Here is a 115,343-nt window from a genome sequence, read left to right as displayed (position 1 = left end):
GGATTGTCTTTGAGATAGGCTGTTGATTTGTAAAATGACTTGGCCAAAGACTGCATAGAATTTCCAAGCAATGACCTGAAAAACAGGGAATCATTATACAACTGCTGCGCTTCAGGAAATTTACCAGCTTTCTTCAAGGCCTCCAAAGAAGCACCTACACCAAAGAATCCTGGGATATTTTGCTTCATCTGTGCCCATGAACCTACAAATGGAATGGCACGCAAATCTTCAAATTTAAGTCCTGTATCTTTCCCTCTTTTTAAAGGACGGGAACCAATATTGACCTGTCCGAAATATTTCAAGGGAGTGACGTGTTCTAGGTAGGGCAGAAACTGTGGATGGTTTTTGAAATCTCTATAAAACCCGTAAGAGAAATCAGCCATCTGATCAATCAGAGCACGTTGACCCGCATTCAGCGTTTTTTCTGAGGAAGGATACAATTCATTTTCTATCCCTGCGCAAAGCAGTTGCTCCAAGTTGTAGGTACAAGAAACAGGCTTACCATAATTGGCAGAAATGGTCTGTCCCTGGATAGTCACCTGAATCTCTTCATTTTCTACCTGTTGCCCAAGAGAAGCGTAGAAGTTATGCATGTTTCCTCCACCCCTTGCAGGAGGTCCTCCCCTTCCGTCGAAGAAAACAACACTGACATCATTGAGTCTTGAAACTTTTGTCAGCTCTTCTTTTGCAAGGAGAATGGACCAATTGGCGCGGATATAGCCACCGTCTTTGGTACCGTCAGAAAATCCCAACATAATGGTTTGCTTTGATTTTCTGCTTTCCAAATGTTTGCGGTAAGCTTCATTCTGATAAAGCTGCTCCATGATATTGGGCGCCTTAGCAAGATCATCAATGGTCTCAAAAAGCGGAACAATATCCAAAGGCAGTTTCTCAACATCTTTTCCTAATGTCAATTGTGCCAATCTAAAAACCTCCAAAACATGAAGGGCGGACTGGCAATTTGAAATGATATATCTGTGTAATCCGTCCTCTCCGTTGTTTTTTTGGACAATCTTGATCGCATCAAAACTCCTCAACATGTCATGGTGAAATTCGTCCTTGAGAGAAGTGATTTCAGGAAGTGAATCTATCCCTTGGATAAAAGTGATTTTTTCTTCTTCGCCAAGCTTATGATAAGCTTGGAGCGCTTCTTTTCCGAATTGATTCTCGATGATTTCATCCCAAAGTCCATCATGCTTACGGCTGTCCTGACGCACGTCCATATTTGCAAAATGAAAACCGAATATTTTTACTTTCAGAATGAACTCGTCCAATTGCTCAAGGAATAAGCCGTCATGTAATTCAATAAGGGCTTTTCTTGCTTCCATCAAATCACTAATCAATGCCTCTTTGGATAAATAAAAGTTTTGGTTGTCAAAAAGAGAATCAAACAGACCATTCTCAATTTTCAACATAATCGGTTCGACATTTTTGAAAGTCAACCTTCTTTTAAGTTTTCTGACATCACGGTAATAGCACCTTACTATCCATTTTTGGAGTTTTTCAGCGACCTTCACTGTGGTATCATGGGTGACAAATGGATTGCCATCCCTATCTCCTCCCGGCCAAAAACCAACTTTCAACAATCCGGGGTTGTCCCACTCGTCTATAGGAATATCAAGGCTATTCAATAACCTGGTAATGATATCGGGCATGCTTTGGTAGAACACATTAACCAGAAACCATATCAAACTTACAGCCTCATCCAGCGGCGTAGGTTTGTCTTTGTTGATAAAACCGGTTTTGCCCAATTGCTGCAGGAGCAGGTTGATATTACCTAGGTCATTGTCTCTGATGGCGGTTTCAAGATCGGTGATGATCCCAAGGACATTGCCCGGATAAAACTGAGTCGGGTGGGCAGTCAACGTTAACCTGACCGAGAAGTTCTTCAGTTTTTCAATCAAAGCCTCCCGCTTTCGATCATTGTCGACCCTGGTGATTAAGGCCTTTACACTCCCTTTTCCTTTGATATCATGTATTCTTTCAAAAGCTGCATCTTCTATGGAATCAAACAAAACTACCTGCCTCTCTACATATTGTACCATTTTAAAAAGCAAATCATGGCGCTCTTCCTCTGAATTGTTGGCCATCATTTCATTAAAAAATCCCCTGATGATTTCTTTTGGGGTTTTGTCTTTTTCGAATCCTTCCTGACATTTACTGGACAAAATCGGCAGTAGAGTCCCGGTTCGATGGATATCACTGAAGGGCAAATCCAAAAAAAGACTGTTGTAAATCGTAAATCTTTTGGAAACTTCGGTTTGATAATTGTTTTTGGACATAATCGGATCAATAGGTTTATTGATCGTGAATTTAGCAAAAAATAATAAATCAGGCTAGTTTTTGGTTTATTCGATAATGAAAAGCTATTTTTTTACCTATTTTTCAAAATATATTGACTTTTTTTTCAAATAATTCTAAAAAATCAAATATCTCCTTCAAACAGCAACCCAACAACGAAGATTCTATCTAAGAAATAATTCGTATTTTGGGACGAAAAATTTTAAAAATCAGATAATCTGAAAAATATGCTTGTAGCAGTAGTTTTGGGGTTTATTTTCGCCTTACTTGTTCCTTTTTTCAGCAGGTTTACAAAAAAAGCTATTTCACTTGTATATCCGCTTATTCCTTTATTTTTATTCCTTTATTTTTTAGGATTTCTGGAAAAAATCAAATCAGAAGGTCAGATTCTCTTTCATTACAATTGGGTCCCAAGTTTAGGAATAGACCTTTCATTCAGGCTTGACGGTTTATCACTGCTCTTTGCTTTGATGATTACCGGAATCGGCACCTTGGTCTTTGCCTACACGGCAAATTACCTGAAAGGCCACCAATATTTAGATAGGTTTTATGGCTACCTGTCGATGTTTATGGCTTCCATGCTCGGAGTGGTTCTTTCTGATAATTTGATGAGCATGTTTATTTTTTGGGAATTGACGAGTATCAGCTCCTATTTCCTGATCGGATTCAACAATGACGACCCGGCTTCCAGAAAGTCGGCTTTGACAGCGCTTAGCATTACAGGTTTTGGTGGTTTGGTGATGCTTTCGGGTATTATCCTGCTACAAGTTGTAGGCGGAAGTTACTCTTTTACAGAATTGCTCAATTCCTCTGAAATAATAAAAAACAGCAATTCCTATGGTTGGATTATCGCTTTGATGTTTGTGGGTGCATTTACCAAATCAGCCCAGTTTCCTTTTCATTTTTGGCTTCCCGGGGCAATGAAAGCCCCGACTCCTGTAAGTACTTACCTCCACTCTGCGACGATGGTAAAAGCCGGTATTTATCTTTTGGCTAGGTTTACCCCTCTTTTGGGAGACACCATTTGGTGGAACAGCACCTTGGTGACTGTAGGTGCCATTACTATGGTATATGCCGCAATCCATTCAGTTTTCAGGGTGGATTTGAAAGGTATTCTAGCTTATTCCACCATTTCCGCTTTGGGGATTTTGGTCTTCTTGATAGGAATAGGGACCGAAAAATCGCTTTTGGCCGCAGGGATTTTTATCCTTGCCCATGCATTGTATAAAGCGGCACTTTTCCTTATCACCGGAATCATCGACCATGAAACAGGATCAAGGGATGTCAGTAAACTCGCGGGTTTACAAAAGGTGATGATGCCTGTGGCAATAGCCGGTTTTCTTGCAGCACTTTCAAGTGCCGGGCTTCCATTTTTACTCGGATTTATCAGCAAGGAAGTTATGTACGAGGCGACTTTGCAGTTAGGTAATTGGGCTTTGATCTTGACAGCATTGGCCGTATTAACCAAAATACTTCTCTTGGTCGCAGGATTTTGGGCGGGAATCAAGCCTTTTACAGGAAACCTTCCTTCTGAATTCAATAAAGCCCATATGCCTTCACCTTTACTTTGGGTACCTCCACTCCTATTGGGATTTTTGAGTTTGGGATTTGGGATGTTTCCTTTTTTGGTACAGGAATCTTTGATTCAACCGGTTTTCAGAAGCATATCCAGGTCAGAGACGATCATAGAACTTAAGCTTTGGCACGGATTCAATCTAGTCTTATTATTAAGTGTTTTTACTTTAGTTTCAGGCGGGCTTCTTTATTTCTTTTTAAAACCTACCAAAGCACTATTCGAAAAAACGTTCAGGTTTGAAGTCATTTCTCCCCAGAATATTATTGAAAACGGAAGTAATCTATTTGGATCCTTTGCCCGATTCTGGACGAAGTTTTTCCAAAATGGATATTTGAGAAATTATGTAATTACCATTCTGGCGTTTTTGACTTTGTTGATGGCTTACCGCTTATTTGGGGAGGTCAATATTTACATTGATTGGGATCAAATATCCACAGTATCCTATTATGAAGCCATTGTAGTTGTGTTGATGATAATTTCCATCATTTTTGCCATTTCCACAAATTCAAGGACCACAGCAATTGTCGCTCTTGGTGTGGTGGGTTTTGCAAACTGTCTGTTTTTTATTTTTTACTCAGCTCCGGATTTGGCCATGACGCAGTTTTCAATAGATACCTTGACAGTTTTGTTGTTTATGCTTGTACTTGTCAAACTTCCCAAAAACAAATCCTTTTCATCCAAAGGAATGAAATTTAGGGACGCATTCCTTTCTCTTACATTTGGGGTTTTGATAGCCATTTTGACATTGGAGGTATTTGAAGAACCTTCCTCTTCAGAAGTTTCCAAATACTTTGCTGACAATGCTTACCTACTTGCCAAAGGCAGAAATGTCGTCAATGTGATATTGGTCGATTACCGGGGTTTTGATACCATGATAGAGACTGTGGTTTTGGTGATTGCCGCAGCAGGTGTCTTTAGCTTAATGAAACTAGACCTTAATCCCTCTAAAAAAGACTTATGAAATCTTTAATATTCAAAACCGCCTCATCATATTTATTACCCCTTCTTCTTTTGTTTTCTATTTTCATTTTGTTGCGGGGTCATTATCTGCCGGGCGGGGGCTTTGTAGGTGGGTTGATGGCATCCATTGCATTTTTGATCCATTCATTTGCTTTTGGTCTCAAGGAAACACAAAGTATCATCAAGATCAATCCAGGATACCTAATGCCAATCGGTCTTGCATTTGCAGTTGGGGCAGCTATTGCTCCGTTTTTTGTTGATGCACCCTTACTCAAAGGTTTATGGTTTGAAGAACCTTTTAGGTTTATCGGTATGGTTGGATCAGCCTTGATTTTTGATATTGGGGTTTATTTAGTAGTGATCGGAGCCACTCTCACTATCATATTTTCAATCACTGACACTGTTTGATATGGAAATACTTCTCGTTGTTATTATCGGTTTTCTTCATGCGGGCGGTCTCTACATGTTGCTGCGAAGAAGCATGTTCAAAATGATCATAGGATTGATATTATTGGGAAACGGGGCCAATCTTTTGATTTTCCTGTTGGGTAGGCTTGTCAAAGGTAATCCCCCAGTAATTGAAGATGGCTTAAAAGTATTTACAGATATCTATGCGGACCCGGTTCCCCAAGCATTGGTTTTGACAGCGATAGTGATAGGATTCGGCCTTCAATCATTTGCGATTATTTTGATAAAAAGGGTGTACAATGTGCTCAATACAGACGATCTGGACGAGCTTAACTCTACGGATGAGGAGATATGAGTAATTCCATGATAGTATTGCCCATTATTTTCCAGTTTATAGCTGGGACGATTTTGTTGTTTTTCTGGAGAAAAATCAATTTACAGAAAGTTTTAAGCATTCTGTTTTCGGTTATTGGGCTGGGAATCAGCATTTGGCTTTTCCTCCAGGTCTGGGAAAAGGGTATCATGGTCACCCAATCTGGAGATTGGAAAGCGCCATTTGGAATCAGCATTGTCGCAGATACTTTTGGCGTGACCATGGTTTTGTTGTCCTCCATTTCGGGATTGGCTGTTTCCATTTTTTCCACAGGAAGTATGAGAAAAGAAAGGCTTGCTTTCGGTTTTTTCCCTATTTTCCACTTTTTGATTATGGGCCTTCAAGGGGCATTCTTAACAGGAGACATTTTTAATCTTTATGTTTGGTTTGAGGTTGTCATCATTTCTTCTTTCGTCCTGTTGACTCTTGGAGGAAAAAAACAGCAACTGGAAGGAGCTCTCAAATACGTTTCGCTTAATCTTTTAGCATCTTCTCTGTTTTTGATCGGAATTGGTTTTATATACGGCCTTACCGGCTCACTCAATATGGCCGATGTCGCAATCAAGCTTGATGGTCTTCAAAACCGTGGATTGGTAAGTGTGACTTCCGGTATTTTTCTGGTGGCTTTCGGAATCAAATCAGCCATCTTTCCGATGTATTTTTGGTTACCTGCATCCTATCATACTCCTCCACCTGCTGTTTCTGCGATTTTTGCAGGACTGCTGACCAAGTTGGGGATTTATGCCATGTTAAGGACATTTACATTGATGTTTGGCGGTGATGAATTTATGGGGGATATCATGGTCGTCTTGGCAGCACTTACCATCCTTTCGGGAGGATTGGGAGCTATTCTCCAACAAAATATGGGAAAGGTCTTTGGATACCTCATCATATGCCATATAGGTTTCCTTATCGCGGGATTGGGGATTTACACCGAATTGGCCATCATGGGTACCATTTTTTATCTCATTCATGATATCATAGTAAAGACCAATCTTTTTATGGTTTCAGGATTGATCTTAAAAATCAACGGTACCCAAGATATCAAAGAACTAGGCGGAATGTATAAAAACTTCCCCTTGTTGTCTTTGCTAATGGCAATCCCTTTGTTTTCCCTGGTTGGAATTCCTCCACTTTCCGGATTTTGGGCCAAAATATTTCTGATCCAGGCAGGATTGGAGACTAAAGACTTTTTCTTGATCGGGTTTATCGTCTTGGGAAGTTTTCTTACCTTATGGGTGATCGCGAGGTTGTGGGGAGAGGTTTTTTGGAAAAATAGTGTAGGGTTACCAAAAAAAGCAAATGGGCTTTATTTTGGTCAAATGCCTCTAATTGATCAATGGCTGATGGTATTTCCGATTTTCCTTTTGGCTGCAATTTCACTTTACATTGGATTTAGTGCTGAGAATATTATTTTACTTTCCCAAAAAATATCTTCCGAATTGATGGATCCGACAGGGTACATTGAGGCAGTATTGGGACTAAAAACGACAACCCCATGACAAAATCACTGTTTTTGAGTAATTTGATTTTAGCCATCATTTGGGTAATGGCAACGGGGACCCTCACGGAGGAAAACTTTCTTTTTGGCTTTTTTATCAGCTTTACGATTTTGTGGGTAATCACTTTCAAAAAAGAGGAAAGAAAGTATTTTACTGTCATTCCAAAACTGCTAGCTTACATAGCGTTTATTTTTTGGGAAATAATCAAAGCCAATTTTCAGTCATTGAAGGAATCATTTTATCCCAAATCAAAACTTGAACCGGCTATTGTCAAAGTTCCCCTTGATGCAAAAACAGATGTTGAAATAAGTATCCTATCAAATATTATTTCTCTTACTCCGGGCACTTTAATCATGGATGTTTCGGATGATAAAAAGGTGGTTTACGTGCATGTGATGCATCTTTTGGACAAAGAAAATTTCATAAAAGAAATCAAGCTGAAGTTTGAAAAACCCTTATTGGAACTTATGCGATGAGCTTATACGACTACTTTAATTGGATCATTATACCAATATTGGGACTATCCGTAATTTTGGTTTTCATCAGGTTTTTGAAAGGTCCAAGCCTTCCTGACCGGGTGATCGCTTTGGACATGCTGATTTTGATTTCAGTGTGTATCATCGCTATTTACAGTATCCAAACCAACCAAAGTACATTTTTGGATGTGGCAATGCTTTTCGCCCTGATTGCATTTCTAAGTACTTCGGCTTATGCATTTTACCTTGAACAAAGACAAAGAAAATGAAAGATATCCTCATCATGATTTTGGCTTCATTTGGAGCGATATTTATACTTTCTTCATCCATTGGCTTGCTTAGAAAGCCCGATGTCTATTTGAGAATATCAGTTACAGCCAAAGCTTCTACTTTGGGCATAGGGTTGATGCTGACTTCAGCTGCACTTTATTTCAATGATTATTCGGTGACAACCCGGATAGTTGCCATTATTTTATTCGTATTTCTAACTATATCGATTGGTGGGCATTTACTTGCAAGGGCGGCTTATTTCACCAAAACTCCAATATGGAAAGGGACCAAAGTGGATGACCTAGCAGGACAATATGATGAAGTAACCCATGAATTGTACAGTGAAAAACACAATTCTTCCATCAAACCAGAAAAAGACACCTCAATATGAAAAAAATAGCCTATTCAATTTTGCTCTTTACTATCATAATCATGACCTACTCTTGCGATGAATCTCCTCAAGAAGAAAAAGTGGAACCTGTTTATTCTTTCCTTTTGGGAGCTTACACAGATTCTGAGGAACAGGGAATTGGGCTTCTCACTTTCAATCCTGATAAAAATATCCTACAAACCCAAATTCTGACTAAAGGTGTTTCCAATCCTTCATTTGTCATCAGCAACAGGGCCCAGACCATGGTATATGCTGTAGAAGAAACGTCAGGTGAAAACGGAGGAAAAGTGAAATCGTTTAAATTTGACAGACAAAACAATACACTTGAATTATTGGACACAAAGGATACCTATGGTGACCATCCCTGTTACTTAAGTTTGGATCCCAAGGAGGAGTTTTTGGTAGTAGGCAATTATTCGGGGGGTAATTTTTCTGCTTACAAAATTCAGGATGGAATTTTGAACCATGTCCAAACATACCAACACGAAGGACAAAGCATTAATCCTGCAAGACAGGAAAAAGCCCATGTACACAGTACCGTCTTTCATCCCAATGGCAAACAATTATTGGTGGGAGATTTAGGAACAGATAAAATTCACCTTTATGATTTCAATCCGACATATGCTGTACCATTCAATAATTCGGATCCCGGATCCGTCGAAGTAGCAGCAGGTGCAGGTCCGAGGCATTTGGCAATACACCCTAACGGCAGTACTGTCTACCTTATCCACGAAATGACAGCGGAACTTGGTGTTTATAATTATGAGGCCGGAAAAATGTCTAAAATACAGGCATTGCCTTTGACAGGAGAAGATTTTAAAGGTAATGTCGGTGCAGCAGAGGTCCGCATATCTCCGGATGCGAAGTTTGTATATGCTTCGAATAGAGGTGATGCCAATGAAATTACAGTATTTGAAATAGGAAAAAGCGGCACTTTGACTTTTGTAGAAAGGGTTAAAACAGGAGGCGAAAATCCCAGAAATTTTGTAATTACTAGTGACGGTAAATTTCTTATAGTAGGCAATCAAGGTTCAGGTACAATCGTTGCATTTGAAAGAAACCTAAAAACAGGAAAGCTGTCCAAGACCGGCGCAGAAACCAAATTCAATAAGCCTGTCTATTTTTTTAGATTGGATTAAAATCTGACAATTTGAAAGATTTCAAAATAATATTCACTAATTTTTTAAATGTAATTGCAATTATTTTAAAAAAACTTTTAAAATAATTTAACTCATTCGTTTTATATGTTAAAAGTATCCTTAAATTTGACGAAATATTAATTCAATACAATTTATCATGAACACAGGAAAAGTTAAGTTTTTTAATGAGTCCAAAGGATTCGGTTTTATCGTTGACAATGAGTCTTCTAAAGAGTATTTCGTTCACATCACTGGTTTGATCGACGAAATCAGAGAAGATGACGAAGTTACTTTCGACCTTAAAGAAGGTAGAAAAGGCCTAAATGCAGTGAATGTAAAGGTAGTTTAATCTATATACAACCCATTGACATCTAGTGAAATTAACCCCGAGCAATCGGGGTTTTTTTTATGCCAATTTTTTCTCAAGTCCCCATTTGCCAATGCCATACTTAATTTTCCCCTTCTCAATCCTCAAAGGAGAATCAATATTGTTGTGATAAAGTTGGCCTGTTCCCAACCCCTGAGGCAAAATAATGTCATAAGTAGATGTAAACTGAGCGATCGCATTCAATCCTATATTACTTTCCAAAGCAGAGGTCATCCACCAACCTATATCCATAGATTCTGCCAATCCAATCCATTCTCTACTAGATCCAATTCCCCCTAACAATGTTGGCTTGAGAATAATATATTGAGGCCTGATGGTTTCCAAAAGTCTTCGTTTCTCTTCAAAATTATGAATACCAATCAATTCCTCATCCAAAGCAATTGGCAAGGGAGAAAGCCGGCAAAGACTTTCCATCTCAGGAAGTTGACCCTGTTTGATCGGCTGCTCAATACTATGCAAATCAAATTCATGAAGGGTTTTTAATTTCTCCAGAGCTTCCTTTGTAGAGAATGCACCATTTGCATCTACCCTCAATGTTACTTTTTCAGCCCCAAACCGCTTTCTGATATATCCCAACAAATCACACTCCTGATCAAAATCGATCGCTCCAATTTTCATTTTGATGCAGGAATATCCCTCGGCTAGCTTTTTGTCTATTTGATCTAGCATGAATTCACGATCTCCCATCCAAATCAAGCCATTGATCGGCATGGCTTTTTCTGAATGGAAAAAAGGAGTATCGAAGATCATTTTCTTGCCACCATGCAATAGGTCAAGGAGAGCCGTTTCAAATGCAAAATGAATACTTGGAAAATTTTCGGAAATATTGGTTTTCACCCATTCCAATACTTCTGATTCACTATCCATGACAGACATTCCTGACAGTTTTTTGACTGTACCTTCCAACACCTCCTCAAAATTATGCACATCATCAATACTTAGTTTTGACAATGGTGCTGCCTCACCCCATCCAATTACTTCCGGATTATGTTTTGAAACAGCTTTGAGTATATAGCTCACTTTCTCTTTCAAAACACCACGGGAAGTGCCTGCGTCAAACTTAAATTTCAATAAATAGGGCTGATATGAAAATTGAATATCCTTTAAAACTCCTTCCATTAGGTATATATTTGCGCTCTATTACTTAAAACACCCCAATGACAAAGATTAAAGAAATTGAGGATATTAAATTATCTGATTACGAATATACCCTTCCCGAGGAAAAAATAGCAAAATTCCCACTTGAAAACCGTTCTGATTCGAAGCTGATACAATACTGTTCTCAGGCGATTTCCCACCACCGATTTTTTGAAATTCCCAATTTCATTCCTGCCGGGAGCATGATGGTATTCAATAATACAAAAGTCATCCCTGCCAGACTTATCTTTCAAAGAGAGTCAGGTGCAAAAATCGAGATTTTTCTATTAAAACCTTTGTATCCAAGCACAATCATCAGTGAGATCATGACCAATACCTCTTCCGTTATTTGGGAAACCTTTATTGGCAACCTCAAAAAATGGAGAGAAAATGAAATATTGCAAGGGCAGATCATTATTCATGGGAAAACAGAAATTATCAATGCAAGAATTGTTGACAGGTCAGAAAAACTTGTGGAGTTTACCTGGTCTGGAAACAAAGTCCCCTTCGTAACAATTGTCGAAGCTGCCGGAGAAGTTCCCATCCCACCCTATCTTAACAGAAAGGCTACCATAAAAGACAAAACCCGATATCAGACTGTTTATTCTAAAAAAGAAGGCGCAGTAGCTGCACCGACAGCGGGACTTCATTTTACCGAGGAAGTCTTGCAAGCCTTGGAAGAAAAAGGGGTAAAAAAAGAATTCTTAACCCTTCATGTCAGTGCAGGAACTTTTCAGCCAATTAAGGAAGAAAACGTAGCCTTTCATCCCATGCACAGCGAACAGATGGTTTTTACATTAGAAACCATAATTAACCTTGCCAGCCAAAAAGATAAAATCATTGCTGTAGGAACTACATCCATGAGATCTTTGGAAAGCTTATATTGGTTTGGTGTACGGTTGGGGCTCGAAAAAAGCAACTTGTTTGAAATACCAAAACTTTACCCCTATTCAGATTTTGAAAGTTTACCTGATAGAACCTCAAGTTTTGAAGCCATTTTAAACTATATGAAGCAAAATAACCTGAATGAAATCACCGGATCTACTGAAATAATGATCATACCGGGTTATGATTTCAAAGTCTGCGACGCGCTTGTGACAAACTTTCACCAGCCCTCCTCCACTTTAATTCTTTTGGTTGCTGCCTTTACAAAAAGTAATTGGCGAAAAATCTACAATGAAGCTTTAGATAAAGATTACAGGTTTTTAAGCTATGGGGACAGCAGTCTTTTGTGGGGAAACTGAGAGGAGATACGGGATCAATCTCCTCCAGCAGAGCCCAATTTTTTGATTCCATTGATCAGGTCCTGGAAGTATGTCCTACCGACAGGGACAGAGTCATTGCCTATCATCACCTCCCGGGGATTGATGCTTTTGATTTCATCTAATCGGACGATGTAGCTTTTATGGATTCGGAAAAACTCTTGGATCGGAAGTACTGATTCAAATTCCTTAAGGATATTTCTTAGAGAAAAAACTTGCGTTCTCGTAACTAAAGTAGTGTAATTACCATCTCCTTTTAGCCACAGAATATCGGTCCATTTAACCTTTACTAAATTTCCCTTATTTCTAATGAAGATGCCGTCTTTTATTAAGAAGCCATCAACTTTTTCATTGGAATTGACATCTTCCACATTCCAATCCTTTTCAATTTTGATTTCTTTGAGTACTTCCTTCATTACCTAAGTCATTTGATCACCTTAGTCAAATAACATCTTGTTTATGGAATTGTTTTGAAGGAAAGCCAAATCAAAATGGATCGGATTCGTTGATCGTTTTCGTGTTTTTTCGGATAATCTGATCGAGCTCTTCTGCCAAAACTTTGAGATAGGAAAGGTATTTTTGATTTTCCTTGTCAAGTTGCTTTTTATCCAATAATTCCAGCAATCCCAAAATGGAGGATAAAGGAGACCTCAAAACCGTCGATTGGGTGAATAAAATTTCCTTAAGGACATTATTCTGATCAAGAAGTTTGGCAAAAACAGCTTCGTCATCATGGATATCCTTATTGCAATAAACAAAACCAATCACTTTTTTATGCATGTTTGTGACCGGAAAAAACTCATGCTGAAACAATCTTTCTTCATTATTGGCAATGCTGAACAAGGATTGTTTAAAGCTCAGATGGTTCCCTCCTATGATTGCTTCAAGATTTGTCAAAACTTTTTCTTCCATACCGGGAAGTAAAAAATGCAAGAATTTCTGTCCAATATCAAGGCTTTTACCTAAATAAGCGTTCACTTGATTTGAAGCCTTTACATTAAATTTTAAAATCCTTAAATCTTGGCTCATCAAAATATAAGCCTGCTCAGAATTATTGAGAATTGCTTCTAAAGTTGAGTCAAGCCGACCCACCTCATTGCCCAATAACTGCACATCAGAAACATCTTTGAAATAAATGTCCATCCAAGCCATTCTGGGATGGATTACTATTTGATACCACCTGCCATTTTCAGAAATAAAATTGTCAATAACAGTGATTGAATCTGATTCTTTTGCTTTTTTGAACTTCAATGCGTATTCATAAATCTTTGGATCTGGAAAAACCTGCCAAATTTTCCTTCCAATCAGCCGGTTGCTTGGGCTTCCAAAAAAGACATCCGCAAGAGAATTTGAAAACTGAATTTCCCAATCTGAGTTCAATTGAATATAAATGTCAGACTCTACATTGACATTAAAACCGATTTGCTTGGATAAATACTCAGATTCATTTTTGACTGTACCTACTCCAAGAATTCCCAAAAAATCCCCTTCAATATTTTTTAAAAAAGAAAACTCCCACGAAACCAAGCTGTTGAAACAAACTTGGGAGTAATGGATAATATTGTTGGGCCTACCAATCAGTTCAGAAATGAGTGGCTCAATCTCTACTTTTTGATTATCATTGAAAAATTCAAAAAAACAGGTTTTTTCGTCTGATGACAACTTGAAAAACGTATTAAAGGTGGAATTGGATTGGGCTACTTCCCCTTCAAGGTCCAAAACACAAACCAAGAGTTTGCTCTCCCGAAGGGAAAAAGGCAACAAATCTTTGATTTCTTTAGAATGTATCATCTTGATAATTAACCGGGGGGTGAGACCGTTTTCACTTGCGAGTGACTATTTTGCGAATTGGAGGCTGCAATATAATAAATTGTCCAAAGACAATTTCATGGAGATCTATAAAATTGAATACCAATACGTTAGCAAAGAATATTAAAAAGTGATAAAATCTCAATAAACACCGTTTTAATATATTGAAACCACAAAAATGCTGTGAGAAATTTTTTGAAAAAAATTCAAATTAAAATTTAAACCTAATAACACTTAAGTTTTTTAAACCTATAATTTTATATTTTTCTATGGGGTCTTCTCCACCAGAGATTTAAAATTTACCTCGTAAATCCCTTGCTTCCATAGTTCATTTCTTATTCTTTTTGAATTAACCTCCTATTCTTAAAAAATTTTGAAGTGAAAAGCACATCACAACTATTTTTTTTCTGATTGAATGTCAGAGTCTTATTTCTTCAGTCCCTGATTGAGGAAGGCTGTCGGATATATAATGACAATCCAGTTTTGTATATCTGATGAATATTCATTTATATTTGCATCTCTTAAATCAAAAAATAAAGCCTAGGTTTAAGAATAAGCAAATATAAAGTTTGGTAGGTAGTTTTTCCTGATATCCAAATGGTAATTGGGAAGTTAGCAGTTTACCGAAATTATACTGTAACAAACAGAGAGTTGGGTGAGTGGCTTAAACCAGCAGTTTGCTAAACTGTCGTACGGGTAATTCCGTACCGGGGGTTCGAATCCCCCACTCTCTGCAAGGAATCGAAGGATTCTTTAATTCGGGGTGTAGCGTAGCCCGGTATCGCGCCACATTTGGGATGTGGAGGTCGTAGGTTCGAATCCTGCCACCCCGACTTATTATTGATGCGCACGTGGCGAAATTGGTAGACGCACTGTCTTCAGGTGGCAGCGCCATTAGGTGTGGAAGTTCGAGTCTTCTCGTGCGCACAAAAACAAAAAAGAGGCTCTTAAGCCTCTTTTTTGTTTTTAACTTTTTTCAAAAACAGCTTCCAAAAATTTTCATTTTTTTCATTTATCGGAAATTTATCCCCAAGTAAGTAGCCATATGGCTCCAATGAAGGAATCCTATCAAAAGTTATTTTCAGAACACCCATCAATGGAATAAACAAAATCATTCCTGAAACGCCCCACAAACTCCCCCCGATAAGGATAGCCAATATCACCACCATCGTGTTGACCTTGACCTTGGAACCCACAATAACCGGAGTGATTAAATTGTTTTCAGTGAGTTGAATAATCCAAAGCATAAATAAGGTAATAAATGGGTAAAACAGGTTATCTGTAGTCAACAAAACATAAAAAACAACCAAGAAAGAACTGAGTATCACCCCAACATAAGGGATTAGATTCATGACTGCGATGAAAACTGCAAATAGCAGGTAGTATTTGATCCCAAGGAAATAAAAAACCACGCCTGACATTACCGATACAATTCCCGTCACGATGACCATGCCCACAAGATATGATTGAATGACCTTTCCTGAATCCTCTATCCAATTCAAAATCGAATTATTATCATTTCCTGAGACTTTCTTTAAAAACTCCATAAAGAAATCAGTATAATAAAGCATCAAAAAAATAAATAATGGTATGATGCCCGCCAATGTCAGAGATTTAACTGTTTCCCTCAAAGTTGTATTTAGGCTTTCCGGGGTAAAAATGTCGCTTATCTCAGGCATGGACATCCCTTCAAAACCGATCTTTCCGCCAAGGTCTGCGAAATACAATGAAATTTTTTTGTTGAACGAGTCACTTATCTCAGGAATGTCCAAAATCAAATTTACAACTTGGTTGATCAAAGTATAAAAAACTAATAAGGCAACAGCGGAAATCAAAACAATTGTCAAGGTGATGGCTAATCCCCGTGGAATCCTTTTTTCCTCAAACCAATTAGAAATAGGAAACAGAGAAAATGCGAAAAAAACTCCCCATACTAAAGGTATGATGATGAAAGAACCAACTTTTAAAATCCAAAAAACGACAACGATAATAAACAGCAAATATGCTGTTTTTTGGATCTGATGTGTTGAAGATGCCATTTGAGGTGATTTTTAATCAATTTAAAGATTTTATTATCCAATTCCATACATACCATTAGATAATAAACAAACCCCCACCTTCCAATATTTGCTGGTACTTCACCTTGTCAAACATGTACAAATTGGGGGATTTGTGGGCCAATCCTTTCTTTACTTCATTAAGCTTGATCACAATTCCTGAATTAAGAATTTTCTTTTGAAAATTACGGGGATCAATTTTACTTCCCAAAATGGCCTCATACATCCTCATCATTTCCGGCATAGTAAATTTTTCGGAAAGTAGGTTGTACCCTACGGGCTGGTAATTTAATTCCAACCTTAAAGAATGCAAGGCTTTTTTTAAAATCTCATTGTGGTCAAACAACAATTCCGGAACTTCCTCCAAAATCCACCATTGGCACTCGTCTGTAAACTGATCGGGATTGGGAAAAACCTCAGCGTAATCTACCAAAGCATAATAGCCTATAGAAATAGCTCTGTCATACCATGATTCAGGATCGATAACATGGGAAAGTTTAGAGATAATCTTTTGATTATCATACCTTTCAATTTTTCCAAAAGTATGAAATTGCCTCAAAAATATTTGGCCTAAACCAGTCCTTTCCTGCAAAATCCGGATTGCTGCATTGTCAATATCTTCACTTTGCCTGATTAATCCACCCGGCAAACTCCAATATTCAGTCCCTTTCCATTTTAACAAAAGCACTTTTAATGTTCCGTCATTGAATCCGAAAATGACGCAATCCAATGAAAGTTGCGGAAATACCTCCTCATTGTCAAAGTCTTTATTGCTTGGTCTCTTTTTTGGCATATCGTTAATTTAAAGTCATCATGTACAATTTACACAATGATTTCAATTAATTTTTTATATTTGGAACTCAATTTATTACATGTCATCTGATTGAATCATACGGAACAATCCTTTGATTCAAATTCAAATAAATAACCCAATTGCTACAGATACAAGGTTGCTTAAAAAATCAATCAGTTCTATGAATTTTAAATTTATTAAGCCAAATTGAACTTAAACTATGCAAAAACCCCCTGATGTTTCGTTAGGGGGTTTTTTATTTATATCCAAAATCAATAAAAGCAAATATCAACCTTTCAACATTTATAAGCCTTTTCATTTTAAGGTTTGGATATATTTGTAAACAGGTGAATTCCAAAAAACATATTCTATGAAGAAACATTACTTACTGACATTTATTTTGGTCGGTTTGTTAGCCATTCAGCTACATTCCCAAACATTAGATGGTTATTCCAAAAATTCCGTAACAAAACAATTGGATTTTGAAAAGCAGTTCAAACAAACTGTTGACTTTAGCAGGTTCAGGATCCACTTGGAAGCCATCACTTCCGAACCTCATGTCGCAGGCACAGCCGCCAATGAAAAAGTGAAAGACTATATGGTCGAATCAATGAAAAAATCAGGATGGGATGTCAATGTTTACCCATATGACTTGTATTTGTCCAAAGGACCGGGAGAATCACTCGTGGAACTTGTAACACCCTTCAGACAGCCCTTAAATCAACAGGAAAATATCCTTTCGGAGGATCCCTATTCTTCCAATCCAAATCTCTGGAAAGGATGGAATGCATTTTCTGGAAGCGGAGATGTGACTGCTGAGGTCGTATATGCAAACTATGGCACCAAAGCTGACTTTGAAAAATTAAAGGATTTGGGCATTGATATCACAGGCAAAATTGTCCTTGCCAGATATGGTGGAAACTTCAGAGGGTACAAGGCCAAATTCGCAGAGCAATATGGAGCGGCAGGATTGATCATCTTTACTGATCCCGCGGATGCAGGATACATGAGAGGCCCGGTATATCCTGAGGGTACTTTTTATGACGAAAGCTCCATCCAAAGAGGCTCTTTATTGACAGTAGATTGGACAGGAGATGCGCTGACACCATTTGAACCTGCACTTCCCCTCGATGGAAAAACCAAAATCAAAAGGTTGGATCCTTCCGAAGTTAAAGGATTACATACCATTCCTGTCACTCCCATTTCTTATGGCTCAGCCAAAGAAATCATAGGTAAAATGAAAGGAAAAGCTGTTCCTGCCGGTTGGCAAGGAGGCTTACCTTTTACATACAGATTAGAGGGCGGCAAAGAGCTTACAGTAAGATTGAAAGTCCAGCAGGAAAAAGGCATGACAAGGACCAACAATGTTGTCGGAACTTTGAAAGGCGAATTATATCCTGACGAATGGATTATCCTAGGCTGCCATTATGATGCTTGGGGTTTTGGTTCAACTGATCCCAACTCTGGAACGGCTATGCTTTTGAGTATGGCCGAAACCTTAGGGAAAATGGCCAAAGAGGGCAAAAGACCGGCTAGATCTATACTGATCGCTCATTGGGATGCCGAAGAACATGGCGTAATCGGCTCTACAGAATGGGTGGAGCAATTCCGTGATGAATTGGGAGCAAAAGCTGTCGCCTACATCAATCTGGATGCAGCTGTTTCTGGTAAGTATTTTGGAACTGCTGCTTCCCCTACTTTGAAAAAAGTAATCATGGAATCAGCAAAACAGGTTGCCTATCCTGATTCAGCCAAGACAGTTTATGAAGTTTGGGCAGCAGGCAAGCCAGAACCGAGTATAGGAAATTTAGGCGGGGGCTCTGACCATATCGCATTTTATATGCATGTCGGAGTTCCTTCGATCAGCGGGGGTTCAAGTGGACCCTCTTTATACCACACCAATTATGATGACCTTCATTTCTACAAAAAATTTGCTGATCCAACCTTCAAAATGGGAGGCACGGTGGAGCAAGTGATCGGAATCATGGCCCTCAGATTGGCCAATGCGGAGATCATTCCTTATGAGGCATCGAGGTATTCCAAAGACTTGGCTACCCATTTTGAGAATGCAGAGAAAAACGTGAAAGCCTACAATAAAGATTTCAAAGGTTTTGAAAAATCAAAAGCAGCTGTTGAAGCTTTAAAAACAAGTGCGGAAGCTTTGGACAGCAAAATCGCCTCCGTTTTGGCAGGCAGTCAATTGGATTCAAAAAAGACCAAAGCCATCAACAAAGATTTGATTGCTTTGGAAAAAAGCTTCATAGATCCAAAAGGAATGTATTATGGAAACTGGTACAGGTCATTATATGCATCCACAGATCCATTTAGCGGGTATGCATCATGGATGCTTCCGGGTATACAATATGAAACTGAAATGAAATCTTCAGAAAGGCTGTCGGAATGGGATGACCGCTACAGCAAAGCCATCCTCGACCTCAAGTCCAAAATGGATACGCTTCTTAAAAATCTTTAATTCCAAAAAACAAAAAAACCGGCATTGGCCGGTTTTTTTGTTTTTATACATTTTTGCTCCTCACCTAACATATCTATTTAAAATATTGCTTGATGCCGGGAATCACCCATTGTGGACCTTGGTCTGTGGACAAAAAACTAATCAACTTTCTCCCTCGTCCCTCTATACAATTCAAATTTTAATAGTCTGCAATCTATCGTCCCATTATAGAATTCAATTCTTCTGGCAGCCCGAAGGCCAACTTTTTTGCCAAGTGCCACATTACCTGTAAAAATAAATCCTGTATAGCCCGGGCATCTTTGCTTCATAAAATCCCCCATTCTTTTATAAGTTAATCCAAGGTCTTCTTCCTCTCCCAGTCTTTCGCCATATTCAGGGTTAAAAAACACAACTCCGGAATCAGACTCAGGAACTGTCGTTTCCTCAAAATCTCCTACCTCAAATTCAATCAAATCCTCCACTCCTGCCGTACTTGCATTTTCCCTGCTGAAAAGGATCGCTTGCTCGCTGATATCACTTGCAATGATCTTCAGACCGGGAACTTCAATGATTTCTGCCTTGAGTTTTTCTTTTTCTGACTGATAAAAATCCTCATCATAACCTTTGATATGCATAAAAGCATAATGGTCTCTCAACAAACCAGGAAACCTATTTGTAGCCATCATCGCTGCTTCTATTGCCAAAGTTCCCGATCCACACATCGGGTTGACAAAGGGACTATTTTTGTCCCAATCCGTAGCAAGGATAGTAGCTGAAGCCAAAGCTTCCAACATGGGTGCTTTTCCGGGAATTTTCCTGTATCCATGTTTTGCCAAAGTTTCCCCTGAGGTATTGATATAAAGATTGGCTTGGGTTTCTTTCCAAAAAAGCTGAAAAACAGCACCTTCCAATGCCGAACCAGAATCGGGTCTGATTCCTGTTTTTTCTCTGAAGCGGTCTACTATGGCATCTTTGATCCTTACATTGACAAAAAGCGGATTATCCACACTACCGTTATCTACATGCGAAATGACAGAAAAATAAGAGGATTCGGATATATAATCTTCCCAAGGCAAAGCCTTGATCCTTCTGTAAATATCGTCTGCATCATGAAGGTAAAAGGACCTGATTTCATACAAAACATGACTTGCAGTCCGCAAATGGAGGTTCAAAAAAATACAGTCCGACAGAGAGGCCTCCAATTCAATAGCTGTTCTTTCGGTTTTTATCGGCTTAAAGCCCAAATCCATCAATTCTTTTTCAAGATAAGATGAAAACCTATCCTTACAGGTGACTACCACTTTTCCTTTCAATCCAAAATCTATCATAGCCACAAAGGTAAAAATATTCTCCTAACTGAATCTAAAAGCTAAAAATCAAGGCTGATCATCAGGAATCAATACAGTTTCAATAAGTACAGGACTTGTCATAAAATAGCCCAGCACTGGTCCATCCCCATTTTCCTGTCTGATGTTGGATTGGGGATTTTGTGGAGGAGGAGAAAAAAGTCCGCCATCATTAAATAAAAGGCTCACAAATTGGTTTAGATAATCAAAAGCACTTTGGTTTAGACGGAAAAGCTCAAGACGTATCTTATCATTTGCCTTGAATGGAAATCCTGAAAGTTCAAAACCATCATCCAATATGGCCGTTCCAAAAGAATCATCAAACAATAAATAGTCAAACCTGCTGTTTTTCAAAGTGTCATTTTCTACAATCCTGATTCTGTAATTATTGTTTTCGGTAAATGGAATTTTACCATAGACTGTCAGGTAGTATCCCTCGTCCCTAAAAAGTCTTTCATCTTTGAATTCAACCACGACACTGTCCAAAACAGGAGGAGGAAGAATAGTCCCATTGGAAAGATATACTTTGTCATCAATCCTTACACTCAATTCATACCGCTGTCCAACTATTCCCCTCAAACCATTCTGTGCGAGGTATTTTTTATTTGCCGGAGAATAAAAGAAAATCACTACCCCACCGGAATCTATGTTGCGGATACTCACATCTGCATTTTCGACGACCTCATTATCCCCTTCCTGATAGTAATCCTTAGAAAGGGTGATCTTCACTTGGTTGATAGCACTGTTGTCTGTCCAGATTGCCTCTATGACCGGGATCGGCTCAAGGGTATCCAAATCCAAAACGACTTCCTCCTGACAGGAAGAAAACAGAATCAAGGCAAAAATTACGATTAGGTATTTCATCAGAATTTGAAATTATAAGTCAATGCAGGCAAAAACGTAAAAAGATAAGTCATCACCACACCCGGTCTTTGGGAAACAATCTCCCCTCCATCCTCCGGATCGAAATTGATATCATCATTATAAATATCCGTAAACTGGAATGTAAATGGGTTTTTTCTTCCGTATAGATTGTATACACTGAAATTCCAACTTCCTCTCCATTTTCTGCCCTTATCCTGATTTCTCCAAGTGATGGATGCATCTACTCGATGATAATCCGGAAACCTGTCCGCATTTCTTTGATCTCCATATACAGGAACCCTTTGCGCATCTACCACATAGGTGCCAACAGGGAAAGTAACAGCCTGACCCGAGGTATAAACAAAAGTCAACCCGGCACTCCATCTATCCGAAAACTCGTGGTTCAAAACCAAATTTACATCATGCGGTCTGTCAAACCGGGGATTGTACCAATTGTCACTGCTGATGCCCTCGATTTTTCTCCAGGTCCTAGAGTAAGTGTAGCCAAGCCAACCGGTTGTCTTACCCACATTTTTTCGGATCAAAAACTCCGCACCATAGGCATATCCCACTCCAGAAAGCAATTCGGTTTCGACATTATCGGTAAACAACACACTCGCTCCTTGCCTCAAGTCGATGACATTTCTAAAGTCCTTGTAATAGGTTTCTACCGATACTTCCCAAGTTCCATTAGCTAGGTTTTTAAACAATCCCACCGAAACCTGATCTCCTCTCAAGGGTTCAATATAGGTTCCAGAAGGAACCCATCGGTCTATTGGCAAACCAGCAGAACTGTTTGAGGCTACTTGGACATACTGATGGCTTCTGTTAAATGCTCCTTTCAAAGAAAGATCTTCTGCAAGGAGGTACCTGAAAGAAATCCTTGGTTCCAGTCTTTGAAAAACCTTCATCCTTTCCAACCTTCCAAAAGTCAAGGTATCTGTCACCTCTGCTTCGGGGCTGGGGATTCCATCCGCATATTGATATAGCACTCCCTTGCCAACTTCCTGATAATGGCTTAACCGGATTCCTGCCTCCACGAGTAACTTATTTCCAAATTCGGTGGTACCCGAAACATAAAGATTGTTAAGTAAACCGTTTTTTTGGTTGGTATTGATATCGGTCAGGTTAGATTCAGGGGCGAGTTCCAAATTGATAGGTGAAAAATGATAAAATTGCCCATGGTACCCGGCTTTAATCACTGAGTTATCCCCCAACAACCATGTCCAACCTAGATTTACCCCGCTTTCAGAAAGTGAATTGGTCCAGTTAAATCCATCCTGTGGATCGTCAAAAAGCACCTGATATTGGTACCTGCTGTGGTAGGCGCTTAAGTCAAAGAATTTGGTAGCACTGATATTTCTATTCCAATTGAAAGAAGAAATAAAATTATTCCATCCCAGCCCAAATTGCCCCGAAAGGCCCAAAAAGTCCGAACCATAGTAAGTGGAAAATGAGATTTTATCTTTTTCACCAAGTTTGAAAGTAAACTTTCCGCTGAGGTCATAAAAATACAGCTGGTTATTTCGGATATTTTCATTGTTGGAAAGCCTCAAAAACAAGTCCGCATAAGTTCTCCTTCCAGAAACAATAAAGGAAGATTGATCAGAAAAAAGCGGTCCGTCCATGGTCAGTCTCGAACTGATGGTTCCTATACCACCCTCACCCCGGATTTTTTGAAAATTCCCTTCCCGCATCGAAACATCAATCACTGAAGATACACGTCCTCCCAATTCTGCAGGAATATTTCCTTTGTAAAATTCAATATCCGACAAAGCGTCGGGATTGAATACAGAGAAAAAACCAAAAAAGTGAGACGGATTATAAACAGGGGCCCCATCCAGATTGATAAGGTTTTGATCAGCAGACCCTCCACGCACAAAGAGCCCTGTCGTCCCTTCTCCCGCAGTCTGCACCCCTGGCAGAAGTTGTAAACTTCTCAATATATCCACTTCACCAAATAAGGCCGGAATGTTTTTGATCGTCTCAATTGGTACTACCGATTTCCCCATTTCTATTCCTTTGACGTTTTGCTCAGGATTGACGTCTCGGATAATGATCTCTTCAAGAGATAGCTCCTCAGGTTTGAGGTAAAACTTTACGGGTTTTTCCAAATCTTTGGCAGTCAGTATCCTGACAGATTGAGAATATCCGATAAAAGAAATGACAATTTTTGCAGGTAGAGCGATGATTGGCAAGGTAAAATTGCCATTGATATCAGAAACGACACCTTTCTGCGGTTCGGATTCCCAATAAATATTTGCACCCGGCAAGGGTGCATTTTCCTCAACTTCATAAACAGTACCTGAGATAAACGACTGTTCTTGGGAATAAAGTAACGGGTTACCCAAAAATAAAAAAACAATAAAGGTAAGTGTCAAAAACTTCATGCAGAAAATTTGGTTTTCAAGGATAACGGATTTTGGCCTTTAGGTGTTGAAATTTATGTCATTAATTTCTTTTCCTTTTCTTTTCATCAATATTTTATAATTTCAGGGCATGATTTGGGCATACCCTGACACGAGATTGATTTATATATTGGCCGCAGTTTTTGGCTTATTGTATTTGGTATACTTGTACCGTTTTTATTTGATCAACAAAAAACTTGTTGTCCAAAAACACAGGCTTTTTCTTAAACTTCTGCTTAGGCTTTCTTATTTCATTTTGTTTTTGATCGCCTTGGCAGGGCCATCCATAGGCACTTCCATGAAAGAAATCAAAGAGGAAGGAAAAGACATCTTCATAGCGATAGATCTTTCCCAATCCATGAATGCCACCGATATAGGCCCAAGCAGAATCCAAAGGATAAAATTTGAATTGAAAAACCTGGTCAAGAATTTTTCCGGTGACAGGATCGGATTGATCATCTTCAGTTCGGAAGCATTTATCCAATGTCCACTGACCTTCGACCAAAACGTCCTTCAACTCCATCTCGACGGATTGAATACAGGATTGGTCCCAAACCAAGGTACAGACATCTCTGCTCCTTTGAATATGGCATTGAATAAATTTGACTTGGAAGAATCTGCCGAAGCCAATTCAAAATCAATCATCCTGATCTCGGACGGGGAAGATTTCGGGGAAGATTTTCAGGACATCACCTCACAATTGAGTGATAAAGGAATCAAAGTATTTTCATTAGGAGTCGGAACAAGTCAAGGAAGCAATATTCCCAAAGGAAGTGGAAAAATCATAGATCCCAATACCAACCTACCGGCCATCAGCCGATTGGAATCCGACAACCTCAAATTGATCGCTTCACAAACAAATGGCTCCTATTTTGAACTCAGTGATGATGTACAAGAAATACCAAACCTAATCTCTGCTTTGGAAAGACAGGAAGCTACTGTAACCGGGTCCAGGATGGTAGAAGCTTCCGCCAATAAGTATTTTTATTTTCTGTTAATTGCATTGGGCTTAGGGCTTCTTGACCTGATGTTGCCATTTAAAACCATCAAATTGTAAAAACGTGTAACAAACATGATGACTTCAATACGTGTTTTCTTTTTATCGATTCTGATGATCACTTCTAATTGGAATGAAGTGGGAAAGAGAAATGCTGCCATCAAAGCTGCGACAAAAAGCTATGAAGAAACAGACTATGAAGCCTCCATCACCAATCACCTCAGACTTGTCAGTGAATATAACCTGACAACACCCAATGTCACCTATAATCTTGCGCTGAGTCAACATTACGGCGGACAATTGGAACAGGCGGGGCTCACGTATCAAAGCCTTTACCAATCCCCCGATAAAAACATCGCTTCATTTGCTTACAACCAAAACGGAGTCATACTAGGTGGGGAAAAGAAATATGATGAGGCCCTCGAAGCATTCAAAATGTCTCTGATCAATAACCCAACCAATGAATCCGCGAGGTACAATTATGAATTGCTAAGCAGGTGGTTAGAAAAAAATCCTGAGCAACAAGAACAGCAGCAGCAGGACCAACAGGATAAAGAAGATCAGGAAAAACAAGAGGAACAGGATAAGCAGGATCAGAAATCAGAAGAAAAGAAAGACGGTGAAGGGGAAGAAGAAACTAAAGAGGATGAAGCATCCGAATCCCAGAAAAAAGAAGATAAAGAAGGAGAAAAATCTCAGGAAGAAAAGGATTCTGAAGAAGCAAGTGACATAGAAAGCGACCTTAGCGACAGAGAAAAAGCTTTGGAAAAGGTCAAAGAAAAACTTCAGGAAATGAATCTTTCTCCGGAACAAGCTGCTCAAATCCTTGAAGCAATGAATGCAGCTGAACTCCGATATATCCAACAGAATAAGAAAAAACCTACCAAAAAACCACAAAGAGGACTGCCGGAATGGTAGTTGGAGGTTTGGAAGTTGGAAGGTTGGAAGTATATGGTGGAAAGTTTTGGAAAAGTTGTAAGTGGTGAAAGGTGAGTGGTCGATCTCATATCCAATTCTTGGTTCCCTGTTCTTGACACTGGACCCTGAGCGAAGTCGAAGGGCTCAGCTCTCTGTTCTCGGATCTGAGCTTTCTTATCTCTGTCCTCGAATCTGGGCTCTCTTGTCTCGGTTCTCGCTTCTCGGTTCTCTCTTCTCAGGTCTCATATCTCACATCTTAAAATATAAACCCAAATGAAAGAAGTCTATATAGTATCCGCCGTAAGAACTCCGCTTGGAAGTTTTGGCGGAAAGCTGTCCGGGTTGACTGCCGTAGAACTCGGAAGTATCGCCATCAAAGGTGCTTTGCAAAAAGCAGGAGTAGATCCAAGCGAAGTACAGGAAGTCATGATGGGGAATGTGATTTCTGCCAATCTCGGACAAGCACCTGCACGTCAGGCCGCTATCGGAGCAGGACTTGGTTACAATGTTCCTTGTACGACAGTAAATAAGGTCTGCGCTTCAGGAATGAAAGCAGTGATGTTTGCAGCACAATCTATCATGACAGGTCAAAACGACCTTGTGGTAGCAGGTGGCATGGAAAGCATGTCCAATGTCCCATACTATATTCCAAAAGGAAGATTCGGTTACAAATACGGCAATGCCGAACTGGTAGACGGATTGGTCAAAGACGGTTTGTTTGAAGCTTATTATAAATTCCCGATGGGTAACTGTGCAGATAATACCGCCAAGGAAATGAATATCAGCAGGGAAGAACAAGATACTTATGCCATCCAATCATACACACGCTCGGCTGAAGCATGGAAATCAGGGGCATTCAAAGACGAGGTCATTCCTGTAGAAATCGCAGGAAGAAAAGGAGAAACAATCCTCATAGAGGAAGATGAGGAATTCAAAAATGTCATGTTTGACAAAATTCCCACGCTGAGACCTGTATTTGAAAAAGACGGTACAGTGACCGCTGCCAATGCCTCCACCATGAATGACGGTGCTTCGGCATTGGTTTTGGCTAGCAAAGAAAAAGTCGAGGAACTTGGACTCACACCCATCGCCAAAATAAGAGGCTTTGCAGATGCTGCACAAGATCCGCTTTGGTTTACCACCGCACCGGCTTTGGCTATCCCAAAAGCTATCAAAAATGCAGGGTTGTCTGCAGAGGAAATTGATTATTATGAAATCAACGAGGCATTTGCCGCTGTGGCTATCGCAAACCAGCGTGAGCTTAACCTCAAAAATGACAAGCTGAACGTATTTGGCGGAGCTGTTTCTTTGGGACATCCGCTTGGCGCTTCGGGTGCAAGGATCATTACGACACTTTGTTCCGTGTTGGATCAAAAGAAAGGCAAAATAGGCGTCGCAGGTATCTGCAACGGCGGAGGCGGCGCTTCGGCCATCGTCATCGAAAAACTCTGATTGAATTGGGGATAAAGGAAATCTATCTTTATCCCCGTATTTTTTTACCTAATTAACCCCAAAAATTCCTGATGAAATCACCCACTCATTCAATGTATTCTAATCAAAATCAAGGGGCTTGGAAAAAAACCGCCCTGACCTTACTATTTGGAATTGGGATTTTAGCACCGTTATTTTCTCAGGAGTTGGTGAAAGTATACTACGATGAAGATAAAAAATTACTGAAGGAAGAATATTTCACCGTTGGTGGTGTACCACAGGGAGAATTCAAACTCTACCTTGCCACAGGGGAATTGGCGCAGACCGGCTATCTTAAAGATGGAAAGAAAGAAGGTTTGTTCATTGATTGGTATCCCGAGACTGGAGACACGCTCCGAAAAGTCAATTATGTCAATGACAAAAAGCAGGGTAAATCGATCAATTACTTTCCTTCCGGTAAGGTGTCTCAGGAATTAACTTATGTGGACAATAAAATAGAGGGGGAAATCACCTCTTACTTTGAAGAAGGAACAGTCAAACAGAAATCGTACTTTAAAAATGACAAGCCAAATGGTTGGACTTTGGTATACAGCGAGGAATTGCCCGGAGCAATTTCTGAAAAAATATTATTCAACGAAGGTGTCATTGAAATCAGGGAGAATTATTTTGAGGAACAGCTTACAAATAGGTCTACTTATAAAGACGGAAAGCTGAATGGCCCTCAATTCACTTATTATCCAGAGGAAAAAATTTCCTCGCAAATCAATTACAAAAACGGTATACAGGATGGTGAAGCTATTTTTTATTTTGAAAACGGCCAAATAGCCAAAAAAGGAAGCTACAAAAAAGGTGTCCCGACAGGTAAATTTGAAAGTTTTTACGAAAGCGGAAAAATCGAAAAAATGGTCAGCTACAAAAATGGAAACATCACAGGAAAAGCCATCAGCTACTTTGAAAATGGAAAAACTTCAGAGGTTTCCAATTTCAATTCTTATGGTGAGATTGTACAGATCCTTGGCTACCATGAAAACGGCCAAAAGGAAAGGATCATTAACTTCAGAAATGGACTGGAGGAAGGGGAAGTGCTGATTTACCATCCCAATGGAAATCTGAAAGAATCTATTTTTTACAGGTTGGGAAAGCCACACGGCATCCAAAAAATATATGATGAAAGTGGCAACCTGATTTCTGAAAGGTTATTCAAAGAAGGAAAGCCTGTCGACCCGCCGACAAAATAAAAATTGGAAAAAAACCGATAATTAATCAGGCGCAAACCGCCAATAAACCCATCTTTTTCTAATTTTGCCAAATAGACAATAAAAATGGAAAAAGGCATAAAAGAAACACATTTCAATTTCCCCAATCAGAAGGGATTTTACAAGGGGAAAGTGAGAGACGTTTATATTTTTGAGGACAAGTTGGCTGTAGTGGCCACAGACCGTATATCCGCTTTCGATGTGGTTTTGCCAAAACCGATTCCATATAAAGGACAGGTTTTGAATCAGATAGCAGCCCGATTCCTCAAAGCCACCGCTGATTTAGTCCCAAATTGGGTCACCGCCACTCCCCATCCTTATGTAACGATAGGCAAAAAATGTGAACCCTTCAAAGTCGAAATGGTCATCAGAGGATACCTTGCCGGCCATGCTGCAAGAGAGTACAAAGCCGGAAAAAGAAGCATCTGCGGCGTTTCCCTTCCGGAAGGATTGGCCGAAAACGACAAACTTCCCCATCCGATTATCACGCCCACCACTAAAGCATCCGAAGGTCACGACGAGGATATTTCAAAAGAAGCTATCCTTGCACAAGGAATTGTAAGCCAAGAGGATTATGAAGTTTTGGAAAAATACACCCATGCCCTATTTGCAAAAGGAAGTGAAATGGCTAAAGAAATGGGTCTGATTCTGGTAGATACTAAATATGAATTTGGGAAATATGGAGACCAAATCCTCTTGATTGATGAGATCCATACCCCTGATTCTTCACGGTACTTTTATGCAGACAAGTATGATGAATACCAAAAAGCCGGATTAGCCCAAAAGCAATTGTCTAAGGAATTTGTAAGACAGTGGCTGATAATAAATGGTTTTCAAGGAAAAGAAGGTCAATCTGTTCCGGAAATGAAGGATGAATTCATTGAAGAAATCTCCAACAGGTACATCGAACTCTATGAAAATATTATTGGTGAACCATTTGTTAAATCTGCTTATACAGATTTGGAAGGAAGTATAGAAAAAGCCATATTGGAAAATATTTAATTCACAAAACCGTCCTGTTTTGAGGGACAACATTCAAAAACGATTGCTATGAAGTATTCAGTTGATAAAAAAGAACAATACGTAATTTTTACCCCAATGGAAGAAAAGCTGGACTCAGCACTTTCTCCAAAACTCAAGTCTGAACTTTTGACAGTTCAGGCTGAAGGTTATAACAACTTGGTCATTGATATGAGTAATGTGAAATACGCTGATTCAAGCGGATTGAGTGCTCTTTTGGTAGGCAACAGGGAATTTGGCCGCAATGGTGGAATTTTCATCATTGCTTCTCCCCAAGACCATGTCATGAAATTAATTAAACTTTCCATGCTCGATAAGGTTTTTATCATTGTGGACACCATTGAAGAAGCTGCCGAAGCTATCTTTATCCATGAAATTGAAGGTAAAGAACAAGAAGAAGAGGAAGATTAATTTTGGAATTTGAAGTCACCATCCTCGGATCCAATTCCGCCATTCCTGCCCACGGAAGAAACCAGACATCTCAACTGGTATCCGTGGGCAATTCTTTTTTATTGATCGACTGTGGTGAAGGAACCCAAATCCAGCTCCGGAAATTCAGGCTCAAATTTGGAAGGATAGACTTCATACTGATTTCCCACCTCCACGGTGATCATTTTTATGGCCTGATGGGACTGATTTCAAGCTTCCATCTAGTGAAAAGGGAAAGACTATTGACCATCTTTGGTCCGAGTGGACTGGATGAGATCATCACCACCCAACTTAAGCATACCAATACCAAATTGAGTTTTCCCCTACGTTTTGTTCCAACTCAGGCTGAAGGAAAAAACTTGATCCTGGAAGAACCCATGTTCAGGGTTTTCACCTTTCCTTTACAACACAGAATTCCCTGTACCGGATTTTTGATTGAAGAAAAACCCGGACTTCGAAACATGATCAAAGAAAAATTGATAAAAACCAAAATGCCTGTCGAAGCCATTGTCTCATTACGTGAAGGAAATGATGTTTTAGACTCCGACGGCAAAGTCAAATACAGTGTAGAGGAATATACTTATCCTCCAAAACAATCTAAAAAATATGGCTATTGTTCTGATACCATCTTTGATCTGAGTTTGGTAGGGTATATCAAAGGTGTCGATTTATTGTACCACGAAGCTACCTTCGGTGATGATGAGAAAGAAAGGGCAGGCACAACATTTCATAGTACATCAAGGCAAGCAGCCAACATTGCAAAGGAAGCAGAGGTTGATAAATTGCTTCTGGGACATTACTCCTCGAGGTACAAGGACCTCATCCCAATCCTGAATCAGGCCAAAGAAGTTTTTGAAAATAGTTTTCTTAGTGAAGAAGGAATAACTTATTCAATCTGACCCTAATCCCAACTGAAAAATCACCACAACTTTATGGGAAGTATAACCGAACAAAAGTCTTTTCAATCCAAGAAAACAAACTTATTCATCATCCTTAGCGGTCTTTTCCTCACCAATGCAATTTTAGCAGAAATAATCGGTGTCAAAATATTCTCAGGAGAGCAGACATTGGGAATTGAGCCTGTAGGTTGGAAAATCTTTGGGGATTATATCCTTGACTTCAACCTGACTGCGGGAGCGGTGATATGGCCGGTCGTATTTATCACTTCCGACATTATCAATGAATATTTTGGAAAGAAAGGGGTCAGAAAAATCAGCTTTATCACTGCATTTTTCATTGCTTACATTTTCTTGGTCATTTCAGTAGTAACCGTTCTCCCTCCTGCAGCCTTTTGGCTTGAGGTAAACACCCCGGATGCAGATGGCAATGCTTTCAACATCAACAATGCATTCAACATGATTTTCAGACAAGGCTTGGGAATTATTTTGGGCTCACTGACTGCATTTTTGTTGGGGCAGTTGATTGATGTGTATGTTTTCCAGAAACTGAGAAAAATCACCGGTTCAAAAATGATTTGGCTCAGGGCCACCGGATCTACGCTAGTGTCTCAGCTGATCGACTCTTTTGTCGTCTTGGGAATTGCTTTTTATGTTTTTGGAAACTGGAGTTGGGCACAAGTGGCCTCAGTCGCCATCATCAATTATGTCTATAAATTCAGTGTAGCCATCCTGCTTACTCCCCTACTCTATTTGGGACATTATTTGATTGATCGGTATTTGGGGAAAGAAGTTGCTGAAGTCATGACCAAAGAAGCCTCCAATGACACTTCGTTTTTATAGCCTTGGTTAAAAATTTAGCCATAGGAATTCCATAAGGGTCATTTGTTAAAAATCAATTCAACTGATTTTGGGTTGATTTTAAATTTTTGGATATATTTTTTAAGATAGTTTGATTATATTCGGCAATAGTTTGTATACGTATTACATTTTTATTTATTGCTAGATAAATGAATCCTATTAGAAAGCTCCTCGCAACATTTTATCTAGCCTTGTTTTTTTTGGTAGGTGGAGTAAGTGCCATGTTTGTACTTTCGGGCAGATTAGATTTTATATATCCAAAAACCTCCACAAGCAACAGCATACTTGAAGCGCCTGTGGCTGATTTTTCTTTTGTCCAAAACGATCTTTGCGGTTCCTCGCCTGTGGTTTTCACCAACCTCTCTACAGGTTCCCAATTAACCTACCTTTGGGAATTTGGGGATGGACAAAGTTCTACCCTTGAATCTCCTGAATATATTTTTGATAATGCCATTGGGAATGGCACGCAATCTTACGTAGTCGAATTGACCGTAACGGATTCATTGGGGGTCACAAATACCAAAACTGAAACCATCACAGTTAATCAGATTCCTTCAACGACTGTAATCAGTGACCGTTTTGATTCTGATTTTGACAACCTTCCGTTTTTTATCGTCTGTGACAATGAACAGTCGGCCTTCACTTTTTTTAATAACTCCTCCACCAAAGAAACCAATGTTTCCTACACCATAGAATGGGGGGACGGAACCGAACCTTTTGTCGCAGAAAATTGGGAAGAGGTATCACATGCTTATCCCATAGGGGTATTTTACCTTGACTATACTGTAGTTGGCGGGAATGGCTGCTCCATCACAAAAAGAATCGGTGTTTTCATAGGATCTAATCCTGCTGTTGGATTTGGTAATCCCGGCAATACAAATATATGTTCAGGAGAAGCACTGACATTCCCGATTACAGGCACAGAAAATAATCCTTCCGGAACGGTTTATACTGTCACTTTCTCCGACGGATCAGAACCACAGGTTTTCAACCACCCTCCCCCTCCTTCTGTAAGTCATATTTTTACAGAAACTTCCTGCGGAAAATCTGGTGGGCAAGGATTCCCAAATTCATTTTCAGCCACCATTTTGGCAGAAAATCCCTGTTCAAAATCTTCTGCCCAAGTCGTACCCATTTATGTCACCGAAAAACCTGAACCCATCATTGGAATTGAAGAGGATGTTTATTGTGTAAATACTTTTTTTGAAATTGAAAACCAGACTCTTTATGGAAATGAAGCAAACAACAGTGGCCAATGTACCAACATTGGTAAGTTTGTCTGGGAAATAAGCCCCACCACAGGTTGGGAATTGAGTCCGGGAAATACCTTGGGAACCCTTACAAATCCAAATATCCCTAATTCCTGGATTAATGGATCAATGGTCTTGACTCCAAGATTTACCGAACCGGGAGTCTACACAATCAAACTTATTTCAGGCAACAGGTGTGGCATAGAGGAAATCACCGAAACAGTATGTATCATCCCCGAACCTATCCCTGCATTTGAAGTGGATATACTTGAAGGTTGTGGACCAGTCGTGGTGAGGACTACCAATAACTCAAATATCCTCGAGACCTGTGCGGCACCTGAGAATTTCTTGACTTGGTCCGTTTCCATCCAAGGAAATGAATGCAGTACTTCTGACACATGGTCATTTTTAGAAGGAACCGGTCCCAACTCCATCAACCCTGTATTTGAATTTACAAGTCCAGGAAATTACCTGATCACACAAACTCTAAATACTCCTTGTGGTGTTTTTTCCGATTTGAAAACAGTAACTGTTTTTGCTCCACCATTGGTTGCAATTGAAAATATCCCTGATGCCTGTGGGGAACTAGTTCTCAACCCCCTAGCAAATGTCAGCTCTTGCGGTTCAGAATCGACAGTTTATAAATGGACATTTGAGGGAGGAACACCGGCAACTGCAAATACCCTTGATCCAGGATCAATTACATTTAGCACTCCCGGCATAAAAAATATCACCTTGGAAGTTACCAATTCCTGCGGAACAGTTCAGGAATCCATTCAGTTTGAGCTCAATCCGCTACCTGTTGTAGATGCAGGGGAAGATAAAAGTATCTGCAAAGGGGAAATCCTGACATTGGATGCCATTGCCTCTCCTGAAGGGAATTATACTTATTCCTGGAGTTCAGATCCTGTAAGCCCTATCGAAAATGCCAACACAAAAAGCCCAACAATCCAACCTGATCAAACCACAAAGTATATCGTCCAAATCAGAAACACAGACACGGGCTGTTTGGAGTTTGATGAGGTTTTGGTCGCAGTCATTCCTGCCCCTACAGTAAAATTCTCTATTCCTGACCAAGAAATATGTTCAGGGGAAAGTACCTCAGCGGTCAACCTGATTTCTGACCCTACAGGATATGATATAGAATGGACCGCCCAAAGCAATGGCGTTGGCGGGGTAATAGCAAGCGGGATAAACGTGATTCCTTCCCAACTTTTGACCAATATCACAAACGCCCCTATCGATGTCATTTTTCTTGCCAAAATCGTAGCAGAGGACTTAGGAGCTTGTGAAGAAGTGGTAGGAACCTACAAGATTACTGTCAATCCGGAGCCTGTATACATCGATGATAGCTTGGAAATATGCAGCGGATCCAATTTGGACTTTACTCCAGAAAATTTGATCCCAGGTTCTTTATTCACTTGGACGGTAAACCAAATTCCGGGTGTTTTCGGTGCAGCGCCTTCCACCCAACCTAGTTCCTCTATTCAAAATACCCTTTCCAACAATACCAATGAGGCAAGAAATCTTCTCTATCAAGTCACACCTTTTCTGGGATCTTGTCCGGGAAAACCGTTTTCACTGATTGTTACACTACTTCCTTCTCCGGGTATCAATTTTTCAATTGGTGACCAGGTCCTTTGTACAGGTACCTCAAGTAGCGAAGTTTTGATCTCCAGTCCCGTTCCTTCGGCAACATTCACTTGGACTGCTTCCCCAAATGGTGTTGAAGGTGTAGTCTTGTCCGGCCAAGGAAACACCATTCCAGTCCAAAATCTGATCAACCCAAGTCCTAACCCGCTCACAGTGGAATATCAGGTCAGTGCCTTTACCGGAGTTCAAAATTCCTGCTCCGGAATTCCGCAAATCTATAAAATCACTGTCAATCCATCCATCAGCCTCACAGAGCAAGTTTCAGATTTTTCAGGATTTGAAATCAGCTGCTTTGGAGCGAATGATGGCAGGGTATCAGTCATACCCTCAGGAGGAAACGGGAATTTCATCTTCACTTGGACCGGACCCAATGGCTATACTTCAGGGAACCAGACAATAGAAAATTTAGCCCCCGGCCAATACGAACTATTGATCGAAGATGAATTTGGCTGCAATATCGCCAAGAGTTATACCCTCACGGAACCAGAAGCATTGTTAGCAACTTTTGTTGAGAAAACCGATGTATTCTGTACAGGAGACAATACTGGAAGGATTGAGGTAGCGGTTTCAGGAGGAGTAGAACCTGAAGGATACCAATTCAATTGGACCAAAGACGGTCAGATTTTTGAAGCAGACAGTCCAATTATTGAAAACCTGCAGGCAGGTACGTATGAACTGACTTTGGTCGACAACAACAATTGCAGTGTCTCAACAGGTCCGATTCTCATCGCCGAACCGGAAGTCAAGCTTCAGATTCAGGTAAACAAGGAAGACATCTCTTGCTACGAAGCCAATGATGGCAAAATAGACCTGAACATTATCGGCGGTGTAGCACCCTATCAGATAGATTGGGATTTTGGTTCGAATGCAACTTCCTTCGAAAATGTAGGTCCGGGGACTTACACCGTCACTGTGGAGGATCAAGCAGGTTGTATCGTCTCCGAATCTGTCAATATAGTAGATGCACCCTTATTCAAAGTGAGTTCAGAGGTAACCCAAATCACCTGTTTCGGCGAGCAAAACGGGGCTATTGAATTGAATATCGAAGGCGGTAATGAAGGCGTCAATATAAGATGGGACAACGGACAGGAACTTCCTGGGATTTTCAACTTAGGTCCGGGCAACTACGGGGTGACTGTCACCAAATTCGGTACCTGTCCTGTAAGAAGGGAATTTACGATTATCCAGCCGGATCCATTGGTCCTAGAATCTGTCGTGACTGATGCACTTTCCTGCGACAATCCTCAGAGCGGAAATATTTTGGTCAATGTAGCCGGCGGAACCCCGCCATTCACTTTCAAATGGAGTAACGGAAGTACCCAGCAAAACCTCATCAATCTTTCCTCAGGACCTTATTCTCTTGAGGTAACCGATGCGAATGGATGCATCACCGAAGGTCAGTTCCAGATCAAAAGGCCTGCTCCAATAGAAGTGGTCACTGTCAGAAATACCAAAATAGTCTGTGAACCAAGAGCCATAACAGAAGAATTCAACATCTCAATAACAGGTGGAGTACCTCCTTATTCCATACAATGGTCAAACGGATCAGTAGAGGATGATGGATTGAAAATGTCTACAAGACAACCGGGTCTATACCTGCTTTCCATCACTGACGCGGTAGGATGCTCTTTCAATGAGTCATTTGAAGTGGAAAACACAGACGTAGTCATCGATGCCAGCATCCAATCCACCGGGATTGACCAAAACGGATCATTCCTAGTCGGTATCCCAATCACTTTCCAAAATAAATCTGTAGGAAATATCATCTCCTACTTCTGGGATTTTGGTGACGGAAACAGTAGCTCCGAAATCAGCCCAACACATACATACCAAAAGCCAGGAAAATATACCGTCACCCTCCAAGCTATAGATGAAAACGGGTGTATCCTGGAAGTTAAAAAAGAAATCGAGATAACGGATTTCTTTTTGGTGGTCCCTAATGTATTCTCTCCCAATGCAGATGGGATCAATGACTATTTCTTTCCCAAATTTATCAATATCACCAAAATGGAATTTTGGATCCTGAACAAATGGGGAGAAACCATTTTCTACACCGAGGATATCAATTCACAGGGATGGGATGGGAAAGTCGGTGGAGATTATGCCATGCCGGGAAATTATGTGTACAGGCTCAAATTTGAAACCGTAGATGGACGGGTAGAAACGCAAACGGAGGTCTTCCTCTTACTGAAATGATGGAAAAAAGATTCATTATCGGACTTCTAATGTTCTTTACCTTTCTGCAGGTTTCGGCACAGGATTTTCATTTTTCGCAGTTTTATGCCTCTCCCCTCAACCTCAACCCTGCTCTTACAGGATCTACCGAACTCAGCCGTGTCGGTGTCAATTACCGCAAACAATGGCCTGGCCTGAACTATGATTTCAATGCCTATTCGGCCTATTTTGACCATTACAGCTTTGACCTTAACAGTGGTTTTGGATTTATGGTCAACAGCTTCCAAGAATCAAACATGCAGATCAATACTACAGACGTATCTCTGCTCTATAGTTACAACTTACAGGTAGCAGATACCTGGAACTTCAAATTTGGAGGGCAGGCAGCTTGGGTAAGACGTAGCGCTCAGCTTGACAACCTCGTGTTTGGAGATCAGGTGGACCTTTTCAATCGCACTATAAACCAAACTACTATTGACCAAATCCCTGAATTTGAGCCAAATGGATACCTAGACCTTTCCTTTGGCGCCTTGGTCAACAATGAATATTTTTGGTTGGGAGGATCTGCCCACCATGTCAACAGGCCTAGCCTTAGTTTTTTTCCGGACAATGAAGCTGGCTTCCTGCCAATGAAATGGAGCTTTCACGGTGGAGTCAATTTCCCTTTGGGCTCGAGAAATTATTTTGGGTCAAAGTTTGACAATCAGGTATCCATCCTTGCCAACTACAAAAACCAAAATCCTTTTCAGCAATTGGACCTCAGTGTACAGATGCTCTTTGGCAATGTTATTGGGGGATTGGGATTCAGGGGAATTCCCGGAGTAAGAGACCTTCCCAATCAAGATTCCATCATCTTTCTATTTGGCATCAATCTGTCCAACGGCATGGTGATCGGATATAGCTATGACTTTATGATTTCCAAAATCGGTTTCCAGACCCAAGGCGCCCATGAAGTATCCTTCCGCTATCAGTTCCTGATGGGCGATCCCAAATCCCGAAACCAGCGTAGCCGGGTTTTGAAATGCTTTAATTTTATGATGTGAGAGGATTTAAATCAATCAAGGAAATGAAGTTGTTCTTATCTCTAAAAACAAAAATATTGACATAGGCAGAATTCTTTTTTTTCAAAAACTAAAAACCGATTAGAATTCTGAAATGATTTTTGGATCAAACCTATTTTATTGAGATATTCAGGTTCAATTTTTTAAAAGAAAAATATGAACAGGATTTCAAATTTTCACATCATTTTATTCTTGTTTTTTCACTTCTCGTGCAAAAGTGTAAAGCCTGAAGATCAGTTTGGGATCCAAAATGAAGATTCAACTGAAGTAAGGCCCAATCCTGAAATCCTCCTGATTCTGTTTTATATCAATCAAAAAGATTCTATTTCAATAGATCAGTCCTATATCAATGTGGGGGTTTACAAAGGAAATGAAACAGGCTTGTCTTCATCTTACGATGGAGACCTTAAACTGACATTTATGGATTTGAAGGGGGATAATTGCCAAGAAATGATCGTTGCCAATCCACTTTTAAGGAAAGTTGAATATTCATCAGGTGACAGTACGGGAAAATTGATTGCTGAAGCGGTGGAATTAGAGGAAGCGAAATTTTTTATAAGGCTTCAATGGAAAGATTGTTTTCAGCAAATCAAGGTAGAAAAGCTCGCAGAGGATAAATGGGAATTATTAAAAACCTTCAACTATAATAAACCAAACGTCCGATGAAGAAGGTAGCTATTTTTATCGCCAATTTAATTTCATTGTTCTTCCTTTACCAAAGTTCCTTTGGACAAAACTTTGGGATGGAAATAATCAGATACAACGGTTCACCTGACCAAATGCTCAATTTGGTAATAATGGGCGATGGATATACCTTGAACGAACAGGAAAAATTCATTGAAGATGTCAAAAAAAATATTGACGGCATGCTTATCCAAAGTCCATGGAATGCCTATTCTCAAAAAATCAATGTTTATGCAGTCAAGGTGGTTTCTAATGTTTCAGGAGCGGCAAACCGTCCCGACCAACCTATTGATAATTATTTTGGGAGCTCTTTCAATACTTTAAATATAGAGAGGTTGCTGTATCCAACCCAAATCAACAGGATTTTGGAAGTTCTCAATAACCATACGCCATTTTTTGATATCGGACTCATTATGGTTAACGACCAAAGATACGGAGGAGGTGGAGGCACATTTGCAACTTTTTCGACAAATCCCGAATCTGCAGAGATCATGATTCATGAACTTGGTCATACTTTTTCCAGCTTGGCTGATGAGTATTGGGCAGGAAGCCAATATGCAAGAGAAACTTACAATATGACCAAAACCAGCGATGCAAATGAAATTAGATGGAAAAATTTCCTTAATAAAAACGGAATAGGAATATATGCACATGAAGAATCACCGACATGGTTTAGACCGCATCAAAATTGTAAAATGAGATTCCTTGGAAGGGATTTTTGCTCGGTGTGTACCAATGAACTCAGTAAAAAAATAGAAAGTCTGACGGCTCCCTCAGCTTTGCAATTACCTTTGGCATTTTTTGGGGCAGATAACAGGGAAATATATGAAGGGCAAAAAGTTAATTTTTTTGATTTGAGTAACGAGACTCCTACAGCATGGGAATGGACATTTGAAGGAGGAAATCCCGAAACCAGCAACCTCCAAAACCCAACCGTTACCTATCCAAATGAGGGTGTTTTTCAGGTTTCATTAAGAGCCTCCAATTCTCTGGGAACCTCAACCATCAACAGAACCCAATATATCCATGTAACTAAAGCAGATACCGAACCGCCAGTAATCAGGTTAAAAAATCTTACAGCCAATTTAAATGAAATGGGGCAAGTAAAAATTTCACCTGATGAAATTGACGATGGCACCACAGATAACGCGGGAATCCGTGAGTTGATACTATCTAAAACGGAATTTGACTGTAATGATATTGGAGAAAATGAAATAATCTTCAAAGCGATTGATATCAATGGAAACGAAAATACTCAAAGCGCAATAATCACTGTTGTAGATAAAAATCCACCAACTGTCTTGATCAGAAATTTTACTTTGATGCTTGATGAAGATGGAAATGGGGTGCTTTTGCCGGAAGACATTGACAATGGCTCATTTGACAATTGTGGAATTGAAAGCCGAAGTCTTTCAAAATCAAACTTTACCAAAGAAGACAATGGTGAAAATTTGGTTACACTCACCGTCAGAGATCTTTATGGAAATGAAAGCTCCAAAACTGCCAACGTGCGGGTGGATATGATTTTATCCACACCAGATGAAAATAAAAATGAAATCACCATCTACCCCAATCCAAGCCAAGGGATAATCCATATTGCCTTTCCTAAAATGATTGATCCTGAGCTCAAGTATATAGAGGTTTTGGACTCAAAGGGAACCGTCCTTCAAACTTTGAATGATATTCCTACCAGCGGAAATCTCATCCCAATAGATGTCAATGAGTTTGCCAATGGAATATACCTTGTCAGATTGACTTCTCGCAAAGGAGTTCAAAACCTGAAGTTTATAGTTAAAAAATAATGGGGAGTAATTATTTGTAACCGTAAGGTATAAACGATGAGAATATAGGAATCAGATTTGTTGGATTAATCTCAACAATTACCAAATCCTTCTCCAAAATCAGTAGTGCTTATATGCTTTCTCATGGGATTTTTTCACCTTATCGGCCAAAATCTTTGGCTCGATTACTTTCAGGTATTCTCCGAAAGAAAGTAATTCCATCAAAAAATCATGAGTAAGGCATAACCTGAGTTTGATCCTTATTTCTTCAGAATTGTCTATCAAAATCACCTGAGAGTCATGTAATGGCAATGTTTTGATATACTTTCCCTGAAAAGGGTCAAATGCTAAAATAATATCTTGGGGTGATTCTCCATTTGGACTTATGATTCCAAAACAATAGCGATAATTTTCTTCAACGCTATAATTCTTGGGATAAACAAAAGTATGCTTTGAAATTTCAAGTTGCGTCAAACGGTCCAAAGCAAAACTTTTGATTTCATTGTCTTTGGAGTCTTTAGCAATTATATACCATCGGTTTTTGAATTCCTTCAAAGCATAGGGTTCCACTATTCGTTGGCTCAGTTCATCATCCCAAAACTTCTGATATGTAAATTCGATTTTTAACCTATTCTTGATACTATGAAGAAGTCCGTATAGATTTTCTGTTCCCTGTGGCCTGCGTTTTTCCAAGTGAATAAAAGGAGTTAAATCCTGTGCCAGATTTAAAGAATTAAACATATCGAATGCCTCCATCATTCTTTGGAAATTCATGTTTTCATTCTTGTTTTGACTGATAAAATAGCCCTTGTTGGATTTTGAAAATTCGATGTCAATCCCAAAAACGTTTCTGATTTCCTTGATGTCTCTTTGAAGTGTCCGCTTCGAAAAGCCAATATTCAAAGTATCATCCTGCATCTGCAGGTAATCGAATTGATTTTCTATATAGGCTTGCAATTCCTCATAAGTTGAATAAGGTTTTAATTTCAACTTTTTTAGAATAAGCAAGTAGCGCGATATGTAGCCTCGTTTGGACATCAGTTAGTGAACTCATTTAAATAAAAATCAACAAATAAAACCTCTTAACTCAACTTCCTATTATTGGTTTTGTGAATAAATTTTAAACAATTCCGCACAAGCCATTGCATCACTCAGAGCATCATTGTGGTTTAATTGGATTCCATAGTTCTTGCAAAGGAAAGCCAAGTTAACTCCAAATATGCGGTAGGTACAATGCCCGGTAAATACCGGATTTGAAATACCATAGTACGCCAGTGTCTCCTTTAAGCATTGAAAATCAAATCGGAATCCATTGTGGGCTACTACATTCTGGTTTGTGATAAAAGGCTCAATTTGATCCCAAATTAAATCAAACGTTGGTAATTCCGCAGTTTGTTCGGGAGTAATTCCATGTATGTCAATAAATTTATTCCAATAGTAATTTTTTGGCGGCCGGACGAGAATTGATATTTTCTCTGTAATGATTTGATTCTCCACCCGGACCAATCCGACCTGACAAATACTCCACCGGTATCCCTGCGCTGTTTCAAAATCTATGGCGGTAAATGAATCCATAATCTATAAAGCCGGTGCGTGTTTTCCTTTATTAGAACCGCTTGGATGCCTCATGCATAGATAGCTTGTCAAGGAAGGAAGTGAAGAATATTTGGTAGCGCAATATTTACAAGCATATTGTGATTTTTCGCTTCCTTCATAAAGTTTGTGTTTTCCATTATTTGGTCCATTGGGAAACCTCATACATTGGGCACTCGTCAAACTAGCCACACTTGGATACTTTGACCCACAATATTCACAATAAAAATTTGCCATTTTTTTGAATTCATTTTGATGCCTACTCTATACAGTTTTCGGCTTGCCTGTTTTTGCTTAAAAGTTGAAAACCTACCGGATTACTAATTTTGGCTTGTTGGTAATCTTTTTCTTCTTGGTTATAGACTGAAGTCAATGTCATGGGTTTGTCAAAGGTCGTTTTGAAGCCGAGTTTGTTAGATAGCTGTTGGGCTTTGGCCACTTCTAATTCTTTGAATTCATACTTTGCTATAAGTCTTCCTTTCCGAATCAATGCACTGTCAATCTTTGAAATATCAATGTTGAAAGAACAGATTATTTGAACATTCAGACAGTCAGCAAGCAATCCATCTGAAATATTTAACAATGCCGATACCGGTGAATCTCCATCCCGTTCCCGATCCACTACAATATTTTCGGCATCTTCAATGACAAAGATGGAATTTGGATTTTCGATCAGAATGGAAATAAGGTTTGGGCTTGTAATGGCTCCTGCCATATTTGGCGGAAGAAAAATAATTTTCTTTTTAAGTGATGCGATGAGGTACCGGATGTAAGAAGTTTTTCCTGTTCCAGGTTTGCCATGAAGCAGGACTATACCCTTATCATTTTTCTTGGAAAGTCTTTTTATGATAGTCTGATGAACTTCATAAAAGCCTTCGTTATAATTATCCTGAATATTCAATTTCGGCTTTGTTATTGCCAATGCTTCTGTATAAATCCCTTTCATGCCACCAACAAGCAATAAAATCTTAGGCTTTCGCTTGGTCCTTCCTTTTTTGAATTTTTTAATTCCTTTAATTATTTCCTCAATTTTTGAAGGGTCAGTTTTTCTGAATAAAAATCTAACTATGGAACTGTTGGTGTCAAAATCAACCAATAAATCTTCCTCCAAAAAATAATAGATATCATCAAGTTCTGCCTTAACACTTCCCCCGAAGTACCTTTTGTTGAAATAATGCGCTTTAACTTCTGATCCAAACTTATTGTTAAACCAAAGATTGGCCTTTTTGCAATCAATATCTATCTCTTCAATTAAATTGGGAATACAATTAAAATGGGCTAGAAATAGTGTCAATTCATTAAGATAGGAGATACTTCTCTCTGCAAAAACTTCTGAAAGACTCATATTTGCAGATGTGTTTTGAAGATCAAAAAAATACTTCCCGTTATTAGTTGATATTTGGTTGGATGTTTTCATGTTTCTCTTTATTTCTAATGTCTTTCCAAAAGTAGAAGTATGAAACGCCAAAGTATGTCGCTCAAAAATTAATTACAGGTAAAAAGGTTTTACTGAAATTCTATCTATAATTCTGATAATCAAAATGGATCATTGAACCCAATAGTTAATTTTGGTCAAATTAAATTAATATTAAAAACTCTCCATCTTTTACCACTTTCAAGTAAAAATCTAAAAACTGTGAGATTTAAGTATTTGACAATCTTTATGTTATATATTTCCATTGTCCCATAAAAAAATCTTTTGCAGGATCATTTCATCTTGGTATTGGGAAAAATCACCTTATCCGGATTTTTCTTTAATTCTTCTATAACAACTTCAAAAAGTTCTCTTTTCACACGGCCGGAATTTTTTGGTTCGACCAGGTACCTCACTGTCACCTCTATCCAGGTATTGACATGTGCCTTCAAAATCACCGTCGGGTATTCGTTTACATCTAGTTCATCTACTGGAGTTTCTGATAATATCTTTTTGAATCGCTTCACCCTTCTGACCATTGCTTGACCTATCTTAACTTCAACCACACGCTTAATGGTATCGCTGGTAAATTTAAAATCGCTGTCATATGAAATAAAGAAGCTCATTTCGTTCCAGATAAAAGGAAACAAGGGCCAAGAATAGTTGTATACATATTCACCGAATACCTTGGAATTGGCAAACCTGATAATACGTCCGCTTGGATGATCAGATGACAAATAATCCCCATGAAATTCCCAAAGGGTGGTGTCGAGATAACCCACATTGATAACATCTCCAAAGACATTTCCTATCTTAATTCGGTCACCGACTTCAAACGGTTTTCGGATCAAAATATAAAGCCATCCAAAAAAACTCGTGATCAAATTTTGCAGTGCAAAACCAAGTATCAAGGATATAATTCCAAATGAAACCGCAGCCGCATACCAATTCGCAAAAAGAAGGGAAAGGATAATGACAAGAATGATCAGGGCTGCAAATAAGTCTGCGATCCGGTTGAAATTAAATTCTTTGGTTTTATCTTCAATCTTACTGTTAACGATATTTTTTAAAAGCCTAATCGCAAACAATACCAAAGAAACCAACATTATGGCTAATAAAATTTTTTGGGCAAGTGGAATATAGGTAATCGGAATAGGCAATCTCTTCCAGCCTAAGAGAAAATAAAGAGCTCCACATGACAAAAAAACAATGGCTGTGATGCCTAGAAAGGGCACTTGTTTTTGCACAATTTCAGGGCTTTCTTTTTGTGCAACAAGGGAGGTTTCGCTCAGGGCCCTTTGCACTTTTTCATCTTTTTTGATGGCTTCAATTTCTTTGTCTTCTTTTTGTTCTGTTGTTCCCATGCTTGAAGTTAACTCAAGTCGGCGTAATCTTAACCAACTTTCTGTTTTTACTCAGTTTACTTACTTCCATTAAATTTCTGATAGGACAGTTCTATAGAAAATGTTAAAGATGAATTTGAGTATCCGCATAGTTGCACGTTCCCGACCAATTCCGAAATTTTCTATCTAAATACTGAACTCCGTTTGTTCTAAGTGGGAAGGAAGGATCCCGAAACTTCGGGAGGCCGGCACAGGCCTTGTGCGCGGATAAGGGATTAAAACGGGAGTTTTAATAGCCAGAATGTGCGGCTGCCCATCTTGGCTTTTTTGGCTACTTTTTTTGCTAAGAAAAAAAGTAGCTGTAAAAATGGGCGATGGATTTTTTATGTCCTTTAGAACATCCCTATAGTTAATTTTGGTTTGTTCATTCATCCGGATATACATAAAAATGAATGAACCAATTAAAGCATTCTGCGAATTATGTAAAACACAATTGATATTTTAATGCTCTTTCCTATAAAAAATCCCGACCTTTGTAGCGAATTCTTTTGTTTCAATATGGTTTCTTAAATGATTCCAAGCAAAAACGGCATAAATAATTCTATGCCATTTTTTACGCTAAAGACATGAAATTGAAAAACCTATGAACCTATCCTTCTCCAAATTATTCTTCGTGCTGGCCTTCGTATTTGGTCTTTTTGCCGTGATGGTGATTGCCAAATCTGTCTTGATACCACTTAGCATGGCATTGCTAGTGTCATTTATCTTATTTCCGGTCGTTCAAAAATTAGAGGCATGGGGAGTCAATCGGTTGCTTGCTGCCTTCCTTTCTTTACTGATGATGTTTCTGATTTTAACAGGATTTTTAACTTTATTTTCAACCCAGATTATGAATTTTTCGGATCAGATTGCAGGATTCACTGGAAAAATAATGGACACCCTATCCGAGGTAATTGTCTATATAAATGGAAATATCAATTTTATTGAAGATTTGAATAGGGAAGAATTGATTGAGGAAGGAATAAGTTGGCTTCAGGCATCATCCGGGACATTATTACAAAGTACATTTAGCACTACAGCCACACTATTTACAGGCATATTTACCACCATCATATTTACATTTTTGATTCTGATTTATCGGGATGGTTTGACCAAAGCATTTGTCTCTTTTGGGGAGGTAGAAAATCAGGATAGAATCTTTAGGATGCTCCAAAAAATACAGCGTGTTGGAAAACAATACCTTTCGGGGATGTTTATTTTGATTTTGATTTTGGGTTTTGCCAACAGTATAGGATTGCTTCTCATAGGGATTGACAATCCCTTTCTATTTGGATTTTTAGCAGCACTGTTATCCATAGTACCTTTTGTCGGCACCACCATTGGCGCAGTTATTCCGGTACTTTACGCTTTTATGTCTTCGGACTCTCTATGGGTTCCCGTGGCGGTGGTTATTTGGTTTTGGGCAATCCAGGTAATTGAAAGCAACTTTCTCAATCCAAAGATTGTCGGCAGTAGCCTCAATGTCAATGCCTTGGTCGCCATATTGAGTTTGTTGGTCGGTGCTGCGGTATGGGGAGTGGCAGGCATGATTCTATTTTTGCCATTTGCTTCCATCCTCAAAGTAATCTGCGAAGAGTTTGACCAATTGAAACCCATTGCCATGCTGATCAGCAACGATATTTCCGGGGATGAAAAAAAAGCTGCAAAAAATTCAATGTGGATAGAAAAAGTAAAGGGCTGGTTTAAGTAAATGTGGAATTGGAACTCCTCACCCAACCCGTAAAATCTTATCCATCTTTTTTCCTTTGGCCAACTCATCAACCAACTTGTCCAAATACCTGACCTTTCGGGTGACGGGATTTTCAATTTCTTCAATACGGTAACCACAAATTAATCCCGTGATAAGTCCCGCATTTGGATTTAGGTCGGCCTTATCAAAGAAGATTTCAAAGTTGGCTTTTTCATCAATCAATTCCTGCAATTTCTTTTCATCAAAACCGGTCAGCCAAGTGATGACCTGAAGCAATTCTTCCTTTGTCCTTCCTTTGCTTTCCACCTTGCTGATATAGTGGGGAAACACCGAGGCAAAAGTCATTTTTGCCACACGCTCATTGTGTTCTGGGGTTGTTTTCATGAGATTTAAGTCTTTCTAGAAGTTTTTTCAAGAGAATTCGCTCTAATTATTAGAAAATTACAAAAAATTTTATTGTGTAATTCTCCATTTGAGGAAAACATATATGGCATATCATAATCAGTCACCATAAAATTCTATTTTAAGCAAATAATTAGATGAATATTTTTCACACATTAAGCAGTGTTTAACCCTTTGTTATATATTTCGTTATATTTATTAAGATGTTTAACGAAATAAAACAATTTTAATCATGAAAAATTTAAATTTTAAATATATTTTAACTTCAATTTTATTTATATCATTGGTGTCAACTTTGGCCTTTGGCCAAAAGGCTTTTACAGATAAAAGGGAAAACATAGATTTGAGTGAATATAAAACATATGAATGGATTTTCACAAAAGAGAATATCCCCGAAGACCAGTTAATCTTTGACGGAAGCACCATGTTGATTTACAACAACACAAGCGCCAATAAGAATGTCAAAGACGCCATAGATACACAATTGGCTGCCAAAGGATTTAGCCACGATAAAAGCAGTCCGGATATGTTGGTTAACTTCCATATTCTTGAAAAGCCAACAGAATTAAGGACTTTTACCCTGACAAATGGTCAAAACTATTTGGGGTTTGGTCCAAAAACAACAAACTCAAAAATGGTACCTGTCAAAGCAGGCACAGTTATGGTAAATTTTATAGATGCCAATACAGGGACTCAATTGTGGCAGGGATTTGCTTCCGGCGCATTTGATGCGACAGACATGAAAGATTTCTCAAACTTGGAGGCCAAAGTAATTGCAATTTTCAATGAATGGGATTTTGACCCTTTTGCTGAGTAATCTGACCTTCTATAACCAAAAAGGCGCAAGTGAATATTGCGCCTTTTTTTTTAATTTTTTTTTACTTTAATCGCTTTCATTTCCTTCCAAAAAACAACTGTAACACGGCCGCAAATGACATCACCAAAATGCAGCCAATTGCATTGTACCAAAGAAATCCAATATCAATCTGAACCCCCAAAAGTGTACTGCCATTTTTCCAATGGATCAATAAAATAATCGCTTCAGCGAGAAAAGCCGCAATAAAAACTGCGTGACCTTTGACCCACTTCATATAAAAACCTACGAGGAAAATCCCCAAAATCGTCCCGTAAAAGAGCGAACCAAGCAGGTTGACGGCTTGGATCAGATTTTCAAACAGGGAAGCATAAATCGCAAACAGGATCGCAAAGCCTCCCCAAATCGCCGTAAACCATTTGGAAGAAACCATATAATGGTATTGACTAGCATTCTTGACGATAGAGCGCTTATACATATCGATGGTCGTGGTAGTACCTAAGGAGTTAAACTCAGAAGCAGACGAAGACATCGCCGCACTGAAGATCACCGCAAACAACAACCCTATAATGCCTTTGGGAAGATAATCCATTACAAACCTCATGAAAATATAATCGGTATCCCGGGTAACAGCAGCGGCGTCGTTTCTGACAATCAGGTCTTTTACCTCATTTCGGATGGTTTCCTGGTATTGGCTTTTCTTTTGGATGCCATCCTTCGCCATGGCGATACCGGCTTCGTCCTCCGCATCCACGGCTTTGAGTAAGTCTTGGATGTCCTTGTTTTTCTCCTGAAAAACCTGTGTGAACTCATCCTGCAAAAACCTGTAATCTTCCTTAAGGGCACTGTTTTCCAATTGCTCGGTTTGTTGTTTATTGAAGACAACAGGAGGTTGGAAGAACTGGTAAAACACAAATACCATTACCCCGATAAAGAGGATGATAAACTGCATCGGTACTTTCAGCAGGCCATTCATCATCAGGCCCATCCTGCTTTGAGTCAGCGAACTACCGGAAAGGTAGCGCTGCACCTGAGATTGGTCTGTCCCAAAGTAGGAAAGGAAAAGAAACAGCGCTGCGGTCATCCCCGACCAAAAATTATATCTGTCGGCCCAATTGAACTCAAAATTTACCACATTGAGTTTTTCCATTTTACCCGCGACATGCAGAGCATCAGTAAACTTCACCGGAAGCATATAGATAACTAAGATTCCCGCCAAAAGCATCCCTCCCATCATGACAGCCATTTGTTGCTTTTGGGTAATGGATACGGCCTTGGTCCCACCGGAAACGGTATAAACAATCACCATCATCCCGATAAAGATATTGGTGAACGTGAGGTTCCAATTCAGCAAAGTCGAAAGGATAATTGCAGGTGCATAGATCGTTATCCCTGCCGCAAGACCCCGTTGAACCAAAAAAAGAAAAGCTGCCAAAGTCCTGGTTTTCAAATCAAACCTAGTTTCCAAAAACTCATAGGCCGTATATACTTTTAGTTTGTAATAAATCGGAAGGAATGTGACCGAAAGTATAATCATAGCCAAGGGCAATCCGAAGTAAAACTGGATAAACCGCATCCCGTCCTCATAGGCCTGTCCGGGTGTGCTGAGAAAAGTAATCGCAGACGCCTGTGTCGCCATGATGGAAAGACCGATTGTCCACCAGTTCATGTCACCGCTGCCACGGATATAACCATCCATGTCATTGACCTTGTAGGTTTTGTACACACCATATCCTGCAATGGTAATGAGGGTACCAAAAAGAACAATCCAGTCTAATGCACTCATGCGAAATGATGGGTAAGCCAGTAAAAAAACAATACCAAACCACCCAAGGTCAGCATCAAGCCTAAGTACCAGTTGTTCCAGTTGATTTTATCTTTCATTTCCCCTGCTCAATAAGGTTAACAAATATTTTTACTGCACCAGGCACGCCTGCCGGAAGCTGACGGAACCAGGAAATTCCAGAATAGGTATATGTCCCTTCGCCGTATTTGGTATGGATCAAAGATCCATGGAAGAATTCCTCTCCCGGATCCTGAAAGGCAATCGGTGCACTGTAATTCGGGTCCCAATTGGCGGTGAAGTAGAGCCCTCTTTCCTGAACCCAACCTTCAAAATCCTTAGGGGTGATTTTATTAGGTCCTGCCAAAATTGGATGGGAATAATCCACTTGAATCGGTGAATTTTCCACAGTAACCCTTTCCCTTGATATAGAAAATGGATGCGGTCCAAGGTCTTTGGTCAGCAAAGGAGAACCAGTATTGTATTGCACGATTACATTTCCACCTTCTTTCACATATTCCATCAACTGATCGACATTGGAAGCGAGTGCCTGATTGACATTGAATGCCCTGATCCCAACAATAACCGTGGAAAAGGCTTTTAGCCTGTCTTTCTGAAGATCTGAATCTTCAAGGATGCTCACCTCATAACCGAGGTTTTTAAGGATTTCAGCCACATCATCCCCTGCCCCGTTAATATATCCGATTTTTTGGCCGGAAACTTTGATGTCTGCCTTTACTACACCCAAAGTGGTGCTTGTGAAATAAGTAAGATTAGGGATATGTTTATAGGAAATCCGTTTGGTATCTTGGTTGAATTCCCTGCCATCTTTACTACTGAAGGTAACCATAACTTGCTTTTTCTCTTGGTCAGAATCAAGGATATCAAGTGTATAAAGTATTCTCTTTCTCCTTTCATCCTTTTCGACACTTACTATACGGTATTGGTTTGATGCCAAGCCCTTCAGCATCAGGTCACCATCCAGTATTTTATCCCTAAAACTTACTTCCACATGGAGCTTATGTTCTGCGCCTTCCACCAAAAAGAGATTGGCTTTGTCCAGATGAACATTGACCTCAGGTACCAAGGTGAAAGGCTGCTTAACTTCTCCGTCCACCTGATCATTGTATTTGTATTGGAGAGGGAGCTCCATCTTGATTTTCTGCCCTTTTATTTCTAAGGACACTGACCCGAGGATACTTGGGCTATTGTTGGGTTTTCCGATTTTCTCCGGCTCGGTAATATTAAACAATGAACCGTCCAATGGTTTTTCTAGCCAAAAAGGCTGAGAAACGGGATAGTCCTTGGGTATTTGAATTTCAATCGGAATGGTCAGCGGAATATTGCCATTCAGTTCTTTATCGATTTGGGACTTGAAAAGTGTACCATCAAAGGATTTGACTTTCACGACACTTTGGGATGGGTTATTAAAGACAAATTCAGCATTGATCTTTTCTCCAGGATAGCCGATTTCTTTCCGGATATTAAACTCCGCTTTGATTCCAAGCACCTCCAAGATCAACCCGTCAAGCTGTTGTTTTTTTTCTGTTAGCCAAAGGGCATTTGATTTTTGAATGTCAAGTAATGATTTGATTTTCAACAAGCCTTCCAAGTTATTTTCAGGTTGTATAAAGTCAAAAGAGGAAAGCACGGCTTCAATGGATTTGGTAATTTCACCGCCATTTGGCAGATCATTCCATCGGCTTTCAATTGCTTCAAAAGGATGTGTTTTAAAAGGTTCTCCTTTGATCAATTCAATGAAGTCGTTGCCTTGACCGATCTGTGAAGTCGAGCCAAAGCCTTGCGATTTGTGCATTGTACGGCTGTCTGCGGCAATCTTAGAATAAGTAGTCCCCAATAATGGGTTGTATTCACCTACCAAAAATCTGTGGTAAGTTTTCCCTTCTTCTGGTTCATATTGCCCCCCCCAATTGTAAGCATTCCAAAAGACACTTTTAGCCTGCCACACAGAGACGTATTTGAGTTGCTCGGGAAATGCGTTTTTGTCGGCAGCTAATTCAAATGCCTCCACAGAAAGCATGGCAGAACTTGTATGGTGACCATGAGTAGTTCCTGGAATGGTATTGAACCTATTAAGAATCACATCTGGTTGGTATTTGCGGATTATCCAAACCACGTCGGATAATAGTTTTTTCTTTTCCCAGTTGTTGAAAGTTTCATCAGGATTTTTGCTGAATCCAAAATCCAAAGCTCTGGTAAAAAACTGCCTGCCACCATCTGTTTCTCTTGCCCTCAAAAGTTCCTGTGTCCTTATCAAACCCAATTCTATCCCGAGTTCACTGCCGATGAGGTTTTGTCCCCCATCTCCTCTTGTCAAAGAAAGGTAAGCCACTTCAGCATGTTCAGCATTTGCCAGATAGGCTATCAGTCTCGTATTCTCGTCATCAGGATGCGCTGCGACAAATAATATCCGCTTGGTCTCCTTGAATCTCAAAAGGCTATGGTAAAGTTTAGATGAAGGATTGGATTGTGCAAAAATAGGAAATACGAAAAGGTAACATAAGCAAAATAGCCACCACTTTTGATTCTTCATGTTTTTCAAAATTTGGATAAAATGTACTGCAAGCAATTTTCTAAAAAAACTGTTTTTTATATCAATGGGTTGTACCAATTGTTAAAATACCTAAATCAATACTTGTTTTTATCTTTAAAAATGGAATATCCTACAGTCCATTCAAAGATATCGGCTTTGAAGCCATGGGCTTTTAAAGTAATACCGGTAAACATTTGGTTGGAAAATCTATACCTGATTCCTATCCTTTCATAGTAAAAACTTGGTTCATCATTGAATTCATTCCTATGGATATACACGCCGATGCCCAATGGAATAGAGAAATTTTTTTTCAGTATCCATTCTCCTGAAGCTACTACTGCAAAAGAGGTTTTGTCCATAAATCCGCTTTTCACCCAATCCCCCGCCAAGATCCCGTTATTGGCATAGAACATATCCAAGCCTAAACCATATCTAAGTTTATATCCTGTCTGCCTTAAGTAATTGGCACTGAATCCCCACTTCAAGTAGATGTCACCTCCGATTTCATAGTTTTTGGCTCCAACGGAAGTCCAAAGATTCACATGGTTGTTACTGATATATTGAGGTATATCTGAAAGGTCTGCGTTTTCAAAAGAAGCACGGTTGAGGGTTGATTTCAATCCTATGGAAAACGGAATGAAATTCAATCCTGAATTTGGTTTTTTAATAGAGCCGTTAGAAAAATGCTTCAATCCAAATGCAGCATCAAGGTCCATCCATGGGGTAATGGCATATCGCATAGAGAATCCTACATGGACATATCCATTTCTGTAAGAACCAATGAATAGGTTGATGGGATTAGAATCCGGGTCATAAGGTTTGAAGTTAAATGCCAAACCAAATGCCGCAAAGTAACTGTATCTCAATTTACCATTCAGAAAAGTCTTGGTAAATGGCAAATCTGCGAATGCATAAACTGCATTGGGTTTGCCGATATAATCGTTTTTGAAGGTCGCCGTGTAAAGTCCAAATCCATAAGTGGGGTACCTGTAAATCCTGTTGTAAAGATTGCTTTTTGTATTTCTGAATCCTAGCCTCAAATCCAGCGCCTTATAATTCAACCCGTTGTTGATGAATTCCCCCCAATCTGTATTTTTTGGAATCATAGGACCTGTTTCGAACAAAAGGCTTAAGTGCTTTTGGAATTTTGGATTATGATTGGCAACAGTATCTGACTCATTGGAAGCCTTTGCCAGATCAAAGGAAAAAAATAAAAATAAAACCAAAATCCTGAATCTGATATTTGCCGGCATTTGACAAGGAATTTTTTATATCAATCGGCAAAAATGAAAATTTATTGGCAGTAAACAAAATCAGAAAATGCAACAAAAAAAGGCCGTCAAAATTGACGGCCTTTCAAGTAATTTAAAATGCTTAGAATTATTTTTCCATCCAGTCAGCACCTAATTTTGCAACAAGCATTTTGTTGTATTTCTCAGCTTCTGCAGTGTTTTTCAATCTTGTGTGAACATTGAATAAAATTTCCATGATTTCAACATTTTCAGGCTTTAAAGACAAACCTTTTTCGAAATATGGAACTGCCTCGGCATAAAGACCTTCGGCCTGCTTGGTCATTGTTGGTGCATTTTTTTCCCATTCTTCATCAGATAGGTCATTGATTTTTGCCAAAATCTCCCTTGCCTGATCCAAGAATATTGCTCCAGTATAATAGTTTCCTTCAAAGAAATTCGGATCTGCAACCACAGACTTTTTGTACTCAGCCAAAGCACCTGCCATATCGCCTGATTGCTCCAATAGGTAACCATATCTCAACAGTAAACCTGCATTATTAGGATCTGCAGCCAACGCTTCTTTTACGGAAGCCATTGCCTCATCCATTTTGTTCATCTGAAGCAAAAGTTGAACTTCAAATTCAGACAGCGTTTTATCATCAGGATAATCAGCCCTGGCTCTGGTTACATACTTATATGCTTCTTCCGGATTTTTATCCTCAGCACTCAAGATTTGAATCAAAAGGTAATAAGCACTCAGCTTATTGTAATCTTTGATCTCAATCAGTTTTTTGAATTGCTTCTTGGCATCTTCATATTTACCAAGGTCATTGGCAATATACCCTGCATTGAAGGAAGAGGTTGTGTCAGTAGGATCGATGTCGGACATCAGGTTGAAAAACTCATAGGCCATTTCCATGTCGTCATTTTCATAGGTTTTGATCGCCTTTTCAAATGCGGCATTTTTTAGGGTTCTGATCGAGTATGGCTTGAAGTTTTCAGGAAGATCAGGTATCTCCTCCTTATAAACTTCTTTTCCTATTTTACTCTCTTTATCATTTCCTGACATTTCCATAGCCTTGTTGAATTGATCAAGAGCACTTCTGCCAATCTCTACAGTGGAAGCTACATTGGAAGAATCCTGACCGAATTTTTTTGTCAAAATCCTGGCTTTAAGGAGTGGGGTATTTGGGTCATCCTTGGTTTCAGGGTTTTCAAGAGCTGCATCAATTTCCGAAATTGCAAGTTCAAGATCTCCTTTTTTGAAGTTCTTTTCCGCGGAACTGACGACTTTCTTCTGGGCAAAGGCAACCGTCGCGACTGCAACCATTGCCAATGATAAGATTACCTTTTTCATTTGTTTTCTTTTTTGCTAATTATTTGGTTCTTTATTGATTCTATGATAAGTGTTGGATTATAATTCCGGTGCAGTTTCTACTTCATCCTCTTCTTCCCTAGTGATTTTTTCGACTGACGAAATTTCATCACTTTCGCTTAATTTAATCAACCTGACCCCCTGTGTAGCCCTTCCCATCACTCTCAATTCTGACACCGGAGTTCTGATTGTAATCCCTGACTTATTGATGATCATCAAATCATCACTGTCCACCACTTCTTTGATCGCTACTAAATAACCTGTCTTTTCTGTGATGTTCATGGCTTTCACCCCTTTTCCACCACGGTTGGTTATTCTATATTCCTCGATCAGTGAACGTTTTCCATATCCTTTTTGTGAAACCACAAGAAGTGTTGCATCTTCTCTCGAAGCACATACCATGCCAACCACTTCGTCTTTAACATCACTTAACGTAATTGCCTTCACACCTGTGGCTGTCCTTCCCATTGGTCTTACAGTAGATTCATGGAAATGAACTGCTCTACCGGACTTGGCTGCAATGATGATATGGGAATCTCCATTGGTCATATCCACCCGAAGCAACTGATCGTCCTCCCTGATATTCAAGGCGATAATCCCATTTGTCCTTGGTCTGGAATACTGTTCCAAGTTGGTTTTTTTGATAATCCCCTTCTTGGTCACCATCACTAGGTAATTGTTGGTGATATAATCAATATCATTCAAATCTCCGACCTGTATAATTGACCTGATTTTGTCTTCCGAAGTAATATTGATCAGATTTTGGATTGGTCTTCCTTTGGTTGCTTTTGCGCCTTCAGGTATCGCATAAGTCTTCAGCCAAAATAATTTCCCTAAGTCGGTGAAAATCAATAGGTAATTGTGAGTAGAAGCAGTGAAAAGATATTCGGTCCAGTCATCTTCTTTGGTGATCGCTCCTCTGGACCCAACACCGCCTCTACCTTGAGACCTATATTCAGTCAATGCTGTCCTTTTGATATAACCCTGATGGGAAACAGTAATGATTACCTCCTCATTGGGAATCATGTCTTCATAGCTGAAATCTTCGGCATTGTGCTCGATAGTTGTCCTTCTTGCATCATTGTACCGGTCTTTGATCTCATTGAGTTCGTCCTTGATGATCTGCATCCTACGCTCCTCACTACCCAAAATATCCTTCAGGTCTATAATTAAGGTCATGATCTCATTGTATTCATCCTGAATTTTTTCCCTTTCCATGCCGGTTAGACGCTGCAAACGCATGTCAAGAATGGCACGTGCCTGAATTTCACTCAAGCTGAATCTTTCCATCAAACCATTTCTGGCTGTTTCAGGATCCCTTGAACTCCTGATCAAGGAAATCACCTCATCAAGGTGATCCAATGCAATCAGGTATCCCTCTAAGATATGGGCTCTTTTCTCAGCTTCTCTCAGTTCATATTCTGTCCTCCTGATGACTACCTCATGCCTGTGGTTGACATAATGGAAAATCATGTCCTTCAGGTTCAATGTCTGTGGCCTGCCTTTTACAAGGGCCACGTTATTGACTGAAAAAGAAGTCTGAAGCTGGGTCTGCTTGTATAGGTTGTTGAGTACAACACTTGATATCGCATCTCTTTTTAATTCATAGACAATCCGCATTCCCTGACGGTCAGATTCATCCCTGATCGCAGAAATGCCATCTATTTTCTTTTCATTAATAAGTGCGGCAGTTTTTTCAATCATATTGGCCTTATTGACCAAATATGGGATCTCCGATATGATGATAGATTCTCTGCCATTGTCCCGGGTTTCAATCTCTGCCTTGCCTCTTACGACTACTCTTCCTCTCCCTGTTTCAAAGGCTGCTTTTACACCATTGTACCCGTAAATAATTCCTCCTGTAGGAAAATCAGGAGCAATGATATACTCCATCAATTCAGCTACGGAAATTTCTCTGTTGTCAATAAAGGCGATGATCCCGCTTACTACTTCCCCAAGGTTGTGGGGAGCCATATTAGTGGCCATTCCGACCGCAATTCCTGATGTACCGTTAAGCAACAATGCAGGGATTTTGGCAGGCAAGACCACAGGTTCTTTTAAAGAATCATCAAAATTGAGTTGGAAGTCAACAGTTTCTTTATTGATGTCTATCAGTAACTCCTCTGCAATTCTTTTAAGCCTAGCTTCGGTATAACGCATCGCAGCCGGATTATCTCCATCTACGGAACCGAAGTTTCCCTGTCCATCTACCAATGGATATCTCAAAGACCAAGGCTGGGCCATTCTGACCATGGTCTCATATACAGCAGAGTCACCGTGCGGGTGGTATTTACCCAATACTTCCCCAACTATTCTTGCAGATTTCTTGTAGGGTTTGTTATGCATCACACCCAATTCCTGCATACCAAAAAGTATCCTTCTATGAACCGGTTTGAGTCCGTCTCTAACATCCGGAAGGGCCCTTGAAACTATAACTGACATCGAATAATCGATGTACGCCCCTCTCATTTCATCCTCAATTGTAATAGGGATTATATTCTCGTTTTCTCCTTGCGCCATATTTTAAAAGGTGATCAATAAGCCTGCAAGTTAATAAAAAGAATACGGTTTTAAAAAGGGAAAGCGATCTTGGGGCAGGTTTTGATTTGGCATCAATACCACTGCCCAACCCTTCGGTTTTGTAGTTGAAAAATAGAGCTGCCCCTGTATTCCACTCCGTTGTGCAAGTGCTTCATTACTACCCCACAACCGGGAACTTTACACCTCTTGGTGCTAGGAAGACTGATTGACAATCCTACCTGTGCAAAAAAAAGATTTTGACCAATGGTTTGAAATTCTTCCGGGATTTCTGTCTGGTAATTGTATTTACGGAATTCTGCTCCTGTTTTGACAAAAAACTTGGTGTACTCTGAAAATTCTTTTTCTACCCGCAAAGCCACGTTGAAAAAAGACTGGTTATTGGTATTGACCAAAGCATCAAAATTCTTCCTCATGTAGACATTTCCAAATTCACTTTCAGCCATAAATCTCCAAGGATAGATCTGTCTAATCCTTTGGTTCATTTCGGATTGCATCATGATGTTGTTGGAGTCAAAAGCCTTATACCGCCATCTCAAAAATTTCGCCCGCTTGTTGGCATCATACAGCACCAATCCAATCGAACCAAATGCCCTATCCAAAGTATAGTTGGTCCTGTCAAAACGAAATTCCAAATCACCTGAACGCAGACTTGACATCCCTCCGAATTCCCTTCCATAACCTGCACCAAGAGTCAATGTATTGAAAAGATTGATTTTGACTGCTGCATTGACCGGGATGGCAAAATTATTGCCTGAAAAAGTAAGGGTATCTTCAGCAGTTATTTGCTGGGGGATTTCAATATTTTGGAATTGCTCAATAGGATATAGCGAGGGAGAAAGAGACGTAAACACCATTTTATTGGTATGGAAGGCACCTCCTGTAAAAACCTCAAAACTGAAATTCCCAATCGCATTCCTAAAAACATTCCCAATATTACTCTGGCTTTTCCTAGTTTTGGATTTGGCTTTTGAATCTATCCCGAATATATCTTCATCTTGGGCATTTCCAATTTGAATTCCCAAAGACAAAATCCCAATCAACGCAATTAGTTTTTTCATACAAATAATTAACGAAACCGAAATTAAAAACAATACCTTGACTAAAACAAAAAAGGCTTTCAATTATGAAAGCCTTCCGGGTCTTGTTGCTGATTCGACCATTTAAACGTTTCCCTCACCTTCTTCCCGCTTTTTTCCCAATTCCGAAATCAGGGAATTGATTTTTTCATTCAGGCTGGGATCTGCGGATTTTGCTTTCATGATTTTATTATAGGTTCCTGCTCCTAATTTTTCTGCATCCTTGATGAAATCAATCTTATAATTCTTGACTGATTCACCCAAGGAATCCATAAAATCCTGGATCTTTTGGAAAGCAGCCTTTTCCTCTTCTGTGATATTTATTTCTGCAAGTTTTGTATCATCCCCCCAAGCTCCTTTGATTTCATTATACCTAGCTGCACCGCCTAAAGTGGAATCCCCCTTGATCATCTCCACCAACTCTTCCTGTTTTTCTGCCAAAAAATTCGCAACTGACTCTTCCATCGTCGCAAATTTCAAAATTTCCTCCTCTGTAACTTCCTCTGCTGCCTCTTGTGCCACAGACTTCACACTCATAATTCCCATGAATAGGAAAGCCAATAAAAACACTTTTTTCATGTTGTAAACGGGTTTTGGTAAATAAATTCAAATTGTATCAACTTTCAATAAAGGGCTTAAGCCTGATGAATACAACAAAATCATCAAAAAAAATACCCTAAAAAATGTTAAATGGAATATATTAATTATAAAAGGAAGACGGTTTATGGCCTCATTTAAAGCCCTTTAAGTTCGTGTATGGTCTGGATGGGATCTGCTGCTGAAAAAACAAAATTACCGGCAACCAAAATATCCGCTCCCTCGGCAATAAGCAATGGCGCATTTTTTAGATTCACTCCTCCGTCGATTTCTATCAGAGTAGATGTCCCTCTTTTATAAATTAGAGACTTCAGCTGTGAAACCTTCTCATAAGTATGTTCAATAAATTTTTGGGCGCCAAATCCAGGATTGACGGACATCACACAGACTAGGTCTATATCATGGATGATATCTTCCAAGAGGTGAACAGGTGTATGAGGGTTGATAGCAACTCCAGCTTTACAGCCTAGGCCTTTTATGGCCTGCAAAGTCCTGTGCAAGTGATTACAAGCTTCCAAGTGAACAGAAATGATATGCGCTCCTGCTTTCTGGAAAGCTTCCAAGTACCGGTCTGGGTCCACGATCATCAAATGAACATCCAAAGGTTTTTTTGCATGCCTATGGATTGCTTCAGTGACTGGTATGCCAAATGAAATATTTGGAACAAACACCCCATCCATGATGTCTACATGAATGTAATCTGCCTCTGAGGCATTGAGCATTTCGATTTCTCTTTGGATGTTGGCAAAATCAGATGCTAATACAGAAGGGGCAACTTGAACAGACATGGCAGGAAAGGGTTATAGAATTGCCTGCAAAGGAAATAAAAAAATCTCTTTGACGCTTTACCTTTTTAACAATTTTGTCCTTTTGACCTCTCTGCCTGATTGCATCTGAACCAAAAACATCCCTTTAGGAATATTGGGAAGGCTGATTTCAAAGGGTTGCGATACGGATTCTCTTTGGATATCAATTTTTTGGATTTCCTTCCCATTGACATCATATATTGAAAACTCTCCCATGAGACTTTTTCCGAATTGGACAAAAAGATCACCTCCGTTCAGGGGATTGGGATAAACTTTAAAATCACTTTCTTTTTCCAAAGTCAAAATACTCAAAATCTCTCCATAATAAGCTTTTGAAAAATCCGGAATGCCATATCCCAAGAGGTTATCAGGGTTTTCATATTGACTTGAACTCCTTAGGATATATTCAATCAGTTTATCTTTGGTCCAATCAGGCCGTGCTTCCCATAATCCCGCAGCCAAAGCAGCAACTTGTGGCGCAGAAAAAGAAGTGCCGTTGGATGGTCCTAGAGTTCCATTGGAACGGATTACTTGCGCACTGTTGCCAAAAGCAGAAACTTCGGGCTTAAACCTGCCGTCGGCTGTAGGGCCCTGAGAACTGAACCCGGCTCTGGCAAGGCTAGAATTGACTGCACCTACGGATAAAATTCCCTCTGCATCTGCAGGAGCGATAATAGAGGAAACTCCTCTGGAACCATAATTTCCCGCACTTGTGACGACCAAGATACCTTTTTCTGAAGCCACATCGGCACCTATGGTGATAGTCGCTGTCTTTCCATCCAAGTCCTCTTTGGTGTAATCCATACTAGGATCATCAAAATCCCAATAGCCCAAGGAACTACTGATAATATCTGCTCCAAGGCTGTCGGCCCAAGAGGCTGCCCGTACCCAATTGTATTCCTCAATCCTGTATTCAGTGGGAACATCCTCTGTGATACCTAGTATATATTTGGAATCCGGTGCACCGGAAACAAGCAAGTTTTCTTGATTTGCTGCGATTAGAGAAAGGGCATTTGTACCATGCTGGTTAAAACTGTAGACATTGGCATTTTCTAAATGGACAAAGTCCCTCGTTCCCACGATCTGATTGTTGGTAAACAGATGAGAAAAAGCTGAAATAGTATTAACTCCGGGAAAGCCTGCATCAAAAACAGCGATTGTAATGCCCTTTCCTTTATACCCTTCCCCATGCATGACAGGAATGCCTATCAGCTCATTCTGGAAATCATAGGGTGTTGCAGCGGTTTTCGCGTTTGTATGTATTGATGAATTTGTTCCGACTTTATTGCCAAAACCTATTCCCAATCTACCGTTGGAACTCATGCCCGGTGCTGCCAAAACCACTTTGTCAACAAATGGAAGCGCACTGATAGCAATGATTTGCTCAGGACTTGCTTCCACTAAAGTGGCATTAAGCCATGTGATCTCGTAAAGGACTTTGCCTGATTTAGAAGCTACCTCGGAAACATATTTTGCTGAAAGCGGTAAATCCAAGCTATCAACTGGAATCTGAAACTTTGCTCTTCTTTCTAAAGCCGCAGCTGACAAAAATTCCGCCGGCCTGCTTAAGGAATAGGTATCTTGGGGCTTGAATTTAAAATGTACAGCATATCTGTTTTGGCCGTAAGAAACTGACGCCAGCAAAAAACAAAAAACAGAAAGCAAAAACCTGTTAAAGTTTACCATATCCTATAATTTTCAAATGGGTCCGTCTGCCCGAATCGACTAACATTTGTCCCAGACAATCATTTCTTGAGCAATAAGTCAAGACCTCATAATATTGTTCTACCAATCCTATTCCTTTTGCAAATACTTCGTACCTGTTGTCCCTAAAGGTAATTTCATCATCATCTTCCTCTTGTAGGACCTTCAATGATTTGGAGAATGACTGTTGCCCGACATCGATTTTACCAACAAATGAAATTTCATATTCATCGGGATCTTCGGAATTGAAAACTTGGGCATCCCATGTTTTCTGTAACTTAGGAGGAAAAACCAAATTGACTGTCTTTTTGTTCTCAAAAGTCCTGACCAAGGCAAGATTTCGATAATGCAAAGAGTAGCTTCCAATTACAGACCAGTTGGATCTGTCCAGAGATTTCTCTCTGACAACTACATAAACCAATTCATTTTCCGCATTCAAGAAGCTATAATCAACTTTGTCCCTCAAAAAGTAATCGCTGCTTTCTTCATCATTTTCACCAAAAACTATTGTTTCACTGACTTCATATTCCCAAAAAAGGTCCACTTCCAAAGGTTGATAGTCCAAGCCAAAATCTTCATTTGGCTTCTCAGTATCTGCACAGGAAAATAAAAAAGCAATTAAGCTAAGAAAGTAAAGTGGGTGAATCTTAAGCATAAGCGAGTTCTAGACGTTTACAAAAATACAATTTTAAGATGAAATTTCTACCTTAGCATCCAAAAATCATCAAAACAGCAGTATGGCACTTCATTCGTTTGTTAAAATCAGTGCAGTCACCAACCTCACCGACGCCAGGTATTGCGCCGGAATGTATGTCAACATGATAGGTTTTGACCTGGAAGAAAGCAGCAAAAACTTCACTTCTCCACAGAAATACAATGAAATTACAGGATGGCTTTCTGGAGTGGATTTCGTGGCGGAATTTGAAAGTACCCATCCGGAAAAAATCCTCGGCAACCTCAATGAATATAATGGAATCAACTTTTTAGAAATCACGGAGGAAATATATTTAAGGATGTTGGTCAATTCTTCGTATGGCATAATTTTCAAAAAAGAATTGACTTCAGAGGAAGATTTGGATGAACTGATCGCCAAAGCCAAATTTTTTCAGGATTTTAAAATAATGCTTCACCTCGTTTCAGAAAGCTTGGAAATAAATGGCGGCATCATCCAAAAACTCCACACCTTGGCTTCCACAGTAGAGGTTCTGTTAGGATTTGGAATAGAGCCGGAGACGGTCAGAAACTTGTTGGAGCAGACCGGAGTAAAAGGAATTGCCCTTGAAGGGGGTGACGAAATCAAGCCGGGACTGAAAGATTTTGACCAGTTGGCAGAAATATTGGAAGTATTGGAAATAGAGGATTAATTCAGAATTGGAATAGGAAAATGCTAGAAAAAGAAAAAATCACCAGTGACTTTATGGACATTCAGGACCATATCTGTAAGGAACTGGAATTAGAGGATGGCAAAGGAAAATTCCTAGAAGACAGATGGACGAGGACTGAAGGCGGTGGCGGCCGTACCCGGATCCTTCAAAACGGCAACATCATAACAAAAGGCGGCGTAGCATTTTCAGCAGTGGAAGGGCCCACACCGGAAAAAATCCTCCAGAAACTCAATCTCGAAAAAGCTGATTTTTACGCAACAGGGGTGTCGATAGTCATACATCCTGAAAACCCGATGGTGCCGATCATCCACATGAACATACGGTATTTTGAAATGAGTAATGGCGTCAGGTGGTTTGGCGGTGGGATCGATCTTACTCCTCACTATGTAGATATCTCCGATGCCAAATATTTTCACCAACAAGTGAAAGAAACCTGTGACCTTTCCAATACCGAATATTACCCCAAATTCAAAAAATGGGCTGATGATTATTTTTTCATCAAACACAGAAATGAAACAAGGGGAATTGGAGGGATTTTCTTTGACAGACTTACGGCAAATGATCCTGAAGAAATGGGTTCTATTTTTGACTTTGTCAAATCAATAGGTTACTTATTCCCAAAAGTCTACCGGCACTTCATGGCAAAAAACAAAACTTTGCCCTATGGAGAAAATGAAAAAAAATGGCAGGCCCTCCGCAGGGGAAGGTATGTGGAATTTAACCTTGTTTGGGATTCAGGCACCAAATTCGGCTTGGATACCAACGGCAGAACGGAAAGCATACTGATGAGTATGCCACCTGTAGCCAATTGGGAATACATGAATCAGCCGCAAGCCGGGTCAAAAGAAGCATTCACCCTTGACCACCTCAAAAAAGAAATTGATTGGGTTACTATTTAATTTCCCATAAAAGAATATTTAAGAAATATGCTGGAAAAAATCAGTAAATGGGATGAGGCTCTTTTTTTGTGGTTAAACCAACACCACTCGGATTTTATGGATCCGATCATGTACTACTCTACCCGTACTTTTCCTTGGATTCCACTTTATGTTTTTTTGATTTTTCTGGTCTGGAAAGCCTATGGCAAACAAGGTTGGTGGGTAATCTTAGGAGTTCTGCTTTCCATCTTATTTGCTGACCAAATCACCTCAGGACTGATGAAACCGTTTTTTGAAAGGTTAAGGCCATGTCATGAAGTGCTGTTGAACGGAATGGTGCACAATTACGGCAATTGCGGAGGCAAATACGGTTTTGCTTCCTCCCATGCGGCAAACAGTTTTGCCATTGCGACATCCATGTATCTAGGCCTTTCCTTTAAATATCCGGCAGTGAAATGGCTGTTTCTATGGGCTATATTTTTTTCTTATACCAGAATATACCTTGGGGTACACTATCCCGGAGATATTTTGGTTGGTGCTTTTGTAGGGTTGATCAGCGGATTGGCCGCTTTCCACATATTCCGTTTCATTTACAATCTCATCAGGATGAAAAGTGGAATAAACAAGATCAAAACTGACTAGATTAATCTGTATATCCTCGGATGATTCTTTGGATGTATTTGCCGATAATATCAAATTCCAGGTTTACCTCATCTCCAATCTGTAATACATGGAAATTGGTATGCTCATAGGTGTAAGGAATGATCGCTACAGAAAACCTCCCGTTTTTTGAGTTGAAACAAGTCAGGCTTGTGCCATTTACCGTAATGGAACCCTTTTCAACAGTCACGTTTCCTACGTTTGGGTCATAAGAAAAATCAAAAATCCAAGAACCATCCTGTTCGGAAATCTTCTCAATTTTACCGATTTGATCAACATGTCCCTGTACGATATGTCCGTCAAACCTGCCGTTTGCAGGCATGCAGCGCTCAAGGTTAACTTTTTTGCCGATTGCCCAGGATTTCAGATTGGTTTTTTTCAATGTCTCATCAATGGCTGTTACAGAATAGGTATTTCCTTCAACCGCTACTACTGTAAGACAAACCCCATTATGGGAAACAGATTGGTCAACTTTGAGTTCGGAGGTAATCGGTGAGGATATTTCAAACCTGACATTGGTACCTTCTTTGGTCATGCCGCTGACTGTTCCCAAAGTTTCTATGATTCCTGTAAACATATTTTTAATCTAAAGTTCAATATTTCAGACAATAAGCTTCAAAGCTTAATTTTGGCTTCAAATTAAGCCAATTTATCCCTTAACTTAGCATCGTTTACAAAAGTTTCCCATCACAAAACACCCATGTTGAAATTAGAGGACAGCTACCGCCACAAAGGTCAGCGAAAAGAATTGGTCAAAATCATCCGGCAAAAAGGAATCAAAAATGAAGCGGTATTGAATGCCATCAACACGCTGCCAAGACATTTTTTCTTTGATTCGGCCCTCGACTCCCATGCTTATGAGGACAAAGCCTTCCCAATCGGCGAAGGTCAGACTATTTCCCAACCTTACACAGTTGCCTTTCAGACGGAGTTGTTAAATATAAAACCTGGTGACAAGGTTTTGGAAATCGGGACCGGGTCAGGATATCAGGGCGCCATCTTACATTTGCTAGGAGCTGAGGTATACACCATCGAATACCAAAAAAAGCTCTACGAAAAAACCAAGAAATTCATGTCCAAATTAGGCATTCAGCTTCATTTTTATTTTGGAGACGGATCCAAAGGAATGCCCGAACATGCACCTTTTGACAAAATCCTTGTGACTGCAGGCGCACCTGTAGTACCAAATTCTTTGCTGAAACAATTGAAAGTGGGCGGGATTTTGGTGATTCCGGTTGGAGACCGCAAAACACAAAAAATGATGAAGCTGACCAAAATCACCGAAACTAAAATTGAACAGGAAGAGTTTGATAACTTTGCCTTTGTACCCCTTTTGGGAATGGAAGGATGGAAATAACCAAATTTTATACTGAATTCACCCCTTCAATTTTTCACTGAACGAAAAAGGTTTTGTATTTTTACAAAAAAATTAACTTTTATGCCAAAACAGAAACCCGTAAAGCTGTCAGAAGTAATCATGACAGAAATGGTTTTACCCAACGATACCAATACCTTACATAACCTTATGGGTGGAAAATTGATGCATTGGATGGACATAGTCGCAGCCATAGCAGCACAAAAACACTCCAACCGGATCGTGGTCACGGCCTCTGCTGACAGCATTTCTTTCAAACATCCTATTGCTCTCGGCAATGTAGTTACACTCAAAGCAAAAGTAACCAGGGCATTTAATTCCTCCATCGAAGTTTTTATTGAGGTATGGGCAGAGGATATCCCTGCAAATAAAAAAATCCTTACCCATAGGGCATTTTTTACATTCGTCGCAGTAGACCAAAACGGTAGACCGATTGAAGTACCTGAAGCCATTGCGGAAACTGCCGAAGAAATCGAATTGTATGAAGGTGCACTTAGGAGAAGACAACTCAGGTTGGTCCTAGCAAAAAGAATGGACCCAAAAGATGCAGTGGAATTGAAATCTATCTTTGGATTTGAAGAAAACAAAGCATAAAAAAAAGGGATTTGTTTCATTGAATCTGATTCCCTGATGATAGCTTAGCATAATTTTGGGATGAAATTTTCGGGTAATTCGGACCATTAACCTTCATTTCTGCGCCTGCATCTATCCTCAACGTTCTTATTTCCAGTTTCTCGTTTCTCGCTTCCAAATCCTTGCTTTCAGATAAATTTTTAATCAATTTAGGCACATGGAAAACTTGCGTATCCACGATTTGGGATTGATTTTAGATAATGAAATTTATCTTCTGCCTGAAGAAACCGAACTACTTTTGGCAAAAAGACAAAATGAACTTTTGGAGGAAAATCCAATTGCCCAACAAGAGGAATTTGAAGAAGAGGCTGTGGCTCTGGAATATGAAGGAGGATTCGAAAAAGGCATTTTGGTAATCTATGAGGGAAAGTCTTTGGAAAGCAACCTGTCTGATTATTTGTTCAAGATTTTAGGTGCTGTATCCTGTTCTCCCAAAGACATTGCATTAGCTAGCTCAGAAAAAACAGAAAAAACTAGTATGGCATCCATTTCAGCACTTAATCCCAACAGGATTATCGTGTTTGGCAAAGTAAGGCACGAAATCATGATGTCGGTCAAAAAAACATATGAGGTTCATCAGGAGGATGACATCGAGTACCTTTTTGCAGACGATCTAAAGCAGATTTCTGAAAGCCTAGACCTACGAAAAGCACTTTGGAAAGAACTGCAGGTCTTGTTCAACATAACAAAAAAATAGAAATGAGAACGATAGAAGAAAAAACCAAATGGTTGAAGCGGTTTAGGTTAATCAGCATCTTGGAAGGTTTTTCCTTCTTGATTCTCCTTTTCATTGCCATGCCTTTGAAATACATGATGGACCTTCCCTTGGCCGTCACCTATGTGGGTTGGGCACATGGGCTGCTCTTTATCCTATATATCTATGCTGTATTTCCTACAGCGCACAAAATGGAATGGAAATTCGGAAAAACATTCTTTGCTTTGGCAGTTTCCATACTTCCATTTGGCCCTTTTATTTTTGACAAAAACATGACCAAAGAAGAAAAAGAAATGGTCAAATCTTGACAAACTGCCTTATGGCCTTGATCAGCAAAAAGAAAATCATCTATCCCATAAGCCCAAAATTGAGGGAATTCCTCAACAAATATGGCCGCGAAGTCGATTTTCCCATTCAATACAATGACCTTCTGAGATACAGTACCTCCATCGCACTGTATGACTCCAAAGGAAACGACACCCTTTGGGAGACGGTATTTTTTGCTGAATCAGATAGAGAGGAAATTCATTACAATGTGAAGAAAATCTATTCTCTTCTCAAAGCCCAAGGGGATATGACCGTCATGGAACACCTGTACGTGGACCGGGTGGACCTTTGCGTGTATGGGAACACCAAACCATTTAGAGTCAGGATAGTCAACAGAATCAATGACAACTTCGACTATTTCTACGTAAAGATGGCCGACGCATCAAGGATTTATGGCTTGGAACTTGAACACCTCCTATCCCCCAACCGAATCAATTACCTAGTTCACCAAAACACACTTATTGAAGAACATATCGCAGGCATTCCTGGAGAGCAATTTATGCGGCTATATATCAATGACGGATTACAAAACCCAATCCGATTGGCCAAAGAATTTGTCAAATTCAACGAAAGGTGTTTTGTCAGGCTTCTTGGAGATATGCATTCCTCCAATTTTGTGGTCGACGTCACACCTGATTTTGAAGAAACCCATTACAGAATCAGGGCCATAGATTTTGACCAGCAGTCCTACGAAGGAAAAAAATCAATCTACTTACCCCAGTATTTCAAGCAGAACAACACCTTGATCCAAATGGGCTTCAAGCACATTACCCCAGAGTCAATGGCCCAATACCAAAGGGAAGAACGGGCCCTGATTGCCAACAGGCTCAAAAGTTCTCAAATAGAAATTGAGGACCTCTTGGAAACCATGGAATCTGATACCATTTCTACCCAGGAAAATACAGAAAACCTCAAGCAGGATCTCGCAAAACATTATAAAAATGACCGATTCCTTGAATGTAAAAACATGGGAAATATCCTGAGACTAAGCTTAGATCAAGTAAGGAAAAAATAAACCTCACCTAATAAACTTTAATAGCGAAATTCCTTCCCTTTAAAAAGGCCTTATTCCTTTCGAAATTTTCACTTCTTGAACATTACTTCAGAAGTCTGTTTTCTTATTGATGCTAATTGCCCACCTACTCAATAAAACCGTACCTCACATTCAGGATTCAATTTTTTAAAGGCATCGACCGCCCTTTGATTCAGTCTGGTATTGAAGCAGTTTAATTCTTTCAAATTCAGCCCCTGAACAGGTTTTAGAGATTTGACGTTGGTACCGCCGATGTCCAGTTTTTCCAATCCTGTAAGCGTCTCCAATCCCCTCAAAACAGTGATGTTGGTCCCTGTCAGGACCATACTTTTGAGCTCATTCAATTGGCCTAAAGGCCTCAAGTCCTCAATCGCAGTATACGACAAGTCAAGGGATTTGAGATTCCATAAGATTGGGAGGACAGTTAAATCAGATACCGGAGCATTTGTAATTTTCAATTCCTCCAATAATTTCAATTCACTCAGCCCTGAAATATCAGTCATCGGGATATGGGAAACAGACAGAGACCTCAAATTGACAAAAACAGCCAAGGCCTGTAAATTTGAAATATCCGAATTTTCAACTTTCAGAGACGGCATTGCAGTCCAACGGTGAAGTGTCTCAAGGTCCGGAACTGCATCCCCATTCCCATAGGCTTTCTTAAAAGCGGTTTTCCAAGAGTCTTCTATAGCAGCCCACCATTGCTCCAACAGTGCTGATCGATAGATTATGTTGATTTTGGGATTGGATAAAAGAAATTCAGGAATACTTGCAGGGTCGATTTCTGAATTGTCAAGGTTCAGGTAAGAAAGCTTTGGCAAACTTTTCAACATGATAAAACCTGTCACGGGACTATCCCTAAAGTCGATGTTGGTAAGATCTGTCATCCCCACCAAAGGCTCCAAGTCTTTAATCTTGGTGTTTTTTCCTGAAATGATTTCAAGGGTTTTCATTTCAGCCAATGGAAGTAGGTCGATGATTTCATTATCATCAAAGGCCAAGTAATTGAGGTTCTTAAATTTCAATACAGGGTTCAGGTTATTGACCCCTGTACCGGATATATCCAATGAATCGATTCCCAATGTACCAGTAAGATCTTCAATAGTTGGTGAAGGAATCCCAAGTCGGGGATTAACAGCTATCAATGCCTGTTTCCATTCTTGAGACAATCCTGCCCACCAAGATTGTAAAGTCTCCACATGATGGATCAAAAGAACATTCCTGTTATTTCTTGCATATTGTTCGGCACTGGATTCTGAGACTTCAGTAAGGTCTGCATAAAGCATTCTCAGATTTGGCCTATTATTCAATGGTGTAATGTTAGAAACAGAGGTGTTGTTGACATTGATGATTTTCAGGGCAGAAATTGCCGCCAAAGGAGTCAAATCAATAATGTTGGTCTGACTCAGATTGACTTCAGTAAGACTTTCCAAGCCTGCCAAAAGGTCGATGTTAGACAAACTGTTTCCGCTGACATCCAGGTATTTCAAGCCTTTGAGTTCTTGGATATCCTCAATACTTGTAAAGCTGCTGTTATTCAAATCCAGCCAATTAAGGGCTTGCATGGAATTCAGCACGCTGTAAGAAATAATCTTGGTGTTGACGGCCCGCAAGGTTTGAAGGCTCTTAAGGTTACCCAATTCGCTGATGTCCTCGATCGAAGTATTCGAAATGTCCAGGTACTGCAGTTTATCAGAATACTTTATAAACTGAATATCTGTCGTCGGTGTATTTGAAATATTGAGATGGCTGAGGAAAGTCACATTGCTGATAGGATTCAATTCCACCACCTTGGTATTACTGATATCTATGTATTTTAAGTCTCTCAAAGCTTCAAGCGGGCCAAGCTCAATCAGGTATTCATTTCCTGAAAAATCCACGGAATCAATGGCGCTGATTTTATATAAATGGTCAACTGTAACAGTATCTTCTTCACCAATGCCAATCTTATTCCTAAAATAAGATGTCCAAGTGTAGGACAGTGTAGCCCACCATTCTTCTAATTCCTTGTCCCTGCTGAGTTTGGTTGTATAAACGCTGGCGATTTTGAGTTCATTGGTTTTCTTATCTACATTGACCTCAATAAATCTCGCCTTGGTATTGGTGATTTTTTCCTTATTTAATCCGGTGGCTGTCAAAGTCCTGTCCATTGAAACCAAAAAAGACAACTCCCCATTTTCCCTAAGAAATGGTTTTGTTTCTCTTACTTTAAATTTGAAGCTAGCTTCATCGAAAAAAAACTCAATGTCTTTCAGGTAAGCAGTCACATCTTTATTGGTGATGACTTTTCTATCCAATAGAAGGTCATCTTCGACCTGAACTTTACCGTCTCTGAAAATCTTTTTATAGCTCTCCCTGATAATCACGTCCTTATCCCGTGCAGGAGTATCTTTACTTCCCAATGTATTCAAAAAAAACTCCAAAAACTGAACCTGATCCTCTACTTTTTGGGTAAGGTCTTTCAGATCTGCTTTTGAATAATCACCCAAATCCTGTGAATATCCTGAGAAATGGATGCCAAAAAAAAGCAAAACAAATAGAATGGATTGTCTATTTCTGGTCATATATGAATTCTAATATAGTTTCTTTATCTCCCGGCTTCAGTTTCACCAAATCCCCTATCAACCATCCTGTATTGAATCCCGGCCTGTTAAACTGGTCCAATTCGAAATACCAATTGTTGATTTGGAAAAAATGAAACTTGACATCAGATATTGTTTCAAATTTGATGCTACCTTTTTTTAACTCGTATAAAAACAAGGTAAGGTAATCAGGAACATACTCCTTTGCGGTATAAGATTCCGGTGAATTGGAATTTTCGAATGCCTTGCGGAGATTCATAAAACCAAGTTCGTGACTCAGAGGATGGATAAAGCTTTTATCAGTCCCGATTGGTTTGTTGAAAATATCTTTAAAGGGTTGGAAGACTACTTTATCAATGACCCACTCATATCCCAATCCTTCAGGTTGGATTTTTAAAAATAAGGTCACATTTTCGCTTCTGCCCTTGTATTGGAAAACGGACACCACTTCGGCAAACCATTCCCCTTCATGGAAATTCAAAAACTGTGGTTGTGTTTCGGACAACACATCACGCATAAACTCAGTCTTCAATTCTCCTGAAATGCCGGAAGTCTCATTGTCAAAAAGTATACTGATAAATTTTCCCCTCAATTCCCTGTCCCTGAAAAGGGCATCTCCCGAATAATATCTTTTCATGCCGTCTTGACTTTCTTCGGCATTGAATCGTCTAAAAAATTGATTGACCTGTTTGGTCGAAGCGGCAAACTTGCCGTCATCCTTGGGGGAACCGGGGCTGAACAAGCCCTGCCCCGGTGCCATTCCAAAGGAAGTAATGAATAATGTTATTGCAATAATTACTTTTCTCATGCAGCGGTTTCTGTCACGCGGATATCTCCAAGCATCACATCCCAAAACTCGATTGTTCTACCTGCGATCTGAGTTTGCTTTTTCTCCACATAGATCGTGATATCCTTTTTGGTCGTGTCTCGGTAGTTAAGACCTGATTCGATTGAAGTACCTTCAAATCTTTGATAAACAGTGATGACACCTACATAGCGACCATCAGGCTGTCTTTCTAGATCACTGATATAATGGATGTCATACCAAGTGATGTTGACTTTGTCATAGTTCAATGCCATCAGTCTTTCAAAGTAATTTCTCACTTTGTAGTAGGCTATCTCTTTGCGGCTCAAGGAAGAAACCCCCATCTCTGCATCTGGAGCAAACAACTCCTCAGCCCTATCCATAACGCGATTGGCTTCTGAGAATTGTGTTTCTTTGCTTCCGATAATGCTGATGTATTTACTTAAGTCTTTTACTTTTTCCAAAGCAAGGGAATCAATGGCCTGCTTTCTTGCAGGACTGATGTTGTCAGTTTGTGCCAACGTAATGGTCGCTGAAGCAAAAAAGAGCAACAGGAAAAGAGGAATATATTTTTTCATTATCTCGTGATTTTTCGGTGGATATTATTTTTTACGACGCAATTCCAATTCTGAAACTTTACCGTTTCCGTCAAGTCTGATATCAGAAATGAAGTTTAGGTTTTTCTTGGTGTCCTTCAGATAGTTAAGGTAATTTTCTATCGTGGTAGGCTCATCGTAATCTTTAATGCCATTGGCTTCGTGAATCACAATCAAAACGGGGGTAGATCCATTGGAGAACATACCTTTTGCCTCCTGAATTGTCCTGTTGGCAGCATCTACATTTGAAGATCCGGCAATGCTGTTAAAGTAATTTTCAAGTTTTCCAACAGCTACTTCTTCAGCAGAAGGCCCTGCAGGTGGCGGCGGTGGCGGCGTTGGTTTTACCTCTTCTACAGGCGCAGGCTCGGGAGCAGCCACGACTTTCTTTTTACCTTTGCAAGCTCCAAGAGCAAGCAAACCAAACAAGGCAATTGTCAGCACCCTGCTTAACGTTGATTTGGCGGTTCTTTTTTTCATGTTTAGTTAATTGATTAGTTTAATAGACTGTTAGAATTTGGGTAATTATGATCAGGTTTCGTTCAAATTTCAAAATAGATTTTTTGATTTTTGAATGGCTTGTTTTGCAATTGCTTGTAAAAATCGCGTTTTTTAAGCCTGTACAAATCTAATTGAAATTTCCTTTTTTTATCAAGTTAGATCGTATAGTCGGTAAAAAATATCAATTAATTCCGAAGGGAAGTCAATTATCAAACCTTCCTTTCGGATTAATCACCGGCTTTATTCAAATATCTCTTTCAGCTTATTTTCTAAACTCGCTCCTCTCAAATCTTTCCCGATAATTTTACCCTCCGGGTCAAGCATATAAGTGGCAGGAATTGCATTGATCTGATAGATGGCAGCTGCTTCTGAATTGAAATACTTTAGGTCTGATACATGCGTCCATGTAAGGTTATCATCGGCAATTGCTTTGACCCAGGCTTCTTTGGTTCTGTCCAATGACACACCGAATACTTCAAAACCTTGATCTTTATACTGGTTGTATAACCTTACCACATTGGGGTTTTCTTCCCTGCAGGGCCTGCACCAAGCTGCCCAAAAATCAATCAAAACATACTTTCCCCTTAAATCAGACAGTTTAATAAGTTCTCCATTAGGATTGGGCAAAGAAATCTCAGGTGCTACCTGACCGATAGACAATGCACGCATGTCGTCTAACTGGTTCATCAGTGATTGAATCATCTTGGTATTGGGATATTTTTCATTCAATCCGGCCACCAACTCATCAATGTACTGAAAATCATTTTTGATATTGAGCATGGAAATCCCAGCCATCGTGGCAAAACTCCCCTCCATACCGGTAAGAACTTCTTTCACCTTTTGGCCTTGGGTCACTTCAAGGTTCATGGCAGTGGTCTGAATGGATTTGATCGCTTCCTGATCCCTTTTGCTCATGGCTTCAAAATAGGCAGTATTCAATTCATTGATGGTCTTTTGGTATTCAGCAGTCAACGCCTCAATTTTTTGGAGATTTTGAGAATCTTCCGACCCTTCTACCTTAAGGCTTGCTTCATCATTGAAATCATAAAAAACCTCCACATCCTCAGCAAATAGAGCCAGTTTGACAATCTTTTGGTTCATAAAGTGTAATTCAAAAAATGCAGGACCCTCAAGGCTGAGTTCATACTCAAAATCCCCTCCTGAACCCATGGGTATTTCTCCGATGATTTCTGTGCTTTCATTCACAAACTTATACAACTCTATTCTTCCTTCGGGAGCGTTTTTAACCACTCCTGAAACCTTTACAGAACCATCAAATTCCTGTTTGCTTTCTTGACCACAGGCCATCACCAAAAGCAAAAACAGGAAAGATAAGGAAGCAACCGATGGATTTTTCATATCAATTTTCAAGTATTTCAGTCAGTAATTTTGTGGCAACTTTTGGGTCTGCCTTACCTTGGGATTTTTTCATCACCTGCCCCATAAACATGGCCATCAATCCTTTTTTCCCGGAACGGTATTCTTCCACTTTCAAAGCATTTTCGGACAATACCGTTTCTATAATCGGCATCAGAGAACCTTCATCACTTTCTTGAATAAGATTTAAATCCTGAGCGATTTCTATCGGGCGTTTTGTCTTGTGGAGCAACATTTCAGGATATACTTTTTGTGAAGCCACAGAGAAATTGATTTTCCCTTCGTCAATGATGGCAATCAGCTCCGCAAGGCTTTTGGCAGAAATCGGAAAATCAGAAATATGCAGGGTAAGCTCATTCAGGTAGGATTTCACAGGACCCATCACCCAATTGGCTGCTCCTTTATAATTTTTGGTGAATAGACAAACTTCCTCGTAATAGAGTGCTATTTCTTTGCTGTCAGTCAACACTCCGGCATCATACTCTGATAAGCCGTATTGGTTTATAAACTTGTAGTGTAATTCTCGTGGCAAAGCCGGCATGGATTCTTTTACACTTTCCAACCATTCCTCTGATACAATCACAGGGCTCAAATCCGGTTCAGGAAAATACCTGTAATCATTCAGGTCTTCCTTGGTCCTCATACTTGCAGTCAATCCTGTGGATGCGTCAAAAGTCCTCGTCTCAGAAATGATCTCAATATTGGCTTCCACCATTTCCACCTGACGCTCAAATTCGTGTTCAATCGCCCTCACCACATTCCTGAAGGAATTCATATTTTTGACTTCCACTTTTTTTCCATATTCGGCAGCACCCCTTAATCTCACGGAGACGTTGGCGTCACATCGGAGTGAGCCTTCTTCCATATTGCCATCGCAGATATCAAGATATTTGACGAGTTTTTTGATTTCGGCAAGGTAAGCATAGGCTTCGTCGGAAGCGCGCATATCTGGTTCAGATACGATTTCGATTAGAGGAACCCCTGCCCTGTTAAAATCAACCAAGGTATCCACCTCACCTGCAAGGTGCATTGACTTTCCCGCATCTTCTTCCATGTGAATCCTCGTCAGAGCTACAGATTTTTTGCTCCCATCTGGCAGGGTGATGGGGACATTTCCTCCTACACAGATAGGGTTTTTATCCTGGGTGATTTGATATCCTTTTGGAAGATCAGGATAGAAATAATTCTTCCTTGCAAAAATATTATGCCGGGTAATTTCGCAGTTACATGCCAATCCCATCTTAATGGCAAACTCCACTGCTTTTCGGTTTACTTTGGGAAGTGTACCGGGATGGCCAAGGGTAATGACTGAAATATGTGTATTGGGTAGATTTCCAAATTCCGTAGAATCAGAAGTGTACATCTTACTTTGGGTCAGCAACTGGGCATGTACTTCCAGTCCAATGACCAATTCATATTTATTTTTGACTTCTGCTGAAAGCATCTTTTCTCTTTTATTCTGTATTTTAATTGCCCTAAAATTGGATTCAAAATAGACCAAAACCAAATTAGGAACCTCCTATTTCTCTTAAATCCCTGCCAAAAGTGACTTTGCCTTGACAAGGACTGCAGGTAGCCCTGCAAGGTTTTTTCCTCCTGCAGTGGCAAAGAAAGGCTGTCCACCTCCCCCACCATCAATCTCTTTTGCCAATTCCCTCACCAATAACCCTGCATTCAACGACTTTTCTGCGACCAGATTTTCACTGATCAAAACCGCCAACTGTGGTTTTCCATCAATCTCTGCTGCCAAAACAGCAATAACATTGTCTACCTCGTTTTTAAGCTCAAATGCCAGTTTTTTCAAAGCGTCTGCTGAAGGCAAGGATATTTTTGCAACCACCTGATTGGTCCCATTCACTTGCACAATACCACGGATCAATTCCTCTTTGAGGGCTCCAGCCTGCTGCAAATGAAGGGATTCCAGTTCTTTTTTTAATTCATTGCGTTCCTGGATAAGGGCTTCAATGGATTTTTTGACATCCCGGGGATTTTTCAACAATTCCTGAATTTCTTTCACCAATTGAAACTGGTCATTGACATAAGCTTCAGCTGCGTCAGCTGTAATCGCCTCTATCCTTCTGACTCCGGCTGAAATTGATCCCTCCGAAACAATCTTGAACAAACCGATCACGCCTGTGGAAGATACGTGTGTACCGCCACAGAGTTCAACTGAAAAATTCCTGTCAAAAGTGATTACCCTTACAAAATCTCCATATTTCTCTCCAAACAAGGCAGTTGCGCCTTGGTTTTTTGCATCTGCGATCGGGACATTTCTTTGCTCATTCAAAGAAATGTTCTCCCTGATTTTGGTATTGACGATACTTTCTACCTGAGCGATTTCCTCCTCATTAAGCTTCGTAAAATGGGAAAAGTCGAATCGTAGGATTTCCTCATTGACCAGAGATCCTTTTTGCTGAACATGGTCTCCCAATACTTGCTTCAATGCGGCATGGAGTAAGTGAGTCGCAGTATGGTTGTTCATGCTCAGCTTCCGTTTTTCCGCATTAACCTTGGAAGTAAATACCGCCTCAGGCTTGGAAGGCAGCCTATCTACAAAATGAACAATGAGGTCGTTTTCCTTCTTGGTATCTAGGACTTTGATGCTTTCGTTTTCGGACTGTAGTTCTCCCTGATCCCCTACCTGTCCACCGCTTTCGGCATAGAACGGCGTCCTGTCCAAGACCAGTTGAAACCTGTCTCCTTTTTTATCCTTGATCTGTCTGTATTTGATTATCCTGCTTTGGGATTCGAGATAATCATAACCTATAAATTCCACGCCCTCGTCTTCTCCAACCATAACCCAATCGCCGGTTTCCTGCTCTGCAGCAGCCCTTGACCTGGTTTTTTGCTTTTCCATCTCAATAGCAAAACCCTTCTCATCTACTGACAGACCATTTTCCCGAGCAATCAAAGAAGTCAGGTCAAGCGGAAATCCAAAAGTATCATACAGTTCGAAAGCGACTTTTCCTTCTATGACAGCCTGACCTGAAGCAGCCATTTCTTCTTTGATCTGATCAAGTTTTTTCAATCCATTATCCAAGGTTCTCAAAAAGGAGTTTTCCTCCTCCATAATCACTTTGGCAATAAAATCCTGTTGAGCGGCTACTTCAGGGAAAATATCCCCAAAAGTCTCTGCAAGCAAAGGAAGTAATTCATATAAAAACGGTTTCTGGAAACCCAGAAAAGTATATCCATACCTTACTCCCCTTCTCAAAATCCTTCGGATGACATATCCGGCTTTGTTATTGGAAGGCAGCTGACCGTCAGCAATGGTAAATGATATCGCCCGGATGTGATCTACGATCACCCGCATAGCAATGTCTATTTTTTCATCCTTTCCATATTCCTTCCCGGATTTGGCAGCGACTGCCTGAATAAATGGTGTAAAGACATCGGTATCATAATTGGAAGATTTGTTTTGGATTGCTCTCACAAGCCTTTCAAACCCCATTCCTGTGTCTACATGTTTGGCAGGAAGTTCTTTAAGGCTCCCATCAGCAACCCTGTTGAACTGCATAAAAACAAGATTCCAAATCTCGATTACCTGAGGGTGGTCATTGTTGACCAAATCAAATCCGTCAATTTTCTGTCTTTCTTCATCTGACCTGAGGTCAACGTGGATTTCGGAGCATGGTCCACAAGGTCCCGTATCTCCCATTTCCCAAAAATTGTCTTTTTTGCTACCAAAAATAATCCTGCTTTCAGGAAGGATTTTGCTCCAAATCTGAAAAGCCTCCATATCCCTTTCCAAGTTGTCACCCGCATCTCCTCCAAAAACAGAAACATAAAGCCGGTCTTTTGGTAATTGATAGACTTCAGTCAATAATTCCCAGGCCCACTCAATTGCTTCTTTTTTGAAATAATCTCCGAATGACCAGTTGCCCAACATCTCAAACATGGTATGGTGGTAGGTGTCCACACCCACTTCCTCCAAGTCATTGTGCTTGCCAGAGACACGTAGACATTTTTGGCTGTTGGCCACTCTCAAGAATTTGGGATCTTCATTTCCCAAAAAATAATCCTTGAACTGATTCATGCCGGCATTGGTAAACATAAGTGTTGGGTCGTTTTTGACCACAATCGGTGAGGAGGGCACATAATGGTGCTTTTTGGACTCAAAAAATTGAATAAATAAATTTCGGATTTCTTTGGCTTTCATCTAACCTATTGACTATTTTCGGATTATCTATTTTATTTACTATATTTGTGGTCCCCAACACGCTATCACCCAACTGCCACAGGGGCACAAAATTAGAATATTTACCTCGCAATCCGTAATGAGTAGAATAAAATATTACTACGACCCCAAAACCTGCAAATACGAGCGCTACCAGCGAAGCAAGTGGGATATTGCCCTCAATTCCCTTGGATTCTTTTCACTCGCTTCAGTAATTGCCGTTGTCATGTTGATTTCCTTCAACTATTTTTTTGAAAGCCCAAAAGAGCTGATGTTGAAGAAAGAAAATCAAGAACTTACCCTTTATTACCAATTGCTTGAAGGGGAAGTCAACAAACTCAACCACATGATGGGTGACCTTCAGCAAAGAGATGACAACCTGTACAGGATCATTTTTGAATCAGAACCGATTCCCGATGAAATGAGGAATGCAGGTGTCGGCGGTTCTGACAGATACAAGGAAATCAAAGAAAAAGGACTCAAACAGGAAGACCTTGTTGTCTCACTTTCCCAAAAAGTGGATGCCCTGAAAAGAAAAATGTACGTCCAATCCATCAGCTATGATGAAGTGACCGACATGGCATACAAAAAAGAAGAATATTGGGCTTCTGTACCGGCGATCCAACCTATTTTAAATGAAAATCTAAACATGCTTGCCTCAGGTTATGGCATGAGAATCCACCCTATCCTTAAAGTGAGGAAAATGCATAAAGGTGTCGATTTTGCAGCACCAAAAGGAACTCCCATATATGCTACAGGCGACGGTGTGGTGGTAGCGGTGAAAACAGTTTTTGGTGGATATGGAAAGCACATTGAAATCGACCATGGGTTCGGTTTTGTCACCCGATATGCGCACATGAATGAATTCAAAGTCAGAAAAGGCCAAAAAATAAAAAGAGGTGATTTAATTGGAACAGTGGGAAATACCGGTTCATCTACAGCACCACACGTCCATTATGAAATCATGAAAGACGGCAGGTTTGTAAACCCCGTCAACTATTTCTTCAAAGACCTTACACCGGAAGAGTTTGATAAGATTCTCGAACTGTCAGGCAGAGAAAATCAGTCTTTGAGTTAAACTTCTAAATTCAATATGAAATAAAAATCCCGGTCAGCTTTTTTGACCGGGATTTTTTATTGAATTACCAAAAATTAAAACCAAGCTACGCCAAGGAAAGCTTGTTGTATTTGTTTCGATACTCCAGCGGGGTCAATCCGGTTATTTTTTTAAAAGTGGATCGAAAGGCCTTATTGTCTGTATAACCTACTTCAAACATTACCTCATTGATATTTTTTCTACTCCCCTCAAAACTCCTCTTGGCAGCTTCCATTTTCACCCTTTGAATATATTCCAAGACTGAATTTCTCGTAGCCTGTTTGAACCTCCGTTCAAAGCTTCTCCTTCCCAATGCTACCCTTGCAGCAAGTTCATCGACACTGATCCGCTCATCTATCACGGATTCTATGTAATCCTGAGCTTTAATGATCAAGTCATCTTTATGGTCCTTTTGTCCTTTGAACATTGAAAAGGCAGATTGATTGTTCCTGTCAATATCGATAGCAAAATATTTTGCAGCTAGGATAGCTGTTTCTCTATCAGAATATTTTTCTACGAGATGAAGCAAAAGATTCCAATAGGAATTAGCTCCCCCACTTGAATATATCCCCCCTTCTTCGCTGACGATGCTGCCATCCTGAACCTCCACCTCAGGAAACATTTCATGGAATTCATTGGCAAAACCCCAGTGGGTTGAACATTTTTTGCCATCCAACAATCCTGTCGAAGCAAGCAAAAATGCACCTACACACAATGAAGCAACTTCAGAACCTTTATTATACTGTTCGCTTATCCATGGAATCAATTCCCTATTGGATTCCAGAGCAGCTTTCATATCTCCAAAGAGTGCCGGAATAATTACCAAATCAGTCTTCCTGACCTGATCGATCAGGGTATCAGGAAAAACTGAAAAACTTCCTCCGTTGAGCTTAATTTCCTTTTTTGCTCCGACCAGACTTACCTCAAATAATGGCTCTTTTCCCGAAAGGGATAAAAACTGATTGACAGCACTGAAACAGTACTGAGGGTCAGCAATGGCCTGCAAAACCGAATTTTCAGGAACGAGAATAGAAACTTTTATCATGATTTAAATATAGAAAACCTGTCGCAAAATACCTGCTGATTGTCGTTTTCACACATAGTTTTCTCTTTTGATTCCAATTAAATTTACATCTCAAAGAATTTTGAACTCCAAAAACCAAAACTATGAACTCCTTACCAAAAACCGTTATTTCAATTGAAACTTATGTAAATGCCCCTGTCCCACAAGTTTGGAAAATGTGGTCAGAACCCGAACATATCAAACAATGGAACTTTGCATCTGAAGATTGGCAATGTCCACGTGCTGAAAATGACCTTCAAGCGGGAGGTAAGTTTTCTTCCAGAATGGAGGCAAAAGATGGAAGTTTTGGATTTGACTTTGGGGGTAACCATACCGAAGTAGAAGAATTCAAAAAAATATCCTCCATCCTTGAAGACGGCAGAAAAATGTCGGTCATTTTTGAATCCCAGGGCGAAGGTACAAAGGTCAAAGAAGATTTTGAATCTGAAGATACCAACTCAATCGAGCTCCAAAAAGATGGTTGGCAAACGATTTTAAACAATTTCAAGAAATATGTTGAATCCCAATCCGGTCCACAAAAGCTCAATTTCAAAATAGAAATCGACGCACCTGTTGACAAAGTTTTTATTACCATGCTTGGGGACAAGACCTATAGGGAATGGACAGCGGTGTTCAATCCGACTTCCCGTTTTGAAGGTTCTTGGGACAAAGGTTCCAAAATAGTATTTGTTGGCACCGACCAAGATGGAAAAGAAGGCGGTATGGTCAGCAGGATCAAAGAAAACATCAAAAATCAATTTGTTTCTATCGAACACCTTGGAATCCTGAATAATGGACAAGAAATCACCTCCGGACCGGAAGTAGAGGGATGGGCAGGAGCATTGGAAAATTATACTTTTGAGGCAAAAAATGGGAAAACCTTGCTTTCCGTAGACCTAGATTCTAATGAAGAATTCAAATCCTACTTTGAGGAAACTTATCCTAAGGCCTTGGAAAAACTCAAATCAATCTGTGAATCTTAAAATCAACCTTAAACCCCACAACTATGGCAAGCGTAGGCACTTATCTTAATTTTACAGACAATACCGAGGAGGTATTTTATTTTTATAAATCAATCTTTGGAGGAGAATTCATCGGAGGCATCATGCGGTTTGGAGGGGCACCTCCCATGGATGGCATGCCGCCCATGCCTGAATCAGACAAAAACCTCGTCATGCATGTCGCGTTGGAAATAACCGGAGGTCATCAATTGATGGGCTCGGACTCACCGGCGTTTATGGGATTTAAAGTCAATATGGGAAACAATGTCCATATCAACCTACAACCGGACACAAGGTCTGAAACAGAGAGACTGTTTAAAGAACTTTCGGCCGGTGGTGTGGTCACCATGGAATTGGAGGATGCATTTTGGGGCGATTATTTTGGAAGCTGTACCGATAAATTTGGGGTAAATTGGATGTTTGCTTGTACTGAACCTGCAGGTTAATTTTTTCTTTTCGGCACCTCAAACAGCTTTAGCTAAGTAAGGAAGATTTGATTGAAAATTACCTGAAAAAACCATGTTCAAAATATGTCCAAAAGGCCATAGATTTTATAAAACCAGTGATTGTCCGGTGTGCCCTGAATGTGAAAACAACAAAAAGCAATTGTCTGGCTGGAAGTCAAAATTGGGAGCTCCGGCAAGAAGGGCGCTGGAAAATGAGGGTATTTCAGAACTTTCAATTTTGGCAAAATACAGGGAATCCGAGATCCTAAAATTCCACGGAATAGGGCCTTCCTCGATTCCAATACTGAGGCAGGCATTATCCGATGAGGGATTGAATTTTAATACCTAAACCAACCGAGTTGTATGGAAAATACACTGAGCATTAAAGTCGCTTTACAGATTCAAAAACCTGTTTCTGAGGTTTTTGAAGCCATTGTGGATCCCAAACATATGACCCAATATTTTATCTCTGAAAGCTCCGGAAGAATGGTGGAAGGAAAAACTGTCTTTTGGAGTTTTCCGGAATTTGAAGGTACTGATCCTATCCAGGTCAAGAAAATCGAAACAGATAAATTGATCATTTTCAGCTGGAAAATTGAGACATTTGACCATTTGGTGGAGATAATTCTGGAATCCAGAAAAGACAATGATACCCTTGTGACAGTCCAAGAAAAGGAAAGACCCAATAATCCATCCGGCATCAAATGGCTGATGGGAAATACAGAAGGCTGGACTAATTTCCTATGCTGTCTCAAGGCTTATCTGGAGCATGGAATCAACCTCCGAAAAGGCGGATATGATTATTTAAAAAAATGATACTCCTATAACCGGCTATTGAATTGAAAATTATAGAAGTATTCAAAACAAATGTCCATTCAATAGATGAGGCTCTCTCTTTAGTAGCCCTGATCCAATGTGCATTTTTGGAGGTTAAAGCTAATTTTGACCTTGATGATTGCGATAGGATATTGAGAGTGGAAGGTTGCATGGAAGTCATTGGAAAAATCCCACTTTTCATGAAGGAAAAGGGATATGAATGTTTCGCATTACCGGATTGAAAAAAGCTGTTAACAAATATGTCTACTTCAAATTCTCCCTATTCAAAACTTGCTTCGGATTTTTCACTTGGCAAATTTGAAGAAGTCTATGCTGCCATGGCAGACAATATCCGATGGGAAATCATCGGAGAACAAACCCTCGAAGGGAAGGAAATGGTAAAACTCCATTGCCAAAATATCGCCACCTATTTCCAATCTGTGAGCACGGATTTCAAAATCCACCAAACCATTGAAGAAAATGGAAAAGTAGCAATCATTGGTCTCGGTGAATTTTCCCGGGAAGGAATTATGATCTCCAAAATCTCCGCCTGCGATGTCTATCAATTTGATTCCGAAAATAAAATCAGTTCCATAGCCTCTTATTGCATCGAAGTCTTCAAACCCAAAAATCCATGAAAGCTGATCCTGAAAATCTTGTCCGGATTTACCTAGAAAACTTAGACCATCCACTAAAACCTGAAATTCTTAAGATCAGGGAAATGGTCTTTAAAGCAAATCCAAATCTAACCGAACAGATCAAATGGAATGCGCCGAGCTTTTGTTTGGAGGGAGAAGACAAAATCACCTTCAACCTTCCACCAAAAAAAGACAGCGTCCAATTGGTATTCCACAGAGGAGTCAAGAAAAAAGAATTGCCAAAAGAAAAACTGATCAAAGACGATTCCGGATTGCTGAAATGGGCAGCAAATGACCGTGGTGTCATCAGATTTACCTCCGTGCAGGAAATCCTTGGCAATGAATCCAAATTCCTTGATATTATTAGAAAATGGTTGGAAGTCGCTTAAAGCTATGTTTTTTTAGAGAGAATATTTCTTTCAATCGCTCCATCCCACTGTTTCCCTTAAATTAATTCTTTTAACATTTCCGCCCTAAAATGGCGAAATACCTCAGCAATGGATGCGGCCATTGATAAAAACCCCAAATTCTCAGGAAGCCCTGAAAGGGCAAAATAGCTCAGCGATGGGTGCAGCCCATCCTTTATAATTCGGGTTTTTCCTAAAACCATGAAAAATTAAAACATTTGTGATCATCATGATTTAGAATTAACAGCCCTGAAGGGGCGTGATAACTTAGGGATGGGTGAAGCCCATCCGTAGAAAAACGAACAATCCTGGGAAGCCCTGAAAGGGCGAAACAAAAAGAAAAAAAACGCAGCCTTTCGGGACTGCGTTTTTTCATTCAAAAATCTACCATCATTGAAACAATTGCGGAGCAAATTGGGTAAGGTAAACCCTCCAGTTTCTCCAGGTATGTCCACCTTCGGATTCGACGTAATCATACTTCATGCCCATCTTATCCAATTTTTCGCGGTATTCTACATTGGCTTTATAGAGAAAATCGGTTTTGCCGATGGCAATCCAATACAACTTATATCCGTTTTTCATTTGGGCTGTCAAGGTGTTGTCAAAATCACTATAAACTTTTCCTGTGGCATCCTCACGCGGCATGATGGCCGCAGAAAACAAACCCATGTAATCAAAAGTATTGGGGAAAAACCTCGAAATATGCAAGGTGTGGAATCCTCCCATGGACAAACCTGCAATCGCCCTATTGGATTTGTCAGCCTTGACCCTATAGCTGCTTTCAACAAACTTGATGATGTCCATAAAAGCAGCTTCATAGCCTCCGTCCATCGTTCTTGGCGCCATAAACACCGGCTTGTAAAAACCTGCACTTCCTTCACCGGGCGCAGCATCCTGAGAAACATTGCCATTTGGCATCACCACAATCATCGGATTGGCTTTGCCTTGGGCAATCAGATTGTCCAAAATCTGGGCTGTCCTGCCCAATGCAATCCAAGCTTCCTCGTCACCACCGGCACCGTGTAGCAAATAAAGAACAGGATATTTTTCATTTGAAGTTTCATACCCCGGAGGTGTATAGACAGTCAGCCTACGGTCCATCCCAAGTCCCGGAGAATCATACCACCTGCGTGCAACTGTACCGTGGGGAACATCCTTCACCCTGTAATAATCTGCCTGACCTGCGCCTACGATAAGGATATTGGTCACTGATGCCACATCCCTGATCAGAAAAGGGTTGTTGGGATCGGTAGTGGTAAAGCCATCTACAATGATGGAATACCCATACAATTCCGGACTCAAAGGAGCGGATTTGAATTCCCAAACGCCGTTTTCACCTTTGACAAGATCAGCTTTTCCTTGTCCATCCATTGGTCCGAATTGGGTTTCCATTTTTACAGGGGGAAGAAAATCTCCTGTGATCTGAACAGATTTGGCATCCGGAGCAAACACCCGGAAAGTCACCGATTGGTCATCGTGGATTTCGGGGGAAACGATCTGTTGGGCACGAAACAGTGCTTCCTGTGCCTGCGCCGAAAATGCAATCAGGAACAGCAATAAGAGGTTAATCAGGTTGTGTTTTTTCATATTTGTTTTTCTATTGTCTCAAAATGTGAAAATAGAAAAAAGCCTTATAAATTCCTACGAAGGATACATCAATGGCCTATTTTGGCAATAACAATCAGATCATATTTTTTGCTTGAGATTGGTTACAGCCCAATCCCTATCCTGAATCCCGGACTGACATTTTTGAAAAATCCATCGAAATACATCTGCGGTGCAACTGTGATGTGCTTTGCGGCTTTCCAGTTAAATCCAAACCGCATGGTATTGGGTTGAAAAATATCCCCGCTCCTTTTCGTAAGTGTGCCGAATTCAACGCCTAGCCAGTTTGGTTTATCTCTTTGATTAGAGAAATTTATTCTATATCCAACATTTGTAAAATTGTTGATGATAGCCGAATTTGACTCATTGAATGAAAACATCAGGTTGTTGGAAACATAAATCTGGTTTCTCAAAATGCCTTTTTGGTTAAGTTGAAGGCTTAATTCTCCTGTGATATCCGTCAAAAATTTACTTCTGAAAACATTGGCACCGACGCCAGCCTGCAGACTCAGCATGTCAAGATACCCTGAAGGCCTGTTTTGGATCAATTTGGCTTTGTTTGTTGTGGCCTCAGGTTGGTATTCGAGATACCTTAGGTACCTGTCTTTTCCGGGAAGTTCAGCGATGATTTCTCCAATGATTTGAGTAAAATCCGCATTGACCAAAGTTTCCAAGCCATCAAAGCCAATATTCACATGGTACCTGCTCCCCGGATCTGTGATGAGTGCTTGGTTCTGAAAATCTTGCTTGAGGCTTTTACCTTCAGAAATGGTAAAACTTGCAATTCGGTCGCTCTTCAGGATTTCAATTTTGCTATTGTATTGGTAATCGATAGTATAGGATGAGGACAAAGGAACCATACTTTTGATCTCCTTTAACTTGTTTTGGAAATCAAGGAGGATGTTTTGGAGTTTATCGTCTTTGGTCAGCTTGTGGTAATCGGAAGACAGGATATAGATGTTCAGATTCTCATTTCCATGATAATAGATGGTATCCTGTGGACCTCCAGGTCTTTGGGCAAAAACGGACTGGAAACTCATAAGGCATAGCAAAGTCAGTAATCGTAAGCAAGGTTTCATAAAATAGTTGGTTTAGTTTAAAATTTGATGGTGAGGGCGAGCGAATTATTGGAATTATAGGATGGGTCACTGTTTCCAAACCTAAACCGAATTTTTGAAACAGTTTTGGTTTTTGGATTGGCTTGATTTTCTTCTTTGATTTCTTCCGGTGAAATCAGTTCAGCTTTAAGTTTGGCAATTTCTACTTCCGGAATTTCTGTTTCAGATGTGGGCAATTCGGTAACTGAATTGTGGGGGATTGCAATTTCCGGAACTGGTTCTTCAGCGGCATCTTCTTTGACTTGCTCTTTGATTGGAGTTTGTTTCTGTGAAATATTTTTCTCCCTTTTCAAATCAGGAACTGGTTCATTCATGACTATGGTCTGGGTTTCTGATTCGGTTGCTTCATCTTGAGGAAGGCTTTCACTGGTTTTTAGATCCGGTTGAGTTTCGGTGGATGTATTTGTCCTCAGCGCTACAAGTTCCTCCTGCTTGGATTGTAATTTCAGAAACAGGAAGGTGGAGATGAGAAAAAAGGACACCGCTGCCGCCATTGCCAGTACAAATCCCCAATACAAGCCGGATTTTTTCCTGGGCTTTTCGATGGATTCCCAAATCCTGTTTTTTGCTTCCAGGGCATGGGTTTCGGACTTCCTTTCTGAATCCTGCAAACTCCTTTTGATGATTTCATCAATTTCATTTAAGTGCATGGCTTGATTTTTTTAATTTTAAAATCATATAATTTCTTGCTTTGCTGAGTTGGGATTTGGAGGTGTTTTCATTGATCTGCAGCATTTCAGCTATTTCTTTGTGCGAATATCCTTCGATAGCAAAGAGGTTGAAAACTGTTCTGTATCCCTTGGGCATCGATTCCAATACCTGAGACACCTCTTCTGTATCTAGCAAATCACTGTTATCCGTAAAGCTGACATTCAATGTTAGGAGCTCTTCATCTTCCTGAAAAAGAAGTGCTCTTTTGCTTTTCAGAAACCTGATCGCTTCATTGATCACAACCGTGTTGATCCACTTTTGAAAACTCCCATCTCCCCTATTTTCAAACTGTCTTATGTTTTTGAAAATCTTGGTGTAGGAAACCGACAGGACATCTTCAGTATCATGGTAGTTGGCCAGGTACCGCATCGCCATATGGAAGGTCCGCTTATAATGCCTGTCAAAAAGACACCGTTGTGTATAAGGGTCATTTTTGATGCAGCCTGCTATGATTTCAGATTCTTCCAAGAGTTTGTGTGGTTTTCAAAAATCGGAACCTGAAAATTTACTCAGACGTTGCCTGGCTAAAAATTATAAAGTGTGAAAGAATGTTAAGTGCTGTTTACTATTCCTGCTCCCTTATGAATTCGGTGAAAAATTATGTCCCTAACCAAATAATTTTAGCAAAAAAAGGATTTGGAAAAACCCCATGCAAGGATTCAGATGTCAATGAGGAAAAGATCTTTTCCTGACTTAAAAACATGGATTGTAAGCCTTTTTGGCAGAAAAAACAGTGGTATATTTTTTGAAATGATAATTAGCTTTGGAAATTACCTAAATTCGAATCCGATGAACCTAGTGGCTAAATTCTTAAAACCCGTTTGGAAATCTATCCGCAACCTTGCTTGGGTCTTGATTGTGGCTTTTATGTTGGGCGTCCATAATTTTTACACGGGTGAAACCAAATCAAAAGACGACATTGTATTTACTGTAGAGCAGGATGTGATTGAAGAGGATGCGGCTCCGAAAGATTGATAAAATCCATCAACTCATTCATATAACCCTTTCCCAAGTAACAATTATCACCTTTTTCATTAGTATAAACCCCTAAATTTAACCAAATCAACTTTATATATCCATGACTTTCCATATCTCAAAAACCCTCCCAAAACAGGATTTCCTCGCTGTCAAAGAAAAAATCACCGAAGCATTGAAATCCGAAGGCTTCGGCGTCCTGACAGAAATCGATATTCAGGCCACCATGAAAAAGAAGCTGGACAAAGACTACAAGCCTTTCCTGATTTTGGGTGCTTGCAATCCCGTCTATGCTGACAAAGTGCTGACCATAGACCCACACATGAGTGTCCTTTTACCCTGTAATGTCACCTTGCGTGAACTTTCAAATGGGGACATAGAAATATCTGCCGTAGATCCAGTGGCAGCCATGGGAAGCATGGGAGACAGCAGCATCGGACCATTAGCATTGGATGTCCAACAAAAATTGGAAAGGGTAATTGACAAGGTAGTCTAAAGACTTTCAACCGATTAAAACAGGGTTCTTCTCATTTGATGTAGTCATTAAAAATAATCCTTAACTGCTTCATTGGAGAATTGCAGATTTACAGCTAACTTTTATAAAATTTACTAGCCATGTCAAAAGAAAAAACTGTAAAAAAGGAAGAGAAAAAGAAGCCTGGCAAAAACCTTAAAGAAAAAAGGGCTGAAAAGAAAGCCAAAAAAGACGGTAAGAAAAATGATTGACCGAAATGAGTCAATCAATTCAGGCAATAGAAAAAGCCCTTGGGACTAAGTCTCAAGGGCTTTTTCTTTGATTCCTCCCCTAGGGTAACCACTCTTATAAAAGTAACTTATTAACTATTAACCAATAACCAAATAACCAATCAACCCCTTCCAACAACCCGACAACGCAAAGCAGACAACCTGACAACAATTAACCATTAACCAATTAACCCCTTTCAACAACGCATAGCAGACAACAATTAAGGCTCCCCTGAGATGCCTTGCTACACGCAGCATGACACTACCTTACACCCTAAACTTCCCTATAAGTTTATCGAGCCATTGGGACGGTTTCTTCTTGGAATCATCTTCTTCGTAATAGTTGCCCGTATATTTGTTTTTTCTCATATAAGAATAATTATAGCCGTAGCCATAATTGTAACCTCCAAAGTCATAAATATCTCCTCCTGCCCGCATGCCATTGAAAACAGCATAAAAATCCCTAATCTGATCATTGGCATAGAGATCGTTGATCATCAGCAGGTACTTTTTGTGGGTATAGTCTTGGCGGATGATATACAGGTTTACATCCGAGAAACGTAACAAATCCATTGTTTCGGACACCAAACCTATTGGAGGGGTATCCATTACCACTACATCAAATTCACCTTCCAGGTAAGTCAGAAACTCAGTCATCTTGTCTTTAAGCAACAATTCAGCAGGATTGGGCGGAATAGGTCCGGAAGGAACTATATACAGGTTCTCATATTTGGTAGGAATGACAATTTCCTCCTTGGTTGACCGGTCTACCAAATAGGAGGAAAGTCCTACCTTATTGCCTACGCCCACATAATCTGCGATTTTCGGTTTCCTCAAATCCAACCCTATCAAAACCGTCTTCTTGCCACTCAGTGCCATTGCGGCTGCCAGGTTAAGACTGATAAAAGTCTTTCCTTCTCCGGATACCGAAGAAGTGACCAGAATTTTTTTACACTTTTTCTCACTTGCAATATAAAACAAGGCTGACCTCAATGACCTGAAGGATTCCGAAACCATGGCTTTTGGAAATTCGGCTACGATCATATTGGTATCCTTATTACTCAAACCGATGGTGCCCAACAAAGGTATCCTAATTGCATTCTTCAATTGGATCTGATCCATGATCCTGTTGTTGAGATAATGAAAAGCCAACAAAAACAACAAGGGGATAAAAAATCCAAGTCCCAATGCCAAACCATAGTTTTGGGCCTTCTTTGGAAATATCAAACTTCCCCTTCGGGCATAATCCAATACCGAATTGTCTGGAATATTTGAAGCTTTCGCAATGCCTGCCTCTGCCCTTTTCTCCAAAAGATAATTATAAAGGTTTTCCCTCAACTTAAACTGCCTCAAAATCTTGGTGTAATCGGATTCTGTCTGTGGCAATTTGGCAAACTCTTCATCCAACTCCTTGAGCCTTTTTTGGGCTTCTGCCTTCCTGCGCTCAGTATTCGAAACCAGGTTATTGATGTTTTCAAAAATATTCTCTCGCAGCTTACTGATCTGCTCGTCCACTTGTACCACATTGGGATGGTTTTCATTGACCACTGCTAATAATTTCCTTCTCTCCATGGAAACATCAACCAGGGTTTTTATTAGCCCATTCAAAAATCCGTCACTCAAACCCACAATAGATGGGGCAATGATATCAGAATAATCCTTGGTCTTGGTACTGAGGTAGGTCTGCAAAGATTGGTAATAACTCAATTCAAAATCTATGTCCTGGATCAAATCTTCTAAATTTTGGATGTTGCCCAAAACCCCGCCGAATTCAGAGTTCACATCCATCAGCTTATTGTCTACCTTGAAGTTCAGCATGGAACTCTCTACCATCTTCAAAGTATCTTCCAGAATATGCATCTGATCACTGATAAACCGCAGGGTGTTTTCCGAAATCCTGTTCTTTTCCTTAAGGTCATAATCTATAAAGGAATCCATAAGGGCATTGACATAATCCCTTCCCTTTTCTACCACCTGAGACACCATCGATACCTGCAAGACAGTTCCCAAACTATTGACCGGCCTCACTGTCACAGCTCTTGAATAATTGTCCAATACATCCACCGGATTATGGATAATAAAATACAATTTGTCTCCCTCCTCCATCTCCCTATTCTGATGGATGACAAATTTGGAATGATCCGACTGGATCACCTCCCCAAACTTGTAGGTTTTATTCAAAATAGCTTCATCCAAAGGCCGGTTGTTTTTTGAATTGAAAAAATCAAAAAAGGCCTTATCCTCCTTGGTCAAGGTAAACTCGGTATCAGAAACCATGGTAAAATGGACTGTCCCACCTTCAGATTGATGCACATCCCAATCAACCAATACTTTAATTGGTGACTTGTCATACAATTCTACTTCCTTGATATTGGTGGAGGCATAATAACTGACATCAAAGTGCAATTTTTTCAATGCTTCCTCCGCTAGATTTTTGGAAGTAAACAAAAGGATATCGTTTTCAAGGTTATTGCTCCCTGAAAAAATGTTGGATCTGTCCAGTATCCGAACCTCGGGAGAATTTTTTGGCTTGATCAGCACACTGCCCTGCACTTGGTATTCTTCTACCGAATAGCGGTGAAACAAAAAAACCAAAACCATCGCAATGAATATACAGGTGGCGTATAAAGGCCAATAACGCGAATACTTGATCAGGTAATACTTGATGTCAATAGGCTTAGCTTCCTGCTCAAACTTCGATATGTCAATCTTCCCGTCTATCATAAATTACCCCTGATTAGCGCAAAAATCAATAAAAGTGAAGTGGTGACAGAAATGATTAAACCCAAAGATTGCGAAAAATTATCCGCATTGCCGATCTGCCTGATTCTCATCGGTTCTAAATATAAAATATCATTGGGTTGGATAAAATAGTAAGGAGAAGCCAACAAAGCCCTGTCGTTCAGATTGATTTGATGGATTTTTGTCCCCCCATCATATTGCCGGATCAAAAACAGCTTGTTCTTACTTGCCAAAATATTTGTCTCTCCAGCCATGGAAATGGCATCAAAAATGGTGGCCCTGTTTTTCATAATCACCATAGGTCCTCCACTGCTGAATTCTCCCATAGCTGTAAACCGGATTCCACCGATCCGCAACTTGACAAAAACCTCTTCTTTGAAATAAGCCCTGATTTCTTCTTGTACCTTAACCCTCGCCTCTTCTTCACTGAGACCGGAAATTTTCAACCTACCGATCTTTGGCAACAGGATATAACCTTCTTGGTCTAAAGAATAACCAGTAAAGTAAAATATATCGCCGGCACCACCTCCACCACCGCCACCACCGCCTCTTGCAGACCTTGAACCCTGAAACTCAAATGCCTTGGTCAATTCCTCATTGGAAGAGGCAAAATCAATATCCACAATATCAAAGGGCTGAAGGATATACCGGTATTCCACCTCGGCAAAAGGAATAAATTGATCCAATTCGATCGGTTCATTTTCCGGAAGGTTTTGAAGGTAAGTAATCCTCTTGTTGCTGATACAGGAAACTGCTAAAAATAAGAAAACAATCCAAATGAGAAGCTGCTTCATAGATGCTAAGCGGGGTCGATAAGTCTTCAAATATAAATAAATAAAGTAAATATGGTAATAAATTCCCCATTTTGAATTTATCTACCCACGGGTGAAAGTTTTCTTCTGCTCTCCTTGCTAAAACGACCCACAGGAATCAGGTAAACCTAAATTTAATTCCTACACAGAACCACAGGAAAAAAAACTACGTGGCCTATGCGGCCGATGTGATCTATATAGTAAAAAAGAAAAAACCATGTGGTCTTTGTGGTCTTTGTGGTAAAAAGAAAAAACTTTGTGGTCTTTGTGGTCTTTTTGGTAAAAAGAAAAAACTATGTGGTCTATGTGATCTATGTGGTAAAAAAGAAAAAACTTTGTGGTCTTTGTGGTCTTTGTGGTAAAAAGAAAAAACTATGTGGTCTATGTGATCTATGTGGTAAAAAAGAAAAAACTTTGTGGTCTTTGTGGTCTTTGTGGTAAAAAGAAAAAACTATGTGGTCTATGTGATCTACGTGCTAAAAAAGAAAAAACCATGTGGTCTATGTGGTAAAAAAGAAAAACCTTCCTTCCGCCCTTTCCGAAACCATTGAATCCTTTGCGGTGAATAAACCTAAAACAAAAAAAGTAGGGTTAAAAAATTTTCTTTAGACAATCCCTACCTAGTTTAGAAATCTTTCGATAAAAAATCAATGCGAAAAGTCGCTTAATCACCCGTATCAAAAGTATAAAAAGACCTAGCAAAAAAAAATACCCTGATCAGGGTATTTTTTATTAATTCCGTTAATTATTTTCTTTATTCTAAACCATTAGTGTTGAATATATGAAAATAACAATATGCATTTTAATTATTCGAACCAAACCCACAATCTATCTTTAAATATCCATTATTAAGTTTATAAAAATCTTAGAGTTTTGATTCAAAACAAATATTGAAGCAAAAGCTCCTTTTTTATAGAATTTCATTTAAAAATTACCCAAGAGTTGGAATATAACCTATGTTTCTTCCAAGTAAAGTCCAGATACAAACCCAGTATACAAAATATCAGAACTTCCTCAATTACCCCAATCCAATTACTACCTGGTATGAATTACAATTGATATTTCGGTGGACTGTGGTCAGTGGACCGTTGACTATGGACTATGGACCGTGGACTATTTCCTGTTGACCATTAAAACTAAACTCACTTCCCCCTGACCAAACCTGCTGTTTCCTTCATGTTCAGAGAAACCATCCCATAGGCATCCCTAAGCTGTTGAAAAAACGCCAAAAGTTCTTGGAGGTAATGTAGATTTTCCTGAGTAAAATGTCCAAAATTATGTGGATGCCACCACAGGTGGTACACCATACCCTTTTCTGCGGACCGCTGCATCTCTGATTTGATCCTTGATATCCTGCGCTGATGAGTCATCTTATTACCCACAAATGGCCGTAACAACCTGGAAGTCGGCAAAAGCACCGGATTATTACTATGTTCTACAGCAGACAATGGATAAAAACTGTCTTTCCCCATTGAAATCAAAGTATCGCCAGTCCGAAAAAGCTTCTTTACTAAACTCCTTCTCTCAGTATGCCTCCAAAACCAATCCTCCGGATTGGAACGCAAAGTACCAAAACCCTCTTCTGAAGCGACATGGATCGCGTCATGGTCATATTGATTTCTTGGAAAAACCAAAGTCTCCAACTTCATGTCAAACTTCTCCAAAGCTAGCCGCTGACAGGCTTTCAAATCTGCCCTGAACTGCTCCGATTGCTGCCCCTTTTCACAGGTATAATAATGGGAATAGGTATGACAGCCAAACTCCTGACCCTTAGATTGGATGATCTCTCTTACCAATTCAGGGGCAAAAAGTGTATCAGGGTAAAGCTGCTGCTGTCTTTCCACCCAATGATAGGCCGAAAAATCCTTTTGGACATAGGTGGGCTTCAAATCAGGTGAGTAGGACCGCCACTCCTCGAGATTATCTGCCATCAATCCCCCAACAGCAGCCCATGTGGCATGTACACCATAGGATTCAAACATGGCTAGCATCTTTGGAATGGCTTTCCTTGTTTCTGAATAATAGGTTAAACATTTGTCCACAGGGTACTTGTCAAACCTGCCCCAATGAAGCTCGAAGTCTAAGGATATTGTAAAAATGGGCCTTTCCAAACGAAATAAAATTTTATATTCTAACCAAAAATTTCAGGAGATACAATAATATGACTTATTCGCCGAATAAATAACCCTCCAAGCTGCCAAATAACAGAGCAACATATAGGTACTTTTCATCCGCATCATGATTCCTAGATTATTTAATGTCAGAGAAAATACAATTCCCATCAAAATTGTCATTACTAGCCCCAATTTCAAAACCCGAGGAATATTCATGTTGATTTTTGTAAACCATCCATAAGCCAAACCGATTACCAGACCCGACAGGAGAAGGAAAGCCAAAATGTTTTCCATTACCGCTGCCAAATCCCAAAAATCCCGAATGTCTGTCCAAATTGGCATGAAAAACACAGTCCAAAGCTTGACAGCCCAGGAATATTTCTCCATAGGAACTTCTGAAGCAGCGTCAAATCCCCGTAAAAACTCCATTTGCCCTGCACTGAATTGCCCAAAGGCTGACAAGGAAATTTCCTCCAAATGCATCGCCACAAAAATCCTGTCAACAGCATAGGCAACAACCAACAAAATCAAGAAACTAAAACCTGTCTTGTAGGGAACAGCAATCCGCTTCTCAGTTAACAAACCAAGCCACACCACCAAACCCAAAACCAAGCCTGAAATGGGACGTACCCAAAAAGAAAGCAATACCCCAATCACCATCAGTATCCCATGCCGAGGAAAATCTGCCAAGCCCCGTACTGCCCAACCCAATCCCAAAATCAAAAAGGCTTCTTTGCCTACCCCCGAAGACCAAAAATGAAGGTTCGGGAGGAAAAACAAACCCATCCAGCCCCATTCCATCCACTTGGTAGAAGCTTCAGGCCAATACTTCACGCCCACCAAATAAATCTCCCGGATCCCCAAAAAAGAAATACAGGCATACAATACATTCCCAAACAAAAAATCCAGAGCAAAAACCTTCGAAGGTAAAAAATTAAACCATTGCAAAAAGAAAGTCCCCCTTCCCCAATGTTCCCACCAAGCAGAAGCTCCTTGGGAAAGGTCCGCAGTCAAATCCCAATAACGGATCGCATCGCCTCCGTTTTTTTGAAGGTATAGGTAAAAAACAAAAGAAAATAGGAAATGATAGACCCAAAGAAACTGTAACCCCCAAGCCTGAATCTTCGACATACCTGTGCTCTTTGCCACGGTCACATTCGACCAAACCAGCAAAACCACTAACCCAAAAATCAATACCACCTCTACCCCCATTTCCTCAATTCCCATTATTCCTCACACTTCATTCTTCATTCACCATTCATCATTAGTCATTCTCCACTCCTCATTCTTCATTATTCATTCCTTATTCTCCATTCTCAATTATTCATTCTCAATTCCTCATTCTCAATTCTTCATTCATAATTCTTCATTCAACATCCCCAAATAACTCCCCACACTCTGCTCAAGACTGAAATTTTCCAATCCAAATTCTCTGATTTTTCCCCTATCCAATTTGGCCAATCCACCAATCCATTCCCGAAAATCACCGGAATACAAATCTCCTTCCTCAACCAAAAAACAAAAATCCTTGTCCTTTAACATCTCTTCCGTATCACCTACGCCCGAGGAGGCAATAACAGGCAATCCACACAACAAGTATTCCCCCAACTTGATGGGGGCAATCCCTGCCAGGCTGAATGCCGCTTTCCTCAAACTCAAACCAAGGTCTGCCGCTGAAAGGTAATATGGGATTTCCTTGTAGGACCCACTTTGGACAATCACTGAATCGCTGAGAATCCAAGGGATCTTTCCTTCCAGAAAATCGGTATTTCTGGTCAGGATCAAAAACTTTGACCTAGGGTTACTTTGGTGAAAAACTCCAAATAGCCCTAACATTTCCTCCACCATATATTGCGGTCCGACGGTTCCGGTATATACCCAAAGGATATCTTCATCCGAAAGACCAAATCCTTTGCGGATTCTACCTCTACTTTCAGAATCAGGTTTGAAAAACAGGCCATCCCGCCCATTGCCCACTTTGAAAAATTTTCTTTGATGTGCCATTCCGATTTTGTCCAAATGGATAGCAATGGATTTTTGACTCCTTGTTATCACCTTGTCTGCCTTTCTCAATATCTTTTCCTCCTCTTTTTTCAACAGCAGGTATTGTCTTCCTGAAGGATCAAGCCCGGCATAATCCACCCGCTCCTCCAAAGGCAAACCATCAGCATCAAAAACCACAGAAACCGACTGCTTTCTCAGCCATCCCCAAAGCCTGTTGACCATCATGGCCGGCATGGTAGACCTCGGCATCAAAATTTGTATCTGATGCTCTTGGATGTGCTTTTTCAAATAAAAAACGCCCAGATAAACAGACCATATTGCCCCGATGGCAGCAATAGGTTTTCTATGAATAGGATATTGCACATAAGGGATACCAAAAGAATCTGCCAAAGCGGAAATCCGCTGTACTTCCTTCGGGCCTGCCCAAGAGAATTGCATGACATGAACCCTAATTTCCCCTTGTTCCTGTAATCCTTTAAAAATCGGAAAGAAAAGGGACTCCATATAATTCGTGCTTTCCGAATCCCAGGTTACAAAAAGAAGGTTCTTTGTCTTATTCAGGGGTTGTAATTGTTTTAGTGGTTGTAATTGTTGTCAAGTTGTAATTGTCGTTAGGACTGTTGACTGCAAACTGAGACTGCCAATTCTTTTTCTTGGTACTCTGTAAATGATACTTGATACTAATTGTTTTCAGGTTGTCTGCTGCGCGTTGTCGGGTTGTCGAACGTCACCCTGAGGAACGAAGGGTCTCTTTCCAGTGGTTGTAATTGTTCTAGTGGTTGTTAGGTCAGTTAACTGCATACTGAGACTGCCAACTCTTTTTCTTGGTACTTGGTACATAATACTTAGTACTAATTGTTGTCGGAGCTGTGGACTGAAAACTGAGACTGCCAACTTATAATCCTTTCTCGGCTCATGTTCCTTAATACTTGGTACTTGGTACATAATACCTGGTACTACTATTACCAGAGACTGCGGACTCTTATTGTCGTTTCTCGTATCTCGTTTCTCTTTAATGCTTCATTATTAATTCAGCATTCTTAATTCCCCAACCATTACCTCAAAATTCATCTCCAGGGTATATTTCTCCATGATGAGCTCATAGCCCTTTTCTCCCTGCTTTTTTCTCAAAACGGCATCCAAAATCAATGCCCTGAGTGCTTCTTCCCATGCTGCTTCATCCTTGGCAAAAAAACCGTTTTCCCCCTCCAACACCACATCCAGATTCATGCCTACAGGCGAAGCCACAACGGGCAAACCACAAGCCATATATTGGATCAACTTATACGCACACTTTCCCTTTTCCCAAGGGTCATCCGGCAAAGGCATTATCCCAATATCCATCCGATGGATCGCATCTACTTCCCCTTGCTCTGTCCATTGTACCCTATCCAATGAGCCTTCAAAACCAAAACCACCAGATCCCCCTACAACCATCAAACTTGCATGCTGCTCTTTACACAGTTTTTCCAAAACAGGGCGGATTGTTTTTAGGTACTTGATGGTAGTCGGTGAACCTATCCACCCAATAACAACCCGCTCTTTCTCCTCATACTGCTTCTTCCCATACCTACTTGGGTCAATAACTGTAGGCAACAGTACAATTTTCTTGGCTCCTGCAGCCTTGGCTCTTGCTGCCAAATAAGAATTACCCGCCCAAACAATATTGGAATACCGCATGACCTTATCAATCTTGTTACCCAAAAACTTCCTGACCAAGGACCTCCTCGCCATATCATACCGGTGAAAAACCGCATCATCGTAATCCACCACATAGCCCTTGCCCAATGCTGACAATACCCATTCCGCCCATGCAGGCACAAAAGGGAAAAGCTCTTTTTCCACCCAAACCACATCGTATCGCCAAAACCCCAACAAAACCCATAAGCGATAAAGGTAACAGGCCAATACATTGAACTTATCAACACCCTTCCCTACATACTTTTCTTTCAGGTATTTCTCATTAAAAAACGGAGCAATCTTCAGCCCAAATCCTGCTTTTTCCCATAATGGCAAAAACTGAAAAGTCCGCAACCGGCTACTCGCCCCCATCCGTGGATACTTGGGCAAAAAAAGGATTTTTTTGGAAGTTCTATTCAAAACAAGATACTTAGGAGGAAAAGCTTAGACGATCTTTAACGTTTATTTTGATGAGTTTCAATTTGGACATTATAAATTTACCTTATGGGATATAAAGAAAATCTATTTTATGGTGCAAGCCCAGAGATTTTCAGAAGGGCAAGGGAATTAAGAAAAAATACAACCCCTTCAGAAAACAGCCTTTGGACATTACTAAGAAAAAAACAATTTGAGGGATACAAATTCAGACGACAACATCCTGTCAATAAATTCATCGCTGACTTTTACTGCCACGAACTCAGACTGATCATAGAACTTGACGGGGGCATCACTTTAATCCTGAACAGGCAGAATACGACCTAGGGAGAACCTTCGAACTCAACCAACTTGGAATTGATTGATGAGAATTACAAATGAAGAATTATGGGCTGATATGGATGCAGTATCATTCAAAATCCTTGACAAAATCTCCAAGATCAGACTACCTCACCCCGATTCTTCCCCAAGCGGGAGGGAGAATCATAAAAATTAAACCACCCCTAAAGCTGAGAACACAATTACTTTAAGTCAACCTCCCAATTCATCAACTATTTCCTCCTTCAAGGAGACAAATCTCTCATATTCCCCTCCCGACTCTCCCCACAAGGAGAAGGAGAATCCCAAGAAATTTGGTTTAGTAATAAGGTTCAGGATTACACTGTATCTCAACCCTACACAAATCTTTATCTTTTTCAACAAAGTCCCCCTCCAGGGGGATTTAGGGGGTAGTGGAATTCAGAGGGTAGTCCATTCCTCATTTTCCCCACCCCAACCCTCCCCAATCGAGAGGAAGAATTCAAACCAATATACCACATCCGAAACTTAGAGGATTCAATTCCAATACTTTCCCAGAATTATAATTCTTGTCATTAAATTCCCCCTTCAGGGGGATACAGGGGGTAAAGCCTTCAGGGGGATACAGGGGGTGCAGTCTCCGCCTTCTTCCTAATAATCTCTTCCCGCCTTTGATAATACTTCATCTTCTCCTGCACCTTCAGTAACCGCAAGTGTTTGTTATACGCAATCAGAAAGAAACAAAACAACAAAAAATAAATCATGGTCATGTTTTTCATCCTCATGACGATGCCAAGGTTACTCAGCGAGTTCATAAATGCCAAAGTCACAGGAACAAAAGTGATCATTCCCGCTTTGATAAACAAAGGCATATCCCGGATCGCCTCAGGGGTCCAATTCCTGTAAATAAACAAACTCAGCCACAAGTAAAGTAGGTTTTCAAAACTGCTGAAAAACGAAACAATATTATGGGCATCAAAAAATAAGGGCCGAAACATATAAGTAAACAGCTTCATAGGCCATGAATACGAGGCCAAATCGACACCCGACCCTACTTTACCTTTACTTAGATCATTGACTTTTGTTCCCGTAAATTCCTCTAATGTTTCCAAAGAAAAATCCTCTAATCTCAAAGATTCCAGGGTACTTGAACTTAAATAAACAGCGCCCACAAGAGCAACTGAACTTAGCACAATTTTTATTGTGGGTTTGATTTCTGAGCCCAATAAAATCGCAATTCCTGAGCCAGACAATAAAGCTAGCCCCATGTGTGGCCTTGCCATATAAACAAAAAACAGTGCAAAAATTGCTTGCCACCACCTTTCCCTATACTGTTGTAATGCAAACAAAAACCATGCAATCCCCCAAAAACAAATAGCATCTTTTCCTACCCCGGAAGACCAAAAATGAAGATTTAAAAAATAAAATACTGTTGGAAACAATGGCACATTCAAAACAGAATGGTTGGCCGGAAACAAGTCAGCAACCATGACAAAAATGTACCTGATCCCAATAAAACCAAGGAATCCAAATAAAATATTTCCTGTAATGTATGAAAGACCTAATACCTGACTTGGAAAGTAACAAAGCCACAAGATAAACTTGGTGCTTTCTCCAAAATATTTCATCCAAGTAGGATCTCGGATGATGACTTGTTCCATACCAAACTTCCAATATCCATAAGAATCTCCTCCAAAATTCAGGATATACCAGGTAAAAAACATACTGAAAAAAATATGGTAAAAAAGAAGGTAATGCAACTGCAATTCATACTTGTAAGGAAGTTTGAATTTTTTAGCCATAGAAGAATTGGTATTTACCAAGGCTAAAATTCCTGCAAAAATGAAAATGATATCTAACAATTGGTGAAGGTCTTGATTTTGGTTGCTAATGTGCTAAGGTATAGGTTTTCAATTTCCATGCAATATCGGTCAGAAGTATAGTTCTCCTGCGCCCTGAAATATCCCTGAGCCCCCATGTCAACCCTTTTCTTTTTATCATTCAAAAATAAAAGCATCTTTTCTGAAATCGCTTCCGGAGAATAAGGTGGCACAAGATAACCTGTGACCCCATGAACCACTACATCTGCCAAACCTCCGACTTTCGAAGCGATAACAGGTAAATGGTGTAACATGGCTTCTGCTGCAACCAAACCAAATCCCTCATGTGCAGATGGCAAACAAAAAACATCCATAATTTGATAATACAGGCCAGGATTTTCTTGGAATCCTACTGCCAGTAAACTATTTCCTAATCCAAGTGAAAGAGCCAAATTTTTAAGATAATCCAGATCAGGACCATCCCCTACCAATAAAAATTTCAAGTTTGGTCTATCCAGAATCTTAAGCGCATCCAAAATGTCAGAAAAGCGCTTGACTTCATTGTAAATCCTTCCAACTGATCCAATTACAAAATCACCTTCAACTATCCCTAAATCAACTTTTAGTTTATCTATTTTTGCCTGATCGAAGGTTTCGGGATCAACAACACCATTATTTATCAAAATTACTTTTTCAGGTGGAAGCTTGGCTTTGTCTTTAAGGAAAGAGACCACAGCCGGGGATATTCCGATTATCTTATCTGCCCCCCTTACAAACAAGCGTTGAAGCCAGATTGCTTTCCTTGACCTTGTGGATGGTTCAGAAGTTTCCTCTAAAATCACTACAGGGACCCTACCAAAAAACCCTCCAAATGTAGCCATAGCCATCCCCTCAAAAATAGCACCGTGCAGAATATGAGGAGAATATCGGCTGATGACTTCAAGTACTTTTCTATGCTTATTTATTTCAAAAGGATGCTTAAAAGAACCAACAATAATCAGTTCTACTCCTTCATTTTGTAGAGCCTCAGCAATTGGTCCACCAGCCCAGGTACAAATGATCTTGTGGTCAAACTTCTGCTTATCTAATCCCCGGATCAATGTCAACCTTGTCTGTTCCACTCCTCCTGAAGAAATGGTTTCAATACAATGTAATACCCGGATTTTTTCCTTTTCCCCTGTTTTCATCCCCTGTAAACCTCCATCAAGCTAGCAACATATCCCTCTACAGAAAATCTTTCAGATTCTTTCTTCGCACTTCTCCCCATTTTTATCCTCTCCTCCTCAGATAAATCAACCATAAATTGCATGGCCGAAAATATAGAATCCTCATTGTAGGGATTTACCAATATTCCCGAATTGCTTTCTCCCAAAATCTCTTTTGCTCCTCCAACTTCTGTGACAATTGCGGGTAAACCCGCCATCATTGCCTCTGCAAGTGAGACAGACGAACCTTCACTCAATGAAGGCAATATAAATACATCTGCCTCCCTTAAAAATCCACTCACATCCTCCCTGAAACCAAAAAACCTGACCAAAGAGCCAAGTTCTAATCGATTGCTTAATTTATTTAGATTTTCTTTTTCAGGACCCTCTCCAATAAGCCACAATTCAAATTCCTTGTTTGGATTTATTTGCTTCACCTTTGCAAAACTTTGTATTAACCTATCCAGATTTTTTATAGGAACTAGCCTGCAGGTGGTCACAAAGACAAAAGGCTTCAAACTGTCTTTCTCTGGCTTCAAACCATCATCCTGAGTGAAACCAAGAACCTCCATGTTCTCTAAATTATCCCCCACTTCTTCTAATCCCCTATTATTAGATTTGTATAACCGCTGCCCTAATTCTTTATCTCCATGTCCAAAATTTCCCAACCCAACCGGATTGTAAAGCAACTTTACCTTCTCCCCTTCAACTTCTCCCAATGATATGATGGTATTTTTCACAGACTCTGAAATGGCAATAACATGGTCTGCCTTCTTATAAACCCATTTAAAAATCCATTTCCAATAAGAATGGTGATTGGGTAAGCCTATTTCCTCCCCTATCTTGGTCTTAACTCCCGCTAATTTAGCTGCCCATATCCCATGAAAATTTGCCTCCGCACCTTGGGTATGGACCACATCCACTTGCTCTTTTTCAAATATATTTTTCAGTTGATATACAAGTTGAAAATTTGGGATCTTGGTATCCTTATTTAAAACAAGAACTTCAAATCCCTTTTGAGCCAACCTCTCCGATATCCTTCCTCCTTTTCCGAGAACAATGACCTTGATTTTTACTCCACTTTTTTGAGAAAGTGCTGGAACTGAAAGTGCAACAACCTGCTCGACGCCACCAAAATCCAACTCGGATACTATCCTCAAGATTTTCATCTTACTTATATATGTACCTGAAGCAAAACTTCAGGTAGTTCCTGATTAACTTTTTTAACCTTGGCTTGACTAGCGCAAACCTGTAAAATGAATAGGGAAGCAAATAAGGAAGCTGACTCAATGGATAGGAATTCAGCCTTTGCCCCAATAAATTCTTTCCTGTTGAAAAATTGTCGACACTGTCAAAATATTGAAAAAGGTTAAGGATCAAATACTTGTCCCGAAAGGTTTTCCATGATGGGAAATGTTCTGAAATACCATATTCCTCCTTATACATATCTGTAAAAATCGTTTCCTCCAAGGCAGGATGGGACTTCAAACTACCTGATGCATTCATATCATAAAACATAAGGGGCACATGGACATAACAAGCTTTTTTGAACCAATCAAAAGCCCTTAACCATACATCTACATCCTCTCCTTTTGTCAAATTAGTTTTAAATCCTACCTTATTTTCAAAAAAATCTTTTCGCAAAACAGTAGAAGAAGAGGTAAACAAGGTATTGTAATCTGCCTGACTGAAATAATCTTCAATCAGGGAAACCTTTGGATTATCATATTTTTCAGGCAATCCAATATTAGAATAAGAGCTCCCAAGCATCCCAATACCCGGAAAATTATCGATTATAAAATTCATCCAATATAAAAAATCCGGATGCCATACATCATCCGCATCTAAAAAAGCCAAGTACTCATATGTTGCATTTTGGATCCCTGCATTCCTAGCAGCGGAAACACCCTGATTTTTTTGAGATTTTAACCTAACCTTGTTTCCATAAAGGGAAGTTACCAATTCTCCTCCCCCATCTGTAGACCCATCATCCACTACAATAATCTCAAAATCAAGAAATGATTGGTTTAGAACCGAATCAATTGCCCTTGAGACAAATTGACTTTTGTTGTATAAAGGGATAATGACAGAAAACAAGAATTAAGATCTTAAATTATTGTAAAAGCCTTTTCAGCCTAAGTGCATTTTCAAAACCCATAACCTTCGAAAGTTGTTGGAATTTGGGTCCTCCGATAAATGTTTTTTCAGATATTCCCAGCTTACTTATCAGGTCATTTGCATTTTTGATCAGGTCAGGATATAAGGGATAGATATCATAAATAAATTTCATATACACGCGTTTCAATGCTGCCCTTATCATACGCGAATCCTCCATTACCAATGCCTCTTTTTGATAAATCACAAATGAAGACAACAGTGATTCGGCTGCATCATGAGATTTTTGTTTACTGACACTCCCTTCTTCCAATACCCTGTAATAAGCTTTTGACTCAGTATCATAAATCACCTTACTACATCTCAGCAAAACCCTCATAAAAAACTCACCATCTTGATTGATACTCAGGGTTTCATTCCATAATCCTGCCCTTTCTACCAATTCCTTAGGAGTAAGCCAAGAAGAATCAGCCATCATTTCCTGATTATTCCAAGAATGCAGTAGCCAATCCAAACCTGACTCAAAATTCCCAAACACCCCATATGGAACTTGTGTACAATTGGAAATATCATGTCTGAAATTTACCCATTCACAAGATGCCACCACATCCTTAGCTTGATTTTGGAGTAACTTGAATTGGTTTTCGATTTTATTCGGAGTCAACAAATCATCCGCATCCAAAAACTGGATATAATCCCCCCTGCTTGCTTGAATGCCTACATTGGTAGCTTTAGACACTCCGCCATTGGCCTGATCCAACAAGACTATTTTGTCAGGAAACCGGTCTTTGTATTCCTCCAAAATAGCCAAAGAACCATCGGTGGACCCGTCATTGACCAAGATCAATTCGATATGGGGATAAGTCTGTCCCAATGCCGAATCCAATGTCTGCCTGATATAGGCAGCCTTATTAAATACTGGTATTATGATGGATACTAAGGGATTCATGTTGAAAAATTCAATTATTGATTGGCAATTTCTTTAATGGCAAAACTTGGTGAAATACCCCTTTCCATAGTTAAAAAAATAATTTCCCAATGATGCTCTTTACAAAATTCATATACCGCCTCAATCACTCCATATTTCCAAGGAACGTCAATCTCACCCACAATAAAATCATGGCCGGCAATAATTCCTCCCTCTTTCATTTTGCTTTTATATAATTCCAATTCGGCTTTAGTTACCTTATAATCATGGACGGTATCTATATAAATCCAATCAAAATATTTATCAGGAAAATCATTAACAACCTCAGTTGAGTAACCTCGGTGGATTTCAACTTTTCCATTTTTCAGTTCTTCACCAAATTTAGAGCTCACTTCTTGGTATAATTTCTCAGGATACCTTTTGCTTTGCCACACATCTATCAAACATAACTTTTGAGGCGAATTGATTGTAAGAATTTTTTCACTAAATCCACCCTTATCAACTCCCAATTCTGCTACTACTCCATTTTTTGGAAGTAAAGCCAGTAATTCCTCTCTTGTTGGAACAACCTTAATATTTTGGACATGAACCATATTAATTTCAGGAACCGGCATTTCTTCAAATCTAGGTTTCTGAATGAGGTTATACTTTTTTGTATAGTGGTTAAACACCTTAGATTTCAATTTTTTGAGTAAATTCATGATGGATGTATTAAAGGTTATCTCGCAGTAGGAGCTCCTTTGATTAGTTTAAAATATTCTGATATTGTTCCTTTGTTAATTGCATGGCAAACTTTAAATACTGCCTTAGATTCTGACCAGCCAATTGTTAAAAACTTTTTGAATGCGAAACGATACCTTCTAAAAACAAATTTTCCCAAATAGCCGAGGAATTTTAAATTCCTGTTTTTATAATTCCTGGTGTAGGTGCCCCCCAAAAGTCTTTGGTATTTATTGACCAATTCTTCTGTGTAATACCTTGCAGGATGATTGACTTTAATTTCTTCTCGATATTCAACCAAATATTTGGATGATATTTTCCCTGAAAGTTCGGAATCTCCATTCGATTTTAATTCAGAATTAAACCCCCCGAATTCATAGATAACCTTGGAATATGAAAACCAATTGGCAGTGACTGCTTTTCCTTCACGGGCGTAAGATTCCGTGGTAAACCCAGTATATTTTTCATACACCTCAGCATCAGAAAGGTTGGAAGGATTTCGATAAAATAAGGGAATGGGACCCGTCAGGATTCCAATTTTTCGGTTTAGGTCATTTTCAAAAATTTTGTAAGCATTTTCAAGCCATTTTTTATCCGGCAAACAATCAGAGTCAGTAAATACCAAAATTTCTCCTTTTGCTTCTTTGATCCCCTTGTTTCTGGCAGCATACGATCCGGGAATTTTTTCGTCCACCACTGTAAGCTTATACAATGGGGAAACCAATCCCTTAATTTCCAACCTAATTTCAGGATCATTATTGACTACAATCACCTCCCATTTTTCAAAATCAAAGGTTTGTGAATTCAAGGAACCTAAAAGACTTAGCAGCCTTTCCTGATCTTGGTAAACAGGAATTATGATTGAGAAAACCAAGCTCATCTGCTCAACCCTAAAAAGCGCTTGCCAAAAGTGAAATAAATAGACACAAAAATATTTCTAAATAGATTCAAAAAAATTTGAGAACCGTGCAGCACTAATCTTCTAATAAAACTATTCTTAATCGGGTTTGAAAAAACTCGGCTGAAATGATAAATAATATATTTCTTTTCAAATACAAAAAGATTTTTAAGCCCAATATTATCAATAAATACAAGTAAAAATTTTAACTCTGATTGCATGGACCTAGCACTTATGGTATTTAATTGATGTTGATAATAAATAGAAACGGGCTTTTGTAATTGGCTTGAAAAAAAGAAATACTTCCTAGATATCCTATTCCAAAGCTCTGTATCCTCATGCAATTGCAACCTTTCATCAAACCATTTATTGAGGTTTTCAAAAACAATTTTCCTAAATGTAACCGAACTAATATGCCCTAATATGATTTCATTTTGTAATATTAACTTATAAAAATCTCCTTGGCTTTGAATTGAACTTGTGTCATAGGTAGTTCCAAATGGCGTCTTTTTCCCTTTTTCAGTTTCAATTTGCGACAAAGAGTATGCAACATGAGCATCAGTATTGTTACTGAAAATTTTTTCGTCTGTTTCAAACCGATTACTTAGGTATATATCATCTGAATCCAAAAAAGAAATAAATTCAAAATTAGCATGCCTTATCCCTAGGTTTCTACTTGCAGATACACCTTTGTTTAGGCGATCAGGATGTGTTAATATTTTAACCTTTGAATTAGCCCTGCTCAATTCTTCGCAGATTAAATAAGATCTGTCTGATGAACCGTCATCCACCAAAATAACTTCTCCTACCTGAGGAAGTTTCAAAACACTTGAAACACAGTTTTTAATAAAATTTTCCCTATTAAAAACCGGGATTATCACTGAAACCTTAAACAATCCTATTAAATTTTTCTGAACCAAAAAGATCCTCCATGTTTTTCTACCTTTGAGAAATATGGATCTTGCCAAAGTGGTGAAAGTGTGTCTGCAAGTTCCTTTGTCCTACTAACGTAAAAACATGGAAATAGAATTTCTATTTTGTCTTGACCATATAAAATCAAGTTAGCAAGCATGTATTGCTCTGAATAAAACCTCGTTGACCATTCCTGAGGATAGTCATAAGGTAGAAAAATATCATGAACCTGAATAATTACTCCTTTTTTTAGTTGCGGTATGATATCTAAGAAAACTGTTGTCACATCAGAATTCATAAAAACACGATGAGAATTATCCACAAACAAAATGTCACCTGCTTCCAACTCATTAAAAATGGACAAATCTATATTTTCTAAAGGGCTTCTTATTATTTGGTTACATATTTCATTGATCTCTGCCCTAGGAACAGGATCAATAGAAATAATCTTGGTTCCAAGTGAAAAATCTTCTATGGCCCTTTTTGCAATTTTTGTGGAATTTCCGGAACCAATCTCTATATATAATTTAGAGTTGAATTTTACGAGATATCCATAAAGTGAAATTAAATCCAATCCCGGAATAAAGTTATTTATCCATGTCGGCTCTTTTAATGATTTCCTAAAGGATTCTCCTATGGGAATATTCAAAAAATTTTCCCTGAATTTTAAAAACCCTTCCATATCAGACTTGTATTCTTTATGCTTGATTTGCAGGATTTTTTCTATCCCTACATGAGGTTTCGAAAAGGAATACCTTTGATTTAGATTTACCGGATACTCCAGAAAAACACTTTTGTTCGGTTCAATTTCTTGAATTAATTCTTTTACTTTTTGAAGATATTTCGGTCTGGACTTAAATATTCCCCTAAGTAGTTTTTTGATACTTTTGTTGATCATAGCTTATAAAATTCAATCATGGATTTTAAAAATCTTGACCTACCGCATTGTTTAAATGCCAAATCAAAAATTCTTTTAGGGTCAAAGATTCTTTCTTTATTTTTTAATTTTAATATGGCATTAGCTAAAGCCTTGGCATTTTTTACGGGTACTACCAATCCAACTTCTTCAGTTACACTATCTTCTCCTCCTCCATTTGCAGTACTAATAACAGGAAGTCCACACATCATGGCTTCTCTTATAGCTATCCCGTGAGGTTCCTGGATGGTTGGAGAAACAAAAACATGGGCTGTATTCAAAACATCAGAAATTTTATCCCTATCAACTTTAGGAATGAATTTACCAAATTCATAAACACCCAATTCTTTGCTTTTTCTTACAAATGCATTGAAATCAGGATCATTTGATTCTTCATCTGCCCCTTTGCCAATCATGATGAATTTGAAATCCTGTGTTTCCTTGGACAATTCATAAATCGCTTCTAAAAAAGTATCATATCCTTTAATGGGCAAAGAATTTAGAATAGTGATAATTGTAAAGACACTATTTCTCTTTTCAAGCTTGATTTGGTATTTGGTTTCATCCACCAAATTCCAAATAACCTCAGGGTTACAATTTGGCTGATTCATCAATACCTGCCTACGTTCATCATAGCTGACAGCAGCAGTTTTATCAGCGGAGGCAAATGCTTGAAGAACCAACCTTGCCCTTAATCTTGAATAATAGTGAAATACAAAAACTTGATGCTCTATGATTACAAAAGGAATGGAATGGACTTTGGAAAGCTTATGCGCATAAATGCCGGCGTCCATTCCACTTTGTGCATGGATTAGATCGGGAATATGGCCTATTGATCTTAATGAAAAAAAAGCCTTTTGGTATAATCTAATTGCCAGTTTTATCCTGTATTTTTCAGGTACTCTTCTATTTTTGGGAATAATAAAACCATAAGCTTCCGGGTTTTGGATGACAAATCCTTTTTCAATTGGCCATGAGGTTTTTATAAGACTCAAAATATAAATCCAAAGAAATTTGAATAATGGTCTCGAAATCTCATCGCCATATAAAACCACGAATTGACCTACTCTTGACTGATCTAAAAATTCGGCCTGTTCCCTAAAAAAAGAACCATTCAGTGGCTTTGAAGGAGTGGGATACCAAGATGGAATGAGAAGGATATTCTTCATCTATTGATTTTTGTCTTTAGCGATTTTAATACTAATCCAAATACTTCTGAAATAGACTTGATTTCAATTGCATATTTGATTTTATAATAACCACCTAGAAGCTTATTTTTTATAAACAATTGATCAATGTATACACCATAAAAAAATTTAAACCTTTCAAAAAGTAATTTATTATGGGGATTATGGTTAACCAAGTCTTTGTAGACAACATAATTTGTTTTTGCTCTTTCAAAAGGCTTCTCTTTTGATGAAACCCCATTCTCTTGAATTCTATAAACCGACCCTACAAAATTCAAAAAAAAACCTTTTCCAAAAAGTAATAATTCAAACAACAAATGAGTATCTCTAAAAAACTTATATTTATTAAATGTATTGTGTTTAATAATATCAGACCTAAACATCAGGGTTTGTAAACCCGCATGCCATCCTTTATTAAATGAACTCATATCATAATCAGTCCCGAAACCAATGTTTTCTGGAAATTGATAATTCGAATTCAAAATAATTCTATTTAAAGATTCCCAAAAAAAGTTACAATGGTGAGTGCAGAAGGAATAAAATTCATTTTCTTCCAAAAAGTCAAACTGCCGCTGAAGCTTCATATTATCTATCCAAAAATCATCCCCTTCGCAAAAAGCAATGTATTTTGATTTGCAAAGCGACAGTGCATATTTGAAATTTTCTTTAAAACCCAAGTTGGATTGATTCTCCTTCAACTTGATTCGGGCACCATGCTGATGATTGCCAATGACTTCTTTAATAATCCCTACAGTTTGATCAGTGGAGTGGTCATCTGCAATGATGATTTCAAAATCAAATGAAGTAATTTGGTTCAAGATACTTTCAAGAGCTTCCCTAATATAAATCTCTTGATTATAGGTAATCATGCAAACATTTACCAACACAAGGAGGAAACTTTAAATTGTTGCGAAGAATAAAAATATAGATGTTTTAGAAGCACCATTAAAAAAATCAAACGAAAATCTGACTTAGTTTTTTTTTCAAAGTTTTTTCCAATCCAAACAATTTAGCAAAGAACCTTGATCCGTCATATTGAGAAAGACAATTATTCCTTTTACAAAAATCAAAAACGTAGCCTGAATAAACGTAATTCCTCGATAAAGAATACATGTCCATATTTATCAAATATGTTTTGATTTCTTTTCTTAGTTTCAGCCAGTTATCAATTCTATCAGCTTGTGTTGCAGGATTATTACTTATTGAATGCCCTGTTTTATGGATTTTAGTCAATGCCTGACTACAAAGTCCCATTTTCCCATTTTCTTTAAGTAACCTAAACATCAAGTCATATTCCTGACTGCTTGATAGAGATTCTTGCCATCCTCCTACTTTGTCCAAAAACTTTTTGTTCCATAAGTTAGCACTGGTGATCCCTAATTTTCCGGCAATCAAGCCAGACCAAGGATCATGAAAAAATTTCCTTAAATGTTGATGCCCATCCTCAAAGCAATCTATTGCATTTCCAGCTATAAAAGACATCTCATTATTTGATACCGCAATTTGACCCTCAATTTTGCCTTCCAGTAATTCATCGTCAGCATCTAAAAACTGAACCCATTCGGATTGGGCGTGCGTAAGTCCTAAATTCCTTGAGGCAGCAGCACCTCTATTTTGATTTGAAGGGTGGAAAAATAATTTGACTAAGCCATGGTTTGTAATGAGATTTTTGGCGATTAAAATTGAATTATCCGTGGACCCGTCATCAACAAGAATAATCTCAGAAACCAAAGGTTGATTAATAACTGAATTTACTGCCCTTTCAATTGTATTCTGACTATTGAATACCGGGATAATAACTGAAACTGATTTCAACTTAAAACCTCTTGATAAATTTCTATAAGCCGGTTTCCAAGAACTTGAGTATCGAATTTTTCTTTCACAAATTCTCTTGCGGAAATTCCCATTGCTCTTCTTTTATTTTTGTCAAGCAGAAGACCGACAACTGATTCTGCAAATCCTTCTAAATCACCAGCCGGAATCAATATACCTGTTTCCTGATTATTGATCCCTTCACTAATACCGCCAACGGCAAAAGCAACTACAGGAACCCCCATTGCTTGTGCCTCCATCAATACTAACCCCTGGTTTTCTGCTCTACCTGATTTTATATCCTCTTTGCCTGTATATAAAAATAAATCAGCTTTAGCAAGAATTGACCTAACTACGGATTGATCTTGTCCACCCAACATACGGACATTTTCTTTCAAGCCTTTTTCAATTATCATATCTTCTAAAACATCATGCATTGGTCCTTTTCCTATGATGCTCAGTTCAATATTATTTATTCCAAATTCCCGGATTACCTTTTCAAGTATCTTAATAGCTTGATCAGCTCCCTTCCATTCTACAAGCCTACCTACATATACCAACTTATATGTATCTGAATGTTTTTCACTTTTTTTTAAAGTCTCCACATCAAAAAGATTAGTATCTATTCCCATCGGTAATAGCCGGATACGTGGATCAAGTTTCTGATCAAGCTTTAACATTAGACCCTTCGTGTAGTGAGAATTTGCTGTAAATATTTTACCGAAGGAAAACAAATTCCGATATTTTATTCTGTTCTCCATTGCTTGGTTTGGAACCAAATCATAACCGTGAAAACTGACAAGAAATGGTATGTTTTTAAATAATCCTTGAGAAACAAAGTTTGTAAAAAAAACTCCCATAACGCCAAAATGGGCGTGAACAAGGTCAAATCGGTGAATTTGCCAAATCCGTATACAGTGTAAAAAATGGGTAATCTTTAATCCTGATATCCCAAGTTTAAATGGATTTATACATTTTACTGCTGCCCAAAAGGCAATTCTAAAACCTTGTTGATGAAAAAACCTAAAAGCCTCAAAAATTCTGCTGATCGGGCTTTGGGGTAAAGTCGCAACATAAGTAACTCTTTTTTCAAGACCATATCCTTGGTATTGAATATGCAATCGTGTAAAATCACCCGGATAAAGCGAAAAAATATGAATGTCAACGCCTTTATCAATCAGAAAAACAATTTGATTCAAAATAAACGTTTCAGTCAATGAAGGGAATTCATTTAGAAGAAAAGCTACTTTTGTCGTCTTCAAATTAGGCCGTATTTTTTAAGAAGTAAAAGGTGATCATTTTTAAATGCCAAAATATTATCGTGTTCAGGGAGGTCTTTCCATGATTGGACGCTAACCAATCTTGAAATTTTTTCTTTAGAATTGCTTAGCTTATATATGTGATAGCAATAGTTCCTATTCAAAAAATCAAATAGTTCTTCCAATGAATAGTTAAAATTACTCCTTGTATTCGAACACTCTATAACAAGAAAAGGCCCATTATTTCCTGAAAGAATACCTTTAGCACCTTTAAGTACTTCCATTTCAAAGCCTTCAACATCTATTTTTAGCAAATCTAAATTGGAAATCAAATGCTGCTTGAGTACCGAATCCAAAGAAACCACCTCAACGTCAAATGAAGGGGAATCCTCCTGAAACTCAACCATAGAGGCCGCTCCCCTATTAATTTGAAGATTTGAATAAATTTTGGCGGTACCAGAGGTTGAGCCCAGTGCTTTGTTATATGCATCTATTTGGGATATACCGTTGACAGCAATATTCTTTTTCAAAATAGGGTAAGTTTCAGGATGAGGCTCAAAAGATAAAACCAATCCATTTTGTCCAGCCCTTAGAGCACAAAAAATTGAAATTAAACCGATGTTTGCCCCAGCATCTACCACAATATTTCCAGGTTTAACAAGTTTGTCCAAAATCCGCAACAACCCTTTTTCATAACTTCCAGTAAAGTAAAGTTTCCTTTCGATTCCTTTGTCATACTTTGGATTGACATACAAATGAAACCCATCTAGGGTTTTGATTAATATCTCTCCTTCTGGGAGTTTTCTAAAAAATACTGCATCAATAGCTTTGAGTGCTTTCCCAAATCCTTTTGGCCTTTTGTCAATAAGGTATGACTTGATTTGATGTACAAAATGAAGTGCCCTCACAATTTTATTTTTTATATATAAATTAATTTCTTAAAAAGTTTGCAATGCTACCATTCTTTTGAAGTCTTGGGATTTTTCTACTAAATCTTTAAACCCATCCATAGCCACAATTTCACCTTTTGAAAGAAGAACTACCCTATCTACGTTCTTTATTGTTGCCAATCTATGGGCAACGATGATTAAGGTGATCTTTCCAATTAGATCCTCTATGTTTTCTTGGATAATTCTTTCAGTTTCAGAATCCAAGGCTGAAGTAGCCTCATCCATAATCAAAATATCTATTTCCTTATACAATTCTCTAGCAATAGATATCCTTTGTTTTTGCCCACCACTCACGAGAATCCCATTATTTCCCATCATGGAATTTTCCTGTTCAGGAAGTTGCCTGACAAATTCAGCAATATTGGATTTTTCCAGTGCTTCCCAAAACCGGGCAAGATTTTCCGGGGTTTTGGGCGACCAAAATGTCACATTATTGAATACCGAGTCCGAAAAAATCACAGGTTCTTGTGTAATGTAACCGATTCGGTGTTGGAGGGATTTGATATCTAGTGACTTTATAGATTTTCCATCTATAAGTATATCACCACTATCCACAGGAATGAGCCCTGTTAGGAGATTAATCAAGGTTGTTTTTCCACTGCCACTTTCCCCAACCAAAGCTATAGATTCATTTTTATTGATAGAAAGCTGAATATTTTTAAGTACCGGCTTTTGTCCATACGAAAATGATATATTATCCAACAATAAAGAGGTTTTGAATTGTTTGATGGGCTCGCCTCCTGTAACATCCTTGTTAATATTTAATTCTTCCAAAAATTCCTGCATATTTTCCAAGGCACCTGCACTTGTTAGAAAAGTATTATAGAATGTTTGTAAGGTCATCAGATAGGTCAATGCCCTGTAAAAAAACAAAAGGCTCAGAATTATTAATCCCAAGCTTTGGCCAAATACAATCGTCTGTAAAAGAATTACAGACACAGCCACCACCATGATCAACGGTTCTCTGGTAGCATATAAAATCGCCCCATAAAAACCTATTTTCCTGTTATTCAAATCAATGCTAATTATTATATCTTTTAATTTTTCGGAATATTGATCAATTAGCCCTGTAGCTTTTAAATATTTGAAAAAACTTACTTTTTGAATCAACAGCCCTTGAAAATCATGACCCTCTCTCGTGATTTTTCGTGAGGCTGTAATGGTTTTTTTATTTATCGTATTGAAAATAAAGTTAGACAATACTCCCCCTATAAAAACCATAAATGCAAACTGTGGATTGGCCATAAATGCAAGCACGGAATACACCAATACCATTATAGCACTTTGCATAGTCATAAAATAAGCATTAGATGCTCCGGCTACCCTGCCTACTTCACCGGATAGGGTATTTTGGATTCTTCCCGAATCGGAATTCACAAAATTCTTGAAACTGAAATCTCTTAGAAAATAAATGCTTTTTATCCTTAGTGACCTCACAAAATAATTTTGAACAACAGTTCGATAGTAGGATTCCAAAAATCTTGCTCCACCTTTGAGAATGAAAAAAAAGAGCATGAATATCAAAACCGTTTTTAAATTTATTTCAAAGCCTAAACCACTGATAC

At 39.4% G+C, this 115,343-nt stretch carries 102 protein-coding genes and 3 tRNA genes (2 of these 105 cut by a window edge); 47 read left to right on the top strand and 58 right to left on the bottom strand.

The features are described from left to right. Positions 1 to 2,282: the 5' portion of a phosphoenolpyruvate carboxylase gene (locus NK987_RS09715; RefSeq protein WP_259263679.1), read on the bottom strand. Its footprint begins 274 nt before the window's first position; only the first 2,282 of its 2,556 coding nucleotides appear in the window; it begins with the start codon at positions 2,280 to 2,282; its stop codon lies off the left edge, out of view. 246 nt (positions 2,283 to 2,528) lie between these two features. Between NK987_RS09715 and NK987_RS09710 the strand changes: the two genes are divergently transcribed. From NK987_RS09710 to NK987_RS09670, 9 genes are all read left to right on the top strand, one after another. Then, positions 2,529 to 4,838, top strand: coding sequence for a putative monovalent cation/H+ antiporter subunit A (locus NK987_RS09710; protein ID WP_259263678.1), 2,310 nt, complete (start codon positions 2,529 to 2,531; stop codon positions 4,836 to 4,838). Continuing rightward, on the top strand, positions 4,835 to 5,245 hold the full coding sequence (locus tag NK987_RS09705; protein ID WP_258425317.1) for a Na+/H+ antiporter subunit B: 411 nt from the start codon (positions 4,835 to 4,837) through the stop codon (positions 5,243 to 5,245). The genes NK987_RS09710 and NK987_RS09705 overlap by 4 nt, the downstream gene beginning before the upstream one ends. 1 nt (position 5,246) lies before the next feature. Further along, the gene (locus NK987_RS09700; RefSeq protein ID WP_258425318.1) at positions 5,247 to 5,600 is read left to right on the top strand and encodes a Na+/H+ antiporter subunit C; all 354 of its coding nucleotides are present in this window, start codon (positions 5,247 to 5,249) and stop codon (positions 5,598 to 5,600) included. Then, positions 5,597 to 7,120, top strand: a complete 1,524-nt coding sequence (locus NK987_RS09695) for a proton-conducting transporter transmembrane domain-containing protein (RefSeq protein ID WP_259263677.1) — start codon at positions 5,597 to 5,599, stop codon at positions 7,118 to 7,120. The genes NK987_RS09700 and NK987_RS09695 overlap by 4 nt, the downstream gene beginning before the upstream one ends. Next, positions 7,117 to 7,596 (top strand): Na+/H+ antiporter subunit E, encoded by a 480-nt coding sequence (locus NK987_RS09690; RefSeq protein WP_258425320.1) that lies wholly within the window; start codon positions 7,117 to 7,119, stop codon positions 7,594 to 7,596. The genes NK987_RS09695 and NK987_RS09690 overlap by 4 nt, the downstream gene beginning before the upstream one ends. Positions 7,597 to 7,634: 38 nt before the next feature. Next, the gene (locus NK987_RS09685) at positions 7,635 to 7,865 is read left to right on the top strand and encodes a cation:proton antiporter (protein WP_338021199.1); all 231 of its coding nucleotides are present in this window, start codon (positions 7,635 to 7,637) and stop codon (positions 7,863 to 7,865) included. Continuing rightward, entirely contained in the window at positions 7,862 to 8,257 is a 396-nt protein-coding gene (mnhG, locus tag NK987_RS09680; protein ID WP_258425322.1) for a monovalent cation/H(+) antiporter subunit G, read from the top strand. The genes NK987_RS09685 and mnhG overlap by 4 nt, the downstream gene beginning before the upstream one ends. Next, positions 8,254 to 9,396, top strand: a complete 1,143-nt coding sequence (locus tag NK987_RS09675) for a lactonase family protein (RefSeq protein ID WP_259263676.1) — start codon at positions 8,254 to 8,256, stop codon at positions 9,394 to 9,396. Before mnhG ends, NK987_RS09675 begins: the two co-directional genes overlap by 4 nt. Before the next feature lie 157 nt (positions 9,397 to 9,553). Further along, the gene (locus NK987_RS09670; protein ID WP_009032438.1) at positions 9,554 to 9,745 is read left to right on the top strand and encodes a cold-shock protein; all 192 of its coding nucleotides are present in this window, start codon (positions 9,554 to 9,556) and stop codon (positions 9,743 to 9,745) included. A gap of 57 nt (positions 9,746 to 9,802) precedes the next feature. Here NK987_RS09670 and NK987_RS09665 read toward each other — a convergent pair whose 3' ends face one another. Then, complete coding sequence (locus NK987_RS09665; protein WP_259263675.1) at positions 9,803 to 10,903, bottom strand: o-succinylbenzoate synthase; 1,101 nt, start codon at positions 10,901 to 10,903, stop codon at positions 9,803 to 9,805. A gap of 38 nt (positions 10,904 to 10,941) precedes the next feature. Between NK987_RS09665 and NK987_RS09660 the strand changes: the two genes are divergently transcribed. Beyond that, positions 10,942 to 12,165 carry an S-adenosylmethionine:tRNA ribosyltransferase-isomerase gene (locus NK987_RS09660; RefSeq protein WP_259263674.1) on the top strand — a complete coding sequence of 408 codons (1,224 nt, stop codon included), beginning with the start codon at positions 10,942 to 10,944 and terminating at the stop codon, positions 12,163 to 12,165. Between the two features lie 14 nt (positions 12,166 to 12,179). On the opposite strand, the gene NK987_RS09655 is transcribed toward NK987_RS09660, so the two are convergent. Together NK987_RS09655 and NK987_RS09650 are read right to left on the bottom strand one after the other, a co-directional pair. Continuing rightward, positions 12,180 to 12,599 carry a LytR/AlgR family response regulator transcription factor gene (locus NK987_RS09655; RefSeq protein WP_258425326.1) on the bottom strand — a complete coding sequence of 140 codons (420 nt, stop codon included), beginning with the start codon at positions 12,597 to 12,599 and terminating at the stop codon, positions 12,180 to 12,182. A gap of 70 nt (positions 12,600 to 12,669) precedes the next feature. After that, entirely contained in the window at positions 12,670 to 13,974 is a 1,305-nt protein-coding gene (locus NK987_RS09650) for a hypothetical protein (protein WP_259263673.1), read from the bottom strand. A gap of 663 nt (positions 13,975 to 14,637) precedes the next feature. On the opposite strand from NK987_RS09650, the gene NK987_RS09645 reads away from it, so the two are divergent. The 3 genes from NK987_RS09645 to NK987_RS09635 all read left to right on the top strand — a co-directional run bounded on the left by NK987_RS09645 (position 14,638) and on the right by NK987_RS09635 (position 14,919). Further along, a tRNA-Ser gene (locus tag NK987_RS09645) sits at positions 14,638 to 14,726 on the top strand. A gap of 25 nt (positions 14,727 to 14,751) precedes the next feature. Continuing rightward, positions 14,752 to 14,825 (top strand) — tRNA-Pro (locus tag NK987_RS09640). A 12-nt stretch (positions 14,826 to 14,837) separates the two neighbouring features. Continuing rightward, positions 14,838 to 14,919, top strand: a tRNA-Leu gene (locus NK987_RS09635). Between the two features lie 20 nt (positions 14,920 to 14,939). On the opposite strand, the gene NK987_RS09630 is transcribed toward NK987_RS09635, so the two are convergent. After that, positions 14,940 to 16,031 carry an AI-2E family transporter gene (locus NK987_RS09630; protein WP_258425328.1) on the bottom strand — a complete coding sequence of 364 codons (1,092 nt, stop codon included), beginning with the start codon at positions 16,029 to 16,031 and terminating at the stop codon, positions 14,940 to 14,942. 55 nt (positions 16,032 to 16,086) lie between these two features. After that, a complete protein-coding gene (locus NK987_RS09625) occupies positions 16,087 to 16,842 on the bottom strand; it encodes an NUDIX hydrolase (RefSeq protein ID WP_259263672.1) in 756 nt (251 codons plus the stop codon). A 370-nt stretch (positions 16,843 to 17,212) separates the two neighbouring features. Here NK987_RS09625 and NK987_RS09620 point away from each other — a divergent pair, with 370 nt between their 5' ends. Further along, positions 17,213 to 19,315 (top strand): M28 family peptidase, encoded by a 2,103-nt coding sequence (locus NK987_RS09620; protein ID WP_259263671.1) that lies wholly within the window; start codon positions 17,213 to 17,215, stop codon positions 19,313 to 19,315. 137 nt (positions 19,316 to 19,452) lie between these two features. Here NK987_RS09620 and NK987_RS09615 read toward each other — a convergent pair whose 3' ends face one another. From NK987_RS09615 to NK987_RS09605, 3 genes are read right to left on the bottom strand one after another with little or no spacing between them, the layout of a single operon-like run. Continuing rightward, on the bottom strand, positions 19,453 to 20,622 hold the full coding sequence (locus NK987_RS09615; RefSeq protein ID WP_259263670.1) for a THUMP domain-containing class I SAM-dependent RNA methyltransferase: 1,170 nt from the start codon (positions 20,620 to 20,622) through the stop codon (positions 19,453 to 19,455). 48 nt (positions 20,623 to 20,670) lie between these two features. Continuing rightward, the gene (locus NK987_RS09610) at positions 20,671 to 21,504 is read right to left on the bottom strand and encodes a DUF4249 domain-containing protein (protein WP_259263669.1); all 834 of its coding nucleotides are present in this window, start codon (positions 21,502 to 21,504) and stop codon (positions 20,671 to 20,673) included. Then, positions 21,504 to 23,894 (bottom strand): TonB-dependent receptor, encoded by a 2,391-nt coding sequence (locus NK987_RS09605; protein WP_259263668.1) that lies wholly within the window; start codon positions 23,892 to 23,894, stop codon positions 21,504 to 21,506. The genes NK987_RS09610 and NK987_RS09605 overlap by 1 nt, the downstream gene beginning before the upstream one ends. A gap of 109 nt (positions 23,895 to 24,003) precedes the next feature. Between NK987_RS09605 and NK987_RS09600 the strand changes: the two genes are divergently transcribed. From NK987_RS09600 to NK987_RS09535, 12 genes are all read left to right on the top strand, one after another. Then, positions 24,004 to 24,969 (top strand): vWA domain-containing protein, encoded by a 966-nt coding sequence (locus NK987_RS09600; protein WP_258422799.1) that lies wholly within the window; start codon positions 24,004 to 24,006, stop codon positions 24,967 to 24,969. A 15-nt stretch (positions 24,970 to 24,984) separates the two neighbouring features. Beyond that, the gene (locus NK987_RS09595) at positions 24,985 to 25,827 is read left to right on the top strand and encodes a hypothetical protein (protein WP_259263667.1); all 843 of its coding nucleotides are present in this window, start codon (positions 24,985 to 24,987) and stop codon (positions 25,825 to 25,827) included. 273 nt (positions 25,828 to 26,100) lie between these two features. Beyond that, on the top strand, positions 26,101 to 27,279 hold the full coding sequence (locus NK987_RS09590) for an acetyl-CoA C-acyltransferase (RefSeq protein WP_259263666.1): 1,179 nt from the start codon (positions 26,101 to 26,103) through the stop codon (positions 27,277 to 27,279). A gap of 71 nt (positions 27,280 to 27,350) precedes the next feature. Further along, the gene (locus tag NK987_RS09585; protein ID WP_259263665.1) at positions 27,351 to 28,496 is read left to right on the top strand and encodes a toxin-antitoxin system YwqK family antitoxin; all 1,146 of its coding nucleotides are present in this window, start codon (positions 27,351 to 27,353) and stop codon (positions 28,494 to 28,496) included. A gap of 84 nt (positions 28,497 to 28,580) precedes the next feature. Then, positions 28,581 to 29,516 (top strand): phosphoribosylaminoimidazolesuccinocarboxamide synthase, encoded by a 936-nt coding sequence (locus NK987_RS09580; RefSeq protein WP_259263664.1) that lies wholly within the window; start codon positions 28,581 to 28,583, stop codon positions 29,514 to 29,516. Between the two features lie 48 nt (positions 29,517 to 29,564). Then, positions 29,565 to 29,945: an STAS domain-containing protein gene (locus tag NK987_RS09575; RefSeq protein ID WP_259263663.1), complete on the top strand. Its 381-nt coding sequence runs from the start codon at positions 29,565 to 29,567 to the stop codon at positions 29,943 to 29,945. Between the two features lie 2 nt (positions 29,946 to 29,947). After that, complete coding sequence (locus tag NK987_RS09570; protein WP_259263662.1) at positions 29,948 to 30,862, top strand: ribonuclease Z; 915 nt, start codon at positions 29,948 to 29,950, stop codon at positions 30,860 to 30,862. Positions 30,863 to 30,895: 33 nt separating this feature from the next. Then, positions 30,896 to 31,702: a queuosine precursor transporter gene (locus NK987_RS09565; RefSeq protein ID WP_259263661.1), complete on the top strand. Its 807-nt coding sequence runs from the start codon at positions 30,896 to 30,898 to the stop codon at positions 31,700 to 31,702. 167 nt (positions 31,703 to 31,869) lie between these two features. Continuing rightward, the gene (locus NK987_RS09560; protein WP_275982513.1) at positions 31,870 to 36,819 is read left to right on the top strand and encodes a PKD domain-containing protein; all 4,950 of its coding nucleotides are present in this window, start codon (positions 31,870 to 31,872) and stop codon (positions 36,817 to 36,819) included. Next, positions 36,816 to 37,841: a PorP/SprF family type IX secretion system membrane protein gene (locus NK987_RS09545; RefSeq protein WP_259263660.1), complete on the top strand. Its 1,026-nt coding sequence runs from the start codon at positions 36,816 to 36,818 to the stop codon at positions 37,839 to 37,841. The genes NK987_RS09560 and NK987_RS09545 overlap by 4 nt, the downstream gene beginning before the upstream one ends. A gap of 174 nt (positions 37,842 to 38,015) precedes the next feature. Beyond that, the gene (locus NK987_RS09540; protein ID WP_259263659.1) at positions 38,016 to 38,525 is read left to right on the top strand and encodes a hypothetical protein; all 510 of its coding nucleotides are present in this window, start codon (positions 38,016 to 38,018) and stop codon (positions 38,523 to 38,525) included. Further along, positions 38,522 to 40,345: a M64 family metallopeptidase gene (locus NK987_RS09535; RefSeq protein WP_259263658.1), complete on the top strand. Its 1,824-nt coding sequence runs from the start codon at positions 38,522 to 38,524 to the stop codon at positions 40,343 to 40,345. The genes NK987_RS09540 and NK987_RS09535 overlap by 4 nt, the downstream gene beginning before the upstream one ends. Positions 40,346 to 40,444: 99 nt before the next feature. On the opposite strand, the gene NK987_RS09530 is transcribed toward NK987_RS09535, so the two are convergent. The 4 genes from NK987_RS09530 to NK987_RS09515 all read right to left on the bottom strand — a co-directional run bounded on the left by NK987_RS09530 (position 40,445) and on the right by NK987_RS09515 (position 44,695). Then, positions 40,445 to 41,314 (bottom strand): helix-turn-helix transcriptional regulator, encoded by an 870-nt coding sequence (locus NK987_RS09530; RefSeq protein WP_259263657.1) that lies wholly within the window; start codon positions 41,312 to 41,314, stop codon positions 40,445 to 40,447. A 108-nt stretch (positions 41,315 to 41,422) separates the two neighbouring features. Then, complete coding sequence (locus NK987_RS09525; protein ID WP_259263656.1) at positions 41,423 to 41,899, bottom strand: exonuclease domain-containing protein; 477 nt, start codon at positions 41,897 to 41,899, stop codon at positions 41,423 to 41,425. 277 nt (positions 41,900 to 42,176) lie between these two features. Then, positions 42,177 to 43,262, bottom strand: coding sequence for an AAA family ATPase (locus NK987_RS09520; protein WP_258422786.1), 1,086 nt, complete (start codon positions 43,260 to 43,262; stop codon positions 42,177 to 42,179). A 362-nt stretch (positions 43,263 to 43,624) separates the two neighbouring features. Beyond that, on the bottom strand, positions 43,625 to 44,695 hold the full coding sequence (locus tag NK987_RS09515) for a mechanosensitive ion channel family protein (protein WP_259263655.1): 1,071 nt from the start codon (positions 44,693 to 44,695) through the stop codon (positions 43,625 to 43,627). Positions 44,696 to 45,317: 622 nt separating this feature from the next. Between NK987_RS09515 and NK987_RS09510 the strand changes: the two genes are divergently transcribed. Next, entirely contained in the window at positions 45,318 to 46,424 is a 1,107-nt protein-coding gene (locus NK987_RS09510; RefSeq protein WP_258422784.1) for an AI-2E family transporter, read from the top strand. Positions 46,425 to 46,442: 18 nt separating this feature from the next. Here NK987_RS09510 and NK987_RS09505 read toward each other — a convergent pair whose 3' ends face one another. Continuing rightward, positions 46,443 to 46,808, bottom strand: coding sequence for a DUF2200 domain-containing protein (locus NK987_RS09505; protein ID WP_259263654.1), 366 nt, complete (start codon positions 46,806 to 46,808; stop codon positions 46,443 to 46,445). 250 nt (positions 46,809 to 47,058) lie between these two features. Here NK987_RS09505 and NK987_RS09500 point away from each other — a divergent pair, with 250 nt between their 5' ends. After that, the gene (locus NK987_RS09500; RefSeq protein WP_259263653.1) at positions 47,059 to 47,643 is read left to right on the top strand and encodes a DUF4136 domain-containing protein; all 585 of its coding nucleotides are present in this window, start codon (positions 47,059 to 47,061) and stop codon (positions 47,641 to 47,643) included. A gap of 76 nt (positions 47,644 to 47,719) precedes the next feature. Here the strand turns inward: NK987_RS09500 and NK987_RS09495 are convergent, their stop codons facing one another. The 10 genes from NK987_RS09495 to NK987_RS09450 all read right to left on the bottom strand — a co-directional run bounded on the left by NK987_RS09495 (position 47,720) and on the right by NK987_RS09450 (position 61,963). Further along, positions 47,720 to 49,426: a sodium:solute symporter family protein gene (locus tag NK987_RS09495; protein ID WP_259263652.1), complete on the bottom strand. Its 1,707-nt coding sequence runs from the start codon at positions 49,424 to 49,426 to the stop codon at positions 47,720 to 47,722. A 94-nt stretch (positions 49,427 to 49,520) separates the two neighbouring features. After that, positions 49,521 to 51,977, bottom strand: a complete 2,457-nt coding sequence (locus NK987_RS09490; protein ID WP_259263651.1) for a PIG-L family deacetylase — start codon at positions 51,975 to 51,977, stop codon at positions 49,521 to 49,523. 95 nt (positions 51,978 to 52,072) lie between these two features. Continuing rightward, positions 52,073 to 53,230, bottom strand: coding sequence for an acyloxyacyl hydrolase (locus tag NK987_RS09485; RefSeq protein ID WP_259263650.1), 1,158 nt, complete (start codon positions 53,228 to 53,230; stop codon positions 52,073 to 52,075). A 127-nt stretch (positions 53,231 to 53,357) separates the two neighbouring features. Beyond that, complete coding sequence (locus NK987_RS09480; RefSeq protein WP_258422778.1) at positions 53,358 to 54,566, bottom strand: tetratricopeptide repeat protein; 1,209 nt, start codon at positions 54,564 to 54,566, stop codon at positions 53,358 to 53,360. A gap of 57 nt (positions 54,567 to 54,623) precedes the next feature. After that, a complete protein-coding gene (gene gyrA / locus NK987_RS09475) occupies positions 54,624 to 57,104 on the bottom strand; it encodes a DNA gyrase subunit A (RefSeq protein WP_258422777.1) in 2,481 nt (826 codons plus the stop codon). Between the two features lie 92 nt (positions 57,105 to 57,196). Beyond that, positions 57,197 to 58,183, bottom strand: coding sequence for a hypothetical protein (locus tag NK987_RS09470; protein ID WP_259263649.1), 987 nt, complete (start codon positions 58,181 to 58,183; stop codon positions 57,197 to 57,199). A 102-nt stretch (positions 58,184 to 58,285) separates the two neighbouring features. After that, on the bottom strand, positions 58,286 to 58,780 hold the full coding sequence (locus NK987_RS09465; protein WP_258422775.1) for a hypothetical protein: 495 nt from the start codon (positions 58,778 to 58,780) through the stop codon (positions 58,286 to 58,288). Positions 58,781 to 58,935: 155 nt separating this feature from the next. Beyond that, positions 58,936 to 59,586 carry a ribulose-phosphate 3-epimerase gene (gene rpe / locus NK987_RS09460; RefSeq protein WP_258422774.1) on the bottom strand — a complete coding sequence of 217 codons (651 nt, stop codon included), beginning with the start codon at positions 59,584 to 59,586 and terminating at the stop codon, positions 58,936 to 58,938. 57 nt (positions 59,587 to 59,643) lie between these two features. Next, a complete protein-coding gene (locus tag NK987_RS09455) occupies positions 59,644 to 61,290 on the bottom strand; it encodes a S8 family serine peptidase (protein WP_259263648.1) in 1,647 nt (548 codons plus the stop codon). Continuing rightward, positions 61,277 to 61,963: a hypothetical protein gene (locus NK987_RS09450; protein WP_259263647.1), complete on the bottom strand. Its 687-nt coding sequence runs from the start codon at positions 61,961 to 61,963 to the stop codon at positions 61,277 to 61,279. The genes NK987_RS09455 and NK987_RS09450 overlap by 14 nt, the downstream gene beginning before the upstream one ends. A gap of 82 nt (positions 61,964 to 62,045) precedes the next feature. On the opposite strand from NK987_RS09450, the gene NK987_RS09445 reads away from it, so the two are divergent. From NK987_RS09445 to NK987_RS09435, 3 genes are read left to right on the top strand one after another with little or no spacing between them, the layout of a single operon-like run. Continuing rightward, positions 62,046 to 62,672, top strand: a complete 627-nt coding sequence (locus tag NK987_RS09445; protein WP_259263646.1) for a beta/alpha barrel domain-containing protein — start codon at positions 62,046 to 62,048, stop codon at positions 62,670 to 62,672. A 20-nt stretch (positions 62,673 to 62,692) separates the two neighbouring features. Then, complete coding sequence (gene hemF, locus NK987_RS09440; RefSeq protein ID WP_259263645.1) at positions 62,693 to 63,592, top strand: oxygen-dependent coproporphyrinogen oxidase; 900 nt, start codon at positions 62,693 to 62,695, stop codon at positions 63,590 to 63,592. Between the two features lie 27 nt (positions 63,593 to 63,619). After that, positions 63,620 to 64,213, top strand: coding sequence for a phosphatase PAP2 family protein (locus NK987_RS09435; RefSeq protein WP_259263644.1), 594 nt, complete (start codon positions 63,620 to 63,622; stop codon positions 64,211 to 64,213). 1 nt (position 64,214) lies between these two features. Here NK987_RS09435 and NK987_RS09430 read toward each other — a convergent pair whose 3' ends face one another. Beyond that, entirely contained in the window at positions 64,215 to 64,808 is a 594-nt protein-coding gene (locus NK987_RS09430) for a riboflavin synthase (protein ID WP_259263643.1), read from the bottom strand. 123 nt (positions 64,809 to 64,931) lie between these two features. Between NK987_RS09430 and NK987_RS09425 the strand changes: the two genes are divergently transcribed. From NK987_RS09425 to NK987_RS09405, 5 genes are all read left to right on the top strand, one after another. Continuing rightward, positions 64,932 to 65,588 (top strand): protein-L-isoaspartate(D-aspartate) O-methyltransferase, encoded by a 657-nt coding sequence (locus NK987_RS09425; protein ID WP_259263642.1) that lies wholly within the window; start codon positions 64,932 to 64,934, stop codon positions 65,586 to 65,588. 81 nt (positions 65,589 to 65,669) lie between these two features. Beyond that, positions 65,670 to 66,200: an acyl-CoA thioesterase gene (locus NK987_RS09420; RefSeq protein WP_258422766.1), complete on the top strand. Its 531-nt coding sequence runs from the start codon at positions 65,670 to 65,672 to the stop codon at positions 66,198 to 66,200. Positions 66,201 to 66,396: 196 nt separating this feature from the next. Further along, positions 66,397 to 66,936: a hypothetical protein gene (locus NK987_RS09415; RefSeq protein ID WP_259263641.1), complete on the top strand. Its 540-nt coding sequence runs from the start codon at positions 66,397 to 66,399 to the stop codon at positions 66,934 to 66,936. Positions 66,937 to 66,938: 2 nt separating this feature from the next. Then, entirely contained in the window at positions 66,939 to 67,262 is a 324-nt protein-coding gene (locus tag NK987_RS09410; RefSeq protein WP_258422764.1) for a DUF3817 domain-containing protein, read from the top strand. 11 nt (positions 67,263 to 67,273) lie between these two features. Further along, positions 67,274 to 68,296 carry a hypothetical protein gene (locus NK987_RS09405; protein ID WP_258422806.1) on the top strand — a complete coding sequence of 341 codons (1,023 nt, stop codon included), beginning with the start codon at positions 67,274 to 67,276 and terminating at the stop codon, positions 68,294 to 68,296. Between the two features lie 128 nt (positions 68,297 to 68,424). Here the strand turns inward: NK987_RS09405 and NK987_RS09400 are convergent, their stop codons facing one another. The 7 genes from NK987_RS09400 to alaS all read right to left on the bottom strand — a co-directional run bounded on the left by NK987_RS09400 (position 68,425) and on the right by alaS (position 78,334). Continuing rightward, entirely contained in the window at positions 68,425 to 70,878 is a 2,454-nt protein-coding gene (locus tag NK987_RS09400) for a leucine-rich repeat domain-containing protein (RefSeq protein ID WP_259263640.1), read from the bottom strand. Continuing rightward, positions 70,865 to 71,704, bottom strand: a complete 840-nt coding sequence (locus tag NK987_RS09395; protein WP_258422762.1) for a hypothetical protein — start codon at positions 71,702 to 71,704, stop codon at positions 70,865 to 70,867. The genes NK987_RS09400 and NK987_RS09395 overlap by 14 nt, the downstream gene beginning before the upstream one ends. Further along, a complete protein-coding gene (locus NK987_RS09390) occupies positions 71,701 to 72,279 on the bottom strand; it encodes a hypothetical protein (protein ID WP_258422761.1) in 579 nt (192 codons plus the stop codon). The genes NK987_RS09395 and NK987_RS09390 overlap by 4 nt, the downstream gene beginning before the upstream one ends. A 24-nt stretch (positions 72,280 to 72,303) precedes the next feature. Next, on the bottom strand, positions 72,304 to 72,777 hold the full coding sequence (locus NK987_RS09385) for a nucleoid-structuring protein H-NS (RefSeq protein ID WP_258422760.1): 474 nt from the start codon (positions 72,775 to 72,777) through the stop codon (positions 72,304 to 72,306). Between the two features lie 261 nt (positions 72,778 to 73,038). Beyond that, a complete protein-coding gene (locus NK987_RS09380; RefSeq protein ID WP_259263639.1) occupies positions 73,039 to 74,157 on the bottom strand; it encodes a peroxiredoxin family protein in 1,119 nt (372 codons plus the stop codon). A 1-nt stretch (position 74,158) separates the two neighbouring features. Beyond that, positions 74,159 to 75,619 carry an Asp-tRNA(Asn)/Glu-tRNA(Gln) amidotransferase subunit GatB gene (gatB, locus tag NK987_RS09375; RefSeq protein WP_259263638.1) on the bottom strand — a complete coding sequence of 487 codons (1,461 nt, stop codon included), beginning with the start codon at positions 75,617 to 75,619 and terminating at the stop codon, positions 74,159 to 74,161. Positions 75,620 to 75,703: 84 nt separating this feature from the next. Then, positions 75,704 to 78,334 carry an alanine--tRNA ligase gene (alaS, locus tag NK987_RS09370; RefSeq protein WP_259263637.1) on the bottom strand — a complete coding sequence of 877 codons (2,631 nt, stop codon included), beginning with the start codon at positions 78,332 to 78,334 and terminating at the stop codon, positions 75,704 to 75,706. 118 nt (positions 78,335 to 78,452) lie between these two features. Here alaS and NK987_RS09365 point away from each other — a divergent pair, with 118 nt between their 5' ends. Further along, positions 78,453 to 79,430 (top strand): peptidoglycan DD-metalloendopeptidase family protein, encoded by a 978-nt coding sequence (locus NK987_RS09365; RefSeq protein ID WP_258422756.1) that lies wholly within the window; start codon positions 78,453 to 78,455, stop codon positions 79,428 to 79,430. Between the two features lie 85 nt (positions 79,431 to 79,515). Here NK987_RS09365 and NK987_RS09360 read toward each other — a convergent pair whose 3' ends face one another. Beyond that, positions 79,516 to 80,493, bottom strand: coding sequence for a GlxA family transcriptional regulator (locus tag NK987_RS09360; RefSeq protein ID WP_258422755.1), 978 nt, complete (start codon positions 80,491 to 80,493; stop codon positions 79,516 to 79,518). Positions 80,494 to 80,615: 122 nt separating this feature from the next. Between NK987_RS09360 and NK987_RS21455 the strand changes: the two genes are divergently transcribed. The 7 genes from NK987_RS21455 to NK987_RS09325 all read left to right on the top strand — a co-directional run bounded on the left by NK987_RS21455 (position 80,616) and on the right by NK987_RS09325 (position 83,801). Beyond that, the gene (locus NK987_RS21455; protein WP_338021198.1) at positions 80,616 to 81,494 is read left to right on the top strand and encodes an SRPBCC domain-containing protein; all 879 of its coding nucleotides are present in this window, start codon (positions 80,616 to 80,618) and stop codon (positions 81,492 to 81,494) included. Positions 81,495 to 81,517: 23 nt separating this feature from the next. Beyond that, positions 81,518 to 81,958, top strand: a complete 441-nt coding sequence (locus NK987_RS09350; protein ID WP_259263636.1) for a VOC family protein — start codon at positions 81,518 to 81,520, stop codon at positions 81,956 to 81,958. 73 nt (positions 81,959 to 82,031) lie between these two features. After that, positions 82,032 to 82,307 carry a helix-hairpin-helix domain-containing protein gene (locus NK987_RS09345; protein WP_259263635.1) on the top strand — a complete coding sequence of 92 codons (276 nt, stop codon included), beginning with the start codon at positions 82,032 to 82,034 and terminating at the stop codon, positions 82,305 to 82,307. A 14-nt stretch (positions 82,308 to 82,321) separates the two neighbouring features. Further along, positions 82,322 to 82,774 carry an SRPBCC domain-containing protein gene (locus NK987_RS09340; RefSeq protein WP_259263634.1) on the top strand — a complete coding sequence of 151 codons (453 nt, stop codon included), beginning with the start codon at positions 82,322 to 82,324 and terminating at the stop codon, positions 82,772 to 82,774. A 23-nt stretch (positions 82,775 to 82,797) separates the two neighbouring features. Continuing rightward, positions 82,798 to 83,016: a hypothetical protein gene (locus tag NK987_RS09335; protein WP_259263633.1), complete on the top strand. Its 219-nt coding sequence runs from the start codon at positions 82,798 to 82,800 to the stop codon at positions 83,014 to 83,016. A gap of 18 nt (positions 83,017 to 83,034) precedes the next feature. Continuing rightward, the gene (locus tag NK987_RS09330; RefSeq protein ID WP_259263632.1) at positions 83,035 to 83,412 is read left to right on the top strand and encodes a nuclear transport factor 2-like protein; all 378 of its coding nucleotides are present in this window, start codon (positions 83,035 to 83,037) and stop codon (positions 83,410 to 83,412) included. Next, entirely contained in the window at positions 83,409 to 83,801 is a 393-nt protein-coding gene (locus tag NK987_RS09325) for a DUF1801 domain-containing protein (protein ID WP_259263631.1), read from the top strand. Before NK987_RS09330 ends, NK987_RS09325 begins: the two co-directional genes overlap by 4 nt. Before the next feature lie 408 nt (positions 83,802 to 84,209). Here NK987_RS09325 and NK987_RS09320 read toward each other — a convergent pair whose 3' ends face one another. From NK987_RS09320 to NK987_RS09305, 4 genes are all read right to left on the bottom strand, one after another. Beyond that, positions 84,210 to 85,406 carry an esterase gene (locus tag NK987_RS09320; RefSeq protein ID WP_259263630.1) on the bottom strand — a complete coding sequence of 399 codons (1,197 nt, stop codon included), beginning with the start codon at positions 85,404 to 85,406 and terminating at the stop codon, positions 84,210 to 84,212. Positions 85,407 to 85,528: 122 nt separating this feature from the next. Next, positions 85,529 to 86,503, bottom strand: a complete 975-nt coding sequence (locus NK987_RS09315) for a hypothetical protein (protein WP_259263629.1) — start codon at positions 86,501 to 86,503, stop codon at positions 85,529 to 85,531. A gap of 17 nt (positions 86,504 to 86,520) precedes the next feature. Then, entirely contained in the window at positions 86,521 to 87,192 is a 672-nt protein-coding gene (locus tag NK987_RS09310) for a hypothetical protein (RefSeq protein ID WP_259263628.1), read from the bottom strand. Beyond that, on the bottom strand, positions 87,179 to 87,721 hold the full coding sequence (locus NK987_RS09305; RefSeq protein ID WP_259263627.1) for an RNA polymerase sigma factor: 543 nt from the start codon (positions 87,719 to 87,721) through the stop codon (positions 87,179 to 87,181). Before NK987_RS09305 ends, NK987_RS09310 begins: the two co-directional genes overlap by 14 nt. A gap of 321 nt (positions 87,722 to 88,042) precedes the next feature. On the opposite strand from NK987_RS09305, the gene NK987_RS09300 reads away from it, so the two are divergent. Both NK987_RS09300 and NK987_RS09295 read left to right on the top strand, forming a co-directional pair. Further along, the gene (locus NK987_RS09300; protein ID WP_259263626.1) at positions 88,043 to 88,228 is read left to right on the top strand and encodes a hypothetical protein; all 186 of its coding nucleotides are present in this window, start codon (positions 88,043 to 88,045) and stop codon (positions 88,226 to 88,228) included. Between the two features lie 103 nt (positions 88,229 to 88,331). Then, on the top strand, positions 88,332 to 88,724 hold the full coding sequence (locus NK987_RS09295; RefSeq protein WP_258422739.1) for a DUF302 domain-containing protein: 393 nt from the start codon (positions 88,332 to 88,334) through the stop codon (positions 88,722 to 88,724). Positions 88,725 to 89,239: 515 nt separating this feature from the next. Here NK987_RS09295 and NK987_RS09290 read toward each other — a convergent pair. The 6 genes from NK987_RS09290 to NK987_RS09265 form a co-directional block, all read right to left on the bottom strand. Further along, a complete protein-coding gene (locus tag NK987_RS09290) occupies positions 89,240 to 91,696 on the bottom strand; it encodes a GumC family protein (protein ID WP_259263625.1) in 2,457 nt (818 codons plus the stop codon). Then, the gene (locus NK987_RS09285) at positions 91,693 to 92,508 is read right to left on the bottom strand and encodes a polysaccharide biosynthesis/export family protein (RefSeq protein ID WP_259263624.1); all 816 of its coding nucleotides are present in this window, start codon (positions 92,506 to 92,508) and stop codon (positions 91,693 to 91,695) included. Before NK987_RS09285 ends, NK987_RS09290 begins: the two co-directional genes overlap by 4 nt. Positions 92,509 to 93,668: 1,160 nt before the next feature. Beyond that, entirely contained in the window at positions 93,669 to 94,637 is a 969-nt protein-coding gene (locus NK987_RS09280; RefSeq protein WP_259263623.1) for a polysaccharide deacetylase family protein, read from the bottom strand. Positions 94,638 to 94,670: 33 nt separating this feature from the next. Next, positions 94,671 to 95,867 (bottom strand): hypothetical protein, encoded by a 1,197-nt coding sequence (locus NK987_RS09275; RefSeq protein ID WP_259263622.1) that lies wholly within the window; start codon positions 95,865 to 95,867, stop codon positions 94,671 to 94,673. A 129-nt stretch (positions 95,868 to 95,996) separates the two neighbouring features. Then, positions 95,997 to 97,148, bottom strand: a complete 1,152-nt coding sequence (locus tag NK987_RS09270; protein ID WP_259263621.1) for a glycosyltransferase family protein — start codon at positions 97,146 to 97,148, stop codon at positions 95,997 to 95,999. Between the two features lie 522 nt (positions 97,149 to 97,670). Continuing rightward, positions 97,671 to 98,714 (bottom strand): glycosyltransferase family 4 protein, encoded by a 1,044-nt coding sequence (locus NK987_RS09265; protein WP_259263620.1) that lies wholly within the window; start codon positions 98,712 to 98,714, stop codon positions 97,671 to 97,673. A gap of 114 nt (positions 98,715 to 98,828) precedes the next feature. Between NK987_RS09265 and NK987_RS09260 the strand changes: the two genes are divergently transcribed. After that, complete coding sequence (locus NK987_RS09260; RefSeq protein WP_259263619.1) at positions 98,829 to 99,086, top strand: endonuclease domain-containing protein; 258 nt, start codon at positions 98,829 to 98,831, stop codon at positions 99,084 to 99,086. 584 nt (positions 99,087 to 99,670) lie between these two features. On the opposite strand, the gene NK987_RS09255 is transcribed toward NK987_RS09260, so the two are convergent. The 15 genes from NK987_RS09255 to NK987_RS09185 form a co-directional block, all read right to left on the bottom strand. Further along, complete coding sequence (locus NK987_RS09255; protein ID WP_259263618.1) at positions 99,671 to 100,858, bottom strand: hypothetical protein; 1,188 nt, start codon at positions 100,856 to 100,858, stop codon at positions 99,671 to 99,673. 53 nt (positions 100,859 to 100,911) lie between these two features. Continuing rightward, the gene (locus tag NK987_RS09250; protein WP_259263617.1) at positions 100,912 to 102,063 is read right to left on the bottom strand and encodes a glycosyltransferase; all 1,152 of its coding nucleotides are present in this window, start codon (positions 102,061 to 102,063) and stop codon (positions 100,912 to 100,914) included. After that, the gene (locus tag NK987_RS09245) at positions 102,060 to 103,250 is read right to left on the bottom strand and encodes a glycosyltransferase (protein WP_259263616.1); all 1,191 of its coding nucleotides are present in this window, start codon (positions 103,248 to 103,250) and stop codon (positions 102,060 to 102,062) included. The genes NK987_RS09250 and NK987_RS09245 overlap by 4 nt, the downstream gene beginning before the upstream one ends. Position 103,251: 1 nt before the next feature. Continuing rightward, on the bottom strand, positions 103,252 to 104,178 hold the full coding sequence (locus NK987_RS09240) for a glycosyltransferase family 2 protein (RefSeq protein WP_259263615.1): 927 nt from the start codon (positions 104,176 to 104,178) through the stop codon (positions 103,252 to 103,254). 16 nt (positions 104,179 to 104,194) lie between these two features. Further along, on the bottom strand, positions 104,195 to 105,145 hold the full coding sequence (locus NK987_RS09235) for a glycosyltransferase family 2 protein (protein WP_259263614.1): 951 nt from the start codon (positions 105,143 to 105,145) through the stop codon (positions 104,195 to 104,197). A 14-nt stretch (positions 105,146 to 105,159) separates the two neighbouring features. Beyond that, positions 105,160 to 105,825, bottom strand: a complete 666-nt coding sequence (locus NK987_RS09230) for a class I SAM-dependent methyltransferase (RefSeq protein WP_259263613.1) — start codon at positions 105,823 to 105,825, stop codon at positions 105,160 to 105,162. A 17-nt stretch (positions 105,826 to 105,842) separates the two neighbouring features. Beyond that, on the bottom strand, positions 105,843 to 106,724 hold the full coding sequence (locus NK987_RS09225) for a glycosyltransferase family A protein (RefSeq protein WP_259263612.1): 882 nt from the start codon (positions 106,722 to 106,724) through the stop codon (positions 105,843 to 105,845). Further along, entirely contained in the window at positions 106,721 to 107,623 is a 903-nt protein-coding gene (locus NK987_RS09220; RefSeq protein WP_259263791.1) for a glycosyltransferase family 2 protein, read from the bottom strand. The genes NK987_RS09225 and NK987_RS09220 overlap by 4 nt, the downstream gene beginning before the upstream one ends. Positions 107,624 to 107,643: 20 nt before the next feature. Beyond that, positions 107,644 to 108,336 (bottom strand): class I SAM-dependent methyltransferase, encoded by a 693-nt coding sequence (locus tag NK987_RS09215; RefSeq protein ID WP_259263611.1) that lies wholly within the window; start codon positions 108,334 to 108,336, stop codon positions 107,644 to 107,646. 212 nt (positions 108,337 to 108,548) lie between these two features. Beyond that, the gene (locus NK987_RS09210) at positions 108,549 to 109,739 is read right to left on the bottom strand and encodes a glycosyltransferase (protein WP_259263610.1); all 1,191 of its coding nucleotides are present in this window, start codon (positions 109,737 to 109,739) and stop codon (positions 108,549 to 108,551) included. After that, entirely contained in the window at positions 109,736 to 110,626 is an 891-nt protein-coding gene (locus NK987_RS09205; RefSeq protein WP_259263609.1) for a glycosyltransferase, read from the bottom strand. Before NK987_RS09205 ends, NK987_RS09210 begins: the two co-directional genes overlap by 4 nt. 85 nt (positions 110,627 to 110,711) lie before the next feature. Then, complete coding sequence (locus NK987_RS09200) at positions 110,712 to 111,572, bottom strand: glycosyltransferase family 2 protein (RefSeq protein WP_259263608.1); 861 nt, start codon at positions 111,570 to 111,572, stop codon at positions 110,712 to 110,714. Beyond that, on the bottom strand, positions 111,569 to 112,831 hold the full coding sequence (locus tag NK987_RS09195; protein ID WP_259263607.1) for a glycosyltransferase family 4 protein: 1,263 nt from the start codon (positions 112,829 to 112,831) through the stop codon (positions 111,569 to 111,571). Before NK987_RS09195 ends, NK987_RS09200 begins: the two co-directional genes overlap by 4 nt. Continuing rightward, entirely contained in the window at positions 112,828 to 113,499 is a 672-nt protein-coding gene (locus tag NK987_RS09190) for an FkbM family methyltransferase (protein WP_476727002.1), read from the bottom strand. The genes NK987_RS09195 and NK987_RS09190 overlap by 4 nt, the downstream gene beginning before the upstream one ends. Positions 113,500 to 113,766: 267 nt before the next feature. Continuing rightward, positions 113,767 to 115,343, bottom strand: the 3' portion of a protein-coding gene (locus NK987_RS09185) for an ABC transporter ATP-binding protein (protein ID WP_259263605.1). Its footprint extends 133 nt past the window's final position; only the last 1,577 of its 1,710 coding nucleotides appear in the window; the start codon falls outside the window, past its right edge; its stop codon occupies positions 113,767 to 113,769.

Source organism: Aquiflexum gelatinilyticum, assembly GCF_024813435.1.
In the GTDB taxonomy this organism is placed as follows: Bacteria; Bacteroidota; Bacteroidia; order Cytophagales; family Cyclobacteriaceae; genus Cognataquiflexum; species Cognataquiflexum gelatinilyticum.
The sequence above is the reverse complement of the archived record's forward strand: the minus strand, read 5'-3'. Positions and strand labels throughout refer to the sequence as shown.

What these genes read in the sequence shown, in the direction of transcription:
- NK987_RS09710 (WP_259263678.1), top strand. Translation starts at nt 2,529, where the DNA reads ATGCTTGTAGCAGTAGTTTTGGGGTTTATTTTCGCCTTACTTGTTCCT.
- NK987_RS09705 (WP_258425317.1), top strand. Translation starts at nt 4,835, where the DNA reads ATGAAATCTTTAATATTCAAAACCGCCTCATCATATTTATTACCCCTT.
- NK987_RS09700 (WP_258425318.1), top strand. Translation starts at nt 5,247, where the DNA reads ATGGAAATACTTCTCGTTGTTATTATCGGTTTTCTTCATGCGGGCGGT.
- NK987_RS09695 (WP_259263677.1), top strand. Translation starts at nt 5,597, where the DNA reads ATGAGTAATTCCATGATAGTATTGCCCATTATTTTCCAGTTTATAGCT.
- NK987_RS09690 (WP_258425320.1), top strand. Translation starts at nt 7,117, where the DNA reads ATGACAAAATCACTGTTTTTGAGTAATTTGATTTTAGCCATCATTTGG.
- mnhG (WP_258425322.1), top strand. Translation starts at nt 7,862, where the DNA reads ATGAAAGATATCCTCATCATGATTTTGGCTTCATTTGGAGCGATATTT.
- NK987_RS09675 (WP_259263676.1), top strand. Translation starts at nt 8,254, where the DNA reads ATGAAAAAAATAGCCTATTCAATTTTGCTCTTTACTATCATAATCATG.
- NK987_RS09670 (WP_009032438.1), top strand. Translation starts at nt 9,554, where the DNA reads ATGAACACAGGAAAAGTTAAGTTTTTTAATGAGTCCAAAGGATTCGGT.
- NK987_RS09665 (WP_259263675.1), bottom strand. Translation starts at nt 10,903, where the DNA reads ATGGAAGGAGTTTTAAAGGATATTCAATTTTCATATCAGCCCTATTTA.
- NK987_RS09660 (WP_259263674.1), top strand. Translation starts at nt 10,942, where the DNA reads ATGACAAAGATTAAAGAAATTGAGGATATTAAATTATCTGATTACGAA.
- NK987_RS09655 (WP_258425326.1), bottom strand. Translation starts at nt 12,599, where the DNA reads ATGAAGGAAGTACTCAAAGAAATCAAAATTGAAAAGGATTGGAATGTG.
- NK987_RS09650 (WP_259263673.1), bottom strand. Translation starts at nt 13,974, where the DNA reads ATGATACATTCTAAAGAAATCAAAGATTTGTTGCCTTTTTCCCTTCGG.
- NK987_RS09630 (WP_258425328.1), bottom strand. Translation starts at nt 16,031, where the DNA reads ATGGCATCTTCAACACATCAGATCCAAAAAACAGCATATTTGCTGTTT.
- NK987_RS09625 (WP_259263672.1), bottom strand. Translation starts at nt 16,842, where the DNA reads ATGCCAAAAAAGAGACCAAGCAATAAAGACTTTGACAATGAGGAGGTA.
- NK987_RS09620 (WP_259263671.1), top strand. Translation starts at nt 17,213, where the DNA reads ATGAAGAAACATTACTTACTGACATTTATTTTGGTCGGTTTGTTAGCC.
- NK987_RS09615 (WP_259263670.1), bottom strand. Translation starts at nt 20,622, where the DNA reads ATGATAGATTTTGGATTGAAAGGAAAAGTGGTAGTCACCTGTAAGGAT.
- NK987_RS09610 (WP_259263669.1), bottom strand. Translation starts at nt 21,504, where the DNA reads ATGAAATACCTAATCGTAATTTTTGCCTTGATTCTGTTTTCTTCCTGT.
- NK987_RS09605 (WP_259263668.1), bottom strand. Translation starts at nt 23,894, where the DNA reads ATGAAGTTTTTGACACTTACCTTTATTGTTTTTTTATTTTTGGGTAAC.
- NK987_RS09600 (WP_258422799.1), top strand. Translation starts at nt 24,004, where the DNA reads ATGATTTGGGCATACCCTGACACGAGATTGATTTATATATTGGCCGCA.
- NK987_RS09595 (WP_259263667.1), top strand. Translation starts at nt 24,985, where the DNA reads ATGATGACTTCAATACGTGTTTTCTTTTTATCGATTCTGATGATCACT.
- NK987_RS09590 (WP_259263666.1), top strand. Translation starts at nt 26,101, where the DNA reads ATGAAAGAAGTCTATATAGTATCCGCCGTAAGAACTCCGCTTGGAAGT.
- NK987_RS09585 (WP_259263665.1), top strand. Translation starts at nt 27,351, where the DNA reads ATGAAATCACCCACTCATTCAATGTATTCTAATCAAAATCAAGGGGCT.
- NK987_RS09580 (WP_259263664.1), top strand. Translation starts at nt 28,581, where the DNA reads ATGGAAAAAGGCATAAAAGAAACACATTTCAATTTCCCCAATCAGAAG.
- NK987_RS09575 (WP_259263663.1), top strand. Translation starts at nt 29,565, where the DNA reads ATGAAGTATTCAGTTGATAAAAAAGAACAATACGTAATTTTTACCCCA.
- NK987_RS09565 (WP_259263661.1), top strand. Translation starts at nt 30,896, where the DNA reads ATGGGAAGTATAACCGAACAAAAGTCTTTTCAATCCAAGAAAACAAAC.
- NK987_RS09560 (WP_275982513.1), top strand. Translation starts at nt 31,870, where the DNA reads ATGAATCCTATTAGAAAGCTCCTCGCAACATTTTATCTAGCCTTGTTT.
- NK987_RS09545 (WP_259263660.1), top strand. Translation starts at nt 36,816, where the DNA reads ATGATGGAAAAAAGATTCATTATCGGACTTCTAATGTTCTTTACCTTT.
- NK987_RS09540 (WP_259263659.1), top strand. Translation starts at nt 38,016, where the DNA reads ATGAACAGGATTTCAAATTTTCACATCATTTTATTCTTGTTTTTTCAC.
- NK987_RS09535 (WP_259263658.1), top strand. Translation starts at nt 38,522, where the DNA reads ATGAAGAAGGTAGCTATTTTTATCGCCAATTTAATTTCATTGTTCTTC.
- NK987_RS09525 (WP_259263656.1), bottom strand. Translation starts at nt 41,899, where the DNA reads ATGGATTCATTTACCGCCATAGATTTTGAAACAGCGCAGGGATACCGG.
- NK987_RS09520 (WP_258422786.1), bottom strand. Translation starts at nt 43,262, where the DNA reads ATGAGTCTTTCAGAAGTTTTTGCAGAGAGAAGTATCTCCTATCTTAAT.
- NK987_RS09515 (WP_259263655.1), bottom strand. Translation starts at nt 44,695, where the DNA reads ATGGGAACAACAGAACAAAAAGAAGACAAAGAAATTGAAGCCATCAAA.
- NK987_RS09510 (WP_258422784.1), top strand. Translation starts at nt 45,318, where the DNA reads ATGAACCTATCCTTCTCCAAATTATTCTTCGTGCTGGCCTTCGTATTT.
- NK987_RS09505 (WP_259263654.1), bottom strand. Translation starts at nt 46,808, where the DNA reads ATGAAAACAACCCCAGAACACAATGAGCGTGTGGCAAAAATGACTTTT.
- NK987_RS09500 (WP_259263653.1), top strand. Translation starts at nt 47,059, where the DNA reads ATGAAAAATTTAAATTTTAAATATATTTTAACTTCAATTTTATTTATA.
- NK987_RS09495 (WP_259263652.1), bottom strand. Translation starts at nt 49,426, where the DNA reads ATGAGTGCATTAGACTGGATTGTTCTTTTTGGTACCCTCATTACCATT.
- NK987_RS09490 (WP_259263651.1), bottom strand. Translation starts at nt 51,977, where the DNA reads ATGAAGAATCAAAAGTGGTGGCTATTTTGCTTATGTTACCTTTTCGTA.
- NK987_RS09485 (WP_259263650.1), bottom strand. Translation starts at nt 53,230, where the DNA reads ATGCCGGCAAATATCAGATTCAGGATTTTGGTTTTATTTTTATTTTTT.
- NK987_RS09480 (WP_258422778.1), bottom strand. Translation starts at nt 54,566, where the DNA reads ATGAAAAAGGTAATCTTATCATTGGCAATGGTTGCAGTCGCGACGGTT.
- gyrA (WP_258422777.1), bottom strand. Translation starts at nt 57,104, where the DNA reads ATGGCGCAAGGAGAAAACGAGAATATAATCCCTATTACAATTGAGGAT.
- NK987_RS09470 (WP_259263649.1), bottom strand. Translation starts at nt 58,183, where the DNA reads ATGAAAAAACTAATTGCGTTGATTGGGATTTTGTCTTTGGGAATTCAA.
- NK987_RS09465 (WP_258422775.1), bottom strand. Translation starts at nt 58,780, where the DNA reads ATGAAAAAAGTGTTTTTATTGGCTTTCCTATTCATGGGAATTATGAGT.
- rpe (WP_258422774.1), bottom strand. Translation starts at nt 59,586, where the DNA reads ATGTCTGTTCAAGTTGCCCCTTCTGTATTAGCATCTGATTTTGCCAAC.
- NK987_RS09455 (WP_259263648.1), bottom strand. Translation starts at nt 61,290, where the DNA reads ATGGTAAACTTTAACAGGTTTTTGCTTTCTGTTTTTTGTTTTTTGCTG.
- NK987_RS09450 (WP_259263647.1), bottom strand. Translation starts at nt 61,963, where the DNA reads ATGCTTAAGATTCACCCACTTTACTTTCTTAGCTTAATTGCTTTTTTA.
- NK987_RS09445 (WP_259263646.1), top strand. Translation starts at nt 62,046, where the DNA reads ATGGCACTTCATTCGTTTGTTAAAATCAGTGCAGTCACCAACCTCACC.
- hemF (WP_259263645.1), top strand. Translation starts at nt 62,693, where the DNA reads ATGCTAGAAAAAGAAAAAATCACCAGTGACTTTATGGACATTCAGGAC.
- NK987_RS09435 (WP_259263644.1), top strand. Translation starts at nt 63,620, where the DNA reads ATGCTGGAAAAAATCAGTAAATGGGATGAGGCTCTTTTTTTGTGGTTA.
- NK987_RS09430 (WP_259263643.1), bottom strand. Translation starts at nt 64,808, where the DNA reads ATGTTTACAGGAATCATAGAAACTTTGGGAACAGTCAGCGGCATGACC.
- NK987_RS09425 (WP_259263642.1), top strand. Translation starts at nt 64,932, where the DNA reads ATGTTGAAATTAGAGGACAGCTACCGCCACAAAGGTCAGCGAAAAGAA.
- NK987_RS09420 (WP_258422766.1), top strand. Translation starts at nt 65,670, where the DNA reads ATGCCAAAACAGAAACCCGTAAAGCTGTCAGAAGTAATCATGACAGAA.
- NK987_RS09415 (WP_259263641.1), top strand. Translation starts at nt 66,397, where the DNA reads ATGGAAAACTTGCGTATCCACGATTTGGGATTGATTTTAGATAATGAA.
- NK987_RS09410 (WP_258422764.1), top strand. Translation starts at nt 66,939, where the DNA reads ATGAGAACGATAGAAGAAAAAACCAAATGGTTGAAGCGGTTTAGGTTA.
- NK987_RS09405 (WP_258422806.1), top strand. Translation starts at nt 67,274, where the DNA reads ATGGCCTTGATCAGCAAAAAGAAAATCATCTATCCCATAAGCCCAAAA.
- NK987_RS09400 (WP_259263640.1), bottom strand. Translation starts at nt 70,878, where the DNA reads ATGACCAGAAATAGACAATCCATTCTATTTGTTTTGCTTTTTTTTGGC.
- NK987_RS09395 (WP_258422762.1), bottom strand. Translation starts at nt 71,704, where the DNA reads ATGAGAAAAGTAATTATTGCAATAACATTATTCATTACTTCCTTTGGA.
- NK987_RS09390 (WP_258422761.1), bottom strand. Translation starts at nt 72,279, where the DNA reads ATGAAAAAATATATTCCTCTTTTCCTGTTGCTCTTTTTTGCTTCAGCG.
- NK987_RS09385 (WP_258422760.1), bottom strand. Translation starts at nt 72,777, where the DNA reads ATGAAAAAAAGAACCGCCAAATCAACGTTAAGCAGGGTGCTGACAATT.
- NK987_RS09380 (WP_259263639.1), bottom strand. Translation starts at nt 74,157, where the DNA reads ATGAAAAATCCATCGGTTGCTTCCTTATCTTTCCTGTTTTTGCTTTTG.
- gatB (WP_259263638.1), bottom strand. Translation starts at nt 75,619, where the DNA reads ATGCTTTCAGCAGAAGTCAAAAATAAATATGAATTGGTCATTGGACTG.
- alaS (WP_259263637.1), bottom strand. Translation starts at nt 78,334, where the DNA reads ATGAAAGCCAAAGAAATCCGAAATTTATTTATTCAATTTTTTGAGTCC.
- NK987_RS09365 (WP_258422756.1), top strand. Translation starts at nt 78,453, where the DNA reads ATGAGTAGAATAAAATATTACTACGACCCCAAAACCTGCAAATACGAG.
- NK987_RS09360 (WP_258422755.1), bottom strand. Translation starts at nt 80,493, where the DNA reads ATGATAAAAGTTTCTATTCTCGTTCCTGAAAATTCGGTTTTGCAGGCC.
- NK987_RS21455 (WP_338021198.1), top strand. Translation starts at nt 80,616, where the DNA reads ATGAACTCCTTACCAAAAACCGTTATTTCAATTGAAACTTATGTAAAT.
- NK987_RS09350 (WP_259263636.1), top strand. Translation starts at nt 81,518, where the DNA reads ATGGCAAGCGTAGGCACTTATCTTAATTTTACAGACAATACCGAGGAG.
- NK987_RS09345 (WP_259263635.1), top strand. Translation starts at nt 82,032, where the DNA reads ATGTTCAAAATATGTCCAAAAGGCCATAGATTTTATAAAACCAGTGAT.
- NK987_RS09340 (WP_259263634.1), top strand. Translation starts at nt 82,322, where the DNA reads ATGGAAAATACACTGAGCATTAAAGTCGCTTTACAGATTCAAAAACCT.
- NK987_RS09330 (WP_259263632.1), top strand. Translation starts at nt 83,035, where the DNA reads ATGTCTACTTCAAATTCTCCCTATTCAAAACTTGCTTCGGATTTTTCA.
- NK987_RS09325 (WP_259263631.1), top strand. Translation starts at nt 83,409, where the DNA reads ATGAAAGCTGATCCTGAAAATCTTGTCCGGATTTACCTAGAAAACTTA.
- NK987_RS09320 (WP_259263630.1), bottom strand. Translation starts at nt 85,406, where the DNA reads ATGAAAAAACACAACCTGATTAACCTCTTATTGCTGTTCCTGATTGCA.
- NK987_RS09315 (WP_259263629.1), bottom strand. Translation starts at nt 86,503, where the DNA reads ATGAAACCTTGCTTACGATTACTGACTTTGCTATGCCTTATGAGTTTC.
- NK987_RS09310 (WP_259263628.1), bottom strand. Translation starts at nt 87,192, where the DNA reads ATGCACTTAAATGAAATTGATGAAATCATCAAAAGGAGTTTGCAGGAT.
- NK987_RS09300 (WP_259263626.1), top strand. Translation starts at nt 88,043, where the DNA reads ATGAACCTAGTGGCTAAATTCTTAAAACCCGTTTGGAAATCTATCCGC.
- NK987_RS09295 (WP_258422739.1), top strand. Translation starts at nt 88,332, where the DNA reads ATGACTTTCCATATCTCAAAAACCCTCCCAAAACAGGATTTCCTCGCT.
- NK987_RS09290 (WP_259263625.1), bottom strand. Translation starts at nt 91,696, where the DNA reads ATGATAGACGGGAAGATTGACATATCGAAGTTTGAGCAGGAAGCTAAG.
- NK987_RS09285 (WP_259263624.1), bottom strand. Translation starts at nt 92,508, where the DNA reads ATGAAGCAGCTTCTCATTTGGATTGTTTTCTTATTTTTAGCAGTTTCC.
- NK987_RS09275 (WP_259263622.1), bottom strand. Translation starts at nt 95,867, where the DNA reads ATGGGAATTGAGGAAATGGGGGTAGAGGTGGTATTGATTTTTGGGTTA.
- NK987_RS09270 (WP_259263621.1), bottom strand. Translation starts at nt 97,148, where the DNA reads ATGGAGTCCCTTTTCTTTCCGATTTTTAAAGGATTACAGGAACAAGGG.
- NK987_RS09260 (WP_259263619.1), top strand. Translation starts at nt 98,829, where the DNA reads ATGGGATATAAAGAAAATCTATTTTATGGTGCAAGCCCAGAGATTTTC.
- NK987_RS09255 (WP_259263618.1), bottom strand. Translation starts at nt 100,858, where the DNA reads ATGGCTAAAAAATTCAAACTTCCTTACAAGTATGAATTGCAGTTGCAT.
- NK987_RS09250 (WP_259263617.1), bottom strand. Translation starts at nt 102,063, where the DNA reads ATGAAAACAGGGGAAAAGGAAAAAATCCGGGTATTACATTGTATTGAA.
- NK987_RS09245 (WP_259263616.1), bottom strand. Translation starts at nt 103,250, where the DNA reads ATGAAAATCTTGAGGATAGTATCCGAGTTGGATTTTGGTGGCGTCGAG.
- NK987_RS09235 (WP_259263614.1), bottom strand. Translation starts at nt 105,145, where the DNA reads ATGAATCCCTTAGTATCCATCATAATACCAGTATTTAATAAGGCTGCC.
- NK987_RS09230 (WP_259263613.1), bottom strand. Translation starts at nt 105,825, where the DNA reads ATGAATTTACTCAAAAAATTGAAATCTAAGGTGTTTAACCACTATACA.
- NK987_RS09225 (WP_259263612.1), bottom strand. Translation starts at nt 106,724, where the DNA reads ATGAGCTTGGTTTTCTCAATCATAATTCCTGTTTACCAAGATCAGGAA.
- NK987_RS09215 (WP_259263611.1), bottom strand. Translation starts at nt 108,336, where the DNA reads ATGGAAGGGTTTTTAAAATTCAGGGAAAATTTTTTGAATATTCCCATA.
- NK987_RS09210 (WP_259263610.1), bottom strand. Translation starts at nt 109,739, where the DNA reads ATGAAGAATATCCTTCTCATTCCATCTTGGTATCCCACTCCTTCAAAG.
- NK987_RS09205 (WP_259263609.1), bottom strand. Translation starts at nt 110,626, where the DNA reads ATGATTACCTATAATCAAGAGATTTATATTAGGGAAGCTCTTGAAAGT.